The organism is Flavobacterium sp. 270, assembly GCF_004368785.1.
Lineage (GTDB): Bacteria > Bacteroidota > Bacteroidia > Flavobacteriales > Flavobacteriaceae > Flavobacterium.
Genome location: NZ_SODM01000004.1, coordinates 396,548 through 511,890 on the forward strand (window position 1 = coordinate 396,548; position 115,343 = coordinate 511,890).

General features: G+C 33.9%; 91 protein-coding genes (2 of these 91 running past the window's edge). 40 read left to right on the forward strand and 51 right to left on the reverse strand.

What is annotated here, in order from left to right; translation table 11 throughout:
* The 4 genes from EV144_RS16300 to EV144_RS16315 all read right to left on the reverse strand — a co-directional run.
* Nucleotides 1-1,204: the 5' portion of a RagB/SusD family nutrient uptake outer membrane protein gene (locus EV144_RS16300; protein WP_134150231.1), read on the reverse strand. The gene continues 398 nt to the left of window position 1, outside the view; only the first 1,204 of its 1,602 coding nucleotides appear in the window; the start codon lies at nt 1,202-1,204; the stop codon falls past the left edge of the window.
* Nucleotides 1,205-1,215: 11 nt separating this feature from the next.
* Complete coding sequence (locus tag EV144_RS16305; RefSeq protein ID WP_134150232.1) at nt 1,216-4,254, reverse strand: SusC/RagA family TonB-linked outer membrane protein; 3,039 nt, start codon at nt 4,252-4,254, stop codon at nt 1,216-1,218.
* Nucleotides 4,255-4,301: 47 nt separating this feature from the next.
* A complete protein-coding gene (locus EV144_RS16310; RefSeq protein ID WP_134150233.1) occupies nt 4,302-5,699 on the reverse strand; it encodes a hypothetical protein in 1,398 nt (465 codons plus the stop codon).
* Between the two features lie 795 nt (nt 5,700-6,494).
* Nucleotides 6,495-10,544: a hybrid sensor histidine kinase/response regulator transcription factor gene (locus EV144_RS16315; RefSeq protein ID WP_134150234.1), complete on the reverse strand. Its 4,050-nt coding sequence runs from the start codon at nt 10,542-10,544 to the stop codon at nt 6,495-6,497.
* A gap of 258 nt (nt 10,545-10,802) precedes the next feature.
* On the opposite strand from EV144_RS16315, the gene EV144_RS16320 reads away from it, so the two are divergent.
* Nucleotides 10,803-11,357, forward strand: a complete 555-nt coding sequence (locus EV144_RS16320) for a nucleotidyltransferase family protein (RefSeq protein ID WP_134150235.1) — start codon at nt 10,803-10,805, stop codon at nt 11,355-11,357.
* Between the two features lie 145 nt (nt 11,358-11,502).
* Here EV144_RS16320 and EV144_RS16325 read toward each other — a convergent pair whose 3' ends face one another.
* The 7 genes from EV144_RS16325 to rhaT all read right to left on the reverse strand — a co-directional run bounded on the left by EV144_RS16325 (nt 11,503) and on the right by rhaT (nt 20,473).
* The gene (locus tag EV144_RS16325) at nt 11,503-12,090 is read right to left on the reverse strand and encodes a lactate utilization protein C (RefSeq protein WP_134150236.1); all 588 of its coding nucleotides are present in this window, start codon (nt 12,088-12,090) and stop codon (nt 11,503-11,505) included.
* A complete protein-coding gene (locus EV144_RS16330; RefSeq protein ID WP_134150237.1) occupies nt 12,083-13,483 on the reverse strand; it encodes a lactate utilization protein B in 1,401 nt (466 codons plus the stop codon). Before EV144_RS16330 ends, EV144_RS16325 begins: the two co-directional genes overlap by 8 nt.
* Nucleotides 13,484-13,570: 87 nt before the next feature.
* Nucleotides 13,571-14,311 (reverse strand): (Fe-S)-binding protein, encoded by a 741-nt coding sequence (locus EV144_RS16335; RefSeq protein ID WP_134150238.1) that lies wholly within the window; start codon nt 14,309-14,311, stop codon nt 13,571-13,573.
* Between the two features lie 96 nt (nt 14,312-14,407).
* Nucleotides 14,408-15,769 carry an FGGY-family carbohydrate kinase gene (locus EV144_RS16340; protein ID WP_134150239.1) on the reverse strand — a complete coding sequence of 454 codons (1,362 nt, stop codon included), beginning with the start codon at nt 15,767-15,769 and terminating at the stop codon, nt 14,408-14,410.
* A 12-nt stretch (nt 15,770-15,781) separates the two neighbouring features.
* A complete protein-coding gene (locus EV144_RS16345) occupies nt 15,782-17,056 on the reverse strand; it encodes a TIM barrel protein (protein WP_134150240.1) in 1,275 nt (424 codons plus the stop codon).
* Nucleotides 17,057-17,257: 201 nt separating this feature from the next.
* The gene (locus EV144_RS16350) at nt 17,258-19,399 is read right to left on the reverse strand and encodes a bifunctional aldolase/short-chain dehydrogenase (RefSeq protein WP_134150241.1); all 2,142 of its coding nucleotides are present in this window, start codon (nt 19,397-19,399) and stop codon (nt 17,258-17,260) included.
* 24 nt (nt 19,400-19,423) lie between these two features.
* Nucleotides 19,424-20,473 (reverse strand): L-rhamnose/proton symporter RhaT, encoded by a 1,050-nt coding sequence (gene rhaT / locus EV144_RS16355; protein WP_134150242.1) that lies wholly within the window; start codon nt 20,471-20,473, stop codon nt 19,424-19,426.
* Nucleotides 20,474-20,859: 386 nt separating this feature from the next.
* On the opposite strand from rhaT, the gene EV144_RS16360 reads away from it, so the two are divergent.
* Entirely contained in the window at nt 20,860-21,900 is a 1,041-nt protein-coding gene (locus EV144_RS16360; RefSeq protein WP_134150243.1) for a GntR family transcriptional regulator, read from the forward strand.
* A gap of 132 nt (nt 21,901-22,032) precedes the next feature.
* Here the strand turns inward: EV144_RS16360 and EV144_RS16365 are convergent, their stop codons facing one another.
* From EV144_RS16365 to EV144_RS16385, 5 genes are all read right to left on the reverse strand, one after another.
* Nucleotides 22,033-22,209: a histone H1 gene (locus EV144_RS16365; RefSeq protein ID WP_134150244.1), complete on the reverse strand. Its 177-nt coding sequence runs from the start codon at nt 22,207-22,209 to the stop codon at nt 22,033-22,035.
* 355 nt (nt 22,210-22,564) lie between these two features.
* Nucleotides 22,565-23,869, reverse strand: a complete 1,305-nt coding sequence (locus tag EV144_RS16370) for a DUF4861 family protein (RefSeq protein WP_134150245.1) — start codon at nt 23,867-23,869, stop codon at nt 22,565-22,567.
* A 277-nt stretch (nt 23,870-24,146) separates the two neighbouring features.
* A complete protein-coding gene (locus EV144_RS16375) occupies nt 24,147-24,596 on the reverse strand; it encodes a hypothetical protein (protein WP_134150246.1) in 450 nt (149 codons plus the stop codon).
* Between the two features lie 100 nt (nt 24,597-24,696).
* A complete protein-coding gene (locus EV144_RS16380) occupies nt 24,697-25,281 on the reverse strand; it encodes a phospholipid scramblase-related protein (RefSeq protein WP_134150247.1) in 585 nt (194 codons plus the stop codon).
* Between the two features lie 157 nt (nt 25,282-25,438).
* Complete coding sequence (locus EV144_RS16385) at nt 25,439-25,975, reverse strand: YcxB family protein (protein ID WP_134150248.1); 537 nt, start codon at nt 25,973-25,975, stop codon at nt 25,439-25,441.
* A 391-nt stretch (nt 25,976-26,366) separates the two neighbouring features.
* Between EV144_RS16385 and EV144_RS16390 the strand changes: the two genes are divergently transcribed.
* From EV144_RS16390 to EV144_RS16405, 4 genes are all read left to right on the forward strand, one after another.
* The gene (locus EV144_RS16390) at nt 26,367-27,461 is read left to right on the forward strand and encodes a sensor histidine kinase (protein WP_134150249.1); all 1,095 of its coding nucleotides are present in this window, start codon (nt 26,367-26,369) and stop codon (nt 27,459-27,461) included.
* A gap of 3 nt (nt 27,462-27,464) precedes the next feature.
* A complete protein-coding gene (locus EV144_RS16395) occupies nt 27,465-28,781 on the forward strand; it encodes a sigma-54-dependent transcriptional regulator (RefSeq protein WP_134150250.1) in 1,317 nt (438 codons plus the stop codon).
* Nucleotides 28,782-29,134: 353 nt separating this feature from the next.
* The gene (locus EV144_RS16400) at nt 29,135-30,115 is read left to right on the forward strand and encodes a helix-turn-helix transcriptional regulator (RefSeq protein ID WP_134150251.1); all 981 of its coding nucleotides are present in this window, start codon (nt 29,135-29,137) and stop codon (nt 30,113-30,115) included.
* Nucleotides 30,116-30,151: 36 nt separating this feature from the next.
* Nucleotides 30,152-31,144 (forward strand): helix-turn-helix domain-containing protein, encoded by a 993-nt coding sequence (locus tag EV144_RS16405; RefSeq protein WP_134150252.1) that lies wholly within the window; start codon nt 30,152-30,154, stop codon nt 31,142-31,144.
* Between the two features lie 169 nt (nt 31,145-31,313).
* On the opposite strand, the gene EV144_RS16410 is transcribed toward EV144_RS16405, so the two are convergent.
* The 7 genes from EV144_RS16410 to EV144_RS16440 form a co-directional block, all read right to left on the reverse strand.
* Nucleotides 31,314-32,057, reverse strand: a complete 744-nt coding sequence (locus EV144_RS16410) for a rhamnogalacturonan acetylesterase (protein WP_134150253.1) — start codon at nt 32,055-32,057, stop codon at nt 31,314-31,316.
* 253 nt (nt 32,058-32,310) lie between these two features.
* Nucleotides 32,311-33,663, reverse strand: coding sequence for a glycoside hydrolase family 28 protein (locus tag EV144_RS16415; protein ID WP_134150254.1), 1,353 nt, complete (start codon nt 33,661-33,663; stop codon nt 32,311-32,313).
* A gap of 11 nt (nt 33,664-33,674) precedes the next feature.
* Nucleotides 33,675-35,684 carry a pectate lyase gene (gene pelA / locus EV144_RS16420; RefSeq protein WP_134150255.1) on the reverse strand — a complete coding sequence of 670 codons (2,010 nt, stop codon included), beginning with the start codon at nt 35,682-35,684 and terminating at the stop codon, nt 33,675-33,677.
* Between the two features lie 9 nt (nt 35,685-35,693).
* Entirely contained in the window at nt 35,694-37,289 is a 1,596-nt protein-coding gene (locus EV144_RS16425; RefSeq protein ID WP_134150256.1) for a glycoside hydrolase 43 family protein, read from the reverse strand.
* Between the two features lie 271 nt (nt 37,290-37,560).
* Nucleotides 37,561-38,784, reverse strand: a complete 1,224-nt coding sequence (locus EV144_RS16430; protein WP_134150257.1) for a glycoside hydrolase family 105 protein — start codon at nt 38,782-38,784, stop codon at nt 37,561-37,563.
* Nucleotides 38,785-38,920: 136 nt separating this feature from the next.
* On the reverse strand, nt 38,921-39,856 hold the full coding sequence (locus EV144_RS16435) for an alpha/beta hydrolase (protein ID WP_134150258.1): 936 nt from the start codon (nt 39,854-39,856) through the stop codon (nt 38,921-38,923).
* 188 nt (nt 39,857-40,044) lie between these two features.
* Nucleotides 40,045-41,481, reverse strand: coding sequence for a glycoside hydrolase family 28 protein (locus tag EV144_RS16440; RefSeq protein ID WP_134150259.1), 1,437 nt, complete (start codon nt 41,479-41,481; stop codon nt 40,045-40,047).
* Nucleotides 41,482-41,767: 286 nt separating this feature from the next.
* Here EV144_RS16440 and EV144_RS16445 point away from each other — a divergent pair, with 286 nt between their 5' ends.
* On the forward strand, nt 41,768-42,796 hold the full coding sequence (locus EV144_RS16445; RefSeq protein WP_134150260.1) for a LacI family DNA-binding transcriptional regulator: 1,029 nt from the start codon (nt 41,768-41,770) through the stop codon (nt 42,794-42,796).
* A 334-nt stretch (nt 42,797-43,130) separates the two neighbouring features.
* Here the strand turns inward: EV144_RS16445 and EV144_RS16450 are convergent, their stop codons facing one another.
* From EV144_RS16450 to EV144_RS16490, 9 genes are all read right to left on the reverse strand, one after another.
* Nucleotides 43,131-44,753, reverse strand: coding sequence for a UxaA family hydrolase (locus EV144_RS16450; protein ID WP_134150261.1), 1,623 nt, complete (start codon nt 44,751-44,753; stop codon nt 43,131-43,133).
* A gap of 18 nt (nt 44,754-44,771) precedes the next feature.
* Nucleotides 44,772-46,220, reverse strand: coding sequence for a tagaturonate reductase (locus EV144_RS16455; protein WP_134150262.1), 1,449 nt, complete (start codon nt 46,218-46,220; stop codon nt 44,772-44,774).
* 210 nt (nt 46,221-46,430) lie between these two features.
* Nucleotides 46,431-47,105: a bifunctional 4-hydroxy-2-oxoglutarate aldolase/2-dehydro-3-deoxy-phosphogluconate aldolase gene (locus EV144_RS16460; protein WP_134150263.1), complete on the reverse strand. Its 675-nt coding sequence runs from the start codon at nt 47,103-47,105 to the stop codon at nt 46,431-46,433.
* A gap of 10 nt (nt 47,106-47,115) precedes the next feature.
* Nucleotides 47,116-48,138 carry a sugar kinase gene (locus EV144_RS16465; RefSeq protein WP_134150264.1) on the reverse strand — a complete coding sequence of 341 codons (1,023 nt, stop codon included), beginning with the start codon at nt 48,136-48,138 and terminating at the stop codon, nt 47,116-47,118.
* 173 nt (nt 48,139-48,311) lie between these two features.
* Nucleotides 48,312-49,715 (reverse strand): glucuronate isomerase, encoded by a 1,404-nt coding sequence (uxaC, locus tag EV144_RS16470; RefSeq protein WP_134150265.1) that lies wholly within the window; start codon nt 49,713-49,715, stop codon nt 48,312-48,314.
* Between the two features lie 24 nt (nt 49,716-49,739).
* Nucleotides 49,740-50,531, reverse strand: coding sequence for a gluconate 5-dehydrogenase (locus EV144_RS16475; RefSeq protein ID WP_134150266.1), 792 nt, complete (start codon nt 50,529-50,531; stop codon nt 49,740-49,742).
* Nucleotides 50,532-50,533: 2 nt separating this feature from the next.
* Entirely contained in the window at nt 50,534-51,373 is an 840-nt protein-coding gene (gene kduI / locus EV144_RS16480; RefSeq protein WP_134150267.1) for a 5-dehydro-4-deoxy-D-glucuronate isomerase, read from the reverse strand.
* A 94-nt stretch (nt 51,374-51,467) separates the two neighbouring features.
* Nucleotides 51,468-52,784 carry an MFS transporter gene (locus tag EV144_RS16485; protein ID WP_134150268.1) on the reverse strand — a complete coding sequence of 439 codons (1,317 nt, stop codon included), beginning with the start codon at nt 52,782-52,784 and terminating at the stop codon, nt 51,468-51,470.
* Between the two features lie 43 nt (nt 52,785-52,827).
* Nucleotides 52,828-54,297, reverse strand: coding sequence for an MFS transporter (locus EV144_RS16490; protein WP_134150269.1), 1,470 nt, complete (start codon nt 54,295-54,297; stop codon nt 52,828-52,830).
* 478 nt (nt 54,298-54,775) lie between these two features.
* On the opposite strand from EV144_RS16490, the gene EV144_RS16495 reads away from it, so the two are divergent.
* The 6 genes from EV144_RS16495 to EV144_RS16520 all read left to right on the forward strand — a co-directional run bounded on the left by EV144_RS16495 (nt 54,776) and on the right by EV144_RS16520 (nt 60,394).
* Nucleotides 54,776-55,672 carry an alpha/beta hydrolase gene (locus tag EV144_RS16495; RefSeq protein ID WP_134150400.1) on the forward strand — a complete coding sequence of 299 codons (897 nt, stop codon included), beginning with the start codon at nt 54,776-54,778 and terminating at the stop codon, nt 55,670-55,672.
* 512 nt (nt 55,673-56,184) lie between these two features.
* Nucleotides 56,185-56,499 (forward strand): hypothetical protein, encoded by a 315-nt coding sequence (locus tag EV144_RS16500; protein ID WP_134150270.1) that lies wholly within the window; start codon nt 56,185-56,187, stop codon nt 56,497-56,499.
* 86 nt (nt 56,500-56,585) lie between these two features.
* A complete protein-coding gene (locus EV144_RS16505) occupies nt 56,586-57,149 on the forward strand; it encodes a 2'-5' RNA ligase family protein (RefSeq protein WP_134150271.1) in 564 nt (187 codons plus the stop codon).
* Between the two features lie 343 nt (nt 57,150-57,492).
* On the forward strand, nt 57,493-58,416 hold the full coding sequence (locus EV144_RS16510; protein ID WP_134150272.1) for a helix-turn-helix domain-containing protein: 924 nt from the start codon (nt 57,493-57,495) through the stop codon (nt 58,414-58,416).
* Nucleotides 58,417-58,717: 301 nt separating this feature from the next.
* Complete coding sequence (locus EV144_RS16515) at nt 58,718-59,443, forward strand: SDR family oxidoreductase (protein WP_134150273.1); 726 nt, start codon at nt 58,718-58,720, stop codon at nt 59,441-59,443.
* 186 nt (nt 59,444-59,629) lie between these two features.
* The gene (locus EV144_RS16520) at nt 59,630-60,394 is read left to right on the forward strand and encodes an SDR family NAD(P)-dependent oxidoreductase (RefSeq protein ID WP_134150274.1); all 765 of its coding nucleotides are present in this window, start codon (nt 59,630-59,632) and stop codon (nt 60,392-60,394) included.
* A gap of 168 nt (nt 60,395-60,562) precedes the next feature.
* Here EV144_RS16520 and EV144_RS16525 read toward each other — a convergent pair whose 3' ends face one another.
* Nucleotides 60,563-61,036, reverse strand: a complete 474-nt coding sequence (locus EV144_RS16525) for a hypothetical protein (protein WP_134150275.1) — start codon at nt 61,034-61,036, stop codon at nt 60,563-60,565.
* 181 nt (nt 61,037-61,217) lie between these two features.
* Between EV144_RS16525 and EV144_RS16530 the strand changes: the two genes are divergently transcribed.
* Nucleotides 61,218-61,943 carry a DUF4386 domain-containing protein gene (locus tag EV144_RS16530; protein ID WP_134150276.1) on the forward strand — a complete coding sequence of 242 codons (726 nt, stop codon included), beginning with the start codon at nt 61,218-61,220 and terminating at the stop codon, nt 61,941-61,943.
* A 2-nt stretch (nt 61,944-61,945) separates the two neighbouring features.
* Here the strand turns inward: EV144_RS16530 and EV144_RS16535 are convergent, their stop codons facing one another.
* Together EV144_RS16535 and EV144_RS16540 are read right to left on the reverse strand one after the other, a co-directional pair.
* Complete coding sequence (locus EV144_RS16535) at nt 61,946-62,638, reverse strand: LytR/AlgR family response regulator transcription factor (protein WP_134150277.1); 693 nt, start codon at nt 62,636-62,638, stop codon at nt 61,946-61,948.
* Nucleotides 62,635-63,675 carry a sensor histidine kinase gene (locus tag EV144_RS16540; RefSeq protein ID WP_134150278.1) on the reverse strand — a complete coding sequence of 347 codons (1,041 nt, stop codon included), beginning with the start codon at nt 63,673-63,675 and terminating at the stop codon, nt 62,635-62,637. The genes EV144_RS16535 and EV144_RS16540 overlap by 4 nt, the downstream gene beginning before the upstream one ends.
* 165 nt (nt 63,676-63,840) lie before the next feature.
* On the opposite strand from EV144_RS16540, the gene EV144_RS16545 reads away from it, so the two are divergent.
* The 5 genes from EV144_RS16545 to EV144_RS16565 all read left to right on the forward strand — a co-directional run bounded on the left by EV144_RS16545 (nt 63,841) and on the right by EV144_RS16565 (nt 71,941).
* Complete coding sequence (locus EV144_RS16545; RefSeq protein WP_134150279.1) at nt 63,841-65,226, forward strand: TolC family protein; 1,386 nt, start codon at nt 63,841-63,843, stop codon at nt 65,224-65,226.
* A 9-nt stretch (nt 65,227-65,235) separates the two neighbouring features.
* Entirely contained in the window at nt 65,236-68,520 is a 3,285-nt protein-coding gene (locus EV144_RS16550) for an efflux RND transporter permease subunit (protein ID WP_134150280.1), read from the forward strand.
* Nucleotides 68,510-69,601, forward strand: coding sequence for an efflux RND transporter periplasmic adaptor subunit (locus EV144_RS16555; RefSeq protein WP_134150281.1), 1,092 nt, complete (start codon nt 68,510-68,512; stop codon nt 69,599-69,601). Before EV144_RS16550 ends, EV144_RS16555 begins: the two co-directional genes overlap by 11 nt.
* A gap of 282 nt (nt 69,602-69,883) precedes the next feature.
* The gene (locus EV144_RS16560; protein WP_134150282.1) at nt 69,884-70,837 is read left to right on the forward strand and encodes a hypothetical protein; all 954 of its coding nucleotides are present in this window, start codon (nt 69,884-69,886) and stop codon (nt 70,835-70,837) included.
* 42 nt (nt 70,838-70,879) lie between these two features.
* Entirely contained in the window at nt 70,880-71,941 is a 1,062-nt protein-coding gene (locus EV144_RS16565; RefSeq protein WP_166670589.1) for a DUF4238 domain-containing protein, read from the forward strand.
* Nucleotides 71,942-72,034: 93 nt separating this feature from the next.
* On the opposite strand, the gene EV144_RS16570 is transcribed toward EV144_RS16565, so the two are convergent.
* Entirely contained in the window at nt 72,035-72,253 is a 219-nt protein-coding gene (locus tag EV144_RS16570) for a hypothetical protein (RefSeq protein WP_134150284.1), read from the reverse strand.
* 429 nt (nt 72,254-72,682) lie between these two features.
* Between EV144_RS16570 and EV144_RS16575 the strand changes: the two genes are divergently transcribed.
* Together EV144_RS16575 and EV144_RS16580 are read left to right on the forward strand one after the other, a co-directional pair.
* Nucleotides 72,683-73,000, forward strand: coding sequence for a GIY-YIG nuclease family protein (locus tag EV144_RS16575; protein WP_134150285.1), 318 nt, complete (start codon nt 72,683-72,685; stop codon nt 72,998-73,000).
* Between the two features lie 174 nt (nt 73,001-73,174).
* Entirely contained in the window at nt 73,175-74,032 is an 858-nt protein-coding gene (locus EV144_RS16580) for a hypothetical protein (protein WP_134150286.1), read from the forward strand.
* 7 nt (nt 74,033-74,039) lie between these two features.
* Here the strand turns inward: EV144_RS16580 and EV144_RS16585 are convergent, their stop codons facing one another.
* Entirely contained in the window at nt 74,040-74,477 is a 438-nt protein-coding gene (locus EV144_RS16585) for a cupin domain-containing protein (RefSeq protein WP_134150287.1), read from the reverse strand.
* A gap of 127 nt (nt 74,478-74,604) precedes the next feature.
* On the opposite strand from EV144_RS16585, the gene EV144_RS16590 reads away from it, so the two are divergent.
* The 8 genes from EV144_RS16590 (at nt 74,605) to EV144_RS16625 (ending at nt 84,236) form a co-directional block, all read left to right on the forward strand.
* The gene (locus tag EV144_RS16590; RefSeq protein WP_134150288.1) at nt 74,605-75,528 is read left to right on the forward strand and encodes an SMP-30/gluconolactonase/LRE family protein; all 924 of its coding nucleotides are present in this window, start codon (nt 74,605-74,607) and stop codon (nt 75,526-75,528) included.
* 334 nt (nt 75,529-75,862) lie between these two features.
* Nucleotides 75,863-76,456 (forward strand): TetR/AcrR family transcriptional regulator, encoded by a 594-nt coding sequence (locus EV144_RS16595; RefSeq protein ID WP_134150289.1) that lies wholly within the window; start codon nt 75,863-75,865, stop codon nt 76,454-76,456.
* A 243-nt stretch (nt 76,457-76,699) separates the two neighbouring features.
* On the forward strand, nt 76,700-77,914 hold the full coding sequence (locus EV144_RS16600; RefSeq protein ID WP_134150290.1) for an efflux RND transporter periplasmic adaptor subunit: 1,215 nt from the start codon (nt 76,700-76,702) through the stop codon (nt 77,912-77,914).
* Between the two features lie 11 nt (nt 77,915-77,925).
* Nucleotides 77,926-81,096: an efflux RND transporter permease subunit gene (locus EV144_RS16605; RefSeq protein WP_134150291.1), complete on the forward strand. Its 3,171-nt coding sequence runs from the start codon at nt 77,926-77,928 to the stop codon at nt 81,094-81,096.
* A gap of 127 nt (nt 81,097-81,223) precedes the next feature.
* On the forward strand, nt 81,224-82,642 hold the full coding sequence (locus tag EV144_RS16610) for a TolC family protein (protein WP_134150292.1): 1,419 nt from the start codon (nt 81,224-81,226) through the stop codon (nt 82,640-82,642).
* Nucleotides 82,643-83,085: 443 nt separating this feature from the next.
* A complete protein-coding gene (locus EV144_RS16615; RefSeq protein ID WP_134150293.1) occupies nt 83,086-83,466 on the forward strand; it encodes a DoxX family protein in 381 nt (126 codons plus the stop codon).
* Nucleotides 83,467-83,476: 10 nt separating this feature from the next.
* On the forward strand, nt 83,477-83,686 hold the full coding sequence (locus EV144_RS16620; RefSeq protein ID WP_134150294.1) for a hypothetical protein: 210 nt from the start codon (nt 83,477-83,479) through the stop codon (nt 83,684-83,686).
* An 82-nt stretch (nt 83,687-83,768) separates the two neighbouring features.
* Nucleotides 83,769-84,236: a DUF1440 domain-containing protein gene (locus EV144_RS16625; RefSeq protein WP_134150295.1), complete on the forward strand. Its 468-nt coding sequence runs from the start codon at nt 83,769-83,771 to the stop codon at nt 84,234-84,236.
* 83 nt (nt 84,237-84,319) lie between these two features.
* Here the strand turns inward: EV144_RS16625 and EV144_RS16630 are convergent, their stop codons facing one another.
* Nucleotides 84,320-84,481: a DUF1328 family protein gene (locus EV144_RS16630; RefSeq protein ID WP_134150296.1), complete on the reverse strand. Its 162-nt coding sequence runs from the start codon at nt 84,479-84,481 to the stop codon at nt 84,320-84,322.
* A gap of 366 nt (nt 84,482-84,847) precedes the next feature.
* Here EV144_RS16630 and EV144_RS16635 point away from each other — a divergent pair, with 366 nt between their 5' ends.
* The 7 genes from EV144_RS16635 to EV144_RS16665 all read left to right on the forward strand — a co-directional run bounded on the left by EV144_RS16635 (nt 84,848) and on the right by EV144_RS16665 (nt 94,430).
* Nucleotides 84,848-87,121, forward strand: a complete 2,274-nt coding sequence (locus EV144_RS16635; protein WP_134150297.1) for a glycosyltransferase — start codon at nt 84,848-84,850, stop codon at nt 87,119-87,121.
* Nucleotides 87,122-87,395: 274 nt separating this feature from the next.
* The gene (locus tag EV144_RS16640) at nt 87,396-88,154 is read left to right on the forward strand and encodes an MlaE family ABC transporter permease (RefSeq protein ID WP_134150298.1); all 759 of its coding nucleotides are present in this window, start codon (nt 87,396-87,398) and stop codon (nt 88,152-88,154) included.
* Nucleotides 88,155-88,158: 4 nt separating this feature from the next.
* On the forward strand, nt 88,159-88,935 hold the full coding sequence (locus EV144_RS16645) for an ABC transporter ATP-binding protein (RefSeq protein ID WP_134150299.1): 777 nt from the start codon (nt 88,159-88,161) through the stop codon (nt 88,933-88,935).
* Between the two features lie 23 nt (nt 88,936-88,958).
* Complete coding sequence (locus EV144_RS16650; RefSeq protein WP_134150300.1) at nt 88,959-89,792, forward strand: MlaD family protein; 834 nt, start codon at nt 88,959-88,961, stop codon at nt 89,790-89,792.
* A 116-nt stretch (nt 89,793-89,908) separates the two neighbouring features.
* Nucleotides 89,909-92,719 (forward strand): AsmA family protein, encoded by a 2,811-nt coding sequence (locus EV144_RS16655; protein WP_134150301.1) that lies wholly within the window; start codon nt 89,909-89,911, stop codon nt 92,717-92,719.
* A gap of 11 nt (nt 92,720-92,730) precedes the next feature.
* On the forward strand, nt 92,731-93,219 hold the full coding sequence (locus tag EV144_RS16660) for a low affinity iron permease family protein (RefSeq protein WP_134150302.1): 489 nt from the start codon (nt 92,731-92,733) through the stop codon (nt 93,217-93,219).
* Between the two features lie 11 nt (nt 93,220-93,230).
* The gene (locus EV144_RS16665) at nt 93,231-94,430 is read left to right on the forward strand and encodes an NAD(P)/FAD-dependent oxidoreductase (RefSeq protein WP_134150303.1); all 1,200 of its coding nucleotides are present in this window, start codon (nt 93,231-93,233) and stop codon (nt 94,428-94,430) included.
* Nucleotides 94,431-94,499: 69 nt separating this feature from the next.
* Here EV144_RS16665 and EV144_RS16670 read toward each other — a convergent pair whose 3' ends face one another.
* From EV144_RS16670 to EV144_RS16680, 3 genes are all read right to left on the reverse strand, one after another.
* Nucleotides 94,500-94,823 (reverse strand): cupin domain-containing protein, encoded by a 324-nt coding sequence (locus EV144_RS16670; RefSeq protein ID WP_134150304.1) that lies wholly within the window; start codon nt 94,821-94,823, stop codon nt 94,500-94,502.
* A 14-nt stretch (nt 94,824-94,837) separates the two neighbouring features.
* Nucleotides 94,838-95,791: a bifunctional helix-turn-helix transcriptional regulator/GNAT family N-acetyltransferase gene (locus tag EV144_RS16675; RefSeq protein ID WP_134150305.1), complete on the reverse strand. Its 954-nt coding sequence runs from the start codon at nt 95,789-95,791 to the stop codon at nt 94,838-94,840.
* Nucleotides 95,792-95,991: 200 nt separating this feature from the next.
* Entirely contained in the window at nt 95,992-97,017 is a 1,026-nt protein-coding gene (locus EV144_RS16680; RefSeq protein WP_134150306.1) for a helix-turn-helix domain-containing protein, read from the reverse strand.
* A 214-nt stretch (nt 97,018-97,231) separates the two neighbouring features.
* On the opposite strand from EV144_RS16680, the gene EV144_RS16685 reads away from it, so the two are divergent.
* Nucleotides 97,232-97,714 (forward strand): DNA-deoxyinosine glycosylase, encoded by a 483-nt coding sequence (locus EV144_RS16685; RefSeq protein WP_134150307.1) that lies wholly within the window; start codon nt 97,232-97,234, stop codon nt 97,712-97,714.
* Nucleotides 97,715-98,056: 342 nt separating this feature from the next.
* Nucleotides 98,057-98,491 carry a DUF6526 family protein gene (locus tag EV144_RS16690; protein ID WP_134150308.1) on the forward strand — a complete coding sequence of 145 codons (435 nt, stop codon included), beginning with the start codon at nt 98,057-98,059 and terminating at the stop codon, nt 98,489-98,491.
* A 242-nt stretch (nt 98,492-98,733) separates the two neighbouring features.
* Here the strand turns inward: EV144_RS16690 and EV144_RS16695 are convergent, their stop codons facing one another.
* Entirely contained in the window at nt 98,734-100,143 is a 1,410-nt protein-coding gene (locus EV144_RS16695) for an MATE family efflux transporter (RefSeq protein ID WP_134150309.1), read from the reverse strand.
* A gap of 62 nt (nt 100,144-100,205) precedes the next feature.
* Complete coding sequence (locus EV144_RS16700) at nt 100,206-100,673, reverse strand: MarR family winged helix-turn-helix transcriptional regulator (RefSeq protein WP_166670590.1); 468 nt, start codon at nt 100,671-100,673, stop codon at nt 100,206-100,208.
* A gap of 159 nt (nt 100,674-100,832) precedes the next feature.
* Between EV144_RS16700 and EV144_RS16705 the strand changes: the two genes are divergently transcribed.
* Nucleotides 100,833-101,750: a hypothetical protein gene (locus EV144_RS16705; RefSeq protein ID WP_134150311.1), complete on the forward strand. Its 918-nt coding sequence runs from the start codon at nt 100,833-100,835 to the stop codon at nt 101,748-101,750.
* A gap of 269 nt (nt 101,751-102,019) precedes the next feature.
* Here the strand turns inward: EV144_RS16705 and EV144_RS16710 are convergent, their stop codons facing one another.
* The 6 genes from EV144_RS16710 to EV144_RS16735 all read right to left on the reverse strand — a co-directional run bounded on the left by EV144_RS16710 (nt 102,020) and on the right by EV144_RS16735 (nt 111,675).
* Complete coding sequence (locus EV144_RS16710; RefSeq protein ID WP_134150312.1) at nt 102,020-104,044, reverse strand: glycoside hydrolase family 97 protein; 2,025 nt, start codon at nt 104,042-104,044, stop codon at nt 102,020-102,022.
* Between the two features lie 25 nt (nt 104,045-104,069).
* The gene (locus EV144_RS16715) at nt 104,070-105,314 is read right to left on the reverse strand and encodes a glycoside hydrolase family 71/99-like protein (protein WP_134150313.1); all 1,245 of its coding nucleotides are present in this window, start codon (nt 105,312-105,314) and stop codon (nt 104,070-104,072) included.
* Nucleotides 105,315-105,487: 173 nt separating this feature from the next.
* Complete coding sequence (locus EV144_RS16720; protein ID WP_134150314.1) at nt 105,488-106,990, reverse strand: RagB/SusD family nutrient uptake outer membrane protein; 1,503 nt, start codon at nt 106,988-106,990, stop codon at nt 105,488-105,490.
* Between the two features lie 25 nt (nt 106,991-107,015).
* The gene (locus EV144_RS16725; protein ID WP_243854692.1) at nt 107,016-110,033 is read right to left on the reverse strand and encodes a SusC/RagA family TonB-linked outer membrane protein; all 3,018 of its coding nucleotides are present in this window, start codon (nt 110,031-110,033) and stop codon (nt 107,016-107,018) included.
* Nucleotides 110,034-110,062: 29 nt separating this feature from the next.
* Nucleotides 110,063-111,145 (reverse strand): hypothetical protein, encoded by a 1,083-nt coding sequence (locus EV144_RS16730; RefSeq protein ID WP_134150315.1) that lies wholly within the window; start codon nt 111,143-111,145, stop codon nt 110,063-110,065.
* An 8-nt stretch (nt 111,146-111,153) separates the two neighbouring features.
* Nucleotides 111,154-111,675 carry a DUF5004 domain-containing protein gene (locus EV144_RS16735; RefSeq protein WP_134150316.1) on the reverse strand — a complete coding sequence of 174 codons (522 nt, stop codon included), beginning with the start codon at nt 111,673-111,675 and terminating at the stop codon, nt 111,154-111,156.
* Nucleotides 111,676-112,155: 480 nt separating this feature from the next.
* On the opposite strand from EV144_RS16735, the gene EV144_RS16740 reads away from it, so the two are divergent.
* Nucleotides 112,156-113,754 (forward strand): DUF6377 domain-containing protein, encoded by a 1,599-nt coding sequence (locus EV144_RS16740; protein WP_134150317.1) that lies wholly within the window; start codon nt 112,156-112,158, stop codon nt 113,752-113,754.
* A gap of 103 nt (nt 113,755-113,857) precedes the next feature.
* On the opposite strand, the gene EV144_RS16745 is transcribed toward EV144_RS16740, so the two are convergent.
* Both EV144_RS16745 and EV144_RS16750 read right to left on the reverse strand, forming a co-directional pair.
* Nucleotides 113,858-115,081, reverse strand: a complete 1,224-nt coding sequence (locus tag EV144_RS16745; protein WP_134150318.1) for a sterol desaturase family protein — start codon at nt 115,079-115,081, stop codon at nt 113,858-113,860.
* Between the two features lie 145 nt (nt 115,082-115,226).
* On the reverse strand, nt 115,227-115,343 hold the 3' end of the coding sequence (locus EV144_RS16750; RefSeq protein ID WP_243854693.1) for a Glu/Leu/Phe/Val family dehydrogenase. It continues 1,170 nt past the right edge of the window; only the last 117 of its 1,287 coding nucleotides appear in the window; its start codon lies off the right edge, out of view — the gene reads right to left on this strand; the stop codon is at nt 115,227-115,229.

Consider the following 115,343-nt stretch of genomic DNA (forward strand, 5'->3'; position numbering starts at 1 on the left):
CTTCTGCTCTCGTTAAATACATTTCTGCTAAACGGATCAACGGAATGTTTAATGGTAAGTGTCCGTCTTTTTTGTCTAATGCGCGGCGTGTTGCTATCGGAATATAATATTTACGACAGATACGTCCTGATTTGTTATCGCTTAAACTGAATTTGTGCGTTGGATTTAAAACCTCATCTCCGTAAGCTGCTTCTCCCCATTTTGTAATGGTGCTTCTACGACGAACAACATCATTTTCTGAAAGATAGGCATTTTCTAAATCACTTGTTGGCATACACCATCCCCATCCGTCAAGAACATCTTGTGCGTCGTTGCTTGGGAAGTTTTTCTTGTCTTCGCCTCTTGCTCCAGATAAAGTTGGCAGCATTGACCCTAAGTTTTTGTCCTGTACATCTGAAGATTGTGCTTCCAGAATAGATTCTACACCATTATGATTGTTTACATTCCAGATGTTTAAGAAATTGGTTTCTAATGTAAATGGTCCTTCTGTGATTACTTTGTTGGAATAGGTTTTTGCTTCTGCCCATTTTTCCTGAAACAATGATACACGAGCTAATAACGCGTAAGCTGCCCATTTGTTGATTCTTCCGTTTCTTGCTGCTGGTATGTTTTCTAGTTTTGTGGCCGATTCTTTAAGATCGGCTTCTATTTGTGCGTACACTTCTTCGGCTGTACTGCGCTGTAATTTTAAATCTGCTGTTCCAAGTGAAGTGGTATATAATGGTACTCCTCCAAAAAGATTTACTAATTCGTAATAACAATAAGCACGAACGAATAACGATTCTCCTATATATTGATTTTTTTGAGCATCGGTAATGGGTGATGCTGCTATTCTCTCTAAACCAATATTTGCAGATTGTATGGTGTAAAAATGAGCCGTATAAGCACTATTCATATCTCCCATATTGTCTGGTGTTATCAGATATTGAGACGACGGTCTGTGGGCAGAGTTATCTTGTCCCGTGTTTCCCATCCAGGCATCATCTGTTGCCATTTCGTTGGTTACTCTTGGTGCAACTAAAGCGTACCAATCGTTCGGAATTAATAATCTGCGTGTTAATTCGTTTACATAATTTTCGCATTCCTGAGCGGTTTGAAAGTAGTTTTCTATGGTCTGAACTCCTCTTTCGTCTTTTTCGATAAAATCACTGCAAGAAACTGTTACTGCAGCAAAAGCTAGTATTGATACTAATATTTTTTTCATTTTTCTTACTATTAAAATGCTACATTAAGACCTAATAAAATTGTTGGCTGTACTGGGTAGTTCCATCCTCCAAAACCTGAACCTTTTACTCTGTCTCCATCATCAGGATTTCCTCCTCCAACTTCCGGATCAACACCAGAATAGTTTGTCCATGTCCATAAATTTTGGCCTGATAGTGATATTCTCAATTTGTCTAAACCAAATTGGTTGTAAAATGAATAGCCAAGCTGTAAGTTTTTCATGCGCACAAAAGAACCGTCTTCAACATAAAAAGAAGAGAATTTGGTAAAGTTTTCGTTATTATCGTCTTTAGATAAACGCGGTACATAATTAGAAGTTCCTTCTCCGTGCCACGCCATTTGGTCTAAACCGTTTACTTTGTTGGTTAAACTCGCTCCGTTATACAAATCTGAAATGTTTTGATTTACAATATCATTTCCGATGCTTGAATAAAAATTGGCTACTAAATCAAATTGCTTGTAAGCAAATGTCAAATTCAGACCAACATTATAATCTGCCCAAGGCGAACCAATTTTTGTTCTGTCTTTGTCGTCTAATTTTCCGTCGCCGTTTACATCTTTAAAACGAATATCTCCTACTTGTGCATAAGGCTGTAATTTTGTTCCGTTATTGTCTGTATGAGAATTTAATTCGGTTTGGTTCTGGAATAATCCATCAGCAACATATCCGTAGAAATAGCCTGGCTCTTCTCCTTTTACTGTTAATGTTCTGTTTCCAGATCCGTAAAGTCTTTCTCCTTCAGAAGATAAAGACAACATTTCGACATCAACAGTTGTAAAAGTTACGTCTACACCATAGGTAAAATCTCCTTTTTTATCTTTATAAGAAACCAATAAATCGATTCCTTTTGACTGCATTGAACCTACATTTGTCCAGATTGTAGAATAGTTTGGAAAACCGCTGTAAGTTGGAAATTGTTTTACAAACAACATATCTTCTGTCTTTTTCTGGTAATATTCTAAAGATCCGGTTAGTTTGTTTTTCCATAATCCGAAATCAATACCAAAACTCATATCTTCTACGGTTTCCCATTTAATGTCTTTGTTTGCCATACTAGACGGGAACGAAGTATCGGCTGTAACACCGCCAATTGGATAAAATCCGTGTCCGATATTAGACTGATAAACGGCAGTTGGCAAACCTTGATTTCCTACTTTACCCCAGCCTGCTCTAAATCTCAAATCACTTAAAACACCTTTTGTAGACTCCATAAAACCTTCGTTAAGAATTCTCCATGAAACTGATGCTGAAGGGAAATTTGCCCATTTGTTGTTCTGCATAAATTTTGAAGAACCGTCACGTCTAAATGTTCCTGTAAAATAATATTTACCATCGTAGTTATAAGAAAGACGGGAAATATAAGATAGTAAAGAACTTGACCAGCTTGTACCGCTGCTGTTTCTGTTTTTTGTAGCTGCACTCACTTCTCGCATCGATTCTGAGTTGTTTGGCACTCCTTCTCCATAACCCCAAACATCATTGGCATTGTATTCTTCCATAGTAGAACCTACCATTAAACTTGCATTGTGTTTTGCTGCAAATACTTTAGAATACGTTGCTGTAGTCTGCCAAGTCCAGTCGGCATTTGTAGTCGCTCTTCTTTCTACGCTGTTGATTTCTGCTTTTTCGTGAGCAGCATCAATTATAAAATCGGGTCTAAAGATACTTTGCACTTTATTACCCACTTCTATAGATCCTTGCGTACGAATTACTAAACCTTTTATTGGTATGTATTGCAAATATCCGTTTGTGTTTAGGTTGTATTGTTTGGTGTAATCGTCGTATCTTTTTACGGCTGCAACGGGATTCCAAACATACGATGGAGAACGCGCATAGATGCTGTATTCATTTTCTAAACCCGTTAATTGATCTGCTAGTTTGTAAATTGGCGTAATTGGATCGATTTTATCAAAATCTGCAAAATTGCTAGGTCCGCCCCATTTTTCATAACGTGGGTTTAAGGTGATTCCTGCAGAAAATTTATCAGAGAATTTATAATCGTTATTGATTCTCATTGTGATTCTTTCCCAGCCTCCAACTTCATACATTGATTCTTCATCATAGTAATTTAAGCTTACTGCAAAAGTGTGTTTATCTGTACCTCCGGAAACTCCCAAAGAAGCATTTGTTACAGGGCTTCCGCCTCTAATTCCGGCTTTCCACCAATCGGTAGTTTTTCCTTGGTATTGCGATGGATTTGGCAGATAATCGGCATAACCAGAATTGTTATACGCCTTATTCATAATTGTGGCATAACCTACAGCATCGGCCATATTATATGGGTTTTCCATGATTTTAAAACCCGAACTGGTATCAAAATTAAATCTTGTTTTTCCGGCTTTTCCTTTTTTAGTGGTAATCAAAATAACTCCATTTGAGGCACGAGAACCGTAGATTGCACTTGCAGAAGCATCTTTCAAAACCTCCATAGATTCGATCTCGTTGTTGCTCAAAAAGTTGATACTTGTTCCCATCGGAATTCCATCTACTACATAAAGCGGTGCTGTATCTAGATTTACGGTAGAAATACCACGGATTAAAACTCTTGGCTGTGCTCCCGGCCCGCCTTGTCCCGTTACCTGAACTCCCGCAACTTTTCCCTGCAAAGATTCTGTAACGTTACCAACCGTCATAGTTTGAAGTTCTTTTCCTTTTATGGAAGAAATCGAACTGGTTACATCGCTCTTTTTTACGGCTGCATAACCTACAACTACAATTTCATCCAGAGCCTGACTGGATTCTTCCATCACCACATTAATTTGTGTCTGATTTCCAACGGTTATTAATTTATTGGTAAAACCAACAAACGAAAACTCAAGCTGCGCATTTGTATTCGGAACGTTGATTTCGTACTTTCCATCAAAATCTGTTGCTGCATTAGCGCTTGTTCCTTTTACCACTATGTTTACTCCCGGAATTGGTACATTGGTTTTGTCCTTAACAGTACCTTTTATTTTTACTTGTCCAAACGACACAGCAGTGCACATTATGGCAATTAAAAATCCTATATATTTATATTTATATTTCATATTAAGATGTTTTATTTTTTAAAATGGTATAACAAAATGATAATCCATTATTTTTTTGTTATAAATACTCTTTCCAACTCGGTATCCAGAACTACTTTGTAAACTCCCGGCGCTGCAGGATATTTAGCGTTGCCATTTTCGCCTGGCGACATGGTAGCAATTCCGTTTTTGATTAATCTCCACGAAGGATCCCACCATTGACCAGTAAAAGTCGCTTCTAAAGTTCCCGTAAGCGTATATTCTCCAACCAATTGATACGGATTACTTGCATTGTTTGCTAAATGGAGTTCTGTATGTGTCCAGGCGTCCCAGGTATCCCAGGTTGCACCTTGGATTCCGCCTCCACATACACTAACAAAAGGTTTTCTAAGTGCTGCATCGTCATGCCATAATCCGTTGGCGATATTCGCCCATACTTTGCTAGACGGTGTATATTTTGTTGCAGTATATTTTAAGGTGTTTGGATTTACTTTAATTACATAATATCCTTTTGTTGGTAAAATAATTGGCGTTCCAGCAACATCATCCACCAATTCGCCGGCAGGATTTAAACCAAAACAGTGTGGTGCAAAATCAGATTCCTGACCTAAGAAATACACTTCTTTATTGTCTTTATCTGCATAATATTTGAATGTAAAATCTTGTCCGTCTTTTTCGTGAAAATACATCGGAACTCCAACCGCATCTGTTGTAAGACTTGTGCCTTTTGGCTGATCGCACAGATAAATTGCCGGATATTCGTTTGTTGCTACAATATTTACATTTAAACTTCCTGTATTTGGAATCGCAAATTTGTCTTTTGCTGTAATTGTCAATACGTAATCTGCAGCGGTTACGGGCAGTGTATAGGTTTTATTGAAAGTATACGATTGAGGTGAACCTGTTAATTGAACGGTTTCATTAATACCAAGAGCGTCACATTTTACTTGTACAAAATCAATTCCTGAATCGTCGTTTACAACAAAATTTACCGGCATTTGATTGCTTGTAGATAACAAGATAACAGCGCCTTCTTTTGGTGTAACCATAGTGATTGACGGCGCAGCAAATTCTCCGTCTAAACGCAGATTGATCTCTTCGTCTACAGCATTTCCTGAAACGTCTGTTGTTGTTAGTTTTATTTTGAATGCTTCTGAAGTTCCTCGATTAGCCGGAATTTCAAAGAAGTAATCTAAATCATAAGTTTTAAGTAAAGGATCTGAGGCAAACGTGATTAGTTTGTCCAGAGATAATTCCGGAATTTGAATTCGTACACTCTTTAATCCTAAGTCATCGGCAAGAGCGGCTTTAATTTCAAATTTTCTACTTGGTGCACCGTAAATTTCTTTGGTCGATACTACTACCGTAGGGTTATCAGAACTAGGAAATCCTGATTCGTTATTTTGACATCCGGTAAAAAGGACGGCAAAAAGGGCAAGAAAAAATAAAAATACATTTTTTTTCATTTCTTTAATTTTAGAGGTTAGGTCAGTTAGTTTGTAATAAGTTGTAATAATATGCAGGTTATTTTCGGTTTGCTTGCTGCATTTATGAGGCACAATACAGCGGGCAGTAAATTGGTTTATGTGGTCATTTTCATAAGAGTTTGGTTGGGTTAATGGTTAGTTACTTTTTTCTTTTTTTATATTCCTTGATTTCTAGACTTTCTTAAAACGTGTTTATTTTTATTATAACCCGCAGTTTTTACACTGCGGGTTTGATAAGTAATCTGTAAAACCAACTCTTACTATTATCTCTTACAGAAGGCTCAATTCTTTAAGAGATAAAACTTATCTGAAATAATAAACACTTATGTGGTACACAGTAAACATGACTAACATTTCTATCACCATGAGTGCAAAGTAATGTCTAGTTTAAAGTTTCAAGGAGGGGTAAAATGGAAAAAAAAGGAGGTCAAAATGGTAATTAACTATTATTTTAGAATTAAAATTACTTAGTATGAAAAAATAATGTCAATTTTTTACACAATACGCAATTATTGATTTAAGTAGAAGATTTCTATTTTAACACATAGGAACATAGCTTTTTGAAATCTATTTAGAGGCGTTTCACTTATTGCAAAACACATAGAAAATGAGATATTTTGACGCGGATTAGACGGATTCGTTATCACGAAGACGCAGATTTACACGGATTTTTTTAAATGGTAAACAAATCCGTTTTTATCAGCGTTTTTGCGGAGCAAATCTATTTTATCAGCGTTCAATATGCACAAACTTAATTACATCAAACGATAGTAATTATTTAATGATATTCAAATCTGAATTAAAAGAGCTTTTATACTTTTTGATGTATTCTGAAGGCGTCATTCCAAAGAGTTTTACAAACTGCTGTCTGAAATATTTTGGATCTTCAAAACCTACTTCTGCACTTGCTTGTGTAATATTAATGTCTTCTGTAAGCATTAACATGGCAGCTCTTCGAATACGAACTGAACGTATAAAAGCATTTAAAGTCTGACCGGAAATGATTTTAATTTTGGTGTACAACGTTCTGTGGCTCATTCCCATCTCTATGGCAAAGTTTTTTATCGTAAAATCTCTTTTGTGAATGTTGGCTTCGACAATATCAATACATCTTTTTAAGATTTCCTGATATTCTACAGGAACTTTCTGCGTGTTTTCTTTTAAGGTAATGCTGTCTAAGAAATAGGTTCGCAGATTGCTTCGGTTTCTTAAAAGCGATTCTACACGCGCCATCAAAATATCATCGTCAAAAGGTTTTGTGATGTAATCGTCGGCGCCATCGCTAATTCCCTGCAGGTGTGTTTCCGGATTTTGAGATGCCGTAAGTAAGATTACCGGAATATGAGATAAAGCGCTGTTTTCTTTAATTTTTCGACACAATTCTAAGCCGTCCATCTGCTCCATAGTAATATCGCTGATGACAAGATCGGGCATATATTTTTTGGTTTGTTTTAAACCTTCTTCTCCATTTTCAGCGCTATAGACAATGTAATTTTCCGAGAACATTTTGATTAAATACGCTCTGATTTCGGCATTATCATCAATAATCAAAACGGTGCGTTTGTCGGTAAGCATTATTTTCTGGAAATCATTTTCTGAAACCGAAATATTTACCAATTGCTGCGGTTCGTCGATTTCATCCATAATCAATTCATCAAACAACTGGCTTCTTTGCGGCAGTTCGTTTGTAATTTCTACATCATCAAAATGCGCATTTCCTTTTAAGAAAGTCAGTTTAAAAGTACTTCCTTTCCCAATTTCACTTTCGCAGCTTACCGTTCCTTTATGTTTATCAACGAAGTATTTTACGATATAAAGTCCGATTCCGAAACCTGTTCCAACCGATACTTTAGAATTTATTTGTTTGAATTTTTCGAAGATTACGTCAATATCTTTCTTTTCGATTCCGTCGCCGTTGTCCGAGATTTCAAGTTGTACTTCATTGTCATTTTCCGTCAATTTAAGATTGATTTCACCACCAATTGGAGTGTACTTAAATGCATTTGACATTAAATTGAATAATGAAATTTCTATTTTCTCATAATCGCCAATGATTACAATTTCGTGTTCCGGAATTTGAAAATGATATTGAATGTTTTTTTCTTTCGCCTGATTGACAAAACATTGATAGACTTCGTTACAAAGATTATTTACATTTATTGGTGATAATCTCAGCGAATCGGCATCATTTTCGGCTTTTCTAAAAAGTAATAACTGATCGACCAGACTCAACAATCGTCTGGCGTTTCTGTGTGCAATTGCCAAATCGCTTCCCGAAGATCCGTTTTCAACATTCTCTTTCTGAACTGCCTTTTTCAGTGGATTTATAATCAGCGAAAGCGGCGTCCTAAATTCATGCGAAATATAAGTAAACATAGACGACTGCTTTTCGGCAATTTCTTTTTCTTTTTTGCTTTCTAATTCTGCAATTTTTACTTTATATTTTAATTTTTCCTTGTTTTTATTGTAATCCAAATACGCAAAAAGCGCACCCGCAATTCCTAATAAATACAATAAATATGCCCACCAGGTTCTGTACCACGGCGGCAGGATTTCAATTGTGATAAGGCTGACTTCTTTGTTCCATCCGCCTTTAAAATTGGTTGTTTTTACTTTAAATGTGTATTTCCCTTCTGTAAGTCGGGCGTAATTTGCTTTTCGGGCTTGACCCACATAATTCCATTGTTCGTCCCAGCCTTCAAGGAAATACGCATAATTTATTTTGTCGGCATTATTATAATCTAAAGCCACAAATTCCAGCGAAAGCGTAGTTTGATCGTAAGGCAGGCTTACTTCTTTTATTTTGCCTGAAAGTTCATCAGATATGATTTCGTTTTTACTTTCTTCAATGGGCTGATTGTTGACATAAAAATCAGTAAGCAGTAAATTATTTTTCTGATTGAATCCTTTTATGGCTTCCGGAAAAAAGATATTAAAACCATTAATTCCTCCAAAAATAAATTCTCCTGTTGATAATTTAATTCCGGCATTAAAACTAAACTGATTGCTTTGAAGTCCGTCGTTTACCGAAAAATTACGAAAGGTTTTGCTTTTTTTATCAAATCGACAGACGCCATTGTAAGTACTCATCCAGAGGTTTCCTTCTTTGTCTTCGAGTAATCGTAAAACGGTGTTTGATGGTAAACCATCGTCGGTTGTCAATCTTTTAAAGGTGTTTGTTTTTCTATCAAATAACAGCAAACCTCCTTCTTGAGTTCCTAACCAAAGATTTTTGTCTTTGTCTTCGTAAATGTATCGAACCGGATTTCCGATGTTTACTTTATTAATTTTATGCGTTGTTTTTTCAATAGAAATCAAACTCGTATAATTGCCGCCCCAAAGTTTTCCGTCGCTCGTTTCCGTTAAACATTGCAGATTATTGACCGATTTATCAAAAAGTGTAAAGGCATTTTTAGCTCTGTCAAAAAGATATAACGAACCTTCGTTTGTGGCACTTGCCCAAATATTAGCTTTAGAATCTTTGTAAACAAACCAAATATTTTTCTCAATCTGTTTCGTAAACGGATTATAACAGGAATATTGAGTTACGGTATTGGTTTTCGGATTGATTTTGTTTACGCCTCCCGCCCAGGTCGAAAGCCAGATTTCATTATTATTATCGCGTACAATACCAGTAATAAATGTACTCGACAATTTATTGCCATAACTTGTATAAGTGTTGTTTTTTCTGTCCCAATATTTTAACCCTGCACCGTCTGTACCAACCCAAAGGTTCTTTTTTTCGTCTTCACAAAAAGACAAAATAAAGTTGTCTGCTGGATCAGCCGCGTTGTATTTTATGGTTTTAAAATACTTTGTCGTATTGCTCAGCATGCTTATACCGCCACGTAAAGTTCCGAACCATTTGTTTCCGGATTTGTCTTCGTATAGGCTCCAAACGGAATTACTTTTTACCAACGGATTACTTTTTAAAGAATTGTACGAAACGACTTTTTTGTCTTTTGCGTTTACTTTATAAATGCCGCAACCGTCGGTTGTAATCCAGAGTTCTTTTTTCTTGTCTAACAAAAGATCAGAAACACTGCATTTTGTGGTAAAATAATTGGTGGAAATAACTCCTGTTTTTATATCAAACAAAAACAATCCTTCGTCTGTTCCCAGCCAGAGATTATTGTCTGCAGCGAGTTTCATCGCTTTGACTTCTAAAGAAAGTGGATAAACGACTTCTAAACTTTTGGATTTATAGTTGAAACGACAAACTCCGATTGTGCGGACATACACCCAGCAAATCTCTTTTATATTGCTCTCCTGAATGGCGATCGCATCGTAATTATTGATGTTGATTTTGTTTCCGAGAACTTTCAACGGGATATGTTTTCCCACAAACGATCCGTTTTCAAAAGCTAATAATCCTAAACTTTGCGAAGCTGTTAAGACTAAATTATCTGAAACAGCGCTTGTTTGGTGAATAATATCTTTTACAACTTTTGCTTTATCATTTCTATCCAAATATCTTGCAGGATGAAATGCCGCGGTAGTTTTATTGTAAATACACAATCCGTTTGAACCTCCAACCCATATATTGTTTTTGGTATCGCCTTCTATATTATAAACGGTATTAAAAGGAAGTGATTTTTTATCGCTGATTCTGTTGCGGAAGACTTTAAAATTATAGCCGTCGTAACGGTTTAATCCGTCGTAAGTTCCGAACCACATATAACCATCATTATCCTGAAATATGGTGGTTACGGAGTTGTTTGACAATCCATCTGATATATCAAGAAATTTTACCGGATATTCCTGAGCCTGCGCTATTAAAGAAAAACCGAGTAAAAAAAGAAGATGTCGTAGAAGTTGTTTCAAAATAAAACGTATTGTAACTTTTTGTAAAATGTTACAATTATAAGGTTATTTTAGAGATATTCCGTCTATATGGGCGACAAAAGTGTGTTTCGCACATTTCTCTATAAGATTTTATCGATTAGTTTTATTTTTTATAAAGTAATCCTTATAAAATAAAATCTATGATTATGATCATTATTGAAACCCGTCAGGTTTAAATACCTCCGAACTTAAAATATATTTTAAATTTGCTTTAGCTTTAAATAAACGCTCCAACAAATGGAATACAGAAACGAATTAATCAGCATTATAGAAGAAGATAAACTACTTATTGAAATTCTGACTATCGTTAAAAATCTAAACTTAAACGATTGCTGGATTGGAGCTGGATTTATAAGAAATAAAGTTTGGGATGTTTTACACAATCAAAAAACAACCGAATTTAATGATATTGATGTGGTCTTTTTTGATGAAACTAATACTTCAATGAATTTAGAAAGCGAAATCGAACAACAGCTTACTGCAATAAATCCAAACTTGAAATGGTCTGTTAAGAATCAGGCGAGAATGCATATTCGCAACCATCATTTACCATATAAGGATAGTGAAAATGCAATTTCGTATTGGCCTGAAACTGCCACAGCTGTTGCTGCAAGATTAAACGTAAATGATGAAATCGAAATTTTGGCGCCTTATGGTTTGAGTGATTTGTTTCATTTAATAATTAGACCTACTCCTAATGTTGATTTGGATGTTTTTAAGGAAAGAGTTTCTGAGAAGCAGTGGGAGAAAAAATGGAAGAGTTTAAGATTAAATAATGAGCCGAATTTCTAAATGGGTAAACTTATCAGGACGATACTGTGCGTTCACGAGCGGGACGCTCGCGCTAGCGACGGAACTAGATAGAGACAAATGATAATTACGAAACCCGACAGGTTTTAAAAACCTGTCGGGTTTACTATGTGTAACGATTTTTAATTTAATCCATCAAAAACACAACCAAACCTCTTGCGCCATGTGCACCTAAAACCAAAGACTGCTCAATATCAGCAGTTTTAGAAGGTCCGGCAATAAAAGTTCCGAAACCGTATTCCTGATTTCCGATTCTATCATAGGCCTGCTGCATTGTTGGTACAATGTTTTTCTTTTCTACAATTATAGCCAAATATTGGGTTATAAAAGGTGAAACTCTTTGACCTAAAATATCGTCGGTTACCCAGAGTCCGCTGTTTTCTGCTACTCCAAAATGTGCTTTTATAATGGTTAAATCTACATCTTTAAGAGAATGCGGATCGTCATTTTCCCAGTCTAAACTGGCAATCGAAGCAAATTCAGGAAGTGTTGTTATAATGCGTTTTCCTGCTTCGTAATTTTCTTTCACGAAAGTGATAACTTCATTATAATTTGCCACTTCAACAACATTTCCTCCAATACCTTTCAGAACCGTTTTATAGGTTTCAAGTACATCAAAATTATCCGAACCTAGAACACCCAAATCTGGAAGTTGTGTAGTTATGGAAGGCTGATTTTGTTTTACTTTTTTTAATATTTCTTCTCTACTACTCATTGTCTTTTGCTTTAGATTCTCTCGAATTTTTCTTGTACCATTCTCTAAAAGACTCTTCTGGAACTGCCGGCATTTCGCGCTGATCGTACCATTTGTTCATTTTGTTGTTTACCATTCCCGGAATGTTTTTCATTACAAAACGACCTGATTTTCCGGCAATATTAAAGACTGTTGGATTTGCCAGAACGGTTGCCATAGTTTTCATGGCGATTGTTTTGGCCGCCGGCGTATGGCCTTCTTTTACCAAAACCTGACGCCATTTGTACAACTGATCGTGAATGTCAATTTTTACGGGACAAACGTTGGTACAAGAACCGCAAAGTGTACTTGCAAACGGAAGATCGGCATTTTTGCTCATGTCTAAATTTGGTGCCAGAATAGAACCAATTGGACCCGCAACGGCATTGTGGTAACTGTGTCCGCCGCTACGTCTGTAAACGGGACAAGTATTCATACACGCGCCACAGCGAATGCATTTTAGCGAGTTTCTAAAATCTTCGCGTCCTAATTGCGTTGTTCTGCCGTTATCGACAATTACAATGTGTATTTCTTTACCTTCTCTTGGTTTCTTAAAATGACTTGAGAAAGTTGTTATCGGTTGTCCGGTTGCGCTTCTAGCTAATAATCTCAGAAAAACACCTAAATGTTTTCTTTGCGGAATCAGCTTTTCGAATCCCATACATGCAATATGAACATCGGCTAAATGCGCACCCATATCGGCATTTCCTTCGTTGGTACAAACTACAAATTCTCCGGTTTCTGCAACAGCAAAGTTTACTCCTGTTAAAGCTACTTTTCGGGTTAGAAATGTATCTCTTAAATGCTGGCGTGCTGCTTCCGTTAAATACTGCGGATTAAAATTGCCTTTTTCTGTTCCTAAATGTTCGTGAAAAGTCTCACTTACATCTTCTTTTTTTAGGTGAATGGCGGGCAATACAATATGACTTGGCGGTTCTTTTCTTAACTGAACGATGCGCTCGCCAAGATCAGAATCGATAACGTCTATTCCTCTTTCTGATAAATATTCGTTTAAATGACATTCTTCTGTAAGCATTGATTTTGATTTTACCATTTGCTTTACATCATGTTTTGCCATGATCGAATGTACAATTTCATTATGCTCTTTTCCATCGGCCGCCCAATGTACTATTATGCCGTTTTTCTTTGCATTTTCCTCAAATTCAACTAAATAATCATGAATATTAGAAAGTACATTATTTTTGATTTTTGAAGCTGTTTCGCGAAGTAATTCCCAATCCGGAATCTGGTGCGCTGATTTATCGCGCTTTTCACGTACAAACCATAAAGTTTCGTCGTGCCAGTTTACACGTGCTTCGTCTTTATTGAAAACGGAAGCGGCATGGCTATGATCTAGTGTTTTTTTTGAAGACATCTTTTGTGTGTTTTACCATTTAGAGATTAAGTTATTTAAGCCAGACTTTATGAACTTAATTTCTTAATGGTTAAAAGAAAATTAAGCTTAATTTTCTAGTGAATTTAATATTTCAGCAATGTGAATGGTTTTTATCGGACTGTTTTGTCTTTTTAAAATTCCTTCTAAATGCATTAAGCACGACATATCTCCTCCTGTAATATAATCGACATCATGGCTTTCGTGATCTTTAATTCGGTCTTTTCCCATTTTTACAGAAACGGCTTCTTCGGTTACACAAAAAGTTCCTCCAAAACCACAGCATTCGTCTTTTCGCGAAAGCGAAACTAAATCTAATCCTTTTATGTTTTGAAGTAATTGTTGTGGTTTTGAGAAAAATGGCGCATTTAATTCTGTCATCTGCGAAAGATGTAAACCGCGTTGTCCGTGGCAGCTTTGGTGCATTCCTACTTTAAAAGGAAAGTTTCCGTCTATGTGATCAATCTTAAGAATATCGGTAATAAATTCCGTTAATTCATAAACCGTATTTCGAATCGCTGTTGCTTTATCTTCTTGTTTTTCGTCGTGCAAATGGTCTTTAACATGGAGCACACAACTTCCCGAAGGACAGACAATGTAATCAAATCCAGAAAAATTTTCTATAAAATTGGCATCGCAGCCTTTTGTTAAATGTGCGTAACCGCTGTTTGCCATTGGTTGTCCGCAACAAGTTTGTCCCATCGGAAACTCAACCTCGCAACCTAATTTTTTCAAAAGTTCGTAGGTAGCAATCGCTACTTTTGGGTAAAATTGGTCGACATAACAAGGTATAAAAAGTCCAATTTTCATATTGTAGTATTTATTGTGTTGTTCATTAGTCGTGTACAGTACAAATGTAAAAAATACATTTGTTATGCAAATTTACGACATCCGCACCGCATTTCGCTAATGTTTATAAAATTTCAAATCAATTAAATCATTCTGGATTGGTTTTGGATTCCAATTATGATGAATTGCCAGCGCGGCACCCAAAGCACTTGCCTGTGCCATAGAAGCAGCGTAAACTTCTACGTCTGGAAAAGCTTCGGCTAATAAATTCATGAAAATGGAATTTTTACTGAATCCTCCATCTACAAAAATTTTCTTTACCGGACTGTTGTGTATCACTAAATTGGTTGAAAAAACCTGTTGTTGTACCAAATCCAGCATTAATTGATGGTAAGCGGTTTCGTAATCTTTATAATTTGCCAAATCTCTTTTTTGAAATGGACATTCTTTTAGAATATCAAAATCGTATTTCTTTGGATAAACTATTGTAAAATCTAAGGCACGTAAGCTAGAAACTATTTTTTTGTTGTAGTAAATGTCTTTGTATGAATTTACGGGTACTCCAAAATGTTCTGCTAATCGTTTGGTTTGTACTTCATGTTCGTTTCCAGAAAACAAACGTGCGGCTTTTACAGGTTTGTCTGTGTATTGCATATAACACAAACAATCTTGCTGTAATTCCTCAAAAGTAAGTTGTTTGTTATTGAATGGATTTAAAGAAATACTCCAGGTTCCTGTAGATAATAATACAAAAGGTTCTGTAAAATTGATAGTGTACGGAATAATAGCCGATGAACTGTCGTGAAGTCCCACTCCTATTGCTAATCCGTCTTCATTTTTGATGACATCTTTTCCGTAATGAATCGGTGGAATTTTACTTAGAATATTTTCTTTTTTGAGCCATTTATGATACTTCATTTTTTTGAAGTTCCATAAGTTTGTATGGCATCCAATGCTTGTAATATCTGCGTAAGCTTCATTGGTTAAAAGAAAACTTAAAAACTGTGGCAGATGCAGGCAGTATTTTACCTGATCAAACAATTCTGGTTTTTCTTCTTTTAATCTGTAAATCTGCATTCCGGAATTTAAACTTCCCAGAACTGGAGAAGCGGTTTTTACTGCAAAAACTTCTTTTCCTTTATATTTTAAATAAAAGTCGTTTTTTAAATCCTCTGGATAATCTTTTAGGTAATTATACAGAGGAGCTAAAACTTTTCCTTTTTCGTCTATATAGACAAAACTAGCGCCGTAAGTGCTAAAATTGATGGCTTTTAGAACATGATCTTTTAGATTTTTAATTTCTGCTAATCGATCGAGTATCCAGTGTTTAAGTACTTCAATATCTTCACAAGGAAAACCGTCTTCGTCTGTGGTCTCGTCAAGATTTACTGATTTTTCCCAAACAATTTTATAATTTTCATCAAATAAAAATACTTTTTTGTTTGTTTTGCCAATATCAAAAATTGCAACTACATTCATTACGCTGTTCTTTTATAAGCCAGTAGCCATCGTTTTTAAACCTCTTTCGCCTACTAGATTTTTTCTAACGGTAAGCGAACGATATAATTCTACTGGATTTAATGCTGCTCCAGAACGCAGACGTGCTTCTGCAACTAGTGCACGAACGTCTGTACGGAATGCATTTTGAAGAATTTCCTGAGCTTTTACTACGTCATTTTCTTCTTGTGCAATCTCTAATGCTTTTCTGTCTACAGAAAGTGCTTGTGCATAAGCAATCATAATGGCTTCTACAGATTGTAATAGATCTTCTAACGGATCTTTGATGTTGTGAGAAGCATCGATCATCCAGCCTAAATCTTTGGCGTGGTTCATTCCTCTCGCGTCCATTCCTTCAACTAATTCATTAAAAATCAAGAATAATTGGTAAGGTTTTAAGGCACCGGCTGTTAAATCGTCGTCTCCGTATTTAGAATCGTTGAAGTGGAAACCTCCTAATTTATTTTCCATTAGTAATAAAGAAACGATTTGCTCGATATTAGCATTTGGTAAGTGGTGTCCTAAATCTACAAGGGTTTGTGCTTTGTCTCCTAATTTTTTCACATAAGAATAAGATTGTCCCCAATCTGCAACTGTTGTAGAATAAAAGTTAGGCTCAGCACATTTGTATTCTAAAAACAATTTCCAGTTAGAAGGTAATGCATCGTAGATTTCTTCTAAACTTTCTAATGTATTTTGGTATGCTTTACGGAAGTTTAATTGTCCAGGAAAGTTAGAACCGTCAGCCAACCAGATTGTAAGTGACTCAGAACCTAATTCAATTCCGTGTTTGATAACTTCTATATTGTGTGCGATCGCTTGTTTACGAACGGCTTTGTTTACATTTTGCAATGAACCGTAACGGTATGAATTTTCAGCATTTGCCTGATCTTGAAAAGTATTCGAGTTCATAGCATCAAACTTTAATCCGTGTTGTCCGGCAAGTGTTTTGATTGCATTATAATCTGTTGGGATATCCCACGGAATATGAAGCGAAATTGCTCCTGAAGCGTTGTTTAATTTGTGAAGCAAACCTACATCTTCTATTTTTTCTTCTAAAGAACGAGGTTCTCCACCGCCCGGAAAACGTCCGAATCTTGTTCCTCCAGTTCCTAATGCCCAAGATGGAATTGCGATTTGAAAATCGATTAATTTTATAATAATAGCTTCTGTATCATTAATTTCCGAAGCTGTAAAAACTAATTTATTAGTATGTTTTTTAAGTAATTCCTCGTTATGGGATTCTATTTTTCCTGGTTCGATTAACATAATATTTATCTTTATAATAGAGCTTACAATATATAACTTTATATAAATTGAACTCCAAGTTTAACTTTACTTTTTTTATACTTAATTATAAGTTTAGATTAAATTAGTGTAGGCTAAAAAAATCTAACGTCCGAATAATATCGAACGCTAGACCACAAAAAACCACTTTTGCTTAAACAAACTTATATAAAACCTAACAACTTATCTGTAAAAGCCCATCGCTACGCCGCCGTCTACATTTAAGGCATTTCCTGTTGATTTGTTTAGGAAACCGCCAACAAAAGCAAAACAAGCATTCGCAATATCGTCGGGCAATATAATTTCATTCAATAACGTACGTTTTGCATAGTAAGCCGGTAATTCTTCTACCGTAATACCGTATGCTTTTGCACGACCTTCTGCCCATCCGCCAGACCAAATATTAGAGTCTGAGATTACTGCATCTGGATTTACTGTGTTTACACGAATTTTATCTGCACCCAATTCAGCTGCCATTAAACGTGTTAAATGTGCCTGCGCAGCTTTTGCTGAACCGTAACCAGGATTGTTTGGTCCTGCTACAACAGCATTTTTAGAAACGATGTTTACGATGTCTCCACCAAAACCTTGTTTGCGCATTACTTCGATTCCTGCTTTAGAAACAATAAATTGTCCTTTTACCAAAATATCGTATAATCTATCCCACTCTTCAAGAGTATGTTCTGCGATAGATTTAGAAATACTGATACCAGCATTGTTTACTATAATATCTACACCTCCAAAAGCTAAACAAGCTTCGTCTAATGCTAATTCTGTACTTTTTTCGTCAGTAACATTTAATAATGTACTAGAAACGGCATCTTTTCCAAACAGTTTAGTAAACTCAGCCGTAGCCTGCTCTAAACGTTCTGTATTGATATCGTTGATTACAACACAACCGCCTTCCTGCGCAAATTTTTTCGCGATAGCTTTACCAATACCTCCGGCAGAACCAGTGATAAGTGCTACTCTTCCAGACAAAGCTTTTGGCTTTGGCATACGTTGTAATTTTGCCTCTTCTAATAACCAGTATTCGATATCAAAAGCTTCTTGATGTGGTAATGATGTATATTCAGAAACTGCTTCTGCACCTTTCATTACATTTACAGCATTGATATAATATTCTGATGCCAGACGAGCCATAGTTTTATCTTTGGCAAACGTAAACATACCAACTCCCGGATATAAAATCACAACTGGATTTGGGTCACGCATTGCTGGCGAATTTGATTTTTTACATGCATTGTAATAGTCTTTGTACATTGCACGGTAGGCCTCAAAAGCAGGTTTTAATTTTGCTTTAATAGCTTCTACATCAGACAAATCTTCATTTGGATCTAATGCTAAAACCAAAGGACTGATTTTAGTTCTTAAAAAGTGATCCGGGCAAGATGTTCCTAATGGAGCTAATTTTGCTAAATCATTAGAATTAATGAATTCTAAAACTCTTGCATCATCTGTATAATGACCAATCATCTGACGTTCTGATGAACAGAATCCTCTTAAAATTGGTGCTACTTTTGCTGCTTTTAATTTACGATCTGCTTCTGGAAGACTGTCGATTTTTTTACCTCCAAAAACAGCACGTTTTTTTCCGTAGTTGCTTTCTAAGTAATCTGCGCATTTTTCGATTACTTCAAGCGTGTTCATATAACTTTCAAAAGCGGTATCTCCCCAAGTAAATAAACCGTGAGAACCTAACATGATACCACGTAATTTTTTACCTTTCTTTTCTGCTTCTTCCAAACAAGCTCTCAACTGAAGTCCAAGGTCAAAACCTGGACGCTGCCAGCCTACCCAGCCAATTTCTCCGTCAAATAATTCTTCTGTGATTTTTGCACCGTCTTTTGCTGCTGCAATAGCAATTGCTGCATCCGGGTGTAAGTGATCAATATGTTTAAATGGTAAAAAACCATGTAAAGGCGTATCTATAGATGGCGCTTTTGATGCTAAGTCGAAAATACAGTGATTGAATAATTCTACCATTTCATCTTCAAACTCGATTCCTCTGTAAACATTTTCAAGATTACGAAGTCTGTCTAGGTAAAGTGCAGCACAACCTGATTTAGTTAGTGTACCGATATCTCCACCAGAACCTTTAATCCACATTACATCAGAGCTTTCGCCTGTTAATGGATCTTTATCTTCAATTTTTACAGAAGTATTTCCTCCTCCGTAATTTGTCAATCTTAAATCTGCTCCTAATAAGTTCGAGCGATAAATGAAAAGCGCTACTTCATCTCCTGCTAATGCTGCTGCCTTAGCGTCATCCCAAAGGTAGCTTACATGCTTAAAATTCATATTTTGTGTATTTATATTCGACATATTCCTGTATGTTATTTTATGTTTTTATAATGAATTTCCAATTCCAACTATCACGATCGAAAGCATAATCAATCCAATTCCCCAAATAAAAGTTCTGAACGTTTTTTTGGAAACTCCTGCCCATTCTTTCAAATAAAATCCCCAAAAATTTGCTGTCAAAATAATGGTTGCCATGTGCAGAATCCATGAACTTGCACCGTTTCCAAGTTTGCTTTCTCCCATTCCGTAGAAGAAAAACTGAAGAAACCACATTGTACCGGCAAGCGCAGAAAAAAGTACATTTTTGGTAATTGGCGTAGCTTTATTTACATAATCACCAATAGTTTTATTCTTAAAATTCAGGTAGATACACCAGATAAAATTGGTTGTTAAACCTCCCCAAAGCAAAACAATATAGGTTACATTATTTTGAAATAAAGGATTGCAGCCACTTATAACCGCTTGTTCTGCCATAGGTTTTCCAGCTTCGATTCCGTAATTAAAAAACGAACTCAAAATACCCGAAACAACCGCTATGATAAGACCTTTTACTAAACTGAAATCTTTGTCTTTATCTTCGTGACCTGTTGCAAAATCTTTTTCTTTTAATATCCCTGCTTTTCCAGAAATGGCAATTCCCAAAAGACAAACTGCTACTCCTAATAAAACCAGCTGTCCGCCAGTATTAGAAAGCATGTGTGAAAATGAAATTTTTCCCTCTGTTGGATTAAAGTCATAATATATAGAAGGAACTAATGCGCCAAAAGCAGAACAGAATCCTAAAATAATCGAGTTACCAAGTGACATTCCTAAATAACGAACGCCCAGACCATAAGTAAGACCACCTATACCCCAGATTAATCCCATTGAAAAAGTAAAAGCTTTTATAGATGGTGAAGCTGCTGCGATAATTTCTGTAAAATGTGGAATTGTTAAGTAAGCTGCGATTGGGGGTACAATAAGCCATGAGAAAAATCCCCCAATAAGCCAATAGCTTTCCCAAGCCCAGTTTTTAACTTTCTTAAAAGGCATATAAAAACTACCTGAAGAAAAACCTCCGATAGAATGAAAAATGATTCCTAATAATGATTCCATTTAATTTTTTTGTTTGTGGTTAGTTTGTAAGCTTTTGGTTTTGTAAAATAATAGAATGTAAAAAAGAAAACTGTCCTGTACTATCCTTTACGATTTTAAGTATTTATGTTAAAACTAAATATTATTATAAAGAACGACCTGATTATTTTGGAAAAATAAATTTAAAATAGCTATTTTAGCAATCGATTTCGTAATTATTATATTTACAATAAGCGAAAAATAAAGACATTAGCGAAAAAACAAAATAAAGTCTTATTTGAATTTGATTTACTTGTAAGAAAAAGATTTAAACAAGCCGGAATTACCAGTTTTAAGCCACTTTTTATAAAAATAATTTAGAATTGGATTTCTTTACACTTCGAGAGTCTGATTTGAAAAAAAATGCCATGATTAAATTAATTAAAATAGATGAAGATTCCAGAGTTCCTAAATACAAACAAATTGTAGACTCTATTCTTCAGAACATCGCCAACGGAAATCTAAAAATCAACCAAAAAATACCTTCAATAAATAGTTTTAGCGAAGAATTTTATATGTCTCGTGATACTGTCGAAAAGGCTTATAATATTTTGAAAGAGCGTAAAATTATCTCTTCTATTAGAGGAAAAGGATATTATATTACCCGAACAAAATTAGAGTCTAAAGTAAACATTTTATTTCTTACCAATAAACTGAGTGCGTATAAAATGAAAACTTACAGCTCGTTTATTAATACTCTTGGCGCTAATGCACACACTGATCTGCACATTTACCACTGTGACGAAACTTTATTCTTAAATATATTAGATAAGTTTGAAGGCGCTTATGACTATTATGTTATTACAACACATTTTAAAACAGACGAACTTAAACATTCTAGTTTTACTGATGAAGTAGTTCGAGCAATTCAAAATATTCCGCAGGATAAATTGGTTATGCTCGATAATATAAAACTCGGAATGGGCGGCGAAGTAATCAAAATTTATCAGGATTTTGAAAATGACATTTATAATGCTTTAAAAGAAGGACTTGCTAAAATCACTAAATATAAAAGACTAATTCTGGTTTATCCTGATAAAGCGGTATATCCTTATCCTAGAAGAATTTTACATGGATTTAGAAAATTCTGTGTCGAGCACGGAGTAAACTTTGAAATTTTGAGTGAAGTTTACGATGATATGATTCTAAAAAAAGGCGATCTTTTTATTACTATTGAAGAATCTGATCTGGTTAATTTAGTAAAACAGATTAGAGATGAAGAATATGTTTTAGGCAAAGATATTGGTGTTATATCATATAATGATACGCCATTAAAAGAATTACTTGGTATAACGGTTATGTCTACAGACTTTAATGTTATGGGAGAAACTGCTGCCAGAATGATTTTGAACAAAGAGAAAGGACAGGTAAAAGTTCCTTTTAATTTTATTGATAGAAATTCCATCTAAAGGTGCAAAGGTTCTGAGGGACTAAGGTTCAAAGGCTTCCTATTGGAACTTTGTAGCTTTGTTGCTCAGAACCTTTGAACCTTTCAAAAAAAAACCTCGCTTTTGGCGAGGTTTCTTTTCTTTAAAAGAAAATTATTTTTTAGATTCTTCGATAGAAACTTTTCTGAACTCTTTTAAAAGTTTTTCAATTTCTAAAGTTGATTTACGTGCTCTTGCGCCAGCAGCTTTAACACCTTTTTCAGTTAGTGATTCAGCTTCTACTTTAAATGTGTCGATTTCGGCGTTGATTTTTGCTAATAGATCTTTCATGCTTATACTTGTTAAATTAAGTCACAAAAATAAAAGTTTGTGTGATAGATACAACACTTTTGCTGTTAAAATTATGAATGATTTTTGCTTCTGTATTTAACATTAAATTTACGTCATCCCTTTTCTACACTCAAAACCTTCCAATATTTTAATAATCAACCACTTATTAAAAAGACATAAATTAGATATGTTCTATATAAGCCTGTCAGCACAATAAAATATTTTCTTTTTGAGCTGAAATTTTCAAAAAAATATGGGAAATTTCATGATTTTAAACTTCCTAATGACAATCATTTAGCCAAAAATCACTCTAATAATTGCTTATTTCTGCTAGCATTTATTAAAATCAACAAAGCTATTTTTTAATTTCTGGCTTAATATCAACCTTAATAACTGCCGAAAGCTGTTTTGCCAGAGTTATTACATAATTGGTAAAATAAGCCGGATCCTGAAAATTTCTATCCTCACTTAATTCCCAGGCTGCAATAGCATAATAACTAATCTCTTTGTTATTCTCTACAGTTAATTGTGCTAAATAAGAATCTGTAAGTTGTCCGGTTTTTGGAGCTTCAATATATCCTTTGTAAATTTCTTTCGGAACTAAGATTGCCGTTCCTAAAATCCACTGACGTTCGTACGTTAAATAATCATGCTGAATCAGGCAGACCCAATTTCCAGATTCTGTTACATTTAAAGGATTTCTATTGTTTAGGTTCGAAAGTGCTACTAATAGTTTTTCGTTTCCTTTTATTCCGTTTATGGTAACTGTATTTTTATAACCGTACATTCCAGGCCAGATTGATGTAGTTTCCTGCACCTGATAATCATTTCCAGAAGCTTTCCAGTTATGATAATTGTAACTTAAAACAGAATTTACTGGTCCTTCGCTTACAATTTTAAAAGTTGTTTTTTCTACATTATTAATTGTATCTGTACCGAGAATTCCAAGTCTGTTGATTTTATCATTAATTGATAAAGCATAACCGCCTAAACCTGCAGAGTTTCCGACAGGAAAAATATCTCTTCCCCAATCGTACATTACATGGTAATTGTCTTCAACAGCTCCTTTACTATTGATACCAACATTTTCTGGTGTTATTGCCGGAATTTTTTTCCCGAAAACATCTTTAGAATTTCTTCCGTCTAAATAATGTCTAAAACCTACTTTATCATTTTCCCAAGTTGGTCCATCGGTTTGGTATTTTTGGTAACCTAACTTTTTATGTACTTGGTTTGCCATTAAAACTTCGTCTAATGCAGGATGAACGGGCAAATCTTTGCCTTCTCTTTTTCCGAATCTGACACTTGTTTTTATTTTGAATTTTGGATCTACAGCCGACCATTTTAGTTCTACGGCTTTTTCTTCGTTTGGAGAAAAATCAGCAACAAAAAAAAGTTCGTCCCACTTTCCGTCTCCATTAAGATCATTAATCTGTGCAGGAATTGTATCGGTTTTAAAAATTAAAATGGGAAAATTTGCTTTGGGAGGATTTGCCAAAAGCTGCGCTCTTTTTATCGAAACGGCTTTTTGAGGCAGGGATAAATCAGATGTGTTTTTTAGAATAAATTTATTTCCTGCTGGTTTCTGTTGTGCATTACAGTTTCCTAAAAATAATACAGATAAAGCAATTGGCACATAAAGTTTGATCGTATTTTTCATTCTGTGTTATGACTTTTTTATTCCTGAACAATTTAATGATTTAATTGAAATGAAAAAGCAGTTTGAAAAAAATTAAATAAAAAAAATTAACATATCTAAAATAAAGTCAAATATCGAAGCTTTTTCTTCTATTAAAAATAGAATATTAAAGTAAAATCTGTAAAAATGTCTTTATTTTTTTAAATAAAAAAAGTGTTTGATATTGAGGACAAATATCAAACACTTTTTTATGCTGTATTTAGAATGGAATAATTTATAACTAAAAAACAAAAATATGCTATATAAGAAAAAACATAGTTTTGCAATAGTTCTGAAATTGTGTCTGAAAAATATTTGAATCTGAAATTTTTCCTTTTATTTTTTGAGAAACAGTATTTGGGATTCTATTAAAATGCAATGTTAAATCTTTAATGATTTCATTTCTGGTTTTAGAACCATCTAACAGAAATAAATCATTAGCTTCTTCTAAAAAAGATAATCTTTCAAATAATTGTTTGTCAAACAAGCAAACCAAAGTATTGGTCATTTTATTTTCTAATTTCAAAAAATCGACTAATTCAGCTTTGTCATAAACCACATATACAAAATGATCAAAATTTTCAGCATCCTTTTGGCAATTTATCAACAAGGAACTTTCTGAAAAATCAAATTGCTCTCTAAATTTTCTTTTAAACATTTGTAAAAAAATGCTTTTACTGTCGCACACTAAAACTCTTTCCTTTTTCATTCTCTTTCTTTTCGAATTTTATTAAACCATAAAACCTGATCAATAGTTATAAATTACAATCGTACTTTATTTTTGATGGATTCTAAAAAAACCTTATTCACTAAAGCATATACATTGCAATTGCACTAGAAAAAATGGCTATTTTATCATTTCTATTTGAAAAATCAGTATTGATATTAACATTGTATTTATCGCCAGAACGGTAAATCTGGCTCATTATTCCTTCTAATTTTTTATCTATAGAACCTATTATTTTATCTTTAGAAGAATCAATAATCATAAAATCCCATTCTTTATCATCTCCAGAGATTTCAGCAATGATTTCATTTGATGTATTAAGTACAAAATAAGTAGATTTAAACAAACTCATTTTTTTCTTAATGCATCCTAATACATTTTTACGAGGGTCTAGTATCACAACTTTACTATTTCTAAAAAACCAGCTGCGAGATAATAAAACCTCTAATGTCCCATTCCCGCTCCTAATTTCAATTTCAGAAGGGAGTATATTTGCACCTACCAGCTGTCTTAAAATAACGTTGCCTTTGGTCATTCTTTCTTTAACAAAGCCAATAATCTCTTTGTTGTTATTAAATATCTGATACTTATTGTAAGGTTTTGAAAAATGAGCCCTTTGATCTATAAAATAATTATCTCTCTCAAAAAAGGTTGAATTTGAATTCATAATTTATATTATTGTAAATACTAAACAGATCAAACCAAAAAATTGATCTGAAATATTATTTTTAAAATGTTTACTAATTTTAAATGGCACTACATGCCCAAAAATATTGGCTTTAGCACTATTTAGGTTAAATTGGTTAGAGAGAGTTTTATTAGATTTAAACTTTTACAACATGGGTTACATTTTTTTCTATAAAAGCTATTAATTCATCTATATTTCTTTTGTTTCCTTTATTAGAAATTGTAATGATATAGCCATTCCTTTTTTTAACATACAGAAAGAAAAAATCTTTAGTTAATATGGCTTTTTCAATTTCATTCCATTTATGAGTAAATTCTCCAAGAGGCGAATGGAGATAAATTAATGAATTGGTAAAATTGAATTTGTATTTACTGATAAATGAATTGAATCGCAATAACTTTTTTGCGAGACCAAAAATTAATTTGCAGACTGCATTTATCAAGGAATATTGAATCAGCAAGAAAAATACAATAAGCATTAAGCTTCTTATAATCCATTGTGTTGTATCATTATCACTTGTTCTAAAAAAATCAAACAGAATTAAAGAAAGTACAATCAAAGAAGATACAATCAGGACTCTTTCTTTATATAAATGTTTAAAATACATCTTATTGAGTTTTTGTATTTCAGAAACATTTAATTCAAATTCCAGCGAAAAATTAGATGTGTTCATAACTTATAGCTTGCTATTATCTCTTTCAATTTTTTGATCAACTTGTTTTTATTGTTTTTAAAGCAGAAATCGAATTCTGCTAATAAAAAAACAACATGCAAAATTACCTTAACAGCAAATCGCGAACTATCCAGGTAAAGACAAATAAATAATACAATAAGACATTTTGAAATCAAATCTGTTTTTTCTCAAAATCACGGGTTTTCTATAAAAAAATTAAAAACATACACGCCCTTAAAAAGACAAAAGAATATCACATTAAGGTATAAAAAATAGATCTTATTTATCTTTAAATCAATTAGTTAGATTATAACATTATTTTAGCAACTAAGCTGAAATATTTATTTACTTTTGGCCTCAATTTTAAAATATCACAATAATTTCTTACATTATGAAATTTACTTCTACCGAAGAAAAGCTTAAAGAAAGAATTAAAGAATTGACTTGTCTTTACGAAATTTCTAAAATAATATCTCAGTCAGATTCTGTCAATAAAGGAGTTTTAGAAGAAATAATTTTAAGTATAAAAAGGGCTTGGCGTTATAATGATGATACAATTGTAGAAATTCAAATTTTAGAACATACTTTATCAACTTCAAAAATAAAAGAACAAACAGTTTTTCAGACTTGCAGCATACAAATTACAAATAAATATGCCGGCTTTATTAAGATACATTACCCGCAGGCTAAATATGCTGAGAATGATTTTCTGGAAGACGAACAAAAGCTGCTTACGACTATTGCTTTTGAGATCGGTAATTTTATTGAAAAACATCAAATATTAAATGAGACTGCTTTATTGAATCGAACTATCGAACGACTGGATCGACTAAATCTTCTTGGCGAAATGACAGCCGGAATAGCACATGAACTTAACAGCCCGCTGGGAAATATATTAGGATTTGCAGAACTTATTAAAAGTAACGCTACTGATCCTAAAATTATTTCTGATGTCTCGATAATCATAAATGCAGCTATATTTTCACGAGAAATTGTAAAAAAACTGTTGTTCTTTTCCTGCGAGATTCCGCAACAATTAAAACTACAAGAATTACAGCCGATAATAAATTTTGTACTGGCTTTTTTAAAACCAAATTTTCAAAAAAAAGATATTAAAAGTGAAGTCTTAATCAGTGATAATGCTATTATGGCAAACGTTGATTCTGTACAAATTACGCAGGTATTGTTTAATCTGTTTTTAAATGCTTTATATGCTTCTCCTAAAAAAAGCACTATAAAAATTGAAGTACAAAGTACATCTGAAAACATTTTAATTACCATAGCAGATCAAGGTTCAGGAATTCATGATGATATTAAACAAAAAATATTTGATCCTTTTTTTACCACTAAACCTATAAATGAAGGATGCGGACTTGGTCTGAGCATTGTTCTTGAAATTATTAAAAAACATAACGGAGAAATAGTCCTTAAAAATAATTTTCCTGCAGGAACTATTTTTATAATTAAACTACCTGCAAATCAATAAGAAATGAGCCTTAAAAAAAAGAATATACTTGTTGTTGACGATGACTATAATACGCTTGATCTGATACAACGTCATTTAAAACCTTTTAGTTATCACATTTATAAAGCGTCTTCTGTAAACGAAGCTGTAGAAGTATTAGAATATACCTCAATTGATTTATTAATTACAGATCTTAATATGCCGGAAATTAACGGTCTTGAGTTAATTAAATATTCTAAAGAACATTATCCTCTTCTGCCTAAATTGGTTATTACCGGTATGCCTACCATTAATAATGCAGTCGAGGCAGTAAGATCTGGCGCACTGGATTATTTGACAAAACCTTTTACAGGCAATGAGCTTTTTCAGGCTATAGAAACTTCATTTTTAAAAGGAGAAAAAAATCCAGCAGCTTCAAAAACCACCGAAGAAATGCATTATGCCGGTATGATTGGGAGTTCAGATCATTTCAAAAATTTAATTGAAGTTATCAATCGGGTAAAAAACAACAAAGTAAATGTGCTGATAGAAGGCGAAAGCGGCACTGGAAAAGAACTTATTGCCAAAGCGATTCATTATACAGGAGCTTTGGCTAAAAAGCCTTTTATTTCTGTTAATTGTGGCGGTATACCCGAAAGCTTAATGGAATCTGAATTGTTCGGATATACTAAAGGTGCATTTACAGGTGCAAAAGAATCTAAAATAGGACTATTTCAGGCTGCATCTGGCGGTACTATTTTTTTAGATGAAATTGGCAATGCCCCATTATCTATACAAACCAGACTTTTAAGAGTATTACAGGAAAAAGAAATCATGAGGGTCGGTGCAGTAGATACTGAAAAAATAGATGTTAGAATATTATCTGCAACAAACAGTGATTTATATAAGATGGTGCTTAACGGCACTTTTAGAGAAGATTTATATTATCGAATTAATGTTGTAAATATAAAAACCAAGCCGTTAAGAGACAGAAAAGAAGATATTATACCTTTAGTAAAAAGTTTTATCGAAAAATATACTGTAGAATATAACAAGCATAATATTAAGCTTAATGAAGAAGTGCATGAAATCTTATCCCGGTATTCCTGGCCGGGCAATGTTCGCGAATTAGAAAACATAGTTCAGAGAATGATTATTATGAGTGATGACATTATTGATATGCAGCATATTCCTGAGAATCTAAAATATCATTTACCAGAGAAAAAAGAACAATTTAAATCCTTAAAAGAATATGAAAAAGATCATATTCTAAAGATATTAGCCACTGTTGGAAATAACAAAACCAAAGCAGCAAAGATTTTACAAATAGATCGCAAAACATTAAATCAGAAAATAACCTAGAAAAATCGGGGAATTATTTCCCTTATGGTTATAAATCACCCGCTACAATATTACTTCAATTCTTATTAGAAAAATACAAAAACCTAATCTTTAAGTTATTACATTTTGTAAGTATTTTCAGGTATATTTTTTGCCTCTATAAGACAAATAAGTATTAAAATAGTATTTACAATTATCACGAAGTTGTTATTCTTATCTAATTTCTTTTAAAGATTGGCTAAAGTTAATATTTAATTGAATAGAAATTGTGTGCTGTTTTAATATTGATCTTCATTGACTAAAGTGTAAAAAATAACTGATAATCAATTAATTAAAATAAAAAATATTAACTTTAATTTAAAATTCGGGCTTTTATGAAAATCATTAAACATTCGTATGGCGCAGACTTAAACTGGGTAGAACCATTTGCTAAACAATTTGATGGAAAAGTTGAGGGTAATTTCATTATAATTCCAGAAGAATCGCAAGCAGGAATAAGGTATTTTCTTGATTGCGGTGATGGCATTGTTGCTTATTATCTGGATGTTGAGTACAAAAAGAATTTTCATTTAATTCAAAAAAACGATAGTCATGATTTTGTTGGTTTCTACTATAATCTTACCGATGGAGAAGTAACGGTTTCTGGAGATGAGTTTATGTACGATGTTGGAAGATGGCAATATAATCTGGCCGTTATAGACGGGGCGCTAGAATCTATATACGATGTAAAAACCGGAAGCAAAACATTTGCACTCTGCATTTTTATAAAAAAAAACAGGTTAGAAGAGTTTACTAAAAAGAACAATATTGTTTTTGAGAATATTGATCAAATTGTAGATTCTAAGAAAAATACAATGATTCGTTTTGACAGAATGAGCGACGAAACTTTTCACCTATTAGATGATTTACGCAAATTAAAACCAGGCGGACCAATTTTTAATCTCAACCTGGTTGGAACTGTACACATGCTTATTTCTAATTATTTAAAGAAACTGGCAAGTAAAAGAATTATAATTCAAACAGTTAATAAATCGGATTTAGCAAATATTATAAACTGTCAAATGTATTTAATCCAAAATATAAAAGAACCTTTTCCGAGTATAAAGCTAATGGCAAATAAAGCCAATATGTCTGAATCAAAATTTAAAAATTTATTTAGAAAAATAACCGGCAAAACGCCAAGTATTTTTTTCATGGACAACAAGCTGCTTTTATCTAAAGACTTATTAGAAAAAAAACAATTATCTATTACACAAATCTCTGACCAGCTCAACTTTACTAATAATTCTTATTTCGCTTCAAAATTTAAGGAGCATTTTGGAATGACTCCAAAATCGTACCTCAAACAATTGTAATTCGTTATTAATATTTGAATTATTTAGAAATAGTTTATGAAAAAAATTAGTCATTACTGCACCTTAACACCAGATTCTCTACATCAAATTGCTGAAGGGTTAGAAACTAAAGTTATTGATGACAAAATCCTATACATTCCTAAGGAATTAGGAAATGGGCATGTTTTTTTTACTCAGATTACCCCAGAAATTTCAGCAATATTTTTTGATGTTTCTTTTAACATTCCAATAAAATTTGTCCGATTGGGAGGTTTAGACGATTTGTTGATTTTTCATTATGATCTGAGTGAACATGTTAACTTAATTAAAATCAATAATATTGATTATGAAATAGGATCATTTGACAGGCTGGATCTTGCAATTATGGATAATCAATTAGAAAGCGGTTTTAAACCTGCTATAGATGAAAGGACTGTAGCGATACGTTTAATAATCAATAAAAACCTCTTAACAGATTTTATAAAAACATATTTAAAAGAGGAAAACAGCACCAAAAGAAACACAAATAAATCATCATTCTACCATTATGGCAATATTGACAGTAATAGTATTTTATTAATTCAGGCCATTAAAAATAAGTCTATTTCTGAATTTTCTTTTGAGTCGCTTCTAAAAGGAACTTCACTAAAGCTTTTAGGAAACTTTTTTAATAAATTTTATAATGCTAATTCTCAGGCAAGCGACATTACAGAAATAGAAAATGAAGCTATTACAAAAACAAAAGAATACCTTCAAAACAATCTGTATGGTCCATTTCCGTCGGTTACATTTTTAGCTGCAATGGCCGGTATGTCAGAGTCAAAATACAAATCATTATTTAGAAAATGTTACGATATCACACCCAATAATTTCTTTATATATGAAAAGATGAAACTGGGAAAAGAACTCTTAAAAAGTGGCGAATTTAATACTCTTACCGAAGTTCTTTATGAATTAAACTATAGTAAACTAAGTTATTTTTCTTCTAAATATTTTGAGCTTTTTGATAGAAAACCTTCAGAAGACTTCTTAAAAAGAAGAGATCGCTAAAATTATATTCAAAAAAAAGAGAGACCGAAATCTCTCTTTTTAAATTTTAATATCAACAATCAAAATTTAAAATACAACAACTACAACTGCTTATTTAGTAAAGCAAAAGTCTGATTAATTGTTAATTATCCCTGCCTTTAAAAGTTATCATAATTATATTTTAAGACTTTTATTTAATTCCTTTCTGCAGTTTTTCTAATAAAGGATTTTTTGAATTTTTAATTTGATTTAAAACAATCTGAGCAATTTCAGTTGCGCCTTTAAAAGATAAATGTGTATCATCATCTTTGGCTGTTTTATAGAATGGATTTTCGCCTTCTTTAAAATGAAGATGCAGTAGTTTTGATTTTTCAGGTCCGTAAGATTGTTCTAATAATTCGGTATAATATTCCAGATCAATAAAAGGAACATTATATTCCTGCGCCGTTAATCTTGTTTCTAGCGGATAATCTCCGTGTGTTGGTACTAAAACACCTTTTTCATTAAAATTACGTCTGGCAATAGACGTTAATAAAATTGGAATAGCACCTTTTTCTCTGGCTTCCTGCACAAATTTAATTAGGTTATAACGATATGTTGTATGCGGATTTGTATAACGTGTTGAATCTTGAATCTTTTCATCGTTATGTCCAAATTCGATAAAAACGTAATCTCCTTTTTTGAGTTTTTTATAGATCGAATCCCATCGTTTTTCGTTGATAAAACTTTTGGTACTTCTTCCGTTCTGAGCCTTATTTACTATTACGAAATTATCTTTAAAATACGGTTGTAATACTTGCGCCCAGCCGTGTTCTGGATTATGTTCGGGATCGGCTTTGTTGGCCATTGTAGAATCGCCAATGCAGTAAACTGTTGTTTTTTGTGCAAAACTGTTTATGGTTAGAAAACAGAAAAGTAAAAGATATTTTTTCATTTTTTGTAAATTTTAAATAGTATTGGATTGATATAACCGTAAAGTTCACAATGATTTACGCAATGAACGTTAAGTTTTTCTGTTCATTTTTAATCTCGCAAAGGCGCGAAGGCGCAAAGTTCTTTATTGATTTTCTTTGCGCCTCTGCGACTTTGCGAGATTCTTTAAAATTTGATTCCTCAAAATTGAATCCGTGTAAATTCGCGGCAACTAAAAACCTTTGAACCTTTATCCCTTAGTTCCTTAGAACCTTTTATGGCGTTACCGCCGTCGGAACTGTTGCTTTTTTACCAATAAAAACATCTGTCATGAGAACATTTTCTGCATTCTCGTTTGAAATGGCATTTTTTGCTTCTTTTATTTCGATATTATTTAAGCTGATATTCTGGATTTTTTTCTCTGGAAACCCCTGAATCACAATTCCGGATTCTGTTGCTTTATTACTGGTAATATTTGAAAAATGAACATTTGAAATTTCAGATTGAAAACCTTTTCCTTCCCCGTGATAATTGGCCGTAATATAAAGACAATCTTCTACTTCGTCTAATTGTATATTATTGACAAAAATATTCTTTACATAACCACCGCGATCGGCATTGGTTTTTATATAAATTCCTCTTTTAAGATATCCAGCGGTTTTACAGTTTTCTACAAAAACATTTTGCACTCCTGCCGACATTTCACTGCCAATAACAACTCCGTGGAGTCCTTTAAAATTACAATTTCTAATCACAATGTTCTCACTTGGCGTCGCTGTGTTCGCTCTTCCTTCATGATCTCGTCCTGCTTTTATGGCAACATTATCATCGCCATTGTCAAAGTTTACATTTTCGATTAAAACATCTTTGGCATATTCCGGATCAATTCCGTCGTTGTTATAATTTAGAGATTTATAACTTATTCCTCTTACGGTTATGCTTTCTGATTTTAAAAGATGCAAACACCAAAAAGGCGAATTTTCTATACGAACATTTTCGACTAAGATATTTTTACATTTAAAAAACTGAATCATTTGCGGACGTAAAAAATAACCGTCACCTAATTTTCTTTCTTCAATAGGAACATTATTATGATTCATATCACGGCTTAAATTCTTGCCGGCATTTTCTTTTGCTTTAAAACTTTTCCAGGTCTTTCCTCCTTCTCCATCAATTGTTCCTTCGCCTGTAATGGCAATATTATTACATTGGTAAGCATAAATAAGCGGGCTGTAATTGTAGAGCATCGTTCCTTCCCAACTGGTTAAAACCATTGGCAAATAATCCTTTGGATTGTCGCTGAATTTTATCTTTGCTCCTTTTTCAATCTTAAGGTTTACATTACTCACAAAATGAATTGGACCGTTTATTTTATAAATTCCTTTTGGCACAATAATAGTTCCGCCGTTATTCTTTTTGCATAATGCCATCGCTTTGTCAAAAGCTTTTTTATTATCGTAAATCGAATCTCCTTTTGCTCCCGTTTTTAAAATATTTATTTGATAAGCCGGAATAACCGGCAACTGAATTCTATGCACAATTTCATCCACTTTTCCGCTGGGAAATGGAGTATTCTGTGCAAATGAAACACAAGAAATCAATAAAAAAAAGAGATATTTAAAATTCATAATTTTAAGATTTACTGCAAATACCAATTTTTTATTTTATCCTGAAGAATGTTTTCAATCGTATATTTTGAGGCTTCTTTTTTACTAAGCTGATGCGACCATGAAACTCTTTTATTGGGTTGAAATCCTTCGCCTTTGCAATTGTATTCTGCATAAAAGCTGTTTTTTTCTGCATCAGGCTTCGACCAATTTTGCCAGCCTTCCGGTTTTATCTGATTTCCCATTTCGCAGTCTATATAAACCGTTTTTGCATAAATACGCCAAGGTCTTCCCAAATAAACGTCAGTTGCTGCAGGATTTGCCGTTAGTTTACAGTTTTTAAAAACAAAACCAAAAGCTGTTTCCTGTGGCGTTGAAGCCGCGGTGATATACGAACTCTTGATGCTGTGAATCGTACAGTTTTCAAACAATGCTGTTGCACGTCCGAAAATAAAATCGGTTGTACCTTCTATATAACAGTCTTTAAAATAATGTTTGGCATCAGTCCCAGATAAATACAACGTATCCTGATTTCCAGAAAGTGTGCAGTTTACCACTTTTACGCGGTTTCCAGTTATCGATAAAGCCATAGCCTGACCGTTTTCACCAGATGTATTTTTGATGGTTAAATTTGAAATTTTGCAATCATCACCTGCTACTAAAAGTGTAGAAGTATAAAATGTACTGTTTCTTCCGAGGTTTATCTTTTTGAAATTATCATCAAAAGCTATAATTGTGTTTTCTCTACTTTCTCCCTGCAGTATAATATTGGTATTGCATTCTGGAATTTGAACTTTTTCATTATAAACTCCATTCTTTATGTAAATCGTCACGTTTTCATACGGAAACGCCGGACTTGCATAAACAGCATCCTGAATTTTAGTAAAATCGCCAGAACCGTCTTGCGCTACTACAAAATAATTCGTTTTTTTTTGGTCTGAAGTTACAGCAGAAGAAACTTTTACGCCATTTTTTACTGCCCAAGCCGGAAATTTTTGCAAAACTTCTTTTCCGGCATCAGAATACCAGGAATAACCATTTCTTCTTTCATCGCCAATTTGATCTAATGACTTTTTTCTGATTCCATCGCGATCACAAAAGAAAGGTTCGTTGGTTTCCAAATCCATAAATCTCGCCCAAATTGGGTTTGCATTTTGAGTCGGAATCATTTTTTTGTCAATAATTTTTCCGTTATCATTCAGCACTCTTTTTTCTTCCAGATTGGTGATTTTTGTTTTTTCAAACCAAGCGTTTGCTCCTTTTACTGCAGCAATTATTTCTGGCGAAGGTTTCTCAATCGACATCAAAAGCAATACAATTTTTACCGATTCGTAACCGCTTAAAGATTTTAATTCAAAAGCTCTGGCGTTTGCAGGCGCAAGTGTTACTTCATCATGCTGTGCGCACCAAGCCGTAAGAACTCGGTTTTGTTTGTATTGTGTTTTTAAGATACAGTCTACTCCTTTATCAAAAGCTTTTTTACATTTTTCAACAACTTCTTTGGATGGTTTTATGCTGTAATAATCGGTTTCTTCTCCAATTGGTCTTATCACATTCATGATATTTACCATCGAATCATCATTATACGTAATATGCGTATAATACCCTTTTTTCAACGGATAAAACTGAGGCCAACCGCCATTTGCATATTGTGCCTCTAATAAATAATTAAGCCCTTTAAGAAAAGATTCTTTGTAACGATCGTCTTTGGTCTGAGCATACATCTTAGACATAAAAAGCATTTCCTGTGTCGTCGCTCCGTTGTCTGTAGTCGTTTCTTCAGTAGTCTTTTTTATTTCCAATAAATCTTTCTGCTGTTTCGGCGTTAATTCATCCTGCATCTGGATGTTTTTTGGCCAGCCGCCAATATTTCTTTGGTACAGCAAAACATTTTCGGCTATTTTTTTTGCTTCGGGAGTTCCAAACCAAGATGCATCATTTTTACGAATAATATCCGGCCAGCGTTTATACGTATTTTGTGCATTCACAATACAACTACAAATACATAAAAAGAGAACTAAATGTTTTTTTAACTGAATCATTTTTTTAGCTTATTTCGTTATTCTAAACCAATCTACTGCAACGTTTCCGGAATCGTTTGTTACTTTTTCGCTCAAGGCGAAAAGTCCGACTTTAGCACCAATCCATTTTCCTTCTACCGAAGTAAAATCTGAACCAATGGCTTCATAATTTTTATCATCGAGACTGTAAAAGAAACTGCAGATACCGCCTTTTTTAATTTTAACTCTAAGATAAATTGTGTTGTTTGCTATTAAAACAGGTTTGATTTCGCTTTCTGAAACTGTTTTATTGAATGTTCCTGTTTTTTGGTTCAAATACAATTTTCCGTTATTATTCTTAAGACATAAATAACTGTAGTCTAAACCCATAATTATCAATCCTGTGGATTCTCCGTTTAATCTTGTATTAAAAGTCAATTTTGTTGTAGCGGTAAATTCTTCGGCAGGAAATTTTTGCAACAATAAATTCGGAGCATTAAAAATGTTTTTAGGACTTACTGATGTCTGACAATACAAATTAAGATATCCTAAACTTGTTGGAAATCCCCAATTAATCTGTTTATTAGCCTGCCATTGCCATTGTAATCCTAATTTTGGCGAATTAAATTCGTCTGATTCTGCCGGAGTTACAATTGGATATTTTTTGCCTACATTCGGTTTTTTGTACGTTGTAACAGGTTCGCCAATTCCGTTTTTATCAAAATCCTGTCCCATAACCGGCCAGTCATTTTCCCATTTAATGGGCTGTAAGTGTACAACTCTGCCGTATGCGCCTTTATCCTGAAAATGTATAAACCAGTCTTCCCCCGTTTGTGTCGTTACCCACGCGCCCTGATGAGGACCATTTATAGTGGTTGATCCTTGTTCTAAAACTTTCTTCTTTTCATAAGGACCAAAAACGTTTTTAGATCTTAAAATTGTCTGCCAGCCTGTTGGTACACCGCCGGCTGGGGCAAAAATGTAATAGTAATTGTTTCTTTTATAAAATTTTGGGCCTTCAATTGTTCCTTCGCTTTCATGTCCGTCAAGAACCATTACTTCATCATTATTTACGACTGTTCCTTCTGAATTCATCGTACAAACCACAACTAAACTTTTGATCTGCGCACGGCTTCCTGCAAAGGCATGAACCAAATACGCTTTTCCGTCAGTATCCCAAAGCGGACTTGGATCTATCAATCCTAATCCTGCTTTTACCAAAAGCGGTTCAGACCACGGGCCTTCTGCTTTTTTGGCTTTTATCATATAAATTCCAAAATCGGGATCTGGATAATAAATATAGAATTCGTTGTTATGAAATGTAATGCATGGCGCCCAAACTCCGTTTCCGTGTTGTACTTTATTATAAGTTTCAAAAGGTGGTTGTTTTATTAAGGCATGACCAATAATTTTCCAATTTACCAAATCTTTAGAATGCAAGATCGGTAAACCGGGAATACAGTTAAAAGAAGATGCGGTCATATAAAAGTCATCGCCTACGCGAACAACATCCGGATCTGAATAATCAGCATGAATAATCGGGTTGGTGTAGGTTCCATCTCCATTATCGGGAATCCAGACTTGAGCTTGATTCTTTTGTAATGAAAAAATCGAAAGGAGAAGGAAGATGATTTTTATGTTTTTCATTCGAATTATTATTGTTGTGAGGTTATACCGCAAAGCACGTAAAGGTTCGCAAAGTTTTTTTCGCCTGTCAGTCTGAGCGGAGTCGAAGACCTTTACGCTTAGTTTTTTGCCACGAATTTCACGAATTCCACTAATTTAAATTCGTGAAGTTTTTTCGCCTGTCAGTCTGAGCGGAGTCGAAGACCTTTACGCTTAGTTTTTTTTGCCACGAATTACACGAATTGCACTAATTTAAATTCGTACGGATTCGTGTAATTCGTGGCTAAAAAAATTATCTGTTCAATTCTAAAGCTGCCAAAATAAATGGGCCTGTTGCTTTAGGATCGTTGTCTTTTTTCTTTTCGTTTACGTAATATTCGTAAGTTCCGTCACGGTAAGGCGTTCCACCTAAACCTGCAACCTGACAGCAATTTGTTAAGGTAATACCGCCGTCTTCATCTACTTTTTTAATCAAAACTTTAGTCAATCCGTCAAAAGCTTTGTTGGCTAGTTTTTTGTATGAAGCTGGTAAATATCCTTTGTTTGCACCTTTTGCAAAAGCATAAGCAAACATTGATGATCCAGATGCTTCCAGGTAATTTCCTTTTTGTTCACCTTTGTCTGTAACTTGGTACCACAAACCAGATTTATCCTGAAATTTAGCCAAAGCTCCACAAGCATTGTTTAGGTATTTTACCAATTCTTTTTGTTTCGGATGGTCTTTTGGCATATAATCTAAAACATCAACCAAAGCCATTACATACCAGCCTAACGCTCTAGACCAGAAGTTTGGAGAATTTCCTGTTTCTTTATTAGCCCACGGCATTTTTTTACTTTCGTCCCAAGCGTGGTATAATAATCCCGTTTTTGGATCTGTAGCGTGAAGCTGAATCAACTCAAATTGTTTTGCGATATCATCAAAACTTTTTCCGTTTTCAAAAGTTGCGGTGTATTGTGCGTAAAATGGCTCACCCATATACAAACCGTCTAACCACATTTGGTTTGGATAAATTTGTTTGTGCCAAAATCCGCCGCTTTCTGTACGCGGTTGTTCTGCAAGCTGTTTGCGTACCAATTGCATTGCTTTTAAATATTTTTCTTCTTTTGAAGTGGCATATATATCAAAAAGCAAACGTCCCGGCACCACCAAATCGATATTGTATTTATCAAATTCGTAAGTGTTTACAGTTCCGTCTGGCTGTACCAAAGCATCTACATAACCTCTTACATAAGCTTTGTATCTTGGATCTGGGTTTTTCTTGTATAATTCTTCTATAGAATGTAAAACTAAAGCATGAACGTAATCCCATTTTGGCTTTTTAGAATCGTCGATCATGTAACCTTCCGGATGACGTTTCATCAGCGTCAAAGCCATTTTATCAGACCATTTTAAATCTTTAGAAATAACTATGTCCTTTTTTGCAGGTTCTTGTGAAGTCACTTTACAACTGGTAAAGGTTATTGCACAAATCAATAAAACTGACATAAAATAACCTTGTTTTCTCTTGTTTTTCATTTCATAACTATATTTAAATTCTACATTTTACCTTTCTTATTCAACACTTTTAATCTCCCTTAACAAAGCCTTATAGCTACTAATAGTATGACTGCTGCGGTAATACTTGTTTTCATTGTATGACAAATGACAAGTATTATTTTAAAATTTTATCTAAAAATTGGGTTGTATAACCCGTTGTTTCGCTAAACCAAGGCTCAAAGAACCAAAAGGAATGGGGCGAATATTTTATTGTTTTGACTTCGCTGTAAATTTTATTTTCATTGAGAATCTTTATCATATCGTCTCTTCCTGCATGAAAACGGTCAATACTGCTGCAGATAAACAATATGGGCGGAGTGGTTTTATTGGTATGACTTAAAGCCGATGCGTTTTTCCAGTTTTCTGGTTTTTCATCTGATTTGCCACCTAACCAAAAAGCCGCCATATCGCCTTCTGATGATTCTGGGTGTTTAAATGCCAGAACGCCGTCTATGTCTATTATTGCCTGTACTTTTGATGTTGATTTGCTTTTAAATAAATGATCTTCAAAAGCCGGATCTTCGTTTGTTGTACCAATCAAAGCTGCCATCTGTCCTCCCGAAGAACATCCTAAAATTGCAATTTTGTTTGGATCTACATTGAATTTCTTTGCGTTATCCTTTATAAATTTAATCGCATTTTTGACATCATAAACAGCTTGAGGATATTTCGCTTCAAGCGATAATCTATATTCTATTGCAAAACAAGTGTAACCGCTTGACGCAATTTCCTGTCCTAAAACCTGCATATGGTTTTTATTTCCAGATCTCCATCCGCCGCCGTGAATCATGATTACAGCCGGATTTGATTTATTTTTTTTATTAATGAATGCGTCTAAATGCAAAACCCGATCTTTCTGCTGATAATAAACAATATCATTTTTCTGATCTACCCTAGGATTCTCTTTCGCTTGGGCAACGGTTATAAAAGGGTATTTTTTAATGAGTTTATTGTAAGTGCTTTTTACAGTATAAGTTGTATCTACAGCATACTGACTCTGAGCCGATAAGCCTTGAAACAACAACACTAAAATAAACAATACTTTTTTCATTTTTAACCTTTTCTTTTTAGTTAAGAAAGGAGTCCGACACTTGGTCAAACTCCTTTTCAACTCTTCAAAAAACAATACTCTCAAAATTAACTTGCAAATTACTAATAACCAGGTTTTGAGGTAAATCTTTATTTAATTTAAATCTAATGCTAATTGCAGGAGATTGTTTTAAAATTTTATGCTTTCATCTATTCCTTATACTCTACTTTGTTTCCGTTGATATAAGTATCTATAAACTTGACATTTTTTACGTTTTTTAATAAATACAGCGAATCTACTTTCTGAATTTTTACATTTTTTAATGTGATGTTTTCTACCGGAGACTCTTTGTATCCATCGGCCCAAACGCTGTATTTACCGCCGTTTTTTACAGTTACATTTTCAAGGCTTACATTTCTAATTGTCGGAATAAAATTTCCTGTCTGAGATCCGTACACATTGTAAAACATATTTAGTTTCAGAACACATTCTTTTACTGTTCCCACTTCAATATTTCTAACATAAACATCTTCGATAACACCGCCTCTTTTAGAATTAGTTTTTATACGAATAACACGATCCAGATTCGGACTGTCCATTACACAGTTTTCTACAAAAACATTATTGACTCCCGCAGATATTTCGCTTCCAATTACAACGCCGCCGTGACCGTCAATCATTTTACAATTTTGTACGATGATATTTTTACTTGGTATCGCAACACGTCGTCCGTCGGCATCGCGACCTGCTTTTATAGCGATACAATCATCGCCAGTATTAAAAGTGCAGTTTTTAATGAGTATATTTTGCGAGTATTCCGGATCACAGCCGTCATTATTTGGTCCGTGGCTGTTTACAGTAACTCCGTCAATAATTATATTATTTGTTTTTAATGGATGAAGAATCCAAAAAGGAGAATTTATTACGGTAATATCTTTTATTAAAATCGTGTTGCATTCAAAAAATTCAATAAAATTTGGACGTAAATAACGGCCTTCGCCAAAAACTCTTTCCGCAACGGGAGTTCCTTTTTCAGCCATTTCTACTAATACTTCACGATTATTCGGATCATTTTGCGACGGAATTCCTTTTTTCCAGCCATAATCTTTTCCGCCAGACCAAATCCACCAATTGGTTTTATCAGCTTGTCCGTTAAGCGTTCCTTTACCTGTTATTGCAACATTGGTTTTATTTTTAGCATAAATAAGAGGAGAATAATTCATGACTTCTGTACCTTCCCAAGAAGTATGAACGATTGGATAGTCTTTTGGATTTAAACTAAAAAGGATTTCAGCTTTGTCTTCTAAATGCAAATTGACGTTACTTTCTAAATGAATTGGCCCGGTTAAGTATTTCCCGTTAGGAACCAAAACTTTTCCGCCGCCATTTGCTGCACATTCTTTTATGGCTTTTTCAAAAGCGGTTGTGTTTAACGTTTTTCCGTCTGCAACAGCGCCAAAATCGTTTATGTTGTATGTTTTATCTAAGAAGTGAGTTTCGGGAATACTTTTGATTACCAAATCCATTTTTTTCCAAGGATCTGACTCTGAAACAGCAGTTACTTGTTTCCCACAAGAAAAACTCAGAAGGACAATTGTAGTAAATACTACAACAGATTTAAATGCTGTAATCTTATTTGTAATCATTAGGCATTATTTTCTCGTTTAACAAATAAAACAACGATTATTCATGTAATCGATTACACGAAAGTAAATAATTTGTTCTAATGCACCAAATTAATTTAGAAATAAAATATATATTTAATTTTTATTATAAATTATAATTACATTTAATGCAAAAAAACATATAATTTATTATCATTGTAGAACCGAAAACGTTTTAAATATTCATTATGGTAATCGATAACAATTTATATTAGTTATATAAAAAAAATGTATTTTTGTCTAGAATTAATCCAACATCTTTTTATTAATGAGCGAAAAAATAACCATTTATGATATTGCTGAGAAGTTAAATATCACCGCTGCTACCGTTTCCAGAGCGTTAAACAACAATCCGAAGATAAAAGAGAGTACGCGCGAGCTGGTAATTAAAACCGCTGCTGCAATGAATTACAAGCAAAATAAGCTTGCTTTAGCTCTAAAAAGCGGCCGTAGTAACAACATCGGAGTTATTGTTCCTCGTATAGACAGTAACTTTTTTGCATCGGTTATTAGAGGTATAGAAGAAGAACTTCATCCTCATGGTTATCAAGTCATTATATGTCAGACTCACGAAAGTCCGAAAAGAGAAAATGAAAATCTGCATACTTTAATTGACGCTCAGGTTGACGGAATTATGATGTCTGTAACTGATGTAACAAATGAAAACAACAGTGCTTTTCAATACGTTTTAGATAAAAATGTTCCTCTTATCTTTTTTGACAGGAGCAAACATATAGATGGTGTAAGTTCGGTAACTATTAATGACTTTAAAGGCGGTTACATTACTACAAAACACTTAATTGATGAAGGATGTAAAGCTATTGCGCATTTTTCTGGAGATCAATCTTTGGAAATCTTTAAAAACAGGTTTTTAGGTTATAAACAAGCTTTATTAGACAACGGAATTGCTTTTAAAGAGGAATATGTAATTTATTGTAAAAGTAGTGTTGAAGCCGGAAAAGATGCTCTTACTATTTTATTAGCTTTAGAAACACCTCCAGATGCTATATTTTCTTCGAGTGATTTTGCTGCTTTGGGCGCGATTCAAGAATTAAAAGCGAGAAATATTAATCTTCCTAAGGAGTTTTGTGTTGCAGGTTTTAGTAACGAGCCTTTCACTAAATTCATGGAATTATCAATTACTTCTGTAGATCAGTCTCCACTTGAAATGGGAAAAATGTCGGCTCGTGTTTTCTTAGAACAAGTAGATAAAACAGATACTACCAAAATCGAAAAAAAGGTGGTTCTTGCTCCGGAATTGCATATTCGTAAATCGTCTTCCAGAACTGCAAATTAAAAACCATATAAGTGATAAGTTCATTTGAGCTTTCCTGCAAGGTTTACAAAACCTTGTAGGTATAGATTTGCATACAATATTTTCTCGCAAAGATGCAAGGATACAAAGTTTTTTTTCTCGCAGATTTGGGAGATTGTGCAGATGTAAAGTGTATAAAAATCTCCTTAATCTGCTAAATCTGCGGGAACTATTTTTAAATACAAAACCCTATAAATCAACAATTACATTGATTTATAGGGTTATTTTTTTAAGTCTTTGATTTTATACCTACAAGGTTTTGGAAACCTTGCAGGAAAGCTAAAATGAACTTATATAACTTATATGGTTTAAATCCTTATAGAGAAACTCCTCTTTTCCAAGGGATAAAGTCGTTTTGATTTAAAATCGCAGCTTTTGTTTTTACAGTACCACTAGCAATATCGATAATAAATTCAAGCATTTCATCAGACATTTCTTCGATAGATTTTTCACCTTTAATAATTCCTCCGGTATCAATATCGATAATATCAGACATCTTTGCCGCTAACTCTGAGTTAGAAGATATTTTTACAACTGGTGCAATTGGATTTCCTGTCGGCGTTCCCAAACCTGTTGTAAACAATACCATATTAGCACCCGAACCTACCATTGCAGTTGTACATTCAACATCATTTCCTGGCGTGCATAGTAATGTTAATCCTGGCTCGTTAATATACTCCCCATAATCAAAAACACCAGCAATTGGAGATGTTCCACCTTTTTTAGCCGCTCCTGCAGATTTCATAGCATCAGTAATCAAACCGTCTTTGATGTTTCCTGGTGATGGATTCATATCAAATCCTGAACCAGCATCTACAACCGTTTTTTCATACCATTTCATTAAATCTAAGAAACGTTTTCCATCTTCGTCATCAACACAACGGTTTACCAATTCTTGCTCTACACCACACAATTCTGGAAACTCAGAAAGAATTGTCGTTCCTCCTAATGCAGCCAATTTATCAGACAATACTCCCAAAGTTGGATTAGCAGAAATTCCAGAGAATCCATCAGAACCTCCACACTCTAAACCAATTCTAAGTTTAGACAATGGAGCTGGTTCTCTTTTTATTTCGTTTGCTTTTTTAATGGCTTCAAAAGTATCTTTTACAACACTGCTCAACATCGTTTCAATAGTACCAATCTGTTGTTGATCGTAGATTAAAACCGGTTTTTTGCTGTTTGGATTGATTGCGTCTAATGCATCTTTAAAGATCTGAATTTGAAGATTCTGACATCCTAAACTCAATACTGTTGCACCCGCTACGTTTGGATTGTTTACATAACCTGCAAGCAATTTAGCCAAACTGTGAGAATCCTGACGAATTCCACCGCAGCCACCTTGATGCGTGATAAATTTAACTTCGATGTTGTTAAATAAATTAGCATCGTTAGAAGCTGCCTCATTACCAGCACCGCCAGTTTCTGTTTTCACCAAAGAACGAAGCAATAACTGATAATCGTTTTCTTTTGGTTTCATCAATTCTTTCTCAAAAATATCTTTTAAGATCTCGATGTTTCTGTTTTCACAAAAAACCAAAGGAAAAAACAACCAAACATTTTCAGTTCCAACTTGTCCGTCTTCTCTGTGATAGCCCTGCCACGTTCTGTCTTTCCATTTATCAATATTTGGAGCTGTCCAGCCAATAGTTTCTGTTTTACCAGTTACTTTATCACTTTCGTGTTTTACGTTTAGTGTAGAAAGCAGACCTCCTTTTTCAATTCTGGCACTCGCTTTTCCTACCAAAACCCCATACATAATGATCCTGTCTCCTACATTAAAAGGAACCATTGCAATCTTATGTTTCATTTTTACATCAGACTCAACTGTAACGTCTTGACCTTCAAAGTTAATAACTTCTCCTGCTACAAGATTTACTAAAGCTACTGCTACATTATCAGTAGGATGAACTTTTATTAATTTTTTTTGCGTTGCCATAATTAAAATACTGCTTTGTTATTTTATTCTATTTTGAAAACTAGCAAAACCTTTTTCAATTCCGTTTGCATCGATTTCTTCTAATGCAATTGCAATTGCTTTTGTTAATGAAGGAATTTCAGTTAAATCTTCATCCCAAAAACCTTTATTTTGCAATGTAAGTCTTGCTATTTTTTCGTAATCATCAGATTTCCACAATTCATTAAAGAATGTTGTAATATCCTCACTATCATTAACCGGTAAATCTTGTCCGTTCCAAGTTCCTTTGTAAAAACGAATTAAAGCTGCAAATGCAAAAGTTAAATGTACCGGAAGTTTTCCTTTGTTTTCTACATAACCTGTTAAACTTGGTAATACACGAACTTTGAATTTAGAAATAGAGTTTAATGCAATTGAAGACAATAAATGCTTCACAAACGGATTTCTAAAACGGTCTAATATTTCTTCAGAGAAACTTGCAAGCTCCCCTTTTTCCATGTTTAAAGTTTCGTTGATTTCTTCAAATAAAGCTTTGTTTATAAATTCTCCTGTAAAAGCATTATCTACAGTTTCTTTTACAGTTTCGTTTCCGTAAAGTAATGAAAATGGCACCATTGCAGTGTGTGCACCATTTAAGATTCTCACTTTTCTTGTACGGTATGACTGCATGTCTGCAACTATTTTTACATCTAAGTCTGTTTTTTCAAACGGAAGTTTTGCTTTTAATTTATCATCACCTTCAATAACCCATAAAAAGAAAGTTTCTGCACTTACGATCAAATCGTCTTTGTAAGTAAGTTGTGCATTGTATTCTTCAATTTGGTCTTTTGGGTAACCCGGAACAATTCTGTCCACTAAAGTATTGTGGAAAGAACAGCTGTTTAACAACCAAGAAACAAATTCTTGTTCTAGTTTCCAATCTGCAGCATACTTTAAGATTATTTCTTTTAAAGTATCTGAATTATAATTAATTAATTCACAAGGAATAATAGTTAATCCTTTTTCGGCAGCACCATTAAAATGCTTGAATCTTTCATGTAAAAGTACGGTTAATTTTGCAGGAAAAGAAACCGGAGGCTGCATTGTAGGCAAATCTGAAGCGATGTATTCGATACCTGCTTCTGTAGTATTTGAAATAATAAATGCTAATTCTTCTTCTTTAGCCAAAGCTAAATATTCCTGAAAAGAAGCATAAGGATCAATTGCTTTTACAATATTGGTAATCAATTCTTTTTCCTGAATTTCTTTTCCTTTTTTAACTCCTTTCATAAACAAGGTGTACAATCCGTCCTGTGCATTGATCATGTTTACCAAACCTTTGTCAATTGGCTGAACCACTGCAATTCCGGCATTAAAATCAGCTTCCTGATTTAGTTTCTGAAAAGCGTATTCAACAAAAGCTCTTAAGAAGTTTCCTTCTCCAAATTGTACTATTTTAATTGGGAGTTTTTCTGTAAGTCCCGCATTTGATCTGTTTATTTTTTCCATTTTATTTTCACTTTAAAGCGTTATAAATAACCACTTAAACCTTATTTATTTTTATTCTTTTAAATTGTAAATGAAGCACTACACTTGCATTTGTAAAACAAAACTTGTTGTGAGGATTTGACAAGCTTAATTTTTGAAGCGTAATGCTCAATTACAATCTCTAAAATCTAAAAAAAACGTATTAAAATAAGGAGTTGGCATGATTACTCCTTATTTATTTTTTCTAATGTCTTTTATAATATCTAAAACCTGATTTACTTTTTTACTCAATCCGTCAAAATCTTTATTGTCTAATATGTCTTTTGAAATCAACTGAGAACCTAAACCTACGCAAGTTGCACCTGCATTTAGCCATGAGCTTAAACTTTCTACTGTTGGATAAACACCGCCTGTAGGCATAATATTTGTCCACGGACATGGACCTTTTATGGCTTTAATAAATTCTGGTCCGTAAATATCAGCAGGAAATAATTTTACAATTTCGCAACCTAATTCTTCTGCTCTTGCAATTTCTGTAAGCGTACCACAGCCCGGAGACCATAATACTTTACGACGGTTACAAGCGATTGCAATGTCTTCTCTAAAAACCGGAGTTACAATAAAGTTAGCTCCTAAACTCATGTACAAAGAAGCCGAAGCTGCATCTGTAATTGAACCAACACCTAACATCATTCCTGGTAATTCTGCCAAAGCATATTTGTTTAATGCCCCGAAAACTTCGTGAGCAAAATCACCTCTGCTTGTAAATTCCATTAATCTGGAGCCTCCATCGTAACAAGCTTTTAAAACTTTCTTGCTTATTTCTATATCTGAATGAAAAAATAGCGGAACCATTCCGTTTTCTTTCATTTGAGAAGCTACTTCTATTCTTGAATATTTTGCCATTTCTTTTTAATTATCTTGATACTAATGCAGAACCATCACCATCAATCATATTTTCCACTTCTTTTAATGTAACCAGGTTATAATCGCCTGCAATAGTATGTTTTAAACAACAAGCTGCAACTGCAAAATCTAATGCTCTTTGGTTGTTATTTTGATATTGTAACAAGCCGTAGATTAAACCGCCCATAAAAGCATCACCGCTTCCTACGCGGTCTACAACCGGAGTTACTTCTTTTACAGCAGCGTTATAAATTGCTTTCCCGTCGTACAAAATACCACCGATTCTTTGGTGTGAAGCACTTACAGAATAGCGAAGTGTTGTTGCCGCTACTTTTAAATTCGGAATTAATTCAAACAATTTATCGTATAAAACCGGAAGTGTTTTTTCATCCTGATAATTCGGATTTACTTTCGGAATTCCCAACATAAAATATGCTGTATCAATATCTCCTAAAATTACATTGCTGTATTTTAGCATTTCTGGCATTACATCGCTTGGCGTTTTACCATATTGCCATAATTTTGATCTGTAGTTTAAGTCGCAGGAAATTTTGATTCCTTTTTTATGAGCCACTTTAATTGCTTCTAAACAAGCTTCTGCTGCACTTTCTGAAATTGCCGGCGTAATACCGCTCCAGTGAAACCATTCTGCACCTTCTAAAACCTGCTCCCAATTTATCTGACCTTTTTGAATAGTTGCCATCGAACTGTGTGCACGATCGTAAACCACATTACTGCCGCGTGTTCCTGCTCCTGTTTCCAGAAAATAAATTCCTAAACGTTCTCCTCCGTAAACTATGTTTTTAGACTCTACGTTCATTTTTCGCATTTCTTTTAATGCCGAACCGCCAATTTCATTTTCAGGCAATCTGGTTACAAATTCAGCATTTACGCCATAATTTGCCAAAGAAACACAAACATTAAATTCTCCGCCGCCGTATGTAGCGCCAAATTCTTTTGCCTGCGAAAAACGTAAATGTCTCTCTGTCGAAAGACGAAGCATGATTTCTCCAAATGCAACTACTCTACTCATATTATTATCTTTAATTTAACCATTAAGGCATTAAGAAAATTAAGTTCTACTTTATTTTCTCTTTGTGATTAAAGGTTAAGTTTATTAAGCCTGTGCGCTTAATTATCTTTTATTATCTAAATAACTTATTTAAACCAAAAACTTAATTTTCTTAATGCCTTGGTTCAAAAAAATTAGAATTTGAAATACTCTTTTGCGTTGTTGTATGAGATGTCTGAAACTAATTTTCCGATCCATTCCATATCGTTTGGCAATTCTCCTCTTTTGATTTCGTCACCAAGAAGATTACACAAAATACGTCTGAAATATTCGTGTCTTGGGAACGATAAGAAACTTCTAGAATCTGTTAACATTCCAACGAAACAGCTAATTAAACCCATATTTGAAAGTGCGTTTAATTGTTTTGTCATTCCGTCTTTTTGATCCAAAAACCACCATCCAGAACCAAATTGTACTTTTCCTCTCACGCTTCCGTCGTTGAAATTTCCAATCATCGTTGCCATAACTTCGTTATCAGCAGGATTTAGGTTATAAATAATAGTTTTAGCCAATTTATCTTTACTGTCTAATGCATTTAAAAATGAAGACAATTTTTGAGCCTGAGGATAGTCTCCAATAGAATCCCAACCTGTATCTGGGCCTAAAATTCTGTGCATACGCGCATTATTGTTACGTAATGCACCTAAGTGAAATTGTTGTACCCAACCTAACTCATGGTAAGTTTCTGACAAAAACAATAAGATGGCACTTTGGAATTTTAAAGCTTCTTCTGGAGATAAAACTCCATTTTCTCTTTTCTTTTTGAAGATTGCATTTACTTCATTTTCTGTGAAGTTTTCAAAATAAATTTGATCTAAACCGTGGTCGCTTAATTTACATCCGTTTGCATTAAAGAAATCGATTCTTTTTCTCAATGCCGTTTGTAAATCTGCGTAAGTGTTAATTGCAACACCGGACACATCCCCTAATGTGTCCAGATATGCATTATATCCATCATTAGCAATTAAGATGGCTTTATCAGGTCTGAAAGCTGTACTCATTTTTGTCGAGATCGGATTCTTAGCCAGTTTTTGGTGAAACTCTAAAGTATCGATCGGATCTTCTGTCGTACAAACTAATTCAGCGTTTACTTTTTTAAGAAGGTTTTGTGTGCTGTAAGCTTCAGAATTAATTTTTTCTGAAGTTTCGATGTAAATTTTCTCTGCCGATTTTTCATTCAACAAATCATAAATATCAAAATAACGCGCTAATTCTAAATGTGTCCAGTGGTACAAAGGATTACGCATTGTATACGGAACTGTTTTTCCCCAGTTTAAGAACTTGTCTTTGTCTGAACCGTTTCCTGTTACAAATTGCTCATTGATTCCTAATGTACGCATTGCACGCCATTTGTAGTGGTCACCGTTGATCCATACTTTTGTGATGTTATCAAAAATAGTATTGTCTGCAATATTCTGCGGATTTAGGTGATTATGGTAATCTATAATAGGCTGGTTTTTTGAGTAATTGTGGTATAACTCTTCAGCAAATTTATTTTCTAGTAAAAAATTATCGTTGATGAATGTGGTATTGCTCATGTCTTTTTAAATATAATTTGAAAATTATTCTTCGTTTGATGGTTTTCCAATTGTTGCAAGGATACCGCCATCTACATATAAAATATGACCGTTTACGAAATCACTTGCTTTGGAAGATAAAAATATCGCTGCTCCGGCAAGATCACTTGGATCTCCCCATTTTGCAGCTGGAGTTCTACTGATAATAAAATCGTTAAACGGATGTCCGTCTACTCTAATTGGCTTTGTTTGTTCTGTAGCAAAATATCCAGGCCCGATTCCGTTGATCTGAACATTGTATTTTGCCCATTCTGTAGCCATGTTTTTAGTCAGCATTTTTAAACCGCCTTTTGCAGCAGCATAAGCAGAAACTGTATTACGGCCTAACTCGCTCATCATAGAGCAAATGTTGATTATTTTTCCTTGTCTTCTTTCGATCATTCCTTTCGCAACATGCTTAGAAACAATAAAAGGACTTACTAAATCAATATCAATAACTTCTCTGAAATCGGCAACTTCCATATCAATTAGCGGAATTCTTTTGATAATTCCAGCATTGTTAATTAAGATATCGATTGGTCCAACTTCACTTTCTATTTTCTGAACTGCAGTTTTCACTTCTTGTTCTTCTGTTACATTAAACTTGTAACCTACTGCATTAATTCCTTCACTTTTAAGTAAAGCTACAGCATCATCAATTTTTTGCTGCGAAGAATTTCCGTTTACCACAATTGTAGCTCCGGCTTGTCCTAATCCTTTTGCCATTGCCATTCCCAGTCCGTGTGTACTTCCTGTAATAAGGGCAACTTTTCCTTTTATATCAAATAAGTTTATCATGATTATCTTAAATCTGTGATTTTACAAACATCCATATCTCCGTAATCTAAATTTTCACCAGCCATCCCCCAGATAAAAGTATAATTACTAGTTCCTGAACCTGAGTGAATTGACCAAGGTGGAGAAATTACTGCCTGATGATTGTTCATCCAGATATGTCTTGTTTCCTGCGGTTGTCCCATAAAGTGGCAAACTGCTTGATTTTCTGGAATATCCAAATAAAAATAAACTTCCATTCTACGATCGTGTACGTGTGCCGGCATAGTATTCCAAACACTTCCCGGACGCAATTCGGTCATTCCCATTTGTAATTGGCAAGTTGTTACAACACTTCCAATAATCATTTGGTTTACAGTACGGTGGTTTGCTGTTTCCATTGTACCTAATTGTAATTTATTTGCTTCTGCCAAGCTTACTTTTACCGTTGGGTAAGTAGTATGTGCCGGTGCAGAGTTGATATAAAATTTAGCCGGATTTTTGCTGTCGTCGCTTTTAAAGATTACTTCTTTGTTCCCGCTTCCGATATACAAAGCATCTTTAAAACCTAATTCAAAAACTTTTCCTTCTACAACAACAGAACCGCTTCCGCCAACATTAATAATTCCGATTTCTCTACGCTCTAAAAAATATCCTGCTTTAAGCGGATCAATAGTTTCTAGTGCTAAATCTCCTTTTACAGGAACTGCAGAACCAGCAATATATCTGTCGTAATGAGAATAAACCAAAACAATTTCATCTTCCTGCATTAAATCATCAATCAAGAATTCATTTCTTAATTCTTGTGTATCATATTTTTTTACAGCTTCTGGGCTTGACGCGTATCTAGAACTATATTTTGTCATATTTTTATTTTAATGTAATCGATTGCACAAAATTATATTTTTATATTTAAAAACCATAATTCAAACTAAAATTTATTTCAATTTTAAATTAGAATTACAATTCTACCTTCTTCATTCTTGGAACTAAAATATGCATTATCAGCCAAGCTAATAAGTACGAAGCCCCGCAAATACAGAACATTATAAAATATCCTGTTTCTATTTTTCCTAATTTAGTATAATAAACAAACATATTTTTCTGAACAACAAGCGTCAGTAAAATCCCTCCAAAAGCACCAAACATTCCTCCGATTCCGGTTACAGAAGCGGTTGTTCTTTTTGGAAACATATCAGACACTGTTGTAAAGATGTTTGCACTCCACGCCTGATGTGCCGAAACGGCTAATCCAATAACTAAAATTGCCAACCACATATTGATTGCGCCCAAATATTGCGAAAACAATACTGGTAAAACTGCAAAAGCATACAATAACATACTTGTTTTTCGTGCTTTGTAAGCTGGCCAGTTGTTATTTATTAATTTTAACGGAAGCCATCCTCCCCCAATACTTCCAATACTTCCGATCATGTAAACCAAAGCACAAGGCCAGATAATGTCTGTAGAAGACAATTTATATTGTTTCATTAAGAAATCGGGCAGCCAGAAAAGGTAAAACCACCAAACTGGGTCTGTCAATAATTTTCCGATTGCAAATGCCCAAGTCTGGCGAAATGAAAGCAATTTTAACCATGAAACTTTTTCTGTATTTTCTTCTTCCTTTACTTCTACAGGATCTGCTGTAATATATTCTAATTCTGCCTGAGAAAGTCTTTTTTGTTTCTGAGGAACTTCATACAATAAAAACCAAAGTCCAAGCCATACAAAACCAACAACTCCGGTTAAGATAAAAGCCCATTGCCACCCATAAGTTGCTGCTATATACGGCACTGTAAGCGGTACAATGATTGCTCCGATATTACTTCCGGAATTAAATATTCCGGTTGCCAAAGCTCTTTCTTTCTGCGGAAACCATTCGGCTGTAGCTTTTATCGCTGCCGGAAAATTTCCTGCTTCTGTTATTCCTAAAAACACACGTGCAATTAAAAACCCTCCGGTTCCGGTTGCTAAAGCGTGACCAATTGCAGCCAAACTCCATAATCCTGTTGCAATCGCATAACCTAATTTTGTACCCAATTTATCAATGAAACCACCGGCAAACAACATTCCGAGTGCGTAGGCGATTTTAAAGGCTAACTCAATATTCGAATAATCAATAACTTCTTGTTCTGGTGTCCAGTGAAAGGCTTCTGCCAAAAAAGGCCGAAGGTAACTTATTACATTTCTATCCAGATAATTGACAGTTGTAGCAAAAAAAACTAAACTGCAAATCGTCCATCGGTATTTTCCAATAACTGCATTAGCTTCGTTCATAATTTAAATGTGGTTTAGGTTGGTTAGTTAGTCATAAGAATCTTTACAGATCCGTAATCGGTGCGTATTTAGGCACAAGCGATTTCATTACAATCCAGCCTGTTAGATAACAAACAGCGCAAATTGAGAAAATAATAAAATATCCGGCTTCAATACCATGAAAGCCCATAAAGGCCATATTTGTTTCTTTAGCAAAATCAAACAGCATTCCCGATCCTTTGTTGATAACAGTCGAACCAATTCCACCTGCCAAACCTCCAATTCCTGTAATCGTTGCAATTGCTTTTTTAGGGAACATATCTCCTACAGTCGTAAAAATATTTGCCGACCAGGATTGATGTGCAGCTCCTGCAATACCAATAATAATTACCGGAATCCAATAACTAATATATCCTAATGGCTGTGCAATCAAGGCTAATAAAGGAAAAAAGGCAAAGATCAACATCGCTCTCATTCTTCCTTCGTACGGATTCATTCCTTTTTTCTCTACGAAATAAGTTGGTAACCAGCCTCCAATAATAGAAAGCAGCGTAATCATATACAATACAAAAAGTGGCAAAGCTGCTTGTGTAGAATCCATTCCATACACAGAACTTAAATAAGCCGGAGTCCAGAATAAGAAGAACCACCAAACACCATCTGTCATAAATTTACCAAAAGCAAAAGCCCACGTTTGTTTGTATTTAAAGCAGTCTGCAAGAGATACTTTAGTCGAAGTATCAAGTACATAACCTTCTATTTTGCTGTCTGCAATATCATCCTGCTGAATATATTCTAATTCTGCCGCACTTACTTTTGAGTGTCTTTCTGGCTTATCATACATAAACATCCAGAATCCCATCCATACAAAACCTAAAGCTCCGATGATGATAAAAGACATTTCCCAGCCAAATGATTTTGCGATAAACGGAATGGAAATTGGAGCCGCTAAAGCCCCTACAGTTGCCCCCGCATTAAAGATACTCGTAGCAAATGCTCTGTCTTTTTTAGGGAAATATTCTGCTGTTGTTTTTATTGCTGCAGGAAAGTTTCCGGCTTCCCCAATTGCCAATACAAAACGAGCAAAAATGAATAAAGAAACACTCACATTAATTACCATTGCGGTATCATTTACATTACGAATAGCGTCTTTTGCTCCTTCAAAACCAACAAACCAGTCGCCTGTAATAATTCCTGAAGTAGCAATACCGCAAAATGCATGAAGACAAGCTCCTACAGACCAAATCCCGATAGCCCAAAGAAATCCTTTTTTAGTATCTAACCAGTCTACAAAACGACCTGCAAATAATAAGGAAACGGCATAAAAAATTGAAAATAAAGCTGTAATATTACCATAATCATTATTTGTCCAGTGAAACTCAGGCGCAATAAAATCATTCCAGGTCAAAGAAAGTACTTGTCTGTCTAAGTAGTTAATTGTGGTTGCAAAAAATAACAATGCACAGATACTCCAACGATACTTTCCTGATGCTTTATTAGTTTGATTTGTTGTAAATGCTTCTGTTTGATTCATGGTAACGGTTTAATATGAAATTTAAATTTTTTGGTAACTTAATCCTTCATTAACTCACTTTAAAAGCATTAAAATCAATAAATTAATGCCTTTGAAACAAAATAATGTAATCGATTGCACAAATATAGTTTTAAATCTTTATATTCCAAATTAATTGAATAAAAAATTATTTTAACTCTTTAAATTAACGTATAGTACAAAAAATACAACACAAAATTACACATTAAACAATATATTTGTTAAATACATAACTGCCACAATTATCCGATTTATGGGGCAAAATCATACCAAAATCAACCGTTTTAAGTTCAATTTGAGGAAAAGCTTTATTAATCATAGAAAATGAAACAGATTTTACTACTTTATTCGGTAGAAATTTCTAAATAAAAAATATCTAATTTTGAAATACATCCAATAAAAACAACTCTAACTAAATCTTTTTAAATTGAAAAAATCAAAAATACATTTCAACTTTATAATGCTTGTATTATTAGCATTTACAAGCCAATTACAAGCTCAAAATCAGACAATTCCGTTATGGAAAACTATTCCTGACGAAATCAAATCTACAGATTACAAGGAAAAAGAAAGCATCACTGACGGGAAAGTGCAAAGTACAACTCAGGTTACAATTCCTACCCTCAGCATTTTTGTTCCAAAAGATGTAAAACCTAATCAGACTGCAGTTATAATATGCCCAGGAGGCGGTTATATGCATTTGGCAATTGACAAAGAAGGTACAAAAGTTGCATTATGGCTTAATAGTTTAGGAATTACTGCTTTTGTTTTAAAATACCGTCTTCCAAACGATTTGATCATGAAAAACAAAAATGTTGGGCCATTACAAGACGCACAAGAGGCAATACGATATGTTAGAAATAATGCCTCAAAATGGAATCTTGACACTAATAAGATTGGTATTATGGGATTTTCTGCAGGCGGTCATTTGGCTGCTTCATTATCGACACATTACGATGATAAGGTATATAGCTCGGATTATAAAGTAAGTGCACGACCAGATTTTTCGCTTTTGATTTATCCTGTAATTTCGATGCAAAATGACATTACGCACAAAGGCTCACAAGTTAATTTACTTGGAAATACGCCTTCACAGGATTTGATTGATTCTTTTTCAAACGAGAAAAAAGTAACTGCTCAAACTCCTCCGGCATTTCTTATTCACGCCACAGATGATACGGTTGTTTTACCAGAAAACAGCATAAATTACTATCTGGCTCTTAAGAAAAACGGAATTGCAGCTGAGTTACATTTATTTGAAAAAGGCGGACATGGTTTTGGTCTCGGCGTAAAAGACACCAGCAAATTTTGGACAAAACAATGTGAAGATTGGCTTAAAACGCATTCTTTGTTATAAAACCAAAAAGTAAGTAATAAAAAAAGGTTTTTAGATTCAGCCGAAAGGCCAAATCTAAAAACCTATAGAAAAATTAAAACTCTATTGTATTATTATTGCAAATTCATACAAAGTTTACCCACGATCAAATGAATATGTAAAATCTTTCCTGTAATAAATGTTTCTCCAAAAACAGTTAATCATAGAAACTAATTTATGAGCTAAAGGTAAAAAGCGTCATAGATTTTGATTTCTATACCACAAATTTAGAAAGTCACCTTGCTAATACCTTACGGGTTTCCTCATTCTAACAAAATATTATCGTTTTTTTAGAACCCTAAAATTTAGCCCATTGTTTACCAACGAATTAAGAAAACAATTTTAACAAAACCCTTGTCAGATTAATCAATCTTTATTTAAATCATTATCATTATTGTAACTCAAAAATCTTTTATTTCAACATTATACTTCTTGTCCTAGATTAAGTTAGAATTACAATTTTACTGATACATTTGCGTATAAAATTACTCATTATGAAAACATTTGAATTCTTAATACTCGGTAAAAACGAACCTATATTAGCTATTTTAACCAGACTTGTAAACGCTTATGAAGATTGGAATGCAATAAGTTTTACTGATGAAAAAACAGCTCAGAATTATTTTCTGCAAAATAAAATTGATATTGTTTTATTAAGCTCCGCAATTGAAGATCATATCGAAAAAGAATTTACTTCTTTCTGCCTAAAAGAACAGCCAGACGTTGAAGTTATTGAACATTTTGGCGGCGGAAGCGGTTTGTTAAGATCTGAAATTCTTCATCGCTTACACTTGAAAGGAAAATTGTAGTTTTAGTTCTTAGTTATTAGTCCTTAGCTCTTAGTACTAATGACTAGGAACTAAGGACCAAGTACTTTAAACCATACTTTTAAAAAATGGAAAAAAAATATTCTGTTGCTATTTATCCTTCGCAAGACGCAATTGACGCTGTTAAGACGATGAAAGATTATTTAAAAAGTAAAATTGAATGGTACAATAGCTGTAATTCTACCGCGCATGTTACAATTTGTGAATTTACTATTGATGATTCCCAAATCGAAATATACAAGCAAAAACTCTTCAAAGTTTCTGATACTTTTACTTCTTTCACCGTATTTTTAGATCATTTTGGATCTTATGATAATGCCGGGGCATTTTTTATCGCTCCAAACGAAGAATCTAAAAACAGCTTAAAACCAATTATGAAAAAAGTCCAAGAGACTTTGAAATCTTTAAAATTGAAAAAAAGCGAAGATCCGCACATGTCAATCGGCAGAAAGTTAACTCCAGAAAATCTAAAAATTGCATCGCAGCTGTTTACTACAATAGATATTGATTTTTTGTGCAAGGAAATGGTATTGAGAGAACTTGATCCCATTAAAAAACAGTTTTTTGTAATTGATACTTTTTCTTTTAATGGAAATACACAACCTGAATTTGTGCAAGGCAGTTTGTTTTAAGTTTTTGCTGCAAAGGCACAAAGGCGCAATTTTTTTGGAGGGAACAAAAAAATCAGTGCAAATCTGTTTAATCTGCTAAATCTGTGAGCAAATTAATCTCGCAAAGTCGCTAAGACGCAAAGTATGTCATCACTATATGGATTCAGCATACGATCCTTCTCCCGAAGCCTCGGGATCGCTTAGGATGACAATTTAGAACAACAATCCGCATAAATCTGTTTAATCTGCTAAATCTTCGAGCAAAATTAATCTCGCAAAGTCGCTAAGACGCAAAGTTTTGGAATTTGGAATTTAAAAAATTAGAATTTATATTTTTCGTATATTTGAATTTTACAATTCCATTATGAAATCACTCGACTCCTTTTATAAAGATATTACCGAAGGTTCAGAAATAGAACCTACTTCTCTTTTACCAAACGACATTCAGAAAGAAATTGGTCATTTTAATATTTTTGACATCAATGAATTGTTAGAGCGGTTAAAAGGAAAACAACAAATGCCTTACGACCGACGTGCCTATTATAAAATAAGTTTGATAAAAGGCAAAAACAGAGCCGAATACGCCGATAAAATAATCGAAATCGATCAATATGCGCTTCTTTTTGCTACACCAAAGATTCCGTATAATTATGTTCCTCAGGATACAAATCAATCTGGACAGTTTTGTGTTTTTACAAGTGAATTTCTTTCAAAAAACAAAAGCGGTATTGATTTAGACGAACTTCCGATTTTTTCTTCTGGTGGTTATCCTGTTTTTCAAATTACTGAAGAAGAAGTTGTTGAACTAGATTTAATCTTCAATAAAATTAAAAAAGAAATCAATTCTGATTATATTTACAAATACGATTTGATTCGGAATTATGTTGCCGAGTTAATTCACTTTGGGCAAAAATTACAGCCTTTAACGGCTTTGTATTCCAAACATAATTCGGCAGCGAGAGTTTCTTCTCTTTTTGCTGAATTGTTAGAACGACAATTCCCAATAGAATCTACAAATCAGCGACTTGAACTACGAACTGCAAAGGATTTTGCCGAAAGATTATCTGTTCACGTCAATCATTTAAATAAAGTTTTAAAAGAAAATACTGGAAAAACCACAACTGAGTTAATCAGTAACCGATTAATAAACGAAGCGAAAATTCTCTTAAAACAAACAGACTGGAACATTTCTGAAATCGCTTATTCTCTTGGTTTTGAAGAGCTGGCGCATTTTTCAAACTTCTTTAAAAAACAAACCACTTATACGCCTTTGGCTTTTCGCAGCTAATTTTAGATTGCAGATTTTAGAGTTTAGATTGTCCTCCTGAGCGATCCCGAGGCTTCGGGAGAAGGATCGCATGCTAAATCCACATAGTGCGTTTTACTGTGCGTGTCCTTCTCCCGAAGCCTCGGGATCGCTCAGGAGGACATAAAATGAGAATTGGAATTTGGAATTTTAAATATTGGAATTTATTTAATCTTGAAATTTTAAATCTGATTTGAATTTTGCAAACTTCGGTTTGATATTTACAATTTCCCAGAACTACTTTGCTCCTACCTTTGTCTTATCAATTTAAAAGATCGAAAAGATGAATTTATCAAACAACAAAATTTTAATAACTGGCGGCGCAAGCGGTATTGGACTTGGGCTTACACAACGTTTTATTGAAGAAAATAATACTGTAATTATTTGTGGCAGAAGAGAATCTGTTTTACAAGATGTAAAAGAACAATTTCCTACTGTGATTACTAAAGTTTGTGATTTGGCTGTAGAAGCAGAACGTGTGGCACTTTACGAATGGATCAAAGAAAATCATCCGGACTTAAATGTTTTAATCAATAATGCAGGAATTCAAAAATGGGTTTCGGTTACCGATGAAGGTTTTTACGAAAGTATGAAGTCTGAGCTTTCTACTAATATTGAAGCTCCATTGCATCTAACTTCATTGTTTATTCAGTTAGAATCTCTTAAAACGGTAATGAATGTAACTTCTGGATTGGCATTTTCACCATTTGCAAAAGTTCCGGTTTATTCTGCAACAAAAGCATTTTTCCGTTCGTTTACGATTTCGCTTCGTCATTTATTAAAAGCAAAAAACATTGAAGTAATCGAAATAATTCCGCCGGCATTAAATACAGATTTAGGCGGTGTAGGATTACATGACGCACATCCGAGCGTAAGCAGTTTTATTGTTTCAATTTTTGAACAATTAAAAGAAGGAAAAACTGAACTTACTTTTGGGACAAGCGAAACAAGATTAAATGCAAGTGTTCCAGAATTAAAAGCATCATTTGAAGCTTTACATGGTAATTAATTTTTAAAACATCGAGACATAGCTTTTTAAAGTTTAGAAAGGCATTTCATTTATTCAAAAACACATAGCTATGTGTGAGAAACGAGTTTCTTTCTAAACTCTTTAAACAAAAACAAAAACCTATGTTTCTATATGTTTAAAACATTCAAAAAAACAACAAATATCAAACAATAAACATCAAATAAAATGGCAGTAAATACAAAAATAGCCCTTGTTACAGGTGGCAGCAGAGGTTTAGGAAAAAACATGGCAATGGCAATTGCAAAAAAAGGACTTGATGTGATCATCACTTACAACAGCAAAAAAGAAGAAGCTGACGATGTAGTAAAAGAAATCGAAAATTTAGGGCAAAAAGCGGCGGCAATTCAACTGAATGTTGCAGATTCTAAAACTTTTGGTTCTTTCTTCGAAAGTGTTTCGGCATCTTTAAAAATCACTTTTTCAACTGATAAATTTGATTTTCTGGTAAATAACGCGGGAATCGGAATTCACAATTCTTTTGCTGGAACTACAGAAGAAGAATTTGATTTATTGACTAATATCCAGTTTAAAGGCCCATTCTTTTTAACTCAAAAGGCTTTAAGTTTAATGAACAACGGAGGCGGAATCATCAATATTTCTACTGGTTTGGCTCGATTTTCTTCTCCGGGTTACGCTGCTTATGCGTCTATGAAAGGTGCGATTGAAACGCTTACAAAATATCAGGCGAAAGAATTGGGCGAAAGAGGAATCAAAGCCAATGTTGTGGCGCCGGGCGCAATAGAAACTGATTTTGGCGGCGGTGTGGTTCGTGATAACGAACAGTTAAACAAAATTTTATCTTCTGTAACGGCTTTAGGAAGAGTTGGTTTACCAGATGATATTGGCGGTGTTGTTGCTTTTTTATGTACCGAAGATGCACGCTGGGTAAATGCACAACGACTTGAAGTTTCTGGGGGGATGAATTTATAGATTTTAAATTCCAAATTTTTTAAATTCCAAATTCCAATAGGGAAGTAAATTCCAAAAATAAAATTCCAAATTCCAATAAAAACCCGACAGGTTAAAACCTGTCGGGTTTTTATTTCTAAACTCCATTCAAATTGGAATTTGGAATTTAAATATTGGAATTTAAAACTTTTAATCTTTCTGAATAATTACATCAAAACCTCCATTTTGGTCAAATTGTACATCGTAAAATTTTGAGTCTTTTTCTATACCTACTTCATAAGTTGTTTTGTTTTTATAATCTACTACAACGGCAATTTCGCGAATGGCGTTTGGTAAGTAATTTTTCTTTAAATACGTTTGTGCTCTCTGCGGTAATTTATTTAGCGGAATCTGAAGTTCGTACGCTTTTAAATTTCCTAAATCATCATAAATCGCGAGCGCTTTTGTTGTCGCATTTACGTTATATCTTGCTTCGTACCTAATTTCATCATTATCATCGCCAACATATTCTAAAGCCCAAACCGGCACTTTTCCCGGATATTCTTTTTCAAAAGCATACTTTACCTTTTCTGGAGGTGTTACCACTTTTTTCATATTCGTTCCTTCTTGGGCGAATAAAAAACTGCTGCATAAAAAAGCAAAAAGAAAGTATCCATTTTTCATAATTTCATCTTTAAAATTAAACTCAGATTGACGTATTAAAATTACTACTTTTTAGCAAAGAAAAATAGAATATTTAATCATTTTTAACTTCAAAATTGACACTTCTATTATAAAATTTAAAATTGAAGTAACAATAGTAAAAGTCATTCGTCTTACTTTTAACTAAACCAAAAATCTAAATATGAAATTCAACCAAAACAACTTCGAAAATTCCCCTCAGAAATATGCCCGTATAGCAGGAATACTCTACCTTATCATTATACTTGCAGGTGTATTTGGAGAACTTTTTGTGCGAAACAAACTTATTAATTATGGAGATGCAGAAGCGACCGCAAACAACATTATTCATTCTGAATTTTTATGGCGTTTTGGTATTTCTGCCGATTTAATTATGCACATTTGCGACCTTCCGGTTATGATTATTTTGTATTATCTTCTAAGACCTGTGAGCAAAAAACTGGCTTTATTAAATTTGTCTTTTAATTTGATACAAACTGCAGTTTTAGTCCTTAATAAATTAAATCTTCTGGTTGCTTTATTCTTTTTGGGAGATTCAGATTATCTAAAATCTTTTACTCCGGAACAACTTCATACTTTATCTTATATGTTTATAAAAGTACATGATTTTGGTTTCGGGATTGGCTTGATCTTTTTCGGATTTGTCTGCCTTATTGAAGGTTATTTAATCTTCAAATCCAATTATATTCCGAAGGTATTTGGAATCATGATGGCAATTGCCGGATTATGTTATCTAACCAATACTTTTGCTTTGCTTCTTAAACCGGAACTTTCTAGTATTGCCTTGTTGATGCCATGTTTTATTGCCGAATTATCGTTTAGTTTATGGCTGGTTTTTAAAGGTGTAAAAATTACTGCCTGGAAAACAGTTGTTGGCGAAAAAATATAAGACTATTTTTTTAATCGATCTAAAAGCTCCCTTCTGTAAGTAATTCCAATTGGGAGTTTTTCATTTTTAATGGTCACAAAATCTTTTTCTGTACTTTCAATTTTATCTAAAGCGACAATATAAGATTTATGAATTCTGATAAAATTTTCTGGAAGGCATTTTTCTAATTCTGTAGTAGTTATAGACGCCAGATAGGTTCTTTTTGTAGTATGTAATTTCACATAATTACCAAAACTTTGGGCGTACAAAAGCTGGTCTAATTCGATATCAACAAAATAGCCGTCAATTTTTACACTTATAGAATTAACGATTACTTCTTCTTTATGCAATGCGTTTTCTGTCGAAAAAAAGCGATCTATGGCTTTTAGAAATCTCGGAAAATAAATGGGTTTTAGCAAATAATCAATTACGCCGTAATCGTAGCTTTCTAGAGCAAATTCAGAATAAGCTGTTGTTAAAATTGTTTTAGGATGTGTTGGGAGAATCTTTAAAAGTTCCATACCCGTAATCTCAGGCATATTAATATCTAAAAACATTAAATCAACTGGATTATCACGAAGATAATTCATCGCTTCAATTCCGTTATAACCTTGAAAAACCAATTCTAATTGCGGATTTTGTTTAATATAATTGGCCAGCACATAATGCGCTGCCGGCTCATCATCTACAATTATACATTTTTTTGGTTCTTTCATTCTCTAAACTTTTTAAGCTGCAATTTTAGATCTACAATGTAGGTGTTTTTATTGTTTTGAATGTCTAATTTATAATCTTTTCCGTAAAGTAAATTCAAACGTTCGATGGTGTTTTTTAAACCGATTTTAGTCGAAACAACATCTGTTTTTTTCTCCGGAATTGAATTGACAACGTGCAGATGAAGTAATCCATTTTCGACGGTAACAATTATTCGAACAAAACATTTTTCAATTGCACAAGTTCCATGTTTAAAGGCATTTTCAATAAAAGCAATCAATAACATTGGCGAAACTTTATAAGCGTTTTCGTTGTCAATTTTGCAATCATAAGTAATCTCGCAGCGGTAACCAACACGTTCTTTTTCCAGTTGCACGTAACTGTTTATAAATTCTAATTCTTCTTCAAGCGTTACGCATTTTTTATTGTTGCTTTCGAGTTGGTAACGCATTAACTGCGAAACTTTCATAATCAAATCGGGCGTTCTGTCCGGAAATTCTAAACTAATTCCATAAAGTGTATTAAAGGTATTGAATAAAAAATGCGGATTCAATTGTCCTTTTAAGGAATTCAACTGCATTTCATTAAACAATAAAGTTTCGTTGGTTTGCTTTCTGTGAATTCTATAGAATTTAAAAACAATAATCGGACTTAAAATACAAACCAAAGTTCCTAATACACTCGCCAGCTGATAAACATAACTTCTTTGATGTGAGTTCTGATACAATCTGCAATTGCTGAACATATCGAGCGTAGTAAGTTCATACAAAAGAACCGAAAAGACGAAAACCCCAAACAATGTCAAAATTATATAGCTTACAGGTTTTCTGGTTTTGAAAAGTATAGGCAGCAGAAAAAAACGATTGAATTGGGCATGCATGTATAATACGCAATAGAAAAATATCCCCATTAATATAGAAATAAAAGAGCTAAAGAGCATCCAGTCATTCTTTAGGGTATATATGGTAAAAGAAAAGATAACAACAGCAACTTCTTGCCACCACTTGTTATCTAATATGTTATCAGTTTTTATGTTCATTCTTAATACTTAAATAGTTTACAAAGTACGAACAAAAATTTAATTATTTTTTCCAATAAATGACCAATTCAATTGGTCATTTATTAGTAGCGTACATCATTTAAGATGATAAAAATCAGGCGAAGTAAAATAATTTTGTTTCATCATTTCATACTTTGAGTTAATATGTATTTCAAAAAAATTACTTTACTATTTTTCTTGATTTGTGCCTCAAGTGGTTTTTCACAAACTCTGTCTTTAAAAGAAGCTATAACAACAGGACTTGAAAACTACGGTTCAATCAGAGCAAAAAGCAATTACAGCAGTGCATCAAAAGAGACTCTAAAACAATCTCGCCGTGATTATTTACCTAATCTAAATTTGTCTGCACAACAAGATTACGGAACCATAAACGGGCAAAATGGTGCTCTTTATGGATTTAATGGTTTAGGAACTGCTTCTTCCGGACCTACGTTACCAGACCAAAACTGGAATTCTGCTTTTGGGGCTTTGTATCTGGTCAACATGAACTGGGATTTTTTCACTTTCGGAAAAACAAAGGAGAAAATTAATTTGGCTAAAATTGATGTTCAGACAAAGGAAAGAGATTTAAATCAGGAAAAATTTCAACAAGAAATTAAAATTTCTGCTGCTTATCTTAATTTGCTGGCGAGTCAAAGATTGTTGATTTCACAGCAAAAAAATCTTTATCGTGCCGAAGTTTTCAAAAAGACAGCTGCTGCAAGAGTGAAAAACGGATTATTGGCCGGAGTAGACTCTACGCTTGCAACTGCTGAAGTTTCTAAAGCTAAAATTGCTTTAAACCTTGCTAAGAATTTCGTAAAAGAACAAAATAACAAATTGGTTGATTTGATGGGCGTTGCGCCTCAGGATTTTGTTGCTGATACGCTTTTTGTAACTCAGATTCCGAAAGAATTATTGGTTTCAGAAAAAACTACAGACAGCCTTCATCCGCTTTTACAATTATATAAAACCCGAATTGATTACAGCAATCAGCAGGCTAAACTTTATAAAAGATTTTATTATCCAACGATGACCGCTTTTGGTGTTTTGCAAACGCGTGCTTCTGGTTTTGAATCTAATTATGGTACAGATCAAACTGCTTTTTCCAGAAATTACTGGGATGGCGTAAATCCGGATCGTTCTAATTATTTAGTCGGAATCGGAATCAGCTGGAACCTGACAACTCCTTTTAGAGTAAGTAAACAAGTCAGCGCACAGAAATACGTTTCGCAGGCTTTGCAGGAAGAATACAATCAAGCCGACAGGGAGCTAAAATCTCAGTTGAGTTTTGCTGATGATAAAATAAAAATCACACTTGATAATTATGCCGAAGCGCCAATTCAGGTTGATGCTGCAAAAAGAGCTTACATTCAAAAATCGACTTTATACAAAAATGGCTTAACGGATCTAACCGATTTAACGCAAACCATTTATACTTTAAATCGTGCCGAAATAGATCGAGATATTGTCAATAATAATGTGTGGCAGTCTTACTTATTGAAAGTTGCCGCTAAAGGAAATTTTGACTTATTTATAAATGAATTTTAATTATAGATCATGAATTTAATACGTTTTGCACTCCGCAAACCCATTTCTATATTAGTATTGGTTGCTGGTTTATTTTTCTTCGGAATTGGTGCCATAAAAGACATCAAGGTAGATATTCTGCCTAAGATGAATCTGCCGGTAATTTATATCGCGCATCCGTTTGGAGGTTATACACCAGACCAAATGGAGGCTTATTTTGCTAAAAACTATGTGAATATTTTGCCTTTCTCAAACGGTATAAAATCGGTTGAAACCAAAAATATTCAGGGGTTAATGATTATGAAATTAACCTATTATGAAGGAACCAACATGGCGCAGGCTGCTGCCGAATTGAGTGCGCTTTCGAACAGGATTCAGGCGGCTTTTCCTCCGGGAACACAGCCTCCGTTTATCATTCGTTTTGATGCTTCTTCATTGCCAATTGGGCAGTTGGTTTTAAGTTCTAAAATCAGATCAAACAACGAATTACAGGATTTAGCCAACGTTTATGTGCGTGCTTCCTTTACCTCTATTCCCGGTTTATTATCTCCGGCACCTTTCGGCGGAAGCCCAAGAACAATTGAGGTAAACGTCGATCCGGATTTATTGCGTTCGCACAATATGACGCCCGATCAAATTGTTGAAGCGATTCGTGTAAATAATCAAACGGCTCCTTCTGGAAACGTGAGAATGGGCGACAAAAATTATATCACGCCAACCAATAATACAATTAAAGAAGTTAAAGATTTTGAGCAGATTCCGTTATTCAAAGGCGGTGTTCAGAACTTAAAATTAGGTGATGTTGCGACTGTAAAAGACGGTGCCGATATTACGGCAGGTTATGCCTTGGTAAACGGAAAACGTTCGGTTTATATTAGTATTGCAAAAGCGGGAGACGCTTCGACTTGGGATGTGGTTCAGAAATTAAAATCAGAATTGCCTAAAATTCAGAGTACACTTCCAGAAGATGTAAAATTATCTTATGAATTTGACCAGTCGGTTTATGTAATCAACTCGGTAAAAAGTTTGATTACTGAAGGAATTATCGGAGCGGTTTTAACCGGTTTAATGGTATTGCTTTTCCTTGGCGACCGTCGCGCTGCTTTGATTGTAATTATGACAATTCCGATTTCGGTAATTTCGGGGGTTTTATTCCTTAAATTATTCGGACAAACCATCAACTTAATGTCTTTAAGTGGATTGGCACTTGCAATTGGTATTTTGGTGGATGAAAGTACGGTTACGATAGAAAATATTCACCAGCATCTCGACATGGGAAAACCCAAAGCGCTCGCGATTTGGGATGCCTGTCAGGAAATTGCTTTGCCTAAATTATTGATCTTACTTTGTATCCTTGCTGTATTTGCTCCGGCATTTACAATGGTTGGTATTCCGGGAGCGTTGTTTTTACCTTTGGCTTTAGCAATTGGATTCTCAATGGTAATTTCGTTCTTACTTTCTCAGACTTTCGTGCCTGTTATGGCCAATTGGATGATGAAAGCGCACCCGAAACATGCACACGAACCAAGCATTACTGATGATGAAGCCGAATTTAATCAGTGCGGTTTAACGCCGGAATCTGAAAAAGATTTGATTTCTCAGAAAAAAGTAATGGTTGAAAGAGACGATACCAATAGTGATGGAAAAATCGGTGCTTTTGAGCGTTTCAGAATCCGATTTATGAGAACTTTAGATCGTTTGTTTGTACACAAAAAAATAACAAGTATTGTTTATTTAGTTTCTGCAACTGTTTTGGCTATTATTTTTATTTCTTTTATTGGAAAAGATGTTTTCCCGAAAGTAAATTCAAGCCAGTTTCAATTAAGAATTCGCGCTGTTGACGGAACACGTCTGGAACGTACGGAAGAACAAGCCGTTATTGTTTTGAAAGAATTAGAAAAAATGGTAGGAAAAGAACATATCGGAATTACTTCTGTTTATGTTGGTCAGCACCCTTCTTTATTCTCTATCAACCCGATTTATTTGTTTATGGCGGGTTCTCACGAAGCTGTTTTTCAGGTAAGTTTAAAAGATTACCATGTTGATATGGATGATTTTAAAGACGATTTTAGAGATCGAATCCATAAATTACTTCCAAATACAAAGCTTTCTTTTGAGCCAATTGAGTTAACCGATAAAGTTTTGAGTCAAGGTTCTCCTACTCCAATTGAAGTTCGAATTGCAGGAAAAGACAAAAAAAGAAATGAATTGTATGCCAATCAAATTGTTGAGAAATTAAAAGCGATTTCGTATTTCAGAGACGTGCAAATTGGTCAGCCAATACATTATCCGGCAATGAATATTGATATTGACAGAACCCGCGCCGCAGAATTAGGCGTAGATATGAATGATATTTCGAGATCGTTAATCGCATCGACTTCATCTTCAAGATATACAGAAAAAAATACGTGGGTAGATGAAAGAGCTGGATTATCATACAACGTTCAGGTTCAGGTACCTTTAAACAAAATGAAAAGCAAAACAGATATTGGAGAAATTCCGGTATTAAAGAACTCGCTTCGTCCTGTTTTGAGTGATGTTGCCAAAATTACACCTACTTATGTAAGTGGTGAAAATGACAATTTAGGGGCTATGCCATACATTACTGTTACAGCCAACATTAGCCAAACCGATTTAGGAACGGCATCAAAAGATGTAGCTGCAACAATTAAATCATTAGGAGAATTACCTAGGGGGTTATTCATCAACCCAATTGGTTTAAGTACCGTATTGAGCGAAACATTAAGCAGTTTACAAGTCGGATTATTGGTTGCCATTTTTGTAATCTTCTTAATGTTAGCCGCTAATTTCCAGTCGTTCAAAGTTTCGTTGGTAATTTTAACAACAGTTCCTGCGGTAGTTTTAGGCTCTTTATTGATGCTGACGATTACAGGTTCTACGCTAAACTTACAATCGTATATGGGAATCATTATGTCGGTTGGGGTTTCTATTGCCAACGCCGTTCTTTTGGTTACCAACGCAGAACAATTAAGGAAGAAAAACGGAAATGCATTAGAATCTGCGCGTGAAGCTGCTGCGTTGCGTCTTCGTCCGATCATTATGACTTCTGTTGCGATGATTGCAGGAATGTTACCAATGGCAATTGGTCATGGCGAAGGAGGCGATCAGGTTTCTCCGTTAGGTAGAGCCGTTATTGGCGGGTTATTATTCTCGACCTTTGCAGTATTGCTTATCTTGCCTCAAATATTTGCGTGGGCACAAGAAAAAACATCGACACAATCTGTTTCTTTAGATCCGGAAGACGAAGAAAGCATCCATTATATCTCATCATTAAAATCAGGAAATGAAAAATAATAGTATAAAATCAATCGCATTATTATTCACCGCTTTAATAGCATTAAGCAGCTGTGAATCAAAGAAAAAAGAAGAAGCTCCGGCAGCAGAACTGCAGCCAAAAGTAGAAACCTTTCTTCTTACCAAAGAAAAACTAACAACAGAATTGCGTTTACCAGCCGAATTAACTGGTTTTCAACAAGTAGACTTATACGCAAAAGTAAGCAGTTTTGTAAAAGTTTTAAAAGTAGATATTGGTTCTGAAGTAAAAAAAGGACAGCTTTTAATTGTTTTAGAAGCGCCAGAAATCAGCTCGCAATTGGCTGCAGCCGAATCGAGATTAAAATCGATGGAAGCTATTTACGCTACCAGCAAAAGTACCTACAACCGTTTGTATGAAACAAGCAAAGTTGAAGGAACGATTTCTAAAAACGACTTGGAAATGGCAAGCGGAAAGAAAAATTCTGATTACGCACAATACCAAGCAGCAGTTGCCGCACACAAAGAAGTTTCGATTATGAGAGGTTATCTTGAAATCCGTGCTCCTTTTGATGGTGTTGTAGCAGCAAGAAATGTCAATTTAGGAACATTTGTAGGCCCGGCAGGAAAAGGTTCTGATTTGCCTTTATTGACGATTCAGCAACAGAATAAACTGCGCTTAGCGGTTTCTATTCCAGAGTTGTACACAGGATATTTACACAACGGCGACGAAATGAGTTTTAATGTAAAATCTTTACCGGAAACTTTTAAAGCAACAATTCAGAGAATGTCTGGCGCTTTAGATTTAAAACTGCGTTCTGAGCGTGTAGAAATGGACGTACACAACACAAAAGGAAATCTTTTACCTGGAATGGTAGCCGAAGTTCTTTTACCGCTTAACGCTAAAGACAGCACATTTGTAATTCCAAAATCGGCATTGATAAGTTCTGCAGAAGGACTTTTTGTAACCCGAGTTATCAATCATAAAGCACAAAGAGTTGAAGTAAAAAGAGGAAGAGAAATCGACGATAAAATTGAAATTTTCGGAGATCTTAACCCTAACGATAAACTGGTAAAAATTGCCAGTGAAGAGACTAAAGAAGGAGATATTATAAACGAATAACCTGCGTTTAGCCTTCTATAGTAGATTACCAAAAACTGTACGCATTCTTTATGAATGCAAATCTAAAAAAATTTGCCTAAGGACAGCTCTCTATTTGGAGGGCTGTTTTTTTTATTAAACAAGTAAAAATACGCAGTTATTTAGACTTGTAAATTGGTATTTTTGACAGAATATATATTACTGAAACAATTTGTAAAATAGTTGAAAGTATATTTAAATCACAACCGAAAATTTTCTTGCAAAAATTTCTTTTCATTAATAAAATCAACCTAATTATTTTTTATGTACATAATCGAAAGTTTAAAAGAACTAATAAAAGTAGAAATTGATTTTCTAGAATCAATTAAACAAAAAGAGGAATCATATCTATTGTTTAATAATAATGAAATCTTCCATCTTAGTGTTAATATAATTGAGAGAATAAAATTAACTCAACAAGATATCCTAAAGGATGATTATACGTTAATAAAGCTTTACGCTTCGTTAAGATATATTCTAGAAACTTTAATTCAAACAGAATTATTACTTATCGAGCCTGATTATACTTTTAAATTATTTTATTCGATCTATAATCACCAGCTAGATAAAACAAAAAAATTAATTCAACGAATTGAAAAAGAGATTTTGATAATGGATAAATATGAAGCAGAAGACAAAAAAATAACTGATAATTCTATTAAAACTATTAAGCAAGCTGATAATGAATTAGCAATGAAAAAACATTCTGATGATAGGGTAAATTTAGATGACCAAGCTGATTTAGAATACACAATGTTTTGTGGTAATTTTAAGTGGTTGGGATACGGACTAACAAAATCGCATTTAGAAAAAATTGTTTTACCAGAGTACAAAAAAAGATTACAATTATTTGAGAAAGCTCAAAAAGAAATTGCAAAAAAGTTAATTAAAGAAAATCATATTTCTAAACTTTTTGATTTTAGAAATCAATATTCAAGAGTTTTTGGAGAATTAAAAGAGAAACGATCATGGCAAAAAAAAGCAACTGTTGTTGGTTTGGAAGATGAATATGATCTTATATATGATTTATCAAGTGCAATTTTACATTCAACTTCATATAGCTATGGAACAAATGTTAATACAACAGAAAATGAAATAGAAATGGTTCTAAGTTTATGTTTTAAATATTCAAAAAAAATAATGATTAATATAGATAAATATAGTAATATGGCGTTTTATCAAAAAATTATTACAGTTAATATAACTAATGAAGAATAACTATGATTTTGTTGATCAAATTCCAATTAAATTATGGTTAAAATGAAAACAAACAAAAAGAACCAACATTATATTCCAAAATTTTACTTACGTAATTTTTCTTATAATCAAAATAAAAATGAAATAGGAATATTCAACATCTTTAATAATGTCTTTGTACAAAGAGCCAAATTAAGACATCAAGGTTCTAAAAACTTCTTTTATGGTATTGATGGAAAAATAGAAGATGCCTTAGCAAACATAGAAGGAAATTTAGCAGACCTAATTAAAAATATAATTTCTGATCAAACACTTCCTAAAAAATTTTCTGTTGAACATATAGAATTATTAACTTTTGTTGCTATAACTGATGCTAGAAATCCTGTCAGAATTGATACAATGAAAAATCATTATTTACAAATGGAAAAAACACTTAAAGAACTTGATCCAAATGTTAATATGAATAATTTCTTACCTAATTTAACACATGAAGAGCATATAAAGCTTTCTCTTTCTAACACAAATACTATAACTGAACATATAATTGACTTAGACTTTAAGCTCTTAGTTAATAAAACTTCTAATACATTTCTTACTTCTGATTTTCCAATTGTTAAGTACAATCAATTCCTTGAATTAAAAAAATGGAAACATTCAAAAAGTGGTTATTCCCTTGTTGGCTTAAAAATATTCATTCCTCTAAGTCCAACTCTAACTGTTGTATTTTTTGACTCTGCAATTTATAAAGTGGGAAATAAAAAAGATAAAATAATAGAACTTTCGAAAAAAGAAGATATTGATCAATTAAATATTTTACAATACATAAATTGTTTTAGTACTATTTTTTTTAATGAGAGAATTAATAACGATTATATAAATTATCTCAAAAAAAAATCTGAAAAATATTCTCGAGCAAACGATCCAAGACTAGAACTAAGTTATATAGTGGAAGAAAATGATGACGTCAATAAGGTTCTAGCTGGCAAACAAAACTTGATGATTTTTAATACAACAGATTGTGAAACTAATTTAAACTTAAGTTTTTTAAAAATTCATTCAAACGGAAAACATTATAAACTAGATTCTAGATTTACACAAGTTCGAAAGCCTTATAAAAAGTATTAGTAAATTTAACTTAAAATACATTCAAAAAAATATAAAATTAAAAAACCTCGATCTTAAAAATCGAGGTTTTTCATTTCTAAGTAATCAAAGAATCTACTCCTTATCCAAATAAGGATTCAAAATCTCCGCCAACTCATTCAACCAATAATAATTACTTTCTAAGTTGGTTATTGCTTCATCTTTTAGAAGTCCTAAAGCCAGAGTATAATTTACCTGTCTTATTAATTTAGCCATATCTTCTATGTCTATTCTCTGGGTAAAGAAATCATTTAGTTTTGTTTCGGTTTCTTTTGTGAAAGTGTTTGTGCTCATAATTCTGTAATTTAGGAATATAAAAACCCGCGCAGCTAAGGTGTCCTACACTTACAGAAGTGTTGCAGTTGTTTCCAATACCGCCACCATACCACACGGGCAAAAGTTTTTCTAGTTTCATGATTCTGTAATTTTAGGAATCACAAATTTAGAAAAATATTTAAAAAGAAAGAATTTTCTTTCAATTAAAATTATTTATGAGAATATACTATCAAATGTATTAAATCGTAATCAAAAATAATACATTCAGTAACGTAGCTTTTAAAAGTACAGTTTGTCATTTCGACTGAAAGGAGAAATCACACGCGTATATCGACATAGATTGGCGATTTACTTTGTAGAGTTTCTAGTGTGATTTCTCCTTTCAGTCGAAATAACAAAAAGTGGGAATTAATTTTAATTAGCGTAAATTCGTACAAAAAAAATAATATGCTAAACCCGCAACTTGGCTTTCATAGTTATTATGTTTATATTATAACTTGCGAACATCGTACTTCTTTTTACATTGGTGTTACCAATAATTTAAAACAAAGATTGACAAAACATAAAGAAAACATAAATCTAAATGCCAATACTTTTGCTTCAAAATATAATATCCAATTTTTAGTTTACTATGAAAAATTTACTTGGATACAGGAGGCAATTGCAAGAGAAAAAGAATTGAAGAAATGGCGAAGAGATAAAAAAATGGAGTTAATTAGAGGTTTTAATTCAACTTTTGAATTTCTTAATTCTAATTTTGAATGATAAATTAGTGATTTACTTTGTAGAATTTCTAGTGTGATTTCTCCTTTCAGTCGAAATGACAAACTTGGTGGAATATTATGAGAATAGTTTTATTTACAAAAAAAGTAATTAAATCATCAAAACAAACGCAACCATTTTAAAATAAATTCATCTATATAATAAAATCGATGCGAAATGAGAAAAATTTTAACTTTAAGTATTATTGCATTATTGTTTTTTGGCTGTTCTTCAGAGAATGCTCAGGAGCCAGAAGTGCTGCCAGTTCTTGAAAATTCGTCAAAAACAAATTTGGCGATTGGAATCAAAAAAGATGCAGATTTAAGTTTAGTGTTTAAAACTTTGAACGAATTGCATTTTGATATTCGGCAAATGAATGGTTTTCTTTACAAATCAGATACTCCAGAAAGTGATGTTGCTAGTTTGAGGAATCTATTAAATGAAAAACCTTATATAAAAACGAGTGGTTGGAGTGCCACGACTTCTAGTGTATTTTATTATCAGCCAGAAAATAAAACTTATATCATAAATAGCTTTTTTGATATGAATGTTACGAATCAAACTGATCTTCTTAATTTAATTTCGTCATTAAAGCTAAAAGACGGATTAAATGAAAATAAAAACATCTATTTAAGCATTCCCGAAGGAACAGAAACGCATTGGAAAAGTCAAATGATGGCTTTTTCATTTGTAAAATGGACCGAAACATTCGATCAGGTTTGTATATCGTATGAAAATGCTCCGATAGTTTCTGCAAAAATTCCTGTTAGTGGCAATGTAAATCAAATAATTCCAATTGATATCAGTTTCTTCGTTAGAAATGGCTGTGGTGGTTTTGGTTCTATTACCGAAATTAATTCAGGAAATACAAAAACGATAACTGTAAAAGCCAAATATGAAGGATGTTTGTGTACGCAAAGCACTGCAAATCTTAATACAACTTATAATTTTAGTACCACAACAACCGGAACTCACACTATAAAATTTTTACAGCCAGACGGAAGTTTTCTAACGTACTCTATTAATATCCAATAAAAACATTTTACCTCAAATCCTTTTTAATAACCAAATATTTTAAATCGGTATTTCCGGCATTACTGATTCCATGTTCTGCATTTGGCGGACAATATAAGCTTGTATTTGGACCAACAACAACTGTTTTTCCGTCTAAGAAAAAAGAAGCGGAACCTTCTAAAATATAGAAAAATTCTTCTTCGGGATGATGATGTAGCGCGTGCGTAGATTTTCCAGGTTCTACAATGCTCATTTTTAATGTGTTTTCCTGAGTGAAGTTTTTATCGCCAAACCAATATTGGTAACCTGCTTTGGTTTTGGTTGCTTTTTCTAAATCGAAATGATTTACACAGTTTTCTATTGTGTATTTTGTTGCTGCCGTTTCTTTTTTTACTTCTTGAGAAAATGCAATTTGCTGGAAGAATACAATTGCAATTGTGGTTTTTAGAGTAGTTAGTGGTTTCATTTTTTTTTATTGTAATATTACAAAAAGATGCTTTTGATAAATTAAGATTAAAATAAAATTTTGCAGAATATCACAAATAAAACTACTTTTAAGAACGCTTCAAAAGCAACTTTTAAATCTTTTTATTATGAACCCATTCCAACTTAAAGTAAAATCACACCTTTTATTGGTTATTACTTTAACTTTTACAAATTTTATATACTCTCAGACATCAAAAGAAAAAAATCATCCTTTAATAGCAAAAGACGCAGTTCTCACAAAACTATCAGATCAATTCAGCTTTACAGAAGGACCTGCTGCGGATAAGAAAGGAAATATTTATTTTACGGATCAGCCTAATAATAGAATCATGAAATGGTCGATTAATGGTGAACTTTCTGTTTTTATGGAAAATGCAGGAAGAGCTAACGGCTTGTACTTTGATCACACAGGTAACCTTTTGGCTTGCGCCGATGAAAAAAATGAAATTTGGAAAATAGACAAAAACAAAAATTATACTATATTAATAAACAACTTCGAAGGAAAAAGGCTGAATGGTCCCAATGATCTTTGGGTTGATCCAAAAGGCGGTATCTATTTTACAGACCCATTTTATAAAAGGGATTACTGGATACATACTTCCAAAGAAATAGACAAAGAATGTGTTTACTATTTATCTCCCGATAAATCTAAAATTATCAACGTTGCGAATGATCTTGTAAAACCTAATGGCATTATTGGAACTGCGGATGGAAAAATAGTATACGTAGCTGATATAGGAGCCAATAAAACGTACTCTTATACAATCGAAAGTAATGGCTCTTTAGGCAAAAAAAGTCTTTTTACTGAATCAGGTTCAGACGGAATGACAATAGACGAGTCCGGGAACATTTACTTATGCGGAAAAGGAGTTACCATATTCAATCCAAAAGGAGAAAAAATAGCCCATATTGATGTTCCTGAACCATGGACAGCCAATATTTGTTTTGGAGGAAAAAAATTTAAAACATTATTTATTACAGCCAGTAAAAGTGTTTATACATTAGAAATGAACGTTCGAGGAATGAAATAATCAATAAATCATAGCTCTTAATACTGTTGTTATTTTTAACACTTGCTAAAATTTTGATTGAAATTTTATTCGTCAATCAGAAATTAGACTTTTTTCAGAATTAAAAACTTCAAAATCATCTTTAATTTGATTCAAATTTGAGTTGAATTTGAGTTGAATTTTACTTAAAATGAAATTTTATAAAAACACAAAACCTTCCTGAACACCTTATTTCACTACTATTTCATTATTGTCTATGATTCAATAAGAAAATATTATGATAAAATTATAGCGTAATCCGAAAAACCGCCATACATTTGCCTAACGGTGTTAAACAATTTAATACTTAATCAAAATGGCAAGTAAAGATCGTATTTTAAGACAAAAAGAAGAGACAAGAAATAATATTCTTGATGCTGCTTACGCAATCGTTAAGGACGAAGGCTGGCAAGGTCTTAGTATGCGAAAGATTGCCGATAAGATTGAATATACTGCTCCTATTATCTATGAATACTTTTCTAACAAAGATGCAATTTTAAGGGAGTTAACCGGTAAAGGCTTTGTCAAATTAGGAAAAGAGCTTGAAGAAGCAAGAGATAAATTTGAAAAACCAGAAGAACAAATAGAAGCCATGTGGATGGCCTATTGGGATTTTGCCTTTACAGATACCGAAATGTATCAGGTAATGTTTGGCGTTCAGATGAATTGTTGTACAGAACAATGTGATGCTGCAAAAACACCTTATAAATTATTTACCGCAGTTATTGCTGCAATTATGAAAAACAGCAATCCTGATGAAGAAGTTATTAAACAAAAATATTTTACCTTCTTTTCTGTCATTCACGGTTTGATCGCGATCAACATCATCAACCAAAGTGACATAATGGAAACCATCAACAATCAAATCCTGAAAGATGCGATTGGTGGTATAATAAAATCAATACAATAAAAAAATTTCATTATTACTTAACAGTGGTAAATGATTTAATATAGTAATTTAGCGCTTTTTTTTACTACTTTACTTAACAGTGATAAATTATTTAATTAACGTAATTTGGTAACCTTTTTTTACTAATTACTTAACACTGATAAATAATTTAATACCCATTAAAAAACACAATTGAAACGCATTATTATAGAATTCTGCATCAATTTACTTAACACCGTTAGAAAATTTAATACGCTTTAATAGATGAATACCAAGAATACCATAAGTAAGATTTTAAAACAAGAGAATGTCCAACAAATTAAAACCAATAGTAAAATGAAAAATGTAATTATAACCAGTTTTATTCTAGCACTTGTTCTAAGCAGTTGTGCAGATAAATCGCAAGCTCCGGCAGCTGCTCCTGCTCCAGTGCTTCCTGTTTTGGCGATCCAAAACTCTGAGGCTGTAACAGATGCAGAATATCCTGCAGCTATACAAGGAACTGTAGATGTAGAAATTCGACCACAAGTAAGTGGAAACTTAGATAGAGTTTTGGTAGACGAAGGTGCTTATGTATCAAAAGGCCAGTCTTTATTTAAAATAAACGAACGTCCTTTCCGCGAGCAGTTAAACAATGCTTTGGCAAGTCTTCACGCTTACGAAGCTGCTTTAATCAACGCTCAGTTAGAAGTTGATAAATTGACTCCACTAGTACAAAACAAAGTAGTTTCTGATTATCAGTTAAAAACCGCTAAAGCTTCTCAAAAAATTGCTGCTGCAAATATCGAACAAGCAAAAGCAATGGTAGCATCGGCAAAAATTAATTTAGGATATACTAATGTTACTGCTCCAGTAAGCGGTTACATCGGAAGATTGCCTAAAAAACAAGGAAGTTTGGTTTCTGCTTCAGATGTTGAAGCTTTAACAACTTTATCTGATGTTCACGAAGTTTTTGCTTATTTCTCATTAGGAGAAACTGATTTTATCAAATTTAAAACACAATACGCAGGAAACTCAATTGGCGATAAAATCAAAAAACTTCCTCCGGTAACTTTAGTTTTAGCAGATAACAACGCTTATCCTCAAACCGGAAAAATTGATATGGTTGACGGTCAGTTTGATAAAAACACCGGAGCTATAACTTTAAGAGCAACTTTCCCAAATGCAAACGGAACACTTCGTTCTGGAAACACAGGAAAAATCCGCCTTGGTTTACAACATGCAGATGCTATTTTAGTACCACAGTCGGCTACTATAGAAATGCAGGATAAAGTATTTGTTTTCACTGTAGGTAAAGACAATAAAGTAACAAAAATGCCAATTACCGTAATCGGAAAAGCAGGAACAAATTACCTGATTAAAGACGGTGTACAAGCTGGCGATCAAATCGTATTAAGCGGTATTGATAAACTTCAGGAAGGTCAGGTAATTCAACCTGAGAAATCTTCTAAAGTTGCACAAATAACTAATCAAAAATAATTTTTACGAAAATGTTCAAAATATTTATACAAAGACCAGTACTAGCAACCGTAATCTCCATCTTGTTGGTGATTCTGGGTGTACTTGGACTTACGAAATTACCTTTACAACAGTTTCCTGATATTGCGCCACCATCGGTTTTGGTAACGGCGGTATATCCTGGAGCAAATGCTGAAACCGTTTTACGTTCTGTTGCACCTTCATTAGAAGAATCTATAAATGGTGTTGAGAACATGACTTATATGAGTTCTACTGCGAGTAATGATGGTACTCTTGCAATTACTGTTTTCTTCAAATTAGGAACAGATGCTGACCAGGCTGCAGTAAACGTACAAAACAGAGTTGCGCAAGCTACAAGTCAATTGCCTGCAGAGGTTGTACAACAAGGTGTTATTACGGCAAAACAACAAAACAGTTTTATCATGGCTATCGGTTTATATACTGATGATGAAGCTAAATACGACCAGACTTTTGTTGCCAATTATGCACAAATTAATATTATCCCAGAGATTAAACGTATTCCGGGTGTAGGTTCTGCCGCTATTTTTGGTGGTACAAAAGATTACTCTATGCGTGTTTGGTTAAACCCAACACAAATGGCAACTTATAATGTTACGCCAAGCGAAGTTATGGGCGCGATTCAGGACAAAAGTTTGGAAGCGGCTCCGGGTAAATTTGGTGAAAGAAGTAAAGAAGTTTTTGAATATGTAATTAAATATAAAGGAAAGCTTACTAAACCAGAAGATTATCAAAACATTGCAATTCGTTCTAATGCAGATGGTTCTGTTCTTCGTGTAAAAGATGTAGCAAGAGTAGAACTTGGTGCTTATTCTTATAACAGTTTAACACGTCTTAATGGTAAAAAAGGAGTTGTAATTGGTATTATTCAGCTTGCTGGATCAAACTCTAATGATATTCAGATTGCGATTAATAAATTGATGGTAAAAGCTTCTAAAGATTTTCCAAAAGGCATTAAACACAACATATTTTATAGTACAAAAGTATCTCTGGATCAATCTATTGAACAGGTAGAACACACTTTATTAGAAGCTTTTATTCTGGTATTTATTGTGGTGTTCGTCTTCCTTCAGGATTTTAGATCGACATTAATCCCGGCGATTGCTGTTCCCGTGGCAATTTTAGGAACGTTCTTCTTCATGCAGTTATTTGGTTTTTCGATCAACTTGCTAACACTTTTCGCTTTGATCTTAGCGATTGGTATTGTGGTCGATGATGCGATTGTGGTCGTCGAGGCCGTACACGCAAAAATGGAGCACAAACATTTGTCTCCAAAAATAGCAACGCACGAAGCAATGCACGAAATTACGGGTGCTATTATCTCGATTACGCTGGTAATGGCTGCTGTATTCCTGCCGGTAGGTTTTATGGAAGGCTCAACAGGAGTTTTCTATCGACAATTTGCCTTTACGATGGCAATTGCAATTGTAATTTCGGCTGTAAATGCCTTGACTTTAAGTCCAGCTCTTGCTGCATTATTCTTAAAAGATAATCACGGAGGACACGCAAATGAGAATGAAACTTATGTTAAAAAAGGATTTAAAGAAAAATTCTTTACCGCTTTTAACAGTAGTTTCGAATCATTAACAAACCGTTACGTTGGCGGACTTAAATTCTTAATTCGCAGAAAATGGTTAAGTTTAGGAGGTTTAGCTTTAGTAGTTGTAGCAACTGTAATCATGGTAAAAACAACTCCTGCAGGATTTATACCTACTGAAGATCAAGGTTTTATCGCAATTGCTGTAAACACACCATCTGGAACTTCGCTTGACGGAACTCAAAAAGTAATGACCGAAGCAGAAAACACTTTAAGAGGTTTAAATTCTTCAAGATTCGTAACTGCAATTTCAGGTTTCAACTTATTGACCAACTCTACAAGTCCATCATCTGCTGTAGTTTTCGTATTGCTTAAACCAAACGAAGAACGTGGAGACATTAAAAATATTGATGAAATTATGAATGAAGTCCGCGGTAAACTAGGCGCGATTTCAGGAGGAAGTTTCTTCGTATTTAGTTTCCCAACCGTGCCTGGATTTAGTAATGTTGAAGCATTAGATTTAGTATTACAAGATAAAACTGGAGGTAAACTGGATAAATTCAGTGGAATTTCTCAACAGTTTATCGGAGAATTAATGAAACGTCCGGAAATCGCTGTAGCATTTACAAGTTTCAAAGCCGATTATCCACAATTACAATTGGATATCAACGACGAAAAAGCAGATCAGTTAGGCGTAAAAGTAAAAGACATTCTGCAAACCATGCAGGCGTATTTTGGTAGCGCACAGGCTTCTGACTTTAACCGATTTGGTAAATATTACAGAGTGGTTGTTCAGGCAGATATTGCCGACAGAGCAGATCCATCAGCCATAGACCGTGTGTTTGTAAAAAACAAAAATGGCGAAATGGTGCCGATAAATACTTTAGTAAAACTAAGCCGTATTTATGGTTCTGAAACCGCTTCGAGATACAATTTATTTAATTCAATTTCGATTAATGCAATTCCAAAACCAGGATTTAGTTCTGGAGACGCGATTAAAGCGATTGAAGAAGTAGCAGCACAACAATTGCCTGCAGGATATAGTTATGAATTTTCAGGACAAACCCGCGAGGAGATTTCTTCTGGAGGCCAATCGACAACAATTTTCTTATTGTGTTTGATATTCATCTATTTCTTACTTGCTGCACAGTATGAAAGTTACATTCTGCCTTTGGCCGTAATCTTATCAATACCTGCAGGTATATTTGGAGTTTTCGTAGCAATTGGATTAACTGGAATCGAAAACAACATTTATGTACAAGTTGCCTTAGTCATGCTGATAGGACTTCTCGCGAAAAACGCCATCTTGATTGTCGAGTTTGCCGTACAAAAACGAAAATCAGGTCAGGCATTAGTCAGAGCTTCTATAGATGCTGCAAAATTACGTCTAAGACCAATTATCATGACATCTCTAGCATTTATTGTTGGTTTAATTCCGATGATGAGCGCAACAGGGCCATCAGCACAAGGAAATCACTCGATTAGTATCGGAGCCGCTGGAGGTATGATTTCCGGAGTAATTCTAGGTTTGTTTATCATTCCGGTATTATTCATCATATTCCAGCATTTACAAGAAAGAGTTACTGGAAAACCAGTAGCCGTAATTCATAACGAAGAAAAAGAATAATGGAAAACTATATAACGACCGTGCTTGTAGCAGTAATTGCTGGCATCGGCTACATATCCTACAGAATTTCAAGAGATCTTGAAAGCAGAAAAGACAACTGTACAGAAATTTAATGTCAAAAATTAAAATGAAAAATTATATAACCAAAATCGTGATGGCCGCCATTCTCATCACCACTATAATATCCTGTAAGGTTTCTAAGGATATTGAAACACCTAAAGATGCACTTCCTGAAAATTTCAGGAATGCATCGGTTTCAAGTGACACAACAAGTATTGGCGATGTAGAGTGGAAAAATTTCTTTACAGAACAAGATATCATCAAATTGATTGACAGTGCTGTTACCAGAAATAATGATTTACAGATTGCACAAAAAAACATCGAGATTGCACAATACAGATTTACACAATCTAAATGGGGAAATGTTCCTCAGGTTAATTTATTTGTAAATGCAAGTACAAGCAATCCGTCTGACAATAGTTTTACAGGATTAAACTTAAACCAGGCCATTGGTGCAAAACATATCGACGATTATTCTGCCGGAGCTTCACTTTCTTGGGAAGCGGATATCTGGGGAAAAATCAGAAATCAGAAAAAAGGCGCTTTTGCAAGTTACCTTCAATCTGAAGAAGTAAAAAAAGCATTGCAAACTACTATTGTGGCAAATGTTTCTAAAGGTTATTACAATCTTTTGATGCTTGATGCTCAATTGGAAATTGCTAAGAAAAATGTGCAATTGAATGACAGTACAACCAACATCATTAAATTAAAATATGATGCAGGACAAGTTACTTCATTAGCCATTCAACAATCGGAAGCACAAAGATTAACAGCATCACAATTGATTCCGTTATTAGAGCAAAATATTGCGATTCAGGAAAATGCTTTGAGTGTTTTAACAGGATCATTTCCTAGTGCAAAAGAAAGAAATACACTTTTAACTAGTATTGCAATTAAAAACAATACAGCTATCGGGATTCCGTCTTCATTAGTAAGCAGAAGACCAGATGTAAAAAGTGCTGAATTGGCATTGAAAGCAGCAAATGCAAATGTTGGAATTACTAAAGCGGATTTATATCCAACACTTAGAATTACAGCTCAAGGTGGTTTAAACTCTTTTGAAACAAGCAATTGGTTCAACATTCCGGCTTCTTTATTCGGAACTGTTGCCGGAGGTTTGACGCAGCCTTTGTTGAATAACAAAAGAGTGAGAACACAATATAATATCGCTGTCGCGGAAAGAGAAAAAGCGGTTTTAAGCTTTAGACAACAAGTTTTGGTTGCGGTAAGCGAAGTGGCTGATGCGATGGTAAAAGTTGAAAAATTAGAGAAACAACAAACTTTCCTTCAAGAGCGTGTAAAAACTTTACAAACAGCTATTAAAAATGCCAATCTTTTATTTAAAAATGGTATGGCTGAATATCTTGAAGTAATTACTGCACAGTCTAATTTACTTCAAAGCGAACTTGAACTTGCGGATATAAAAAGACAACAACTTTCTGCCAACACCGATCTATATCGCGCGTTGGGCGGCGGTTGGAAATAATACCCTGTTACCCGTTACGTTAATTATTTATTTTTTGAGATGACGCTGTAAGACTTCGGTTTTGCAGCGTTTTTTTTGTTTTGGCACGAAGTTTTTAATCTTTTCTGTGGCAAAAAAACTTTGCGCCTTTGCGTCTTTGCGAGATTATTTGCACGCAGATTTTGCAGATTAAGGAGATTTTCACCGATTTTTTTTTGTCCTCCTGAGCGTAGTCGAAGGACACGCACAGTAACCGCAGTGCATGGATATACCATGACCCTTCTCCCGAAGCCTCGGGACTGCTCAGGAGGACAGCCGTAGAAAAATCTAAAATCTAAGATCTACATTCTAAAATCTAAAATGTCTGAAATGACCCTAAAATAGTCGTAATAGCTATTTCATTAAAAGAATAACATTACTAGATTTGTAATATATTAACTAATAACCTTTTAAACAAAACCCAAATGAAAACAACCAAAATTATTTTCTGGATTACAACTATTCTTATTTTTTTATTTGAAGGCGTTATGCCGGCACTAACTTCACAAAGCGAAATGGCAAAAGAAGGCATCAGACATTTAGGTTATCCTGAATATTTTGGAAATGCTTTGGTCGTTTTTAAAATTCTGGGAGTTTTGGCGTTGATAATTCCACAAGTTCCTAAACGCGTAAAAGAATGGGCGTATGCAGGTTTTGCTTTCGATTTTATATTTGCCTCGATTAGTCATTTTGCGGTTGACGGAATCGGTATGCAAGGGTTTTTCCCTTTAATCGTTTTTGCGGTACTAATCGCTTCTTATGTTTCTTATCATAAACTAGAGCGATTTAAAAACATTGCTCTCTAAATCATTTTTTATGATTGAAGTTTTTAAAACAAATGTTCAGGAAGTAGACCAGTCTAATCTTATAATTGGGAAACTTCTTGAACATTTCCCAAACAGCCTTATCAACTTCGATTTAGAAGATTGTGATAAAATCCTGCGTATTCATGGCGTTTCTATTTGCAATCAAAAAATTATTGACATTCTAAATGCACACGGCTATTTATGTGAAGCTTTGTTATAAGCAAAACATAACCACTTGACTTTTAAAGTTTTAATTTAAAATCGTACTTTTGGTATAACCTTTACAATTAAAACTAACCATCATGAAATCTAAAGCTAAAACCATTGTATCTGCCGGATTTACCGCCGGAACACTAGATCTTACTGCTGCAATTTTAGTTTACGCTTTTATATTGCAGAAAACCACTACAATCAAACTTTTACAGTCCATTGCAAGCGGCATTTTTAAAAAAGAAGCTTATACTGGAGGAATAGAAATGGCGCTTTACGGTGTACTTTTACACTTTTTAATAGCCTTTACTTTTGCGTGGTTCTATTTTAAACTCTACCCTTACAGTTCATTTTTCCATATTAATCCGTTTTTATCCGGACTCACTTATGGCATTTTTGTATGGTGCATTATGAACCTGATTGTACTGCCAATTGCTTTTCCTAATTTACCAGAAAAGAAACTTGATTTTCAGTTACTGCTATCAATTCTAATCATAATTTTCTGCATCGGAATGCCAATTGCTTTTATAACTCGAAAATATTATACAAAAAGGTATTAATTAATAGATTCTAAGGTTCAAGGGGCTAAGCTACTAAGCTCTTAGAACCTTAGGAGCTTAGTAGCTTAGAACCTTAAAAAAAGCTATACTTTCGTTCTCCCACTAATTAGTGAAATTATAAATAACACTAAAAATATAAAGAATAAAACTTTTGCAATACTTGCTGCTCCGGCAGCGATACCACCGAAACCAAAAATTCCGGCTATAATAGCAAGAACGATAAAAATGACTGTATAACGTAACATAATATTTAGTTTTTAAGTTCGTAATAAGACTATTCAAATAAGTCTGTTTTGTTTGTATTTCAAAGTTCATTTAATCTTACAAAACAACTTAACTCAAAACATTATTTTTTTTATCTCAATAAACTATATATCAAAATATTACGCGTTTTCACAATTCTGGTTTATAGTTATAGAATTCCCATAAAAAAGCTTTAGAGTTAATTTTTTAGTGGATTGGATTAATTGTCGCTTTATCTATAGGGTAATTTTGAAGTATTAAAATTTGAAACATCTGTAAAACCAATGACTTGCAAAGATACATATGAGAAAATTTTAAAAAACATTTGAACCTGAAGACTTATTATAAGAACTAAAAAAAGAATCCCAATGAAAACGATATCAAATAAATCAAAAATAGTTTTTCTATCTACCTTTCCTCCTACCCAATGCGGCATTGCAACTTATACTCAAGATACCATTAAAGGAATTGTTGATGTTTATGGTAAATCACTTACTTGCGAAATCTGCGAACTGGTCAAAGAACCACAAGCAAATCCTTCACAAGCTTTTACATTAAATACAACAAACAGAGACGAATATACAAAGGTTGCCGAAGAAATCAACAAAGACAAAGCGGTAAAACTTGTTCATATTCAGCATGAGTTTGGTTTGTTTGGAGGAAATTATGGCGACTATCTTTTAGATTTTTTAAATGTCATTAAAAAACCCGTAACCTTTACTTTTCACAGCGTAATTCCAAATCCAAATGACGAATTAAAAACGGTTGTAAAATTATTAATGAGTTACAGTAACTCTGCTTTTGTAATGACACAAAAATCAAAAGAAATTTTGATGCGTGATTATGATATCGACGAAAAAGCGATTACTTATGTACCTCACGGAACGCATATTGTGGTGTATGAAACTCCTGCCAAAGCCAAAGAAAAATTTAATATTCAGGACAGACTTGTATTGGCCACTTTTGGACTTTTGGGCGAAGGTAAAAATATCGAAACCGGATTGCAGGCGCTTCCAAAAATTATAGAGAAAGCTCCAAATGCGCTTTATCTCATTATCGGAAAAACACATCCAAACTTAATTATTGACGGTGTAGATACGTATCGTGAAAAGTTAGAAGCAATTGTCGAAGATTTAAATTTAAAAGATAATGTTCGTTTTATAAACCAATATCTGGAAACCAATGAACTTTTAGAATATCTAAAAGCAACAGACGTTTATTTGTTTACATCAAAAGACCCAAATCAGGCTGTAAGCGGCACATTTGCTTATGCTATGAGTTGTGCTTGTCCTATTGTAGCATCAAAAATTCCGCATACCAGAGAAGTATTAACTTCAGATTCTGGAATATTAGTAGATATAGGAGATGTAGATCAATTTGCAGAAGCAACAATAAAATTACTTTCTGATGAAAATCTAAGACAAGAAATGGGAATTCAGGCTTTTACAAAAATGCGCGCCTCTTCTTGGGAAAACGCGGGTATTGCACACGTAAATGCTTATAAAAAACTAATTGAAAATCCATCAGATATAAAATACAGCTATCCATCTATTCAGATGAGACATATTAAAAAAATGACAACCGATTTGGGAATCATTCAATTTAGTAAAATCTCAATTCCAGATTTAGACTCTGGTTATACCTTAGATGATAATGCACGTGCATTAGTGGCTTTCTGTATGCATTATAAATTAACAAAAGACAAAGATGATCTTCCTTATATCTTAATCTATTTAGATTTTATACAACGCTGCCAAAAACCAAAAGGCGATTTTATAAACTACGTAGATCAGGAAAATAGAGAACATATCGAACAAAATGCCGAAGTAAATCTTGAAGATTCTAATGCAAGAGCACTTTGGGCTTTAGGAACTGTTGTTTCCCATAAAGACATCCTTCCGGAAGCCATTATCAAAAAAGCAACAAAATGCTTTTTAAATGCTTTAAAATGGGCAGAAAACATTCAGTCACCGCGTTCTATCGGTTTTGCAACAAAAGGATTATACCTGTATCATTCTGCAGTTCCAAATTTATACGTAGCAGCAATTATCAATAAACTAAATGCGAAATTACTGGCAAATTACGAAGATAATGCTTCTGAAGACTGGAAATGGTTTGAAGGCTATATGACTTACGCCAACGGTATTTTACCCGAATCGATGTTGTATGCATATTTAATTACCAACAAACCTATCTACAAAAAAGTAGCTTTAGACTCGCTTGACTTTTTAATGTCGAAAATGTTTATCGACAAAAACTTCAGGGTTATTTCTAATAACGGCTGGTACCACAAAAATACAGAACCACATGCGTACGGAGAACAACCAATAGACGTTTCGTACACCATTCAGACCTTAAATGCATTTTACAATGCGTTTGATATTCCGGAATACAAAAACAAAATGAAAACCGCTTTTAACTGGTTTTTAGGTAAAAACCACCTAAACCAGATTATGTACAATCCGGTAAGCGGCGGCGGTTACGACGGACTTGAAAAAGAAAACGTAAACTTAAATCAAGGTGCAGAATCTACTGTTTGTTATTTAACAGCACGATTATTAATGGAAAACTTTAAACTGTCTGAAGTAAAAGTAATTCCGCTAATGAAATCGCAAGACGATAATGTAGCTATAAATTTGTAAATAGCGAATAAAATTCTACTAACTAAATATTACTATAATTGCTAAAAAATCCCTTTGTACAGAAGGGATTTTTTTTTGTTTTAATAAAAAATTCAGCAACGTTACTTTATTGTTTTTATTGTAATTCGATGAAAATTATATAAACTTCAAAAAAAGTTATGTAAGATTTTTTGTGTTTTATTGAGGTAACTTTCGTATAGATTTTACAAGAAATAGATTTTTTTGTTAAATAATTGATATACAGATTTATAAATTCAACCTTAAACAAAACATTTTGATTCTCAACTTAAAAAATACGTTCGCCCAGATAGGAGACGCAACATTGTTTGCTAAGAAGTTTTTTAAGGAGGTTTTTATACCGCCTTATGAGGCAAAAGAGTTTTTAAAACAATGTTACGTTATTGGGTATAAATCGCTTCCACTGGTTGCGATTACGGGTTTTATTATGGGTTTGGTGCTTACATTACAATCACGCCCAACATTAGTAAAATTTGGTGCAGAATCCTGGTTACCGGGAATGGTAGCTTTATCGCTGATACGCGAAATTGCACCGGTAATTACAGCTTTAATCTGTGCAGGAAAAATTTCGTCTGGAATTGGAGCCGAATTAGGTTCGATGAAAGTAACAGAGCAAATTGACGCAATGGAAGTTTCGGCTGTAAATCCGTACAACTATTTGGTTGTGACCAGAATATTAGCCTGTACGCTTATGGTGCCAATATTAGTGTTTTTTGCAGATGCTGTGGGCGTTATCGGCGGTTATGTTGGAATTAATATTCACGGCGATGTAAATTTCTATCGTTATCTAACGCAGATTATTCAATCGTTGGAATTTTTAGATCTTTTTCCGGCAACGATTAAAACTTTCTTTTTTGGCTTTTTTATCGGAATGATTGGCTGTTATAAAGGTTTTAATGCCAAAAACGGAACCGAAAGTGTGGGAAGGGCAGCAAACTCTGCTGTCGTAACGGCCTCTTTAAGCATTTTTATTATTGATATGGTAGCGGTGCAGATAACAGATTTATTTTTTTAAGATCATGAAAGAAAAATTACTTAAAGACCCCGTAGTCAAAGAAAAAAAACAAGCTCCTATAATTGAGATCAAAAATCTCCACAAAACATTTGGCGGAGACAATGAAGTTCTTAAAGGGATAAATCTTACCGTAAACAAAGGCGAAGATTTAGTGATTTTAGGACGTTCCGGATCTGGAAAATCAGTAACCATAAAATGTATTGTGGGTTTGATAACACCAGATGAAGGCGAAATAAAAGTTTTTGATGAAAATGTACTCAACCTTAAAAAAGCAGATCTCAATGCAATAAGAGTCAAAATTGGATTTCTTTTTCAAAGTGGTGCTTTATACGATTCTATGTCCGTTAGAGAAAACCTTGTTTTTACTTTAACCAAACACAAAAGAGATTTATCTGCAGAAGAAATTGAAAACGAGGTTATGGAAGCGCTGGAGAATGTAGGATTGGGAGATGCAATTGATAAAATGCCGTCTGAACTATCTGGAGGAATGAGAAAAAGAATTGGTCTTGCCAGAACTTTAATCCTTAAACCGGAAATTATTTTATACGATGAACCTACAACAGGATTAGACACTATAACATCTAGAGAAATCAGCGAATTAATCCTTGAAATAAAGCATAAACAAAAAACATCATCCATCATTATTACGCACGATATGGCGTGTGCAAAACTTACCGCCGATCGCATTATGGTGTTAAAAGAAGGTGTAATTCATGCCGAAGGAACTTACGAAGAACTAGAAAAAGACGAAGACGAATGGGTACGCTCATTTTTTGAATAAAGCAAAATAAATAATTAGAAATCATGGAGAAGCAATCTGAATATACCTGGAAATTAGGAATGTTTGTAACAATAGGCTTAGTGCTGTTTGTAATGGCCGTATATTTTATTGGTAAACAAAAAAACCTATTTGGTTCAACCTTTCACATTACCTCACAATTTAAAAACGTAAGCGGTTTAGAAGTCGGAAACAATGTTCGTTTTTCGGGAATCAATGTTGGAACTGTCGAAGAAATAAAACTTATAAACGATTCATCTGTCGTAGTGCGATTGGTGATGAAAGATAATGTTCAGGAATTTATCAAAACAGATGCTCGTGCTAGTATTGGTTCTGATGGTTTGATGGGCGATAAAGTGCTGACTATTTCTCCTGGCACAAAATCTCAGAAAGTAATTGAAAACAACGGTCAAATTGCTTCTGTTGACGGAATTGAAATGCAGGATTTAATGAAAAGCGTTAAAAAAAGTGTTGACAACGTAGGTGTTATTTCTGATGAACTCGCCATTTTCAGCCACAGCATGAACAACGGAAACGGCGCCTTGGCGAGATTAGTTCGCGATGATAAAATGGCCAACAGCGTTTCTAATACGCTTTCTAATCTGGAATCTGGTACAAAAGGTTTTAGCGATAATATGGAAGCTGCAAAAAGTAATTTCCTTCTTAGAGGATATTACAAGAAAAAAGAAAAGCAAAAAGCGAAAAAAGCAGAAGAGCTGAAAGAGAAAAAAGAAGAGCAGCAGGAAAAAGCAGCTAAAGAAAAAGAGCAGAAAGAAAAGGACCTAAAAGAGCAAAAAGAAAAAGAGGAAAAGCAAAAACAGGAAGACGCTAAAAAAGCCGAAAAAGATAAAAAGAACTAATTGTTTTTTGTGAAAATATTTTTGTGAAATGTGAATTGCAATTTCTTATTCGCCTTAAAAATAAAAATCCGGACTAGATCATTTTAGTCCGGAATCAACTTTTAAATCTATCGTATATGCCAGTCTCATTTAAACATACAGCCTTAAAAATTTTAAAAATTACAGGAATTGTAATTGCAGGAATTCTGCTGTTACTTTTTTTGCTTCCAATACTTTTTCCCGGAAAAATAGCTTCTGAAGTTAAAAAAGTAGCCAACGAACGTTTGGATTCAAAGTTAGAATTTTCGAATTCTAAACTTTCCTTTTTTACCCATTTCCCGTCGCTTACCGTTTCGCTTGACGATTTATCTTTAACGGGTTCAAAACCTTTTAGCAACGATACATTATTAAAAGCAGAACAAGTTGCGTTTGGAATTAACTTAAAAAGATTGATTTTTGACAATGAAGTAAAAATCAATAAATTATACGTTTCTAAAGCCGATATCAATATAATGGTCAACCAAAAAGGGGAAGCCAATTACAATATTTATGTTGCTCCAGAAGATCGGGACAATAAAAAAGATCCCAATGAGCCGGAAGAAGGAACTGCAATAAAATTAGAACGAATTGATCTTGAAGATTGTAATGTAAAATACAACGATCGTTCTGCTAAAATTATGGTGGATGCAAAAGGTTTTAATTATGTTGGAAAAGGCGATTTAAGCGAAGATATTTTTGATCTTAGAACAGACGCAAAAATTGACAAAGTCGATTTCTTTTACGGACAAACGGCTTATCTACAGCAAAAAGAAGTCCAAGCCGATTTAATTACCAGAATCAACACGCACGCACTTACTTTTATTCTTCAAAAAAATGAATTGCATATTAATAAACTGCCGCTGGAATTTACCGGCGTATTTAGCATTTTAAGAGACGGTTATAAAATAAATATCAAAGCCGCATCAGAAAACACAACTGTCAAAGATTTGTTTTCTGTAATGCCACCAGAATATTTGACCTGGCTGGATGAAACCGAAATTTCGGGCCGAAGTGATTTGCTTTTTACTTTTAAAGGAGATTATAATGTCGCCAAAAAACAAAAACCAGATTTAGCTTTCAATCTAAAAATAAATGATGGCGCTATAAATTATCAAAATGCGCCCGTTCCATTAACTGATTTCCAGATGGATCTGAATGCGATTCTGCCTTCATTAGACATTGAGCAACTTGGAATAAATTTGAGAACACTAAAATTTAAAGTTGGAGAAAAAGATTATTTTACGGCGTATCTGCACAGTAAAGGCTTTAATGAAATGAACATTAATGCGAGCGTAAAAGGCGCATTAGATCTTGCCGTTGTTGATGCTGCAATTGGTTTGAATACTGTTGATTTAAAAGGACTTTTAAAAACAGATATTCAGGCAAAAGGACTTTTTAGTACTTCAAAAAAATTATTTCCTAAAACCATCGGAGGAATTTCACTTCGAAATGGCTGGCTCAAAACAGACTCCTACCCTAACCCTATTACCAACATTACTTTTGTCGCCAACGTGCTTAATAAAGCAGGAACGTATCAGGATTTAATTGTGGCAGTTGCGCCGGCTTCGTTTGTTTTTGAAGGAAATCCGATGTACGTAAATGCGACTTTATCTGATTTTAGTGATTTGGCTTATAATGCAAAAATAAAAGGAGAACTCAACGTTGGGCGCATTTATCAGGTTTTCTCCCGAAAAGGACTCGATGTAACAGGTTACGCCAAAGCCGATCTTTCGCTAAAAGGAAAACAAAGCTATGCTACAACCGGACAATATGATAAACTGGACAACAGAGGAACTATTGTATTAAAAAACATCAAAGCCACTTCTGAACTTTTCCCAAAAGCTTTTTTTATCAAACAAGGGAATTTCCGTTTTCAAAACGAAAAAATGTGGTTTGATAAATTCTACGCTTCTTACGGAAAATCCGATTTTGATATTAACGGATATCTGCTGAATACGATTAATTATTTTCTGGAATCACACGGGACTTTGAGCGGCGATTTTACCATGAAATCGAAATTAGTCAACGTTGATGAATTTATGGCGCTTAAAAAAGGCGAAAACACCGATCGTAATCTTGAAGTGCAATATGCAAAAGAAGATCATCCAAAAATGAGCGGTGTTGTAATTATTCCGAAAAACTTAAATGTCGGACTAAAAGCAGACGTGAACAAAGTAGAATATAACGGTTTGGTTTTAAATAAACTGAATGGAAAAGTGGGCATTACAAAAGGAGGCTTTTATCTTGAAAATACCACTTTTAATATTATCGACTGTATTTTGGGTGTGAGCGCCAATTACAAAGACGAATCGCCAACTTCTGCCCATTTTGATGCTCATTTTACTGCCAAAGACTTTAGTGTACAAAGAGCCTACAAAGAAATACCAATGTTTCATGACATGGTTTCTGCTGCAGAAAAAGCAGAAGGAATTATTTCTGTGGATTATAATATCAAAGGCGATTTAGACGGAAACATGGGGCCAATTTACGAATCGCTGGAAGGCGGCGGAACTCTTAATCTGCGCGATGTCAAAGTAAAAGGATTAAAACTTTTTGAAGGAATAAGTTCTAAAACCGGACAAGACGGGCTTAACAATCCTGATATGCAGGGAATTGAAATTAAATCAAATATAGACAACAACCTGATTCACATTGAGCCTTTTACGTTTACTGTTGCCAGTTTTAAACCGACTATAAAAGGTACAACAAGTTTTGACGGCCTTCTGGATTTAAGAATGCGTTTGGGTTTACCGTTATTCGGAATTATTGGTTTTCCGATTACGATTACGGGAACGCATGAAAATCCTAAAATAAACATCTTCAGTAAAACGGGTGAAAAAATTGACGATGCTGTTTATGATGAAAAGCATAATAAAGTAATTAAAAAAGAAAAAGTCAGAAAATCTTAATTCAAAAAACAATGAAAACTAAAAAACAAAACGGCGGTAGTTCATTCGAAAAATTTGCTACCAAAACTTCTAAAGCAGCCGGGAGCACAACCGCTTTTATTAGCGCTTTTTTAATTGTTATTGTTTGGGCAGTTTCGGGACCGTTTTTCAATTATTCAGAAACCTGGCAATTGGTTATTAATACCGGAACTACGATTATTACTTTTCTAATGGTTTTTTTAATTCAGAAAGCACAAAATAAAGATTCACTTGCTATTCAGCTTAAACTAAATGAATTAGTAGCGTCAAGCGAATTTTCCAGCAATAGTTTGGTCGATATAGAAAGCATGACCGAAGAAGAAATGATTATTGTGCAGAAATATTATCACAGGCTTAGTGAGCTTGCCAAAAACGATGAAAGCATAAAAACTTCACATTCAGTTGCAGAAGCAGATGATCTGCACGAACGTAAGAACGACAGCAGAACTAAACTACAGCATAAAACCAAAACCAAAAAATAAAAACCAAAAAAATGAAATTACGCTCTACCGAAACATTTTGGCCGTTGCAAAGCGCCATGAAAATCAGTTACCCGTCAATAGATTCTAATATCAATACAGAAATCTTAATTGTTGGCGGCGGTATAACGGGAGCTTTAATAGCTTACAAATTAATTAATGAAGGAAAAAAAATAGTACTGGTAGACCGCCGTGATGTCTGCAACGGAAGTACAGCAGCAAGTACAGCTTTACTTCAATACGAAATTGATGTTCCTTTGCATGAACTTATAAAACTGAGAGGTACAAAATGTGCTGTTGACAGCTACAGCAATGGTAAAAAAGCCATTTTTGACCTGCGCCATATTGTAGATACTATAAAAAGCGACTGCCAGTTTGAGTTTAAAAAAAGCATCTATTTTTCTTCCGTAAAAAAAGACATTCCGTTTTTAAAAAATGAATTCAAAGCCCGAAAACAAAACGGATTTGATGTAAGCTGGCTGGGTAAATATGAGCTAAAAAAAATGGGACTGAATGCATTGGCTGCAATAGAATCGAAAACAGCCGCCGTAATGGATCCTTATAAACTGGCAAATGATCTTTTTAAGTACTGCCAGAAAAAAGGGCTGCAGATTTATGATCGTACTAATATTACTTCGGTTCAGCATCAAAAAGATAAATGTATTGCTGCAACAGAAAATAAATGCACCATTACAGCCAATCACGTGATATACTGTAGCGGTTACGAAAGTGTTGAAACACTGACAGAAAAAGTAGTCGATTTAAAAAGTACGTATGTTATTGCATCAGAAAATGTTCCTGATCTTTCTACAGCTTTTAAAAATGCTATTTTCTGGGATACAGCGTCGCCTTACCATTATTTTAGATCGACCGCTGATAACCGAATAATTGTTGGAGGTGGTGACGAAGAATTTAGAGACGCTAAAAAGCGTGATAAATTGATCCCGAAAAAAGAGCAGTATCTTTTAAAACAATTTCAAAAAAAATTCCCCGGAATCACTTTTAAAATCGATTATTCCTGGGCCGGAACTTTTGGAGAAACCAAAGACGGGCTTCCTTATTTTGGAAAACCTGATCCCAAAAAAAATGAACATTACGTATTAGGTTTCGGAGGAAACGGAATCACTTTCAGCGTAATCGGAATGAATTCGATTTTAGATTCTCTGGAAAATAAAAAGAATACTGATTTGGAGTATTATCGATTTGGGCGTTGAAAAAGTTACTAAGATACTAAGGTTCTAAGTTACTAAGTTCTTTCTTAGCAACTTAGAATCTTTCAATTACTATAAATAATCTTGTCTAATTGGTGTAAAAACATCAACGACTTCTCCAGCTTCTAGGATCTCAATAGAATGTTCAATATTTGCCGGAATAGAATATGTATCTCCTTCTTTTAATAAAAATTCTTTTTCATCGAATTTTAGTTTGTAACTTCCAGAAATAACATAGCCGCTTTGTTCATTTGGATGTTTATGAAATGGTACTGAATCTGTTATTTTATATAACATTTTAGTTACCATCGAATCATTCCCAATTGAAAGAACTACAAAATCTACTCCTAAAAACTGTCGTGAAACAGCTTCCTCTTTTTTAACAACGTTTTTCATTCTAATTTTATTTATTAATTAACTTTAAGCTCCATTTGTATGTTACAGCGCTTGTAAGGTGTTTCAAGACCAAAAACTTTCTCGAAACCTAGTTTATAATACAGGTTTATAGCAGGTTTTAGGATTGTATTGCTTTCCAGATAAATCTTTTTAGCTCCTAAATCTTTTGCTTTATTTACAACTGCCTGTCCCAAAAGCCAGCCGATATTTTTGCCCTGCGCTTTTGGCGAAACCGCCATTTTTGCCATTTCAAAATCATAATCCTGATTATTTGTTTTGATGAGTGCGCACACTCCAACAGGGTCATTTTCATATAAAGCCACCAGAATTTTTCCGCCTTTATTTAAGATATATTCTTCAGGATTGTCTAAAGCTTTGTAATCTGCTTCTTCCATTTCAAAATAGGTCGAAATCCATTCTACGTTTAAGGCTCTAAAAGCTTCTTTATATTCAGGTTTGTATTCTACGATTTCAACATCTTTGCTTTCGCGAAGTTTTTTCTGATCGCTTACACGTTTAAAAATTGATTTTTGCTGAAGTAAAAATTCCCATTCTTCAAGTGCTGCCCAAAGATTATGTTTTGATTCAGAAATCAAATCGTCCATTGCCACTTCAATATCAATTAATTGCTGTTTCATCTTCTGCGAAAGCGAAATACCTTTTTCTGTTAAAACGACATTGTTTTTGCGTTTATCATCGGTTTTTAAGCTCTCTTCTACAATTCCGGCGCTAATCATTTCCCGAATAATCTTACTTACAGAAGGCTGAGAATGACCAATTTCATTCGCAATTTCAGTAATTGTGAGTTCTCTTTCTTCAGATAATGTATAAAAAACAGGAAACCACTTTGGAGCTAAATCCACTCCGTACATTTCGTAAATTTTAGAAGCATCATCTGTAATTGCTGCTGTCATTAAACGCATACGGCTTCCTAATGCCGCTTTGCCTACTTTATTAAAAAATTCCATATCATAATTAATTATATAACCAGTTATGCAAATATATTCTTTTTTTAGATACTAAGGTTCTTAGTTGCTAAGATTCTAAGATTTTTTTTCTAGAAAAAGAAAAAAGCATTCTGAATATTGAATATTCAGAATGCCTTTTTTTTAAACTTAGTAGCTAAGAACCTTAGTACCTGAGAATCTTAGAAGCTTAGAACCTTTACCTAAGCTGTAATAGCCAACGGATTCAAATTAAATTTGTATTCTTTTGGACTGCAGTTAAATTTTTGTTTGAAAATTTTAGAGAAATAACTTCTACTGGTAAAACCAATGCAGTACACAATTTCTGAGATATTTAAGTCTGAAGTCCTAATTAAAATTTCGGCTTTTAGGACTCTCATATGGGTAATATAATCGTTTACGGTTCTGTTGTGAATCATTTTAAAACCTTCCTGAAGTTTGTTTGGAGACAATCCGGATTTTTTGCTTAATGATTTAATCGTAAAAGGTTCTTCTGGATTTGCTTTAATAAATTCTGAAAGTTCTTTTATTTCTTCCATTTCTCTTAGAGTCAGACAATTTGCATCTTTTTCTAAAGCATTTAAATCGTCTGTATGTTGTTGTATTTCCATTGCCAAAATGATTCTTAAAACGCCTTCTTTCAAAAGGTTTCTTACGATTCCGGTTTGTGTAACAGAATTTAATTGTTCAATTTTTTCGGCAATTTTCAAATTATAAGAACCGATATAAAAGAAATCCTGAGGCAGATTATCATCAAAAAAAGTTTCTTTTACTTTTTGGTTTAAAGAATGCAGCTGTTTTTGCGGATCAACCTGCGTGCCTACAATTATGAGTGTAAATTTTGTTTTTTTATTTTTATCAAAAAATAGAACATTGTCCATTTTTTCTTTTGAAGTTACAATCGCAGTTTGAAACGTTTTTAGTTTACGCTCCTCGCCTTTGCTTCCAAAACTATGAGACAAATTTCCCTGAGAACAATAGGCAAAATAAATTGGAGAAGACTTTAAGTTGAGAATATCCATTCGGGCATCATCAAAAAAGGTCATATCAAATTGTACGTAAGAAATATTATCATTAAACGAAGCTCCAACAATAGAACCTGTTGCAAAGTTATTGTCTACTTCAAGCGTATATTCATCTAAATCATAAGTTACTTTTCCGCCGAAGTTTTTATTTAACTCCTCAAATATATTTTGAGTTTTGTCTGTATTTATAGTAACTATTTTCATCTTGAGAGGCTTTAAAATTCAATACTTATTTTTTATCGCTTTTTAGAGAAGAAGTAGTATCTTGAGAATTCTAAAAAACTGAATTTCAAAGTTCGCTCATACATCAGCCAATAATGTTATATAATTTTTCGATTTTGTTTTATAATTATCTATAAACAATAATTTTAACTCAAATAAAATATTTCTTAATTCAAAAGATAAAAATCCATTTGTAATGAAGAGCTTCTCTTTTCCGCCAATTGCTCCAGAAAAAGCTAAAATACTGATATTAGGCACAATGCCCGGCACAAAATCATTAGAGTTAAATCAATATTATGGACACAATCAGAATAATTTCTGGAAGTTTATGTTTACCATTTTAAACGAAGACTTTTCTACTGATTATGAAACCAAAAAAGAATTGCTCGTAAAAAATAATCTTGCTCTTTGGGATGTATTGCAGTTTTGCGATCGTGTAGGAAGTTTAGACAGTGCGATTAAAAACGAAATCGCCAATGATTTTGAACATTTTTTAGAAAAGCATTCGCATATTAGTACAATACTTTTTAATGGACAGAAAGCAGCAGCATTTTTTAAAAAATACGTTCATTTAAAAAAAACATATCAACTTATTACACTTCCGTCAACAAGTCCCGCAAATGCGGGAAAATCATTTCAGTCTAAATTAGAGGAATGGTCAATTATTAAAACATTATAAAACAACACTTTAAAAGAATAAAAACTAACAATAATAACAATGTAAAATTTAAAGAAAAATCTCTCACATTGGAATCATGTAACATTTTCGTTTTAAAATATAACTAGAAACTTCTACTCTTGATATAATTTTACATCAACGAAATGGAAGCCGGTATAACGATAGACGATGAAAATGATAAGGCTTTCTTTTTCGATATGAAGCAAGACTTAAGACAACCGTAAAAGGTTTTATTATAAAGAGAACATTGGTTATGTTAGTTTATTTTTGGGAAAAAAAAGCTATTCTATTTATTTAGGATAGCTTTCTTTTTTATAAGTCACCCCCTCAAATCAAATTATTATGAAAATTCAGAATTACGACAATCATATCCGATTTTACACCCCGCACCACTTTATTTATTATCCAATATTAACAGTATTTCTGGGGTTTAGTATTTATTTTGCTTTCACAACAGAACAACAGCTTATTTGGGCATTTATCAGCGTAGGTTTTATCTTTTTGTTTTGCCTAGCATTTATGCTTCGTCAGCATTATGCACTAATCCTCCAAAACCGAATTGTACGTTTAGAACTTCGTTACCGATATTTTACACTAACAGGAAAAAGATTAGAAGAGTTTGAATACAAACTAACCGACGATCAAATATTTTCTTTAAGATTTGCTCCCGATAATGAATTAATTCCGCTTGTAGAAAATGCGCTAAAAAACAATTTGACTGGCGATGCTATTAAAAAGTCAATTGTAAATTGGAAAGGGGATTATTTTAGGGTTTGATTTTTTTTAAGCTTCTGAGGTTCTAAGTTGCTAAGGTTCTAAGATTTTCAATAGCAATTTGTAACATCAAAAATCAAATTCAATTTAAAATTAAATATTTAGCTAAAGCCTTATTCTTCTTCAAATCTTTTAACCTCCAGCTAAAGCTGGAGGCAATTCAAAATATTGTAACCTTTACAACTTTGAACTTGATATCTTAAAAATCTTAGAACCTTAGCAACTTAGAACCTCAGAACCTTAGATCAAAATCCTTCTTTAACAATTTCCTTCTCCACCTTATCAATCAGTTTATTTGTTTTTCCGGTTAGGCGTTCTTTTTTCCAATCGCCTTTGGCATAAATGATTAAAGTAATTAAAGCCGTAACCACCGTTGAAATTGGAAAAGCATACCAGATTCCGATTTTACCAAAATTAGTATTATGAGATAAAATATACGCAATCGGGAATTGTAAAACCCATTGCGATACTAAGGTAAGAATCATAGGCAAAGTTGTATTTCCGACTGCGCGGAAAACACCTAATAAACACATTTGCAAACCAAGAAATCCCCACGAAAGACAAGTAATTCTTAGAAAAGTTGTACCGCCGGAAATAACTTCTGGTTCATCAGGAACGAAAAAAGCAATTAGATAGGGTGCAAAAATATACGCAATAACGCCAATTGCAGTTAAAAGTCCGAAACCAAGATACGTACCTAATTTTCCAATTTCTGCAGCACGCGCAATGTTTCCTGCTCCAATATTCTGTCCAACCAAAGTAGCAATCGCCATAGAAAGCCCAAGTGCAGGAATCAATATCAGCTGAATTAAATTAGAACCAGCTCCGTAAGAAGCAACTGTTGTAGTACCAAAATGCACAATCAAAAACGTAATCGCCATCATTCCCAAAGCTCTCATAGATTGCTCTATCGAAGATGGAAAACCAATTTTGAACGCTTTTTTAACGTGTTTATAATCGGGTCTAAAATCACTTAATTTTAAATGAATACCGTGTTTTCCTCTAAATAAAATGGCAAAACCAATAATGATTGCCAGACTTTGTGTTGATAAAGTTGCTAACGCTGCACCTTTTACACCCATTGGTGGAATAAATTTCCACCCAAAAATAAAGATCGGATCTAGCGCAAAATTTAAAATTACAGTTCCTAAAACAATATAAACCGGTAAAGTAACACGTCCGACCCCGCGCATTATAGATTGAAAAATCATAAATCCGAAGCTAAAAACAAGTCCCACAAAAGCAACCCGCATAAAGCCTAAAGCATCTGCATAAACCTGTGGCGTTACTTTTAGTACATATAAAAAATACGGGCTCAGCAAATAACCAATTATAGACAGTCCAATAGAAACTGTAATTACCATAAGTAAGGTCTGCGCTGCCACATGATTGACCATTTCCTGTTGTCCGGCGCCAAAATATTGTGCAATAAGAATTGAGCCGGCAATTGCCAAACCAGTTCCTAAAGCGATTGTTAAAAAGATTACGGGCGTACTTACAGAAACTGCAGCAACAGCATCACCTCCAAGACGACCGACCCAAAATGCATCAACCAGTTGATAAGCGGCCTGCAAAAGATTAGCGATCATAATAGGCACTGCCAGTTTTAATAAAGAAGAAAGTATAGGACCTTCTAGTAATTCGTTTTTTTTCATTTTATTTTCTAATTCTATATTTTTAATAAGTTGATATATCAACCTTTATTTCGCAAAATTTTTTAAAGCGTTTCTAATCGATCTGCATAAGATCTAATTGTTTCTAAAGCTTCTCCTCTTTCTTTTTGAGAAAAAACAGAAAGCACCTCATCTTCTGCTTTCTTCATTAACGATCGAATATTTTTTGCTAAACTAATTCCTTCGTCTGTAAGACTTACAATATTTTTTCTCTTATCGGCTTTATCTTTTTGAACCTCAACCAGATTCTTTTTTTCAAGCGCATTAATACTTCTTAAAATGGATGATTTATCCCGCATTGTAATATCTGAGAGTTCTCTCTGAGAACGATTCTCACGCTGCAAAATCATAATTAAAGGTAATTGTTCTAGTTGTAAAGTAATTCCCGCTTCGCTCATTAAAGCATTTGTACGTCGAAAAATAGTACGCTTCATACGATGAATCTGAAAGAAAAAACTATCTGAGATTTCATCGCCTAAAGAAGAATTTGAAGTTGCTGGATCTTTTTCCATTTTTATCATATGCAAATTTACAAAAAAAGAGTGACATGTCAACTATTTGTAATTTTAAAAATCATAAAATACTGATAACCAATATATTTTTAAAATAATAAAAAAAATTGCATGATTTTTTTTGTTAACTTTATTCGTCTAAATTTAAATATCCCTCCTATGAAAAATTTATTCTACTTTTTGATTATTTCGTTTTATGGGCTTACTTCATATTCGCAGGATGTTGCAGAAAATATTCCAAATGACAGTTTAATTTCCATAAAAGAACCTTACCACTTTGATCAAAATTATTTGGCTGATGATGATTTACCGTGGCACGCAAGGCGGTTTAAAGTAAATGCAGGTGCTTTTTTTCCGTTAAATAACACTGATATTAGAGTTGGGACTAATAACGGAAATGCCGGAACTGATATTGATCTTGAGGATGATTTAGGATTTAATAAATCCAGTACTTCTTTTATGGGTACTTTTGAATGGCGTATTTCGCGACGTTCCAGATTAGGAACTGAATATTTTGTATTGAACAGAACCGCAACCAAAACTTTACAAAAAGAAATTACTTTTAAAGATGAGACCTACAATATAGATACTAGAATTACTTCATTTTTTGATGTACAGATTGCCCGAATTTATTATGGATATGCCTTTTTATCTAAACCAAAATATGAAGCTGGACTTTTAATTGGTGCACATGTCCTTTTTGCAGATATAGGCTTGCGTGTTGAAGCCAATCAGGCGAGCTTAGAACGTAGAGAAACTTTTAACTTTACGGCGCCACTTCCGGATATTGGGGTTTGGGGAGAATTTGTTTTGGGCAAACGTTTTGGTTTGTCTGTAAATGCCAATTACTTTGCTGCTAAAATTGATAATATAAGCGGTCGTATTGTGAGTTATAATTTATCTCTTTTGTATAATGTTTATCAAAATTTCAGCCTTACTGCCGGATACACTGGCTTAAATTTTAGAGTCGATGACAGAGAAGAAAATCTAAACGGCTATTTAAAATGGGGATATAACGGTCCGAGTATTACGGCTACTTATTCTTTTGGAAATCATGTAAAATTGTATAAACATTAGTTTTTTAAGTTCTAAGTTACTGAGATGCTAAGGTTCTGAGGTTTTAGGTTCCAATTTACCGATTCCTGCAAGGTTTTCAAAACCTTGCAGGTATTTATTGAACGCTCCTAATGACTTATTTACTAAAAATTACTTTTATAATAATCATAAATACCTACAAGGTTTTGAAAACCTTGCAGGAACTCTCAAAATAAATAACCCCGATCTTTAAAAAGATCGGGGTTATTTTTAAACTTAACTTACTTAACTCAAAATAAAACTCAACTAACTTATTTTTGTATTAGAGAAAATTTTACAGCTGTTCCGCCTCCGGCTGCTAGTTTTAAATCTAAAACTGTTTTATTATTTACTTTCTGTTTTGAAATCGTAACCGGATAAGGATTTGTTTTGTAATTGGCTCCTGTTCCATCTGCGTAGATTTCTGCTTCGTATTCTTTGTCTTTGTCTAAGAACGAAAGCGCAACTTTTAGCTCTCTTGCTTTACTATTAGTAATAGATCCTAAATACCAGTTTTTCTCGTCCCAGTCTTTACGCGCAATTGTAGCGTATTCTCCAATTTTTGAATCTAAAACTTTGGTATATGACCATGTACACGGAACGTCTTTTATAAACTGAAATTCTGGTTTTCCTTCATAATTCTCCGGCAAATCTGAAGCCATTTGCAACGGACTGAAAATAATAACATATAATGCCAATTGATTTGCCAAAGTGGTCTGCACTCTCGCTCCAGAAGGTGTTTTATAATCAAAATTGAAATTACCCGGTGTATAATCAAATGGCCCTGAAAGCATTCTGGTAAAAGGTAAAGTGGTTAAATGCTCTGGAGTATTTCCTCCATCAACCGACCACGCATTGTATTCTTGTCCTCTTCCTCCCTCTTGCGACATGAAGTTTGGATATGTGCGCTGAATTCCGGTTCCTTTCATCGGTTCGTGATTGTCAATCATGATATGATATTTGGCAGCTGTTTCGATTACTTTTCTGTAATGACGCGCTCCGTATTGACTGTCGTGCCATTCTTTTTTATCCAGATATTTGTTTACATAACCTGTTTTTACGGAGTTTACGCCCATTTTCTGATACAGTTTGAAAGCATCTTCCAATTGGCTTTCGTAATTTTTGGTTGCACCCGCTGTTTCATGATGTCCGATTAGGCGAACATTTTTCATTGCGGCATATTTAGTAATTTCTTCTAAATTAAAATCTGGATACGCTTTTACAAAACTAAAAGCAGAACCGTCGGCAGTCCAGTCACCATCCCAACCTTCGTTCCAGCCTTCGACTAAAACGCCGTCGAAATTGTTTTTCGCAGCAAAATCTATGTATTCTTTTGTGTTTTTGGTTGTCGCTCCGTGTTTCGGACCTTGTCCCCAAGTGAATTTTTCTAAATGCATTCCCCACCAGATTCCGATGTATTTTGATGGCGTAATCCAGGACAAATCTTCAATTTTTGAAGGTTCGTTTAAATTCAGCATAATGGTAGAAGTTGCCACATCGCCCGGAGTTTTACCTACAACAATTGTTCTCCAAGGTGTTTTAAAAGGTGCTTCTGCATACACTTTTACCCCGTTTGACCACGGCACCAAATCACTTTTATATTGTTTATCAGAGGTTTTTAGTAAAGTCATTGATGCAAAATCGGTTAGATTTGCTTCGTGAATGGCTACGTACAATTTGTCTTTGGTTTCAAAAGTTGCCGGCGTATTGATGGTATCGGTTTTACTCATCAACGTTTTGCGGTACGTACTTTCATAATAACTGTTTTCGCGGTGCACGGGAATCCACCAAACTTCATTATTATCTTTAAAAGTAAATTGTGTTACTTCATTAGAGATTTTTACTTTTCCTAAATGAGGCTGTTTCGGAAACTCATATCGAAATCCTAATCCGTCATCAAAAACCCTGAAAATAATATTTACGAGACGTTCTTCTCCACCCGATTCTTTTAGGTTTACAATTATTTCGTTATGATGATCTCTTACTTTTTTGAATTCGCCCCAAGGTTGTTCCCAGCTTAAGTCGGCTTCTTTTTCTTCGGTAGAAACCACTTCAAAACCATCTGTCATTTTCTGAATTCCCTGAAATTCAAATCCTAATAAAGAAGGTTCTATAACCGATTTTCCGTGAGATGAAAAGCTGTATTGAGGTTGTCCTGAAGCTGTTAATTCAAAAACCAATTCGGAGTTTTTATCAGGCGAGCTTATTTTGTATTTTTTTTGAGTTTTAGTACTGCAGGCAAAAATCAGCATGGATGCTAAAGTAAGCAGACAGTATCTATATCTTAGGTTTTTCATTATTTAATTGTATTAATTACAACTCTTATTTAATTTCATTTAGTAACTGTTTTGCTTTTGCAGACTGCATCGAAACAAAATAATTAAAGGCTTGATCTAGTTTTTTCTGGGCTTCGGCATTCCCTTTATTTTTTACTCTTAAATCGTATAATTTGCTAATGTCTGTAAATACGTTTTCTGTATTTTTAACTCCGGCAAATGCTTTTACTTTTTCTATATACGTGTAACCGAATTCTACGGTTGGTTCCAACATTGTTCCTTCTCCAAAGTCATTCCATGTTATTAACTGCAGGTAATTTAAATTGGCATTTTTAGCCATGGCAAGGGTTTCATCAAGCGTTGCTCCGTTATTATGTTCAATTGTCCATCCAATTGCTGCACCGCCTCCGCCTTCGGCATAAAAATCTTTAAATCCGGGATAAGCACTTCCTATAGCAACAGAAAGTTTCGGTTTTGTATTGGTATAAAAATTAGTGAGATAAGTGCTGTTTTTATATACCCAGGCATATTCGCCAGAAGCATTTGCTCCTGCTTCTACAGATTGATCCCAAAGTGTAATGAAAGTTGGTTTTGTGGTTAATGTACCAAAAACGTTTGTCCATTCTGCGGGTGTTTGCAATACGATTGGGCCAAAATTCATTAACAGAGGTTTGCCATTAATTTTAATATAATTAGCATCATTAAAATAATTATTTTGTACATAAGCTAAATCTGTTTTTGCTGCGCTGGTTACCGAAATTGCTTTTCCAGCATCGACTGCGCTTTTTGTTACTCGGTCTTCATAGACTATGGCATATTCTAAACCTACTTTATCGAGCATTGCGATAAGCTGTTCGGTATTTTCTTTTACCATTTTGTAATCGTAAACATCGTACGTGCCGTACCAATCAATCAAAACACCATCTATTCCGGAGTATTTCATCAATAATAAATGATTTTCGATCACATTTTTATCTCCCGAATGATAGGGTCCGATTAGCGGATAATAGTACGAAGCAATTTCTCTGCGGTTGTTTGCACCTATATTGTCTGGATTTTTGTTGGCCATTGTCCAGTGATATCCCCATTTTTTATCGGCACTGCTTTCTTTGGTTTCAAACCACGGCATGTAGTGCACGTAAATTTTGGTGCTGTTGGTTTTCTCTATCGCAACGGGAACAGTTGTTTCTGGTGTTGTTGGTTGATCTGAACCTTTGTCATCGCTGCTGCAACCAGACGCGATTATAATATTCATGATCCCAAAAAACAATAATGAGATGTATCTTTTCATATTGATGTTTTTGATTTTATTTTTTGCCACAGATTAAAAGGATTTTTACAGATTTTGTATGTTCTTATTTTGAGATAAAATCATTTTAATCGTTTTAATCTCTGGCAAAAAACATTTAAATAATATGTCAGCCTTCCACGACTAACCAACATGGAAGACTGACATTAAATAACCTAATACCCAGGATTTTGTACCAGGTTTTTATTTGTTGTTAAAACTGTGCTTGGAATTGGGAAAATAGCTCTGGTCTGAGGTGTTGTTCCTTTTTCCCACCACGGTAAAAAGAAAGTTCCAAAACGAATGTTGTCTGTTCTTCTTCTTCCTTCAAAAGTAAATTCCTTAAGCAATTCCTGATCTATAAAATTAAGATCTACGGTTGCTGGCATTTCTTCTCCGGCGCGCGCTGTAACTTGTTGCAAAAATGGTTTTGCTAAATCTGGCGAACCTAAACGTACGTAACATTCTGCCTGCATCATTAGGATTTCTGCATAACGAATTAAAACAAAATCGTGATCGCGTTCCCAGTTTTCTCCAGCTTTCATTTCGTATTTAGCCAAACGAACGCCTTCATTTTCTTTTGCATCTGTTAAGCTTGTCAGGTTTTCTGTGTAAGTAAGCGGTTCTCCGTTATCCATAATAATTACAGAACCTGTAGCTAGATTGATCTGATCGCCTTGAAGCATACATTTTTTTCTTTTGTCTGTATCTGCAAATTTGGAATAAAGACCTGGTTGTCCGCACATTCCGTTGGCGCTCCACGGATAATTTCCTGTTGGAGAAATCGCTAGTTTTTGATTGTAATGACAAGACATGGAGTTCATGTAATTACCAACTGTTCCGGCTTTTGAATCGTAAGGAATAGCAAATATGATCTCTGTTGATGTCTGGTTTTCTGTTGCAAAATTGGTAAAGAAATCCGGCGTTAAGGTATATCCAGTAACTTTTTGGCACATATTTATACAATCCTGCCAACGCGCCTGACCGATAAATGCTTGTGAATTAAGATATAATCTTGCTAAAATAGAATACGCAACATTTTTTGTTAGTTTAGAATACACTACATTTCCATTTAAATGCGGAATAGCATCCAGCAATTCTTTTTCTACAAAATCATAAACTTGTTTTCTGGTTGAATTTGACGGAAGATCTGTATCTTCAAAATTGGTTACGATAGGCACATTTCCAAACAAATCCAAAAGATTGTAATAGTAATACGCTCTTAATGCTTTTAATTCTGCATAAATTGGCGCTTTTGCCTGCTCTGTCAAAGACGATTTATCTATTTGATAAATAATCGCATTGATTTTGGCAATTCCGGTGTAGTTGTAACGCCAGGCCGAAAGAATCATTCTGTTGTCTGCTTTCCAGGTATGCTTTTGTGCATCCTGATATTGCCCTCCGTCATACCAGTTTGTTCCTCTTGTTGGTATTGTAGCTTCATCAGACGCTACTTCATTCAAAAAGAAAACATATTCGCACGTTGGATAATTGTTTGAAATTCCGTCTGCAAATCCTCTTAAAGAAGAATAAGCTCCTCCTACTAGCGCATCAATTTCTTTTGGAGTGTTTCCAAAATTTCCATCTTCTACTTTATCATACAAATCTTCGTTTAAGTTTGTACATGATATCGTAAAAAGCATGCTCATCAATATTGCTGCTGTTATTTTGATTTTCATTTTTTATATTTTTGAGTTAATTCGCTTAATTATTCAGCGTAAAATTTAATCCAACAGAAATCGTAGTTGGTCTCGGATAATTGTTATATCGGTCAATTCCAGGAGCTGCAAGTCCGGTAAGATCCATTACTCCCGTTTGTCCAATTCCGTCCTGAGCATTTAATCCAATCTCAGGATCAACACCCTTGTAACCTGTAATTACAAAAAGGTTTTCTCCCATTACATACATTCTGATTTTTGAACCTTTGTATTTTAATGGTAAAGTATAACCCAATGAAAGTGTCTGAATTCTAAAGAAAGAAGCATCTTCTATCCAATAATCAGAATATTTTGGAGCTGATGTGATACCCGTGTTCAGGAAATCATCCGGCACATTAAAAGCTGGTAATCTGTTAGGATCGTTTAGCATCATGTTGGTTGCGTTTAAAGCTTTTTGTCCAAACATTCCGTATCCGGAAATACCAAGATCAAAATTTCCGTACGTAAAATTCATTCCAAGACCTAAAGTCAAATCTGGCTGAATGTTTCCTAAATCTGTTTTATCTGCATCTACCAAAGCACTTTCGGCAACTACAGCGCCCGCAGCATTGTAATACTGAATTTTTCCGTCGGCATCTAAACCAGCGTTTTTAAATCCCCAGAAAGTTCCAACCGGATATCCTTCTGCAATAACCTGAGAATATTGTCCAGACATACCTGCTAAACCATGTAATGATCCACTGTAGATAACGTCTGTTTTATAAGTTGGGTTTGATAATTTTTCGATTTTCTGAACGTTGTGTCCAAGCGTTAAATTAGCATTCCAAGTAAATTTATCTCCTTTTACGATGTCTGCATTCAATGTAAGTTCAACACCTTTATTAGACATTTCACCAACGTTTGCCAGCATTGTTCCCACTAAATATGGAGGCTGAGGCACTTCATAAGTATATAATAAATCTTTTGTTGTTTTAGAATACCACTCAAATGATCCCGAAATTCTGTTGAAAAGACTAAAATCTACACCAATATTAAGTTGTTGTGTTGATTCCCATTTCAAATCTGGATTTGGGTTTTGTTGCGGCGAATAAGCCAAACTCCACGTTTTGGTAACCGGATCGTAGTAACTGTCTTTTCCAACTCCTAAAATAGAAAGTGATTTGTACTCTCCAATTCCGTCCTGGTTACCTGTAACTCCATAACCAACTCTTACTTTTAGGTTATCCAGCCAGCCTTTTGTACCGTCCATAAATCCTTCGCTTGAAACTTTCCATGCAGCAGAAGCCGATGGGAAAGTTCCCCATTTATTGTTTTCTCCAAAACGGCTGGAACCATCACGTCTAACTGTTGCCGTCAACAAATATTTCCCGTCGTACGAATAATTGGCGCGGGCAAAAAATGAAACTAAATTAGATTTTCCTTTGTATGAATACACATCACCCAAACGATAATTGTAACCTGCACCCAAATTATTATAACCAAAAGCATCGGTTACAAAACCACTTCTTTGCGCTCCAAAACCTTCATAGATATTTTCGAAATAAGAATATCCAGCCAAAGCGCCAATAACATGTTTGTCTATCGTTTTATTGTAGTTTACAAAAACTTCACCTTGCGCATTCATATATTCTGCATAAGTTCTTTGCGCATAACCATCTTCTGTTCTACCTTCCATAACGGCGTACGATGGTTTGTAAGTACTTCCCTTTACAGCATTATGTTCTAGCGAAATATTAGCCGAAACCATAAAATCATTCAGGAATTTTACTTCGGTTTTAAAATAACCTAAAAGTCTGTGTCTTTCGTTATCAACTGTTCTGTTGGTTAAGATTTCAACAGGATTTTCGTAAATATTACCACTTACAGCAGAAAATTCTCCGTTGGCATCGTAAACCGGAATTGTTGGGTTTAAATTGTAAGCACGTTCAAAAATTCTGTAATCTATCGGATGCCATTTGTCTATATTGGCAAATAATCCCATATCAAATTTTACATCTTTATTGTCTCCAAGATATTGGTAAGCGCTCACGTTTCCGCTGATTCTTTCTAAACCAGATTCTTTGATAACACCTTCATTTTTTAGATACGAAAGTGACGTTCTAAAACCGCTGTCGGCTTTTCCGGAATTAATACTCAAAGTATGAGACTGCGAAATTGCAGTTTGCTCGATTGCTTTTTGCCAATTTGTATTTCCTCCGTAATCTACAGCATCCATATTATTGGTTTGACGAACATAACCTCTCCATTGGTCTGCAGATAAAAGGTCTAAATTGTCTGCAACATAACCAATACTAGATAAACCGCTATACACTACAGAAACTCCTTTTGTACCCGATTTTGTTGTAATAATAATTACTCCATTTGCACCTCTAGATCCATATATAGCTGTCGCCGAAGCATCTTTAAGAACGTCAACCGATTTTATATCCGAAGGCTGAACGATATTGATATCAACACCCGCAATTCCGTCAACTACAATAAGCGGACTGTTGCTTGCTGTTAATGAAGTTCCTCCGCGTAAGCGAATGGTAGAACCTGCAGCCGGATCTCCAGAAGGACGAATAATACTTAATCCGGCAACTTTTCCCTGCAAAACCTGCTCTGTAGAAGAAATTGTTCCTTTTACTAAATCATCTGCTCCAACAGTAGAAATTGCTCCGGTTAAGTCTGATTTTTTTACTTTTCCGTATCCAACAGAAACTACCTGAACTTCTGCCAATGCGTAACCGTCATTTTGCAGACGAACATCAATATTATTGGATGTTGCCGTGATCTGAACTTTTTGAGTCGTTGCGCCGATAAACGAAACCTCAATTGCACCTCCTACAGCTACCTGTATTGTAAATTTTCCGTCAAAATCGGTTGAAGTTCCATTTTTAGTTCCAACCTCCATAACAGAAGCTCCCGGCAATACATTTCCTGCATTGTCATAAACGGTTCCTGATACCTGCTTTTTTCCCTGCGCAAAAATTCCTGCCGAAAGAAAAAGCATGAAAATCATCAAGACTGCCGATTTAGTAGTCCACATTTGATGCAGGACTATTTTTTTATTTTTACTATTCATTAGAATTGGTGTTTTAATTTGATAGTGAATTATTTGTCTAAAGTTTTAAGAGGAATCGAAGTGTCTGAAATCGTTTTGTCTTTGTTGTCTTTTACCAAAACATGAATTTCACTCAAATTCGGAACTCCTTTTAATTCTGAAACTAAATTGACAAATCCTTTTATTTCTGCTGTTCCTCCGGCAAACTCACCAGAAAATGTTTTAGTGCCCGCTGTAATGGTGTAAAGCAGTTTGTTTACCCCTGCTTCGTTATTTTTTCTAGACATTCCTAAAAAGTCTTTTTGACTTATTATGGAAGGGAAAAAAGTAAAAACCGGTGGCGGTGGCGGTACAAATTCGCCAGCGTAAATAATCTGGTCTCCAGAATTGGTTGTCCAGTCTTTTGCAACCATTAGAAAAGTAATATTCTCCATAACAAAACCTGGCTCTGTTTTATAATATTCCTGCGGAATCAAATCCATTCTATAAAAACCATTTCCAAGATCTTTCAATTTTGTTTTTTCAGAAACATCCGGAAGCCAAGCCTGATATTCCTGTAAAACGGCCCAATTGTTTAATCCGCTATGAAAATGCACACTTGGTACGCCTGCAAAACCGTCTTTAAGATTAGAATTGAATAAAATACTAACCGGTTTATCGATTGTTGGTTTTGTTGGATACGATCTGATTAACTCGTTTGCAGTATAAAATGAAGAAAAATCAGTGTAAGCAATATTGGCAACATCACTTTGTTTTGATCCGTTTTTGTTTTTCAAACGAAACCAAAATCCTGCACTTGCTGCAATTTCAGCCGGAGTTTTAGAAAAATAAACTGTTGGAGTCAAAGTAAAACTCCACATTTTATTGCCTTCATATTTCAGTTTTGCAAAATCTGAAGAGTTTTCCCAGTTGCCTGCATCTGGTTCAGATGGCGACCAAATCCAGATATAAAGATCTTCGTTTTCTGCAAATGTGCTTGCCGACATATCAAAATACCAGGTTACTTTTTCATCGTATTTGTACACTACAGGAAAAGACGACATTGGTCCTACAGCTCCCGCAGCTTCTTGTGCCTGTATAAAATTAGGAGCCATTAACAAGGCAAATAGAATTGTATATATAAACTTTTTCATATTACTTTTTAATTAATAGCATTTAATTTGAATACGTAAGACACAAACGGAACTCCGCCCGAAGAACGCACTAACTGAAGCTGCATTTCATCGTTTTTACCCGGAACCGAAATAACCTGAAGTTCGTCTGTTTTTTGAGTTTTTTGAGCGTCGCTGTACAAATAGATTTTTACTGCACTTGCGTTTGTAGGCTGAAAGTCTGAGCTTAATGCCCAATACCCTTTTGGAGCAAATAACGGAGGTACATTTCCAGTTACCTCATAACTTGTCGGACTATTTTTTTCGTCTACGCTGAAGTTGATTTTAAAATCCTCGTAATTAAAATAGGTACTCAAGTTCTCTTCGTTTGGTTCGACTTTATTTGCTTTCGCAGCTTCATCAACCATTTTCAGATTTGTTAATCCCCAATTTCCGTTTACTTTCTCATAAATGGTAATCGGATCAACGTGGCTTCCGTCGTCAGTATTGTCACAGCCAATGGCCGATAAACTCATAACAACAGCCAACCAATAAATACTTTTACATTTCATAAATTTGTGGTTTGATTGTTAGTTTTTTTATCCCATAAAGGACAAAGCGAAACTATAAGTTAAATAAATCTTAAAAAAAATATCTGAGAAAAATCAAGATAAAAATCAAGCTTTTAAAAACTTAAAAACCTAATAATCAATATTTTAAAGAATTTGAAAAAATGTAAAAATCAAGACTTTGTTTAGATAAAATATGACATATATTTAATGGTATTTATGACAATATCTAAATTAAAGCCTATATTTTTTTCACTATGCATATATATAATTGCTTTTTATTGTATAATTGCAAATTATTAAACTACATTTAACATTTAGAAACGCTTTTACACTGCAAAACCCTTTTCTAAGTGATGTTTTAAAAATAAATTTCCAAATTCTAAAAATTCGTAATTTCACTTACTCCAATATATTTTTATTTAAGAACGTATTAACTCAACTATATCTAAAACCATTTTTTACCTAAACCAAAACAAAATCATGCAAAGAATATTGATGCTGCTTTTCTTGATTTCAGGTTTTTCTCTCGCTGCGAAAGAGACCAATCCTGTTCTTGAAGAATTAGATCAGGTACTTCTGAAAAAAGAAATATACCTGAAACAGAAATATCGAAAAATTGAAGCGCTTAAAAAAAATGTTTCCAAATTTACCCTGAGTCAAAACAACGAAGAACTCTATAATTGTTATATGAATTTGTTTGATGAATACAAATCATTCAAATACGATTCTGCTTATTATTATCTGGAAGAAGCCAAAGTGAAAGCCAAAATCCTAAAAGACCCAAAATATCTGGCTAAAAGCCGAATCAAAGAAGGTTTTGTTTTGCTTTCGTCAGGATTATTTAAAGAAGCTATTGATACTTTGAATGTTGTAGATGATCAAAAACTGGATATTAAAAACAAATTTGAATATTATAATATCAAAGCCCGTGCGTATTATGATCTGGCTGATTATAACCGCGATCAGCGTTTTAATATTCATTATGTACAACAGGGAAATCATTTTCTAAAAAAAGCTTTAGAATTAATCGGAACAAATACTAATGAATATTGGGCGGCAGAAAGTCTTAAAAGATTGAAACAGCAAGACTGGCGCGGTGCCGAATTTGCGTTTAGTTATTGGATTAACAATTATAATTTACCCCCAGATTATTACGGAATTGCAACTTCTAGTCTTGGCTATATTTATTCGGAACGCGGTTACACCAAAAAAGCGGTTGAATATCTCGCTCTCGCCGCTATTGCCGATGTTAAAAATGCGACTAAAGAAACGGTTGCGCTTCGAAATTTAGCCAATGAACTTTTTAAATTGGGTTATTTAGATAAAGCAAACGAATACATCAATATCGCAATGGATGATGCGACTTTTTACAATGCCAGACATCGCAAAATTGAAATTTCGTCGATATTACCCATTATCGAAAAAGCACAGCTAAATAATGTAAAAGAGAAAAATGATAAACTGGAAAGAATTATTATTCTGCTTACAATTCTGACTTTGATTATTGTTTTGTTTTCGATTATTATTTTTAAACAACTGAAAGAAAGAAACAAAGCGCGAAAAATAATGGCTTCGTCTTATAGTCAATTGCAGGAAATGAATATTAGCCTGAGCGAGGCAAATGCTATTAAAGAGGAATATATTACGTATTTTATCAAAGCAACTTCGGCTTTCATCAATAAAATAGATCATATTCAAAAAAGTACGCTTCATAAAATCATCACCAAAAAAACAGATGAAGTTATTGCGAGTTTAAAACGCTATAATGTGAAGGAAGAACGCGAAAATCTATTTCACCAATTTGATGAAATCTTCCTGAAATTGTTCCCGACTTTTGTAACGGATTTTAATCATTTATTTCCAAACGATCATAAATGCATTGTCAAAAAAGGTGAACTTTTAAATACGGAACTCCGCATTTTTGCTTTGTACCGATTAGGAATTCAGGACAGCAGCCAAATGGCAGAATTTCTGGAACTTTCTGTGGCTACAATTTATACGTATAAAACCAGAATTAAGAGCAAGTCTGATTTTAAAGATACTTTTGAGGAGAAGATTATGGCGATTAAGACGATTTGATTTTTTATTTCACGCAGATTTTAAAAGATTGAAGCTGATTAACGCTGATTATAATAAAAATCCATTTCATCTGCTTAAATCTTTTAAAATCTGCGTGAAACAATTATTCAGAAGTTTCCAACTGCAAAACTACATTTTGATATCTTTTACTAAGTGAAAACAATTGCTCCGCAAAAATCATAACCGCAATTGGTACAAACAAAAATATAATCAAGTCTTCTTCATAAAGAAAATAAGTTGTGATTATAAAAATGCGGGCGTATTCCAGATAATAAATCCATTTGCGTTGTTCTAATAAAGCACCGCAATTAATTAGAGTTATCAATATAAAAGCAAGCATAAAAACCTTATCGTACAGTTCTAAATAATCAAAATAATAAGTAAAAACAGTTAAGAATAAAACGCAGATTCCCAACTGAATATAAAGGTAATTTTTAAACCGAAGCCTTTGATTCGGACAGGCTTTATCCTGTAGAAAACGTTTTTCTAAAATCGGACGAATATCCTGATCCATGTGTGCGGGACTTCCGAAAACGGCTTTCCATTTTTCTTTAAAACCATTTGAACGTTTCATTAATTCGTAAATTTCGAAGTAATAATGAAAATGCTGCCAAAGAAAACTATAGCTTTTCAGCGGATGCGTTAATCCATATTTTGGTTTTTCTTCTTCGGTTTGGAAAGTGTCAAAAAGCCGATCCCAAAACGTAAACATATCTCCGTAATTTTTGTCGAGATATTTTTCGTCAGAAGCGTGATGAATGCCGTGAACAGAAGGTGTTACGAAAACATATTCCAGCCATTTTATTTTACCGATGAGCTGTGTATGGGTAAAAAAAGAATAAGCGCCGTGCACAATCAGCATGGTAATTACCATTGTAGGATGAAAACCTATAAACGGCAGCACACACCAAAATCCGGTACGCACAATTGCCTGAAAAGTAGTAATTCGCGCTGCTGCGGTAAAATTAAATTCTTCGCTGTGATGATGCACAATATGCGCTGCCCAGAAAAAATTGACTTCGTGTCCTAAACGATGGTACCAATACCAGACAAAATCGGTTGCGAGAATTAATGCAAACCAAATAAAAGCATTTTTCGGAATGTCAAAAATTCGGTAATCATCATAAATCAAATAATACAACTGATAAAAACTTGCTGCAATAAAGAGGTTAATTAACCGCTCGGCAATCCCGATACTGATATTGGAAACGGAACTTTCGTAGTTAAAAATCTCTGGCTTTTTTCTTCGCTGCGCGATTTTATATTCAATAAATAAAAAGAGAAAAAATGCCGGCATTGCAAAGGCAAGAAAATTTATATTTTTCATCTTTAAAAAATTACTTTTTCATTCTTAAAAAATTCAACAATAACTCGTTTTAACTGAAATCAAAAAGACGTTTTCATTAATTAATAAAGTATTTAAACGATATTAATCAATGAAAACAATCTCTCTAACTAACTAAAACCAATTTTTAATTTTGTTTAAACTTTGGCGCATCAACCGCCACTTCTTTTACAGATTGTGTTTCTGCTACTTTTTTCAAAGCAATAATATAAGCAGCAATGCGCGGCGTTACGTTATGTTTTAC

Excerpts from the sequence above, each read along its gene's own strand:
- EV144_RS16305 (WP_134150232.1), bottom strand. The coding sequence starts at position 4,254 with ATGAAATATAAATATAAATATATAGGATTTTTAATTGCCATAATGTGC.
- EV144_RS16310 (WP_134150233.1), bottom strand. The coding sequence starts at position 5,699 with ATGAAAAAAAATGTATTTTTATTTTTTCTTGCCCTTTTTGCCGTCCTT.
- EV144_RS16320 (WP_134150235.1), top strand. The coding sequence starts at position 10,803 with ATGGAATACAGAAACGAATTAATCAGCATTATAGAAGAAGATAAACTA.
- EV144_RS16325 (WP_134150236.1), bottom strand. The coding sequence starts at position 12,090 with ATGAGTAGTAGAGAAGAAATATTAAAAAAAGTAAAACAAAATCAGCCT.
- EV144_RS16330 (WP_134150237.1), bottom strand. The coding sequence starts at position 13,483 with ATGTCTTCAAAAAAAACACTAGATCATAGCCATGCCGCTTCCGTTTTC.
- EV144_RS16335 (WP_134150238.1), bottom strand. The coding sequence starts at position 14,311 with ATGAAAATTGGACTTTTTATACCTTGTTATGTCGACCAATTTTACCCA.
- EV144_RS16340 (WP_134150239.1), bottom strand. The coding sequence starts at position 15,769 with ATGAATGTAGTTGCAATTTTTGATATTGGCAAAACAAACAAAAAAGTA.
- EV144_RS16345 (WP_134150240.1), bottom strand. The coding sequence starts at position 17,056 with ATGTTAATCGAACCAGGAAAAATAGAATCCCATAACGAGGAATTACTT.
- EV144_RS16350 (WP_134150241.1), bottom strand. The coding sequence starts at position 19,399 with ATGTCGAATATAAATACACAAAATATGAATTTTAAGCATGTAAGCTAC.
- rhaT (WP_134150242.1), bottom strand. The coding sequence starts at position 20,473 with ATGGAATCATTATTAGGAATCATTTTTCATTCTATCGGAGGTTTTTCT.
- EV144_RS16360 (WP_134150243.1), top strand. The coding sequence starts at position 20,860 with ATGATTAAATTAATTAAAATAGATGAAGATTCCAGAGTTCCTAAATAC.
- EV144_RS16365 (WP_134150244.1), bottom strand. The coding sequence starts at position 22,209 with ATGAAAGATCTATTAGCAAAAATCAACGCCGAAATCGACACATTTAAA.
- EV144_RS16370 (WP_134150245.1), bottom strand. The coding sequence starts at position 23,869 with ATGAAAAATACGATCAAACTTTATGTGCCAATTGCTTTATCTGTATTA.
- EV144_RS16375 (WP_134150246.1), bottom strand. The coding sequence starts at position 24,596 with ATGAAAAAGGAAAGAGTTTTAGTGTGCGACAGTAAAAGCATTTTTTTA.
- EV144_RS16380 (WP_134150247.1), bottom strand. The coding sequence starts at position 25,281 with ATGAATTCAAATTCAACCTTTTTTGAGAGAGATAATTATTTTATAGAT.
- EV144_RS16385 (WP_134150248.1), bottom strand. The coding sequence starts at position 25,975 with ATGAACACATCTAATTTTTCGCTGGAATTTGAATTAAATGTTTCTGAA.
- EV144_RS16390 (WP_134150249.1), top strand. The coding sequence starts at position 26,367 with ATGAAATTTACTTCTACCGAAGAAAAGCTTAAAGAAAGAATTAAAGAA.
- EV144_RS16395 (WP_134150250.1), top strand. The coding sequence starts at position 27,465 with ATGAGCCTTAAAAAAAAGAATATACTTGTTGTTGACGATGACTATAAT.
- EV144_RS16400 (WP_134150251.1), top strand. The coding sequence starts at position 29,135 with ATGAAAATCATTAAACATTCGTATGGCGCAGACTTAAACTGGGTAGAA.
- EV144_RS16405 (WP_134150252.1), top strand. The coding sequence starts at position 30,152 with ATGAAAAAAATTAGTCATTACTGCACCTTAACACCAGATTCTCTACAT.
- EV144_RS16410 (WP_134150253.1), bottom strand. The coding sequence starts at position 32,057 with ATGAAAAAATATCTTTTACTTTTCTGTTTTCTAACCATAAACAGTTTT.
- EV144_RS16415 (WP_134150254.1), bottom strand. The coding sequence starts at position 33,663 with ATGAATTTTAAATATCTCTTTTTTTTATTGATTTCTTGTGTTTCATTT.
- pelA (WP_134150255.1), bottom strand. The coding sequence starts at position 35,684 with ATGATTCAGTTAAAAAAACATTTAGTTCTCTTTTTATGTATTTGTAGT.
- EV144_RS16425 (WP_134150256.1), bottom strand. The coding sequence starts at position 37,289 with ATGAAAAACATAAAAATCATCTTCCTTCTCCTTTCGATTTTTTCATTA.
- EV144_RS16430 (WP_134150257.1), bottom strand. The coding sequence starts at position 38,784 with ATGAAAAACAAGAGAAAACAAGGTTATTTTATGTCAGTTTTATTGATT.
- EV144_RS16435 (WP_134150258.1), bottom strand. The coding sequence starts at position 39,856 with ATGAAAAAAGTATTGTTTATTTTAGTGTTGTTGTTTCAAGGCTTATCG.
- EV144_RS16440 (WP_134150259.1), bottom strand. The coding sequence starts at position 41,481 with ATGATTACAAATAAGATTACAGCATTTAAATCTGTTGTAGTATTTACT.
- EV144_RS16445 (WP_134150260.1), top strand. The coding sequence starts at position 41,768 with ATGAGCGAAAAAATAACCATTTATGATATTGCTGAGAAGTTAAATATC.
- EV144_RS16450 (WP_134150261.1), bottom strand. The coding sequence starts at position 44,753 with ATGGCAACGCAAAAAAAATTAATAAAAGTTCATCCTACTGATAATGTA.
- EV144_RS16455 (WP_134150262.1), bottom strand. The coding sequence starts at position 46,220 with ATGGAAAAAATAAACAGATCAAATGCGGGACTTACAGAAAAACTCCCA.
- EV144_RS16460 (WP_134150263.1), bottom strand. The coding sequence starts at position 47,105 with ATGGCAAAATATTCAAGAATAGAAGTAGCTTCTCAAATGAAAGAAAAC.
- EV144_RS16465 (WP_134150264.1), bottom strand. The coding sequence starts at position 48,138 with ATGAGTAGAGTAGTTGCATTTGGAGAAATCATGCTTCGTCTTTCGACA.
- uxaC (WP_134150265.1), bottom strand. The coding sequence starts at position 49,715 with ATGAGCAATACCACATTCATCAACGATAATTTTTTACTAGAAAATAAA.
- EV144_RS16475 (WP_134150266.1), bottom strand. The coding sequence starts at position 50,531 with ATGATAAACTTATTTGATATAAAAGGAAAAGTTGCCCTTATTACAGGA.
- kduI (WP_134150267.1), bottom strand. The coding sequence starts at position 51,373 with ATGACAAAATATAGTTCTAGATACGCGTCAAGCCCAGAAGCTGTAAAA.
- EV144_RS16485 (WP_134150268.1), bottom strand. The coding sequence starts at position 52,784 with ATGAACGAAGCTAATGCAGTTATTGGAAAATACCGATGGACGATTTGC.
- EV144_RS16490 (WP_134150269.1), bottom strand. The coding sequence starts at position 54,297 with ATGAATCAAACAGAAGCATTTACAACAAATCAAACTAATAAAGCATCA.
- EV144_RS16495 (WP_134150400.1), top strand. The coding sequence starts at position 54,776 with ATGCTTGTATTATTAGCATTTACAAGCCAATTACAAGCTCAAAATCAG.
- EV144_RS16500 (WP_134150270.1), top strand. The coding sequence starts at position 56,185 with ATGAAAACATTTGAATTCTTAATACTCGGTAAAAACGAACCTATATTA.
- EV144_RS16505 (WP_134150271.1), top strand. The coding sequence starts at position 56,586 with ATGGAAAAAAAATATTCTGTTGCTATTTATCCTTCGCAAGACGCAATT.
- EV144_RS16510 (WP_134150272.1), top strand. The coding sequence starts at position 57,493 with ATGAAATCACTCGACTCCTTTTATAAAGATATTACCGAAGGTTCAGAA.
- EV144_RS16515 (WP_134150273.1), top strand. The coding sequence starts at position 58,718 with ATGAATTTATCAAACAACAAAATTTTAATAACTGGCGGCGCAAGCGGT.
- EV144_RS16520 (WP_134150274.1), top strand. The coding sequence starts at position 59,630 with ATGGCAGTAAATACAAAAATAGCCCTTGTTACAGGTGGCAGCAGAGGT.
- EV144_RS16525 (WP_134150275.1), bottom strand. The coding sequence starts at position 61,036 with ATGAAAAATGGATACTTTCTTTTTGCTTTTTTATGCAGCAGTTTTTTA.
- EV144_RS16530 (WP_134150276.1), top strand. The coding sequence starts at position 61,218 with ATGAAATTCAACCAAAACAACTTCGAAAATTCCCCTCAGAAATATGCC.
- EV144_RS16535 (WP_134150277.1), bottom strand. The coding sequence starts at position 62,638 with ATGAAAGAACCAAAAAAATGTATAATTGTAGATGATGAGCCGGCAGCG.
- EV144_RS16540 (WP_134150278.1), bottom strand. The coding sequence starts at position 63,675 with ATGAACATAAAAACTGATAACATATTAGATAACAAGTGGTGGCAAGAA.
- EV144_RS16545 (WP_134150279.1), top strand. The coding sequence starts at position 63,841 with ATGTATTTCAAAAAAATTACTTTACTATTTTTCTTGATTTGTGCCTCA.
- EV144_RS16550 (WP_134150280.1), top strand. The coding sequence starts at position 65,236 with ATGAATTTAATACGTTTTGCACTCCGCAAACCCATTTCTATATTAGTA.
- EV144_RS16555 (WP_134150281.1), top strand. The coding sequence starts at position 68,510 with ATGAAAAATAATAGTATAAAATCAATCGCATTATTATTCACCGCTTTA.
- EV144_RS16560 (WP_134150282.1), top strand. The coding sequence starts at position 69,884 with ATGTACATAATCGAAAGTTTAAAAGAACTAATAAAAGTAGAAATTGAT.
- EV144_RS16565 (WP_166670589.1), top strand. The coding sequence starts at position 70,880 with ATGAAAACAAACAAAAAGAACCAACATTATATTCCAAAATTTTACTTA.
- EV144_RS16570 (WP_134150284.1), bottom strand. The coding sequence starts at position 72,253 with ATGAGCACAAACACTTTCACAAAAGAAACCGAAACAAAACTAAATGAT.
- EV144_RS16575 (WP_134150285.1), top strand. The coding sequence starts at position 72,683 with ATGCTAAACCCGCAACTTGGCTTTCATAGTTATTATGTTTATATTATA.
- EV144_RS16580 (WP_134150286.1), top strand. The coding sequence starts at position 73,175 with ATGAGAAAAATTTTAACTTTAAGTATTATTGCATTATTGTTTTTTGGC.
- EV144_RS16585 (WP_134150287.1), bottom strand. The coding sequence starts at position 74,477 with ATGAAACCACTAACTACTCTAAAAACCACAATTGCAATTGTATTCTTC.
- EV144_RS16590 (WP_134150288.1), top strand. The coding sequence starts at position 74,605 with ATGAACCCATTCCAACTTAAAGTAAAATCACACCTTTTATTGGTTATT.
- EV144_RS16595 (WP_134150289.1), top strand. The coding sequence starts at position 75,863 with ATGGCAAGTAAAGATCGTATTTTAAGACAAAAAGAAGAGACAAGAAAT.
- EV144_RS16600 (WP_134150290.1), top strand. The coding sequence starts at position 76,700 with ATGAATACCAAGAATACCATAAGTAAGATTTTAAAACAAGAGAATGTC.
- EV144_RS16605 (WP_134150291.1), top strand. The coding sequence starts at position 77,926 with ATGTTCAAAATATTTATACAAAGACCAGTACTAGCAACCGTAATCTCC.
- EV144_RS16610 (WP_134150292.1), top strand. The coding sequence starts at position 81,224 with ATGAAAAATTATATAACCAAAATCGTGATGGCCGCCATTCTCATCACC.
- EV144_RS16615 (WP_134150293.1), top strand. The coding sequence starts at position 83,086 with ATGAAAACAACCAAAATTATTTTCTGGATTACAACTATTCTTATTTTT.
- EV144_RS16620 (WP_134150294.1), top strand. The coding sequence starts at position 83,477 with ATGATTGAAGTTTTTAAAACAAATGTTCAGGAAGTAGACCAGTCTAAT.
- EV144_RS16625 (WP_134150295.1), top strand. The coding sequence starts at position 83,769 with ATGAAATCTAAAGCTAAAACCATTGTATCTGCCGGATTTACCGCCGGA.
- EV144_RS16630 (WP_134150296.1), bottom strand. The coding sequence starts at position 84,481 with ATGTTACGTTATACAGTCATTTTTATCGTTCTTGCTATTATAGCCGGA.
- EV144_RS16635 (WP_134150297.1), top strand. The coding sequence starts at position 84,848 with ATGAAAACGATATCAAATAAATCAAAAATAGTTTTTCTATCTACCTTT.
- EV144_RS16645 (WP_134150299.1), top strand. The coding sequence starts at position 88,159 with ATGAAAGAAAAATTACTTAAAGACCCCGTAGTCAAAGAAAAAAAACAA.
- EV144_RS16650 (WP_134150300.1), top strand. The coding sequence starts at position 88,959 with ATGGAGAAGCAATCTGAATATACCTGGAAATTAGGAATGTTTGTAACA.
- EV144_RS16655 (WP_134150301.1), top strand. The coding sequence starts at position 89,909 with ATGCCAGTCTCATTTAAACATACAGCCTTAAAAATTTTAAAAATTACA.
- EV144_RS16660 (WP_134150302.1), top strand. The coding sequence starts at position 92,731 with ATGAAAACTAAAAAACAAAACGGCGGTAGTTCATTCGAAAAATTTGCT.
- EV144_RS16665 (WP_134150303.1), top strand. The coding sequence starts at position 93,231 with ATGAAATTACGCTCTACCGAAACATTTTGGCCGTTGCAAAGCGCCATG.
- EV144_RS16670 (WP_134150304.1), bottom strand. The coding sequence starts at position 94,823 with ATGAAAAACGTTGTTAAAAAAGAGGAAGCTGTTTCACGACAGTTTTTA.
- EV144_RS16675 (WP_134150305.1), bottom strand. The coding sequence starts at position 95,791 with ATGGAATTTTTTAATAAAGTAGGCAAAGCGGCATTAGGAAGCCGTATG.
- EV144_RS16680 (WP_134150306.1), bottom strand. The coding sequence starts at position 97,017 with ATGAAAATAGTTACTATAAATACAGACAAAACTCAAAATATATTTGAG.
- EV144_RS16685 (WP_134150307.1), top strand. The coding sequence starts at position 97,232 with ATGAAGAGCTTCTCTTTTCCGCCAATTGCTCCAGAAAAAGCTAAAATA.
- EV144_RS16690 (WP_134150308.1), top strand. The coding sequence starts at position 98,057 with ATGAAAATTCAGAATTACGACAATCATATCCGATTTTACACCCCGCAC.
- EV144_RS16695 (WP_134150309.1), bottom strand. The coding sequence starts at position 100,143 with ATGAAAAAAAACGAATTACTAGAAGGTCCTATACTTTCTTCTTTATTA.
- EV144_RS16700 (WP_166670590.1), bottom strand. The coding sequence starts at position 100,673 with ATGGAAAAAGATCCAGCAACTTCAAATTCTTCTTTAGGCGATGAAATC.
- EV144_RS16705 (WP_134150311.1), top strand. The coding sequence starts at position 100,833 with ATGAAAAATTTATTCTACTTTTTGATTATTTCGTTTTATGGGCTTACT.
- EV144_RS16710 (WP_134150312.1), bottom strand. The coding sequence starts at position 104,044 with ATGAAAAACCTAAGATATAGATACTGTCTGCTTACTTTAGCATCCATG.
- EV144_RS16715 (WP_134150313.1), bottom strand. The coding sequence starts at position 105,314 with ATGAAAAGATACATCTCATTATTGTTTTTTGGGATCATGAATATTATA.
- EV144_RS16720 (WP_134150314.1), bottom strand. The coding sequence starts at position 106,990 with ATGAAAATCAAAATAACAGCAGCAATATTGATGAGCATGCTTTTTACG.
- EV144_RS16725 (WP_243854692.1), bottom strand. The coding sequence starts at position 110,033 with ATGAATAGTAAAAATAAAAAAATAGTCCTGCATCAAATGTGGACTACT.
- EV144_RS16730 (WP_134150315.1), bottom strand. The coding sequence starts at position 111,145 with ATGAAAAAGTTTATATATACAATTCTATTTGCCTTGTTAATGGCTCCT.
- EV144_RS16735 (WP_134150316.1), bottom strand. The coding sequence starts at position 111,675 with ATGAAATGTAAAAGTATTTATTGGTTGGCTGTTGTTATGAGTTTATCG.
- EV144_RS16740 (WP_134150317.1), top strand. The coding sequence starts at position 112,156 with ATGCAAAGAATATTGATGCTGCTTTTCTTGATTTCAGGTTTTTCTCTC.
- EV144_RS16745 (WP_134150318.1), bottom strand. The coding sequence starts at position 115,081 with ATGAAAAATATAAATTTTCTTGCCTTTGCAATGCCGGCATTTTTTCTC.